Here is a 100,882-nt window from a genome sequence, read left to right on the forward strand (position 1 = left end):
CGACCCGCCCCAGCCGATCCCCGTGCCCCCGCCCGCCGCCACCGACATCGTCGGCGTCGGCGCCCAGGTCACGGAGTCGCTCTTCAACCAGCTCTCCACCGACTACAACGCCTCCCTCACCGCCGCCGGCAACACCACCTCACCCCGCCTCTACAGCTGGGACTCGGTCGGGGCGAACCTCATCACCCCCAAGGCGGGATCGTCCCCGCTGGTCCGCCCCGACCGGTCCAACGCGGGAATCATCGCGCTGGCCTCCACCACCAGCGGCACGCTGGACTTCGCCCGCAGCACCCGGGGCCCGAAGGTCGACGACAGCGTGAACACGCTGTTCGTCGCCATGGCCAAGGACGCCGTCAGCTGGGCCGCCCCGGCCGGCGGCCACGCCCCGGCCAACCTCACCACCGCGCAGCTGCGCGCCATCTACACCTGCACCCTCACCAACTGGCGGCAGATCGACCCGGCGCTGCCCGACGCCACCATCCGCCCGATGCTGGCCGGCCACCTCCTGGTGACCCGGTCGGGGGTGGACGGCGCCTCCATGGACTCCTCCGGGTTCTTCCTTCAGGCCCTCGACTACTACTCCGCGATCGTGGGGGACCCCTGGACGGACCACTCGTGCGTCGGTGTCGTCGAACGGGAGAACCAGGGCACCGACGCGGTCCTGCACGACCCGGACGTGATCGTCCCGTACTCCGTCGGCCGCTACGTCGGCCAGGTCTACGGCGGCTACTCCACCCCGACCGACAACCCGGGGGTGCTCGTGCCACGCTCGGTCAACAACGTCCAACCGGTCAACCCCACGACCCACACCATCAGCGCGCCCTACTCGGCTTCGGCGTACGGGCGAGTCCTCTACAACACCGTCCGCCAGTCCGAGTGGAACGCCTTGGACGCGCACGGTGTCGCGCTGCGCGCCATCTTCGGCCCGTCCGGCTGGATCTGCCGGAGCGGCACCGGCGCCGCCGACATCCGCCTGCACGGCTTCCTCCCGCTACCGGGCCCCGCATGCGGCTCGCACACCCACAACTGACCGACCGCGGGCCCCGGACGCGTACTGCGTCCGGGGCCCGCGGCGGTTCTCCGGGCGCGTCCCGGGCCGGCCGCGCCGTCAGCGCCGGGCGCCGGGCCGGAGCCAGACCACCCAGGTGAGCGCCGCGCAGAACAGGTAGGCGGCGAGGAAGGCCAGGTAGGCGGCGTCGCCGTTGCGGCTGGAGAGGAAGGACTGGCGGAAGGCCAGGTTGACGAGCACCCCGCCGAAGGCACCGATCGCACCGGCCAGGCCGATCAGGGCGGCGGTGCGGCGCCGGCCCGCGGCCTCCGTGGCGACCGGATCGGCACCGGCGGCGACGGCGGCGCGGGAGCGGCCCTCGTAGTGGGCCGGAATCATCTTGTACGTCGAGCCGTTGCCGATGCCGCTCAGCACGAAGAGCGCGATGAACCCCGCGAGGAAGAGCGGCAGCGAGCCCGCCCGGGAGGCGGACAGCACCACGGCGGTGCCGGCGCCCATGGCGACGAACGTGACCAGGGTGACCACGGCGCCGCCCCAGCGGTCGGCGAGCCGGCCACCGACCGGGCGCAGCAGGGAGCCGAGCAGCGGGCCGAGGAAGGTGAGCGCGGCGGCCTTGACCGGGGTGTCGAAGCGGTCGTGGAACTGCACCTGGAGGACCTGCCCGAAGGCGAAGCCGAAGCCGATGAACGAGCCGAAGGTGCCGATGTAGAGGGTCGAGACGGCCCAGCCGTACGGGTCTCGCGCGACTTCGCGCAACGAGCGGTCGGCGGAGCGCGGGGTGGCGGGCAGGTTGTCCATCCGCCGCCAGGCGCCGACGGCGGCGAGGACGATCAGCGGGAGGTAGAGCAGCGGCAGCAGGCGGGGGTGGCCGGCGCCGGCGGTCGCGAGGACGAGCAGGCCGAGGAGCTGGACGGCGGGGACGCCGAGGTTGCCGCCGCCGGCGTTGACGCCGAGCGCCCAGCCCTTGAGGCGGTGCGGGTAGAAGGCGTTGATGTTGGCCATCGAGGAGGCGAAGTTGCCGCCTCCGACGCCGGCGACGCAGGCCACCGCGAGCAGGGTGCCGTAGGAGACGCCGGGGGTGAGGACCAGTGCGGCGAGCACGGTGGGCACGAGCAGCAGCAGGGCGCTGATCACGGTCCAGGTGCGGCCGCCGAAGCGGGCGACGGCGTACGTGTAGGGGAGGCGGAGCGCGGCGCCGAGTGCGGTGGGCAGGGCGGTGAGGGTGAACTTCCCGGCCGGGTCGATGTGGTACTCCGGCCCGAGGAAGAGGACCAGGACCGACCAGAGGCTCCAGACCGAGAAGCCGATGTGCTCGGAGGCCACGGAGTAGACGAGGTTGCGGCGGGCCGTCCGGGCGCCGGTGCGCTCCCAGAACTCGGTGTCCTCCGGGTCCCAGTGGGTGAGGGTGGGGGCACCGGCTCTGCCGGCGCGGGCGGGCGGGGTTTCGACGGCGGTGCTCATGCCTGGTCCTCCCGGATTATGGGGGCGGTGCTCGGGGCGGTCTGCGGAACGGTTGGCGAGTCGGTCTGCGAGTCGGTCTGCGGGTCGGTGCCCCGGGCGGGGCGCGGGGTGGTGCCCGGGGCGGTGTGCTCGGCGGTGGTGCCCGGGGCGGTGTGCTCGGCGGTGGTGCGGACGGGCCAGCGCCGGAGGACGGCGGGGCTGCCGTCGGGGGCGGTGTCCTCGTCGAGGCAGCGGCCGTCGGTGAGGTCGAAGACCTGCTTGTACATCGGCGAGGCGAGGGTGGGCCGGTCGCCGCGGCTGCCGAGCAGGCCGCGGGAGAGGACGTACGCGCCGCTGAACGGGTCGCGGTTGTCGACGGCGTGCAGGGCGCCGGCGCGGTCGAGGAAGAGGGCCACCTGCGCGTCGTTGCCGTCGTCGGCCGCGGCGAGGAGGACGGCGACGCCGCGGCCGGGCTGCAGGTCGTCGAGGGTACAGACGGGCTGCCAGCGGTTGCCGTCGTGGATCTCCACGGTCACTTGGCGAGCACCTCCAGTCGGGGACCGGCCACCAGGACCGGGGTGGGGGCGTAGACGGGGGCGGTGAGGACGTGGCCGTCCTCGTCGGGGCGGGCGGGGCGGATCTGGCCGCGTTCGGGGACGAAGGTGACGGCCGGGTCGGGCGTGCCGGGGGCGTTGACGAAGGAGGCGAACCGGCGCAGGCGGTCCGGGTCGGCCAGGGTGGCGGCCCACTCGTCCTGGTAGGACCCGACGTGACGGTCCATCAGCTGGTCGAGCTCGGCGGCGATGCCGAGCGAGTCGTCGAGGACGACCGCACGCAGGTGGTCCAGACCTCCCTCCAGCCGTTCCAGCCAGACGGAGGTGCGCTCCAGGCGGTCGGCCGTGCGGATGTAGAACATCAGGTACCGGTCGATGGTGCGGATCAGGGTATCGCGGTCCAGATCGGCGGCGAGCAGGTCGGCATGGCGGGGGGTCATGCCGCCGTTGCCGCCGACGTAGAGGTTCCAGCCGGCGGACGTGGCGATGATGCCGAAGTCCTTGCTCTGGGCCTCGGCGCACTCGCGGGCGCAGCCGGAGACCGCCGACTTGAGCTTGTGCGGGGAGCGCAGTCCGCGGTACCGGAGCTCCAGCTCGATGGCGAGGGCCACGGAGTCCTGGACGCCGTACCGGCACCAGGTCTCTCCGACGCAGGACTTCACGGTGCGCAGCGCCTTGCCGTAGGCGTGCCCGGACTCGAAGCCGGCGTCGACCAGGCGGCGCCAGATGGCGGGGAGTTGGTCGACGCCGGCGCCGAAGAGGTCGATCCGCTGGCCGCCGGTGATCTTGGTGTAGAGGCCGAAGTCGCGGGCCACCTCGCCGATCGCGATCAGACCGTCCGGGGTAATCTCGCCGCCGGGCACGCGCGGAACGACCGAGTAGGAGCCGTTGCGCTGGAGGTTGGCGAGGAAGTGGTCGTTGGAGTCCTGGAGCGCGGCCTGCTCGCCATCCAGGATGTGGCCGTTGGAGAGGCTGGCGAGGATGGAGGCGACGGTCGGCTTGCAGATGTCGCAGCCCTCGCCGCTGCCGTGGCGGTCGATCAGCCCGGAGAACGTGGTGAGGCCGGTGACCAGCGCGATCTCGTACAACTCGGCGCGGGTCTGCGGGAAGTGCTCGCAGAGACCGGTCTGCGGGGCGGTGCCGGCGGCGGTCAGCTCCTCGGTGACCACGGTGCTCAGCTGCTTGAGGCAGCTGCCGCAGCCGGTGCCGGCCCGGGTGCACTTCTTGACGGCGGCGACGGTCTCGCAGCCCTGGTCGCGGACGGCGGTGCGGACGGCGCCCTGGGTGACGTTGTGGCAGGAGCAGAGCACCGCGTCGTCGGGCAGCGCGATCGGGCCGGCGGCGGCGAACCCCGCGGGCAGGACGAGCTGCTCGGGCGGCGTGGTGAGCGGCTTGCCGGCCGTCGCGAGCGGGCGCAGGACGCCGTAGGACTCGGTGTCACCGACCAGGACCCCACCGAGCAGGGCCCCGTCCCGGCCGATCACCAGCTTGCGGTACACGCCGAGCCGGCTGTCGCTGTACAGCACGTCGAGGGCGCCGTCGGCGGTGCCGTGCGGGTCGCCGAAGCTGGCCACGTCGACGCCGAGCAGCTTGAGCTTGGTGGAGGTGTCGGCGCCGGTGAAGCCCGCGCCGGGGCGGCCGGCGAGTTCGCGGGCGGCGGTCTCGGCCATCTGGTAGCCCGGGGCGACCAGCCCGTAGACCCGGCCGTCGGCGGCCTGGGCGCACTCGCCGATCGCCAGCACGGCCGGGTCCTCGGTGCGGCAGCGCTCGTCGACGACGACGCCGCCGCGCGGGCCGACCGGGAGGCCGCAGTCGCGGGCGAGCTGGTCACGCGGGCGGACACCCGCGGAGAACACCACCAGGTCGGCGACGAGTTCGCGGCCGTCGGAGAGCGTCAGGGCCCGGACCCGGTCGTCGGGACCGGTGGCGACGCCGCTCGCGCCGGCGGCGGTGTGGACGGTGACGCCGAGGTCCTCGATCTTGCGGCGGAGCAGCTCGCCGCCGCCCTCGTCGACCTGGACAGCCATCAGCCGGGGTGCGAACTCGACCACGTGGGTGGCGAGCCCCATCGCCCGGAGCGCGCCGGCCGCCTCCAGTCCGAGCAGTCCGCCGCCGACCACCACACCGGTCGCGGCGGCCGCGGCGGCGGCCCTGATCTCCTCCACGTCCTCGACGGTGCGGTAGACGTGGCAGCCGTCGGCGTCGTGGCCGGGCACCGGCGGCACGAAGGGGACCGAACCGGTGGCCAGCACCAGGGCGTCGTACCGGAGCAGGTTCCCGGACCGGGTGGTGACGGTGCGGGCGGCCCGGTCGACGGCGGTGACCGGGTCGCCGAGGCGCAGGTCGATGCCGTGCTCGGTGAGGAAGCCGGGCGGGCAGAGACCGAGGTCCTCGACGGTGCGGCCGTCGAACAGTGCGCCGAGGTGGACGCGGTCGTAGGCGGGGCGGGGCTCCTCGGCGAGCACGGTGACCCGCCAGCGGTCGGCGCCCGGCTGCTCGGTCCAGGACTCCAGGAAGCGCTGGCCGACCATGCCGTGGCCGACCAGGACGAGGTCCCGCGGCCGGTCGGGCGTGTGCGACGTCATGGCGTGACTCCTCGGGGTGGTGCGGGAAAGGGTGACGGGGGAACCGGGGGAACCTGTTAGGGCCGGGGCGGTCGGGACATCGGTCAGGCAGCGGGCGGCGGCCGGGGGTCGGGGTCCGGCGGTCGGGGGTCGGGCCCGGCCGCTCATCCGGGCGCGGGTCCGGAGCCCGCGGTGAGCAGGTGCAGCGGGTGGCCGGTGAGCGGGTCGTCGCGGGCCCAGGCGTCGGCGAGGGCGTCGAGACCGGCCAGATCGCCGAACAGGATGGCCCCGACCAGCCGGTCGCCCCGCAGCACGAGCTTCTTGTAGCTGCCCCGGGTGGCGTCGGTGAGCCGGAGGACGTCGAGCCCCTCGTCGCCCGTCTCGTCGACGGCGCCGAAGGCCGCGTACTCCAGGCCGGCGGCGCTCAGCCGCGCCGACGGGCGGGAGCCGGTGTAGCGGGCGCCCGGGTCGGCGCCGGAGAGCCGCAGGGCGAGGATGTCGGCCTGGTCCCAGGCGGGGATGGCCGATCCCTGGACGGCGCCCCGGTGTTCGGCGCAGTCGCCGATGGCGGACACGTGCGGTGCGCCGGCCGCGAGGCGGTCGTCGACCAGCACTCCGGTGCCCACCGGCAGACCGGCGGCGTGGGCCAGCGCGGTCCGCGGCCGGGTGCCGCAGGCGAGCACCACCAGGTCGCAGTCGAGCCGGTAGCCGTTGGCCAGCTCCACGGCGGCGACCCGGCCGTCGGGGGCGACGACCGTGCGGGCCCGGTTGCCGGGGTAGGTCGCGACACCCAGCCCGTCGAGCCGGGCGCGGAGCGCCGCACCCGCCTCCGCATCGAGCTGACGCTCGATCAAATACGGTCCCTGGTGGACGATCTCGGTCCGGACACCGAGTGCGGCCAGCGCACGGGCGGCGCTCACACCGAGCACACCGCCACCGACGACCACGGCCCGGCGGGCGGTGACGGCGTCCTCGGCGAGCCGGGTGCAGTCGTCCAGGGAACGGAGGGTGTGCACGCCCTCGGTGAGTCCGGCCCCGTCGGCGCGCCGCAGGCCCCGGACGGGCGGCAGCACGGGATTGGAGCCGGTGGCCAGCACCAGTTCGTCCCAGGGCTCCACCGTTCCGTCGGCGAGGCCGAGCGTCCGGGCGTCCGGGTCGAAGGTCACCGCCTCGCAGCCGGCGCGGAGCCGGGCGGCGCCCAGCGGCAGGGCGATCGCCTCGGCGTCGTACCGTCCGGTGAGCACGTCGGCCAGCAGCACCCGGTTGTAGGGGGTGCGCGGTTCGGCGGCGTAGACGGTGACGGTGCCGGCGCCGCCGAGCGCGGTGTACCGCTCGGCGAAGCGGGCGCCCGCCATGCCGCCCCCGACCACGGCGATCCTTCGCTCCGTACGCATCACGCCACCGCCCATGCCGTGTCGTCCGGCCGGCGCGCCCCGGGCCGCGTCGCCCGACCCGCCCGTGCCTCCTGCATCGGCCGCGCCTCCCGGTCGGGACGCCCTTCCTGCTCCGGCCGCGGCCGGGCCGCGGGTTCGACCCGCACCGCGCACGTCTTGAACTCCGGCATCCGGGAGACCGGGTCGAGCGCGGGGTTGGTCAGGCTGTTGGCCCGCCCGGCCCCGGGCCAGTGGAACGGCATGAACACGGTGTCCGGCCGGATCGTGTCGGTCACCCGGGCCGGCGCCACCGCCCGGCCCCGCCGGCTGACCACCGCGACCGGATCGCCGTCGGCGATGCCGAGCCGGGCGGCCAGCCGGGGGTGCAGCTCGACGAACGGCCCGGGAGCGGCGGCGTTCAGCTCGGCGACCCGCCGGGTCTGCGCCCCGCTCTGGTACTGGGCGAGCACCCGGCCGGTGGTGAGGTGCAGCGGGTACTCCCCGTCGGGCTCCTCCCCCGCCGGACGGTGGGTCACGGCAGCGAACCGGGCGCGGCCGTCCGGGGTGGCGAACCGGTCCAGGAAGAGCCTCGGCGTGCCCGGGTGCCCGGCGTCGGGGCAGGGCCAGAAGACGCCGTTCTCCGCCGCGATCCGCCGGTAGCTGATGCCCGCGTAGTCCGCGTCCCCGCCCGCCGAGGCACGCCGCAGTTCGTCGAAGACCTGCTCGGCGTCGTCCGGGAAGCCGGCCTCCACGCCCAGCCGGGCGGCGAGTTCGCGCAACAGCCACAGTTCGCTGCGCACCCCCTCGGGCGGGTCCACGGCCCGGCGGCGCAGGATCACCCGGCCCTCCAGGTTGGTGGTGGTGCCGTCCTCCTCGGCCCACTGGGTGACCGGCAGCACGACGTCGGCCAGCCGGGCCGTCTCGGAGAGCACCGGGTCGGCGACGACCAGCAGGTCGAGGCCGCGCAGCCGGGAGGTGACGTGGGCGGCGTTCGGCGCGGAGACCACCGGGTTGGAGCCCATCAGCAGCAGCGCCCGCGCCCCGCCCGGCTGCCCGAGGCCGTCCAGCAGCTCGTACGCGGAGCGGCCGGACCTCGGCAGGGCCTCCGGATCGACGCCCCACACCCCGGCGACGTGTGCGCGGTCGGCCGGGTCCTCGATGGAACGGTAGCCGGGGAGCTGGTCCGCCTTCTGGCCGTGCTCCCGGCCGCCCTGCCCGTTGCCCTGGCCGGTCAGGCAGCCGTAACCCGCGTACCGGCGGCCCGCGTTGCCGGTGGCGAGGCAGAGGTCGATCCAGGCGCCGACGGTGTCCGTCCCCTTGCTCTGCTGCTCCGGTCCGCGGGCGGTGAGCACCATGCCGGTCGCGGCGCGCCCGAACAGCCGGGCCGTCCGGCGGAGCAGGTCCACCGGGACGCCCGTGATCCGTTCCACCCGGTCCGGCCAGTGCGCCATGGCGGCCTCCCGGGCCCGGTCGAAGCCGGTGGTCCGGGCGGCGACGAAGTCCTCGTCCACCAGCCCGTCGGCGATCACCAGGTGGAGCAGTCCGAGGGCGAGCGCGAGGTCGCCGCCGGGGCGCGGCTGGAGGTGCAGGTCGGCCAGTTCGGCGGTCCGGGTGCGGCGCGGGTCGACGACGATCAGCGTGCCGCCGTTCTCCCGGATCTCGCGGAAGTAGCGGAGCGCGGGCGGCATCGTCTCGGCCGGATTGCCGCCGACGAGGATCAGGCAGCCGGTGTGCGGGACGTCGGCCAGCGGGAAGGGCAGCCCCCGGTCCAACCCGAACGCCCGGCGGTGCGCGGCCGCGGCGGAGGACATGCAGAACCGGCCGTTGTAGTCGATGTTGGCCGTCCCCAGCACCACCCGGGCGAACTTGCCCAGCTGGTAAGCCTTCTCGTTGGTCAGCCCCCCGCCGCCGAACACCCCGACCGCGTCCGCCCCGTGCCGCTCCCGGACGGCGGCGAGACCCGTCGCCACCCGGTCGAGGGCCTCCGCCCAGCCCGCCGAGCGCAGCGGCCCGCCCGGCCGGTCGCGCAGCAGCGGTCCGGTCAGCCGGACGCCGACCGCCAGCACGGCGGGCGCGGAGCGGCCCTTGCCGCAGAGCGCACCCCGGTTGACCGGGAAGTCGGCGCGCTCCAGCACCTCGGCGGGCGCCTCCCCCGGGCCGGCGTCCGTGGCACGCAGCCGCATCCCGCACTGGAGCGAGCAGTACGGGCAGTGGGTCTCCGTGGCATCGGCGGCGCCGGCTCCGCCCGCGGCGTCGGCAGCCCCGGACGTGTCGGACACGTCGGACACGTCGGACACGTCGCGAACGGAGGTGGTGGAGTCGGCGGAGGAGGGGGTGGGGGTACGGGTAGAGGCGGAGCCGGCGGGGGTGGCGGGGGTCATGGCCAGAAATGTGACCGCCGGTCGTTTCGCGACAGGGTCCGCCGTGTTGCACGCGCGGTACACGTCCCTCACGCCCGCCGGCACCCGTGGTGCGCCCCAGGACATCCGCCGTAACCGGAGCAGCCCTTTCACTAACGCGCAGGTGACCGGCGGGCAATCGGCCCGTAACGCGCGGACCGCACCCTTTCGGCCATGGCAACAACCACCCTCACCGGATCGCGCCCCACCCCGCGGCCCGGACCCCTCACCGGCTTCACCATCGGGGTGACCGCCGCACGCCGCCGCGACGAGCTGGTGGCACTACTCACCCGGCGTGGTGCCCAGGTGGTGGAGGCACCGGCCCTGCGGATCATGCCGCTCGCCGACGACCTCGCCCTGCGCCAGGCCACCGAACAGTGCCTGGCCGCCCCGCTCGACTACGTCGTCGCCACCACCGGCGTCGGCTGGCGCGGCTGGATGAGCGCCGCCGAGGGCTGGGGCCGGGGCGCCGCCCTCGCCGAGGCCTGCCGACACGCCGTCGTCCTCACGCGCGGCCCCAAGGCCACCGGCGCGGTCCGCGCCAGCGGCCTCGGTGAGGGCTTCTCTCCCGGTTCCGAGGCCACCGACGAACTGCTCACCTGGCTGCTCGCCCGACCGCTGGCCGGCAGCCGGATCGCCGTCCAGGAGCACGGTGTCCGGCTGCACGCCTTCGCGGCGGCGCTGCGCGAACGCGGCGCCGAGGTGATCTCCGTCCCGGTCTACCGCTGGGCACCGCCGGACGACCCCGCACCGATCCGGCGGCTGGTCGAGCAGACCGTCCGCCGCCAGGTCCACGCCCTCGCCTTCACCAGCGCCCCCGCCGTCACCGCCTTCGTCGAGACGGCCGCCGCCGACGGCCTGCGCGAACCGCTGCTGGACGCGCTGCGCGGGGACGTCCTGCCGGTCTGCGTCGGCGCGCTCTGCGCCCGGCCGTTCGCCGAACTGGGCCTGCCCGCCGTGTTCCCCGAGCGCGGACGGCTCGGCTCACTGGTCCGGCTGCTCGCGGAGACCCTCCCGGGCCGGGGCCGCCGCGAGTTCGTCCTGCGCGGAAGGACCCTGACGCTCCAGGGGAACGCCGTCCTGGTCGACGGTGAGAGCCACTGGCTCAGCCCCCGCGGCGCGGCCGTGCTGCGCGCCCTCGCGGAGCGCCCGGGCCACGTCCTCAGCCGCGCGGACCTGCTGCGGACGGCCTGGGCCGACGCGGTCGCCGACGAGCACGCCGTCGAGGCGGCCGTCGGCCGGCTGCGGACGGCGCTCGGACCGCACGCCCGGCTGATCCGTACCGTGCCGAAGCGCGGCTACCGTCTGGCGGCGGACTGATGGCCGCCCGGCTCCACCCCGCCACCGCGCCCGGCCGGTCCGGCAGCGCCGGGGGTTCAGGCTCCGGCTGCGCCGTCTGCGCCGCCGGTCCGTCGGTGGCCGACCCGGCCGAGCAGCGCGCGCCTGCGGACGAACCCCCGGTCCTGCTCGCCGTCGCACACGGCAGCCGGTCCGCCGAAGGGGTCGCCACCGGCCGTGCGCTGCTCGGCCGGGTCCGCGAGCTGCGGCCCGAACTCGACGTCCGCTGCTGCTTCCTGGACCTCGCCCGCCCCTCGCTGCCGGAAGCGCTCGACGCACTGCGCGGACGGCCCGCCGTCCTGGTCCCGCTGCTGCTGGGAGCCGGCTACCACCTGCGCGTCGACCTCCCCGGTGCGCTCGCCGCCGCCGGGCTGGCGCACCTCCCGCTCGCCCCCGCGCTCGGCCCGCACCCCCTGCTCGCCGCCGCGCTCGCCGACCGGCTCACCGACAGCGGCCGCCCGGCGGGCGCCGGTCCGGTCGTCCTCGCGGCGGCCGGCTCCTCCGATCCCGCCGCCAACGCGGACACCGCACAGATGGCCCGGATGCTGGCCGACCGCCTCGCCGACGGCCGGCCCGTCGTCCCCGCCTACCTCTCGGCCGCCCACCCCACCCCCCAGCAGGCGGTGACCGCCCTGCACGCCGCCGGCCACCGGCACGTCGCCGTCGCCACCTACCTGCTCGCCCCGGGCTTCTTCGCCACCCGCGCCGCCGCCACCCCCGCGCGCTGGACCGGTGCGCCCCTCGGCACCCACGACGGCCTCGCCCGCCTCGTCGCCGAACGCTACGACCGGGCACGCGCCGGTCAGGCACTCTCCGACCGGGCGCTCGCCGACCGGTCCGGGAACGACCGGGCCCGTCCCGACCGGATCCACGCCGCCCGGATCCACGCCGACCGGAGCACCATGGCCGGAGCAGGCTGACCACCGGCAGCGGCCAGCGGGGGACGGGCCGCTCGGTGCGCGGAGAAGTCGCGGTCGCGGTCGCGGTCGCGGTCGGTCGGAGGATCTCGGTGCTCGTCATGTGCCCAGCCTCCGCGTCCGCCGACCGTCGCGAATCGTGCGGACGCCCGATCCCTCTCCCCCGCGCGGGGGAGCACCGGCCTGCGCCCGGCGCCTCTCCTCTCCCCTCCTTCCCTTCCGCCTCCTCCCCCTCTCTTCCTCCTCTCTTCCTCCCATCCGCCGGCGAAGCTGTCGGACTGCTCACACCCACCCGCCAATCCCCCTGCGCCCGCCGCCCTCCGCCTAGGGTGATCTTCGTCGGTGCGGGCGGATCGGACGATGGGGTGGACCAGGTGGGAGTTTCACTGACGGCGCGTCAGCTGGTCGAGCTGCTCGTGGACCCCGGGAGCCACCTGGACTGGGACGAGCCGGCGGACACGGAGCCCGCGGACGCCGAGTACCGGGCGAGCCTCGCCCGGGCACGCCGGCGGACCGGACTGGACGAGGCGGTCCTCACCGGCACCGGCCGGATCGGCGGACAGACCGTCGCCCTGATCGCGTCCGAGTTCGGCTTCCTCGGGGGGTCGATCGGGGTCGCCACGGCCGAACGGATCACCCGGGCCGTGGAGCGGGCGACCGCCGAGCGGCTGCCCGTGGTCGCTCTGCCGGTCTCCGGTGGGACGAGGATGCAGGAGGGGTCGGCCGCCTTCCTCTGCATGCTGCGGATCACCGCCGCCGTCCAGGCGCACCGCGCGGCGGGCATCCCGTACCTCACCTATCTGCGCAACCCCACCATGGGCGGGGTGTTCGCCTCCTGGGGCACGCTCGGGCAGCTGGTGTTCGCCGAGCCGGGGGCCCGGCTCGGCTTCCTCGGGCCGCGCGTCTACGAGGAGCTGCGGGGTGTGGAGCTGCCCGCCGACGTGCAGCGCGCCGAGACCCTGGCCGACCGCGGCCTGGTGGACGCGGTGGTGGCGCCGGAGGAGTTGCGCGAGGTGCTGCGGCGCTCGCTCTCCGTGCTGACCCGCGTGGCGCCGGCCGGCGGACCCGGAGAGCCTCTCGGATCCGATGAGCCCGACGGACCCGCCCGACCCGGCGGGTCCGGCGGGTCCGGCGGGTCCGGCGAACGGCCCGACGCCTGGGAGGCCGTCCGGCGGACCCGTCGCCCCGACCGACCGGGCATCCGCGAGCTGCTCCGTCGGACGGCCGAGGAGCTGGTGCTGCTGGACGTACCGGGCGGCCGGGACGGCGCACTGGTGCGCGCGCTCGCCGTCCTGGAAGGGCGGCCGGTGCTGGTGGTCGGGCAGCAGCGGCAGGCCGGCGACCGCGAGCGGCCGTTCACCGCGGCCGACCTGCGCGCCGTCCGCCGGACCGCCGGCCTCGCCGAGCAGCTCGGGATGCCCCTGGTCACGGTGGTCGACACGGCCGGGGCCGAGCTCTCCGCCCAGGCCGAACTGGACGGCATCGCGGTGGAGATCGCGCACTGCCTGACCACCCTGCTCTCGCTGCGCACGCCGGTGCTGTCGGTGCTGCTCGGCCAGGGCTCGGGCGGCGGCGCGCTGGCCCTGCTGCCGGCCGACCGGGTACTCGCCGCCGGGAACGCCTGGCTGGCGCCGCTCCCGCCGGAGGGCGCGTCGGCGATCGTCCACCGGGACGGCGCGCACGCCGCCGAACTGGCCCGGGCCCAGGGCATCGGCGCGTACGACCTGGCCGCGGTGGGTCTGGTGGACGTGGTCGTGCCGGAGCTTCCGGACGCCGCCGAGGAGCCGGCGGCGTTCTGCGAACGGCTCGGACGGGCCGTCGGCGTCGCGCTCGGCGAGCTGTCACGGCTGTCGGCGGCGGAGCGGTCGGCCGCCCGCGCCCTGCGGCACCGGCGACTGGGGGACGCGATCGCCCCGTGAGACCGGTTTCCGGCGCCGTGCCTGCGCATCCGGTACCCGCGCCTGTGGCGCCGCTCTCAGATCGTCTGTACCCGTGGTGGCGGCGGCGCGCCGGTCGGTGACGGTGCCGCGAGCCGGTCCGGTGAGTGCGCTCACAGGGATTCGACGGCCACGACGGTCGATAGTGCCCGCGCCGTCCGGCGACGACTGCTTTGAGCGGCCCCGCCCGTTGCGGACATCGGTGCAGCTCAGCGGGCATTGCGGCGCGCCGTCACCGCGCCGCCTTCGATTCGCGGCACCGCCCGCCGCTACGACGGTGCGTCGTATCCGGGGGGTCTTGGCGGGCGCCCTCCGCGTCTGGCAACAATGGCTCAGTCGTCAGCCGCACCCGGTACCTGTCCCACCGGGAGCGGCTTTCCGCAGACTTTTCGCCGGGCACGCCCCGCGACCGTTTCGGCCCCTGTCCGGCCGCGGTCGGGGCGGGACGTGCACCGGCCCAACCTGATTGAGGTCTTGTTCTTCATGCCCGCTTTCAAGCTTCGTATGCGCACTTCTGCCGCTCTTCTTGCCGGTGCCGCCGGTCTGACCGCCCTGGGCGCCGGCCTGGTGCCCGCCACCGCCTCGGCCGCGACCGCGTCCCCGCAGGCCATCGCCGCCCAGATCGTGCCGGCCGGCCAGCTCGCCGCGTTCAAGCAGATCATCTCCCACGAGTCCAGCTGGAACGTGACCGCGACCAACCCCAGCTCGGGCGCGTACGGCCTGGCGCAGGCGCTGCCGGGTTCGAAGATGGCGACGCACGGCTCCGACTGGAAGACCAACCCCACCACCCAGATCAAGTGGGCGCTGGACTACATGAACACCCGCTACGGCAGCCCGAACGCCGCCTGGTCGTTCTGGCAGACCCACCACTGGTACTAAACCGACCCCACCCGTCTCCACCGACGGCATCCGGACCGCCTGTCCCCCCTCACCCCGGGGTCGGACAGGGATCACCGGGGTGACCGAAGGGCCCGGCCGCGCGCGATCCGCGCGGCCGGGCCCTTCGGGCGTTCCCGCCGGGCGTGTTCCGGCTCGCACGGGCCCGCGCACCGGGCCCGCCCCCGTTCGGCAGGAGCCCGTCCGGTCGGCGGACCGGTCGGATATATTCGGGCCGAGACAAAGTCCCGCCCGCTCGGGCCCCGCCCGGCCCCGCCCGAGGAGCATCCGGTGACCCAGCCCCCGCGCACCACGCCGCGCACCACGTCACGGACCGCACCGCGCACCCCCGCGACCGCGACCACACAGACCGTGGCGCAGGTCAACCAGACCGTACTGCTGGAGGTACTGCGCCGGCACGGCTCGCTCTCCCGGCAGCGGCTCGCGGCGGAGAGCGGCCTCTCCACCGCGACCGTGCACCGCCTGGTCGAGGTGCTGCGGACGGCCGGACTGGTGATCGTGGAGACCGAACGGGCGCCGTCCAGCGGGGGGCGGCCGCCGCAACTCGTCCGCTACAACGCCGGTGCGCAGACCGTGCTCGCCGTGGCGATGCGGCCGCGCCGGATCGTCGGCGTGGTCGCCGACCTGCACGGCACCGTGCTGCACGAGACCGAGCACCACTGGACCGGCCTCGGCCCCGACCGGAGCCGCGAGCCGTCCGCCGAGGACCTCACCGGGCCGCTGCTGGCCCTGGTCGACGGCCTGCGCACGTGGGCCGGCCGGCACGCCGGCGCCCCGCGCGCCCTGGTGGTCGGAGTGCCCGGCGTGGTCCGGGACCGGACGGGGCTGGTGGAGTTCGCGCCGGCGCTGGACTGGCCCGGGATGCGGCTGCGCGCACTGCTCCAGGAGCGGTTGGGCATCCCGGTGGCGGTCGAGAGCAACGTCGACCTGGTCGCGCTGGCCGTCCGGCACAGCGAGGCCGGTGCGGGGGTGAGCGACCTCGCGGCGGTGGTGGTCGGGATCGAGGTCGGCGCCGGGATCGTGCTCGGTGGCCGCCTGCACCGGGGGCGGCTCGGCTCGGCGGGCGCGCTCGGCCACCTGATGACCGACCGGCGGGCGCTGGACCGGCCGCTCGGCCGGACCGGCGACACCCAGTCACGGATCGGCGACCACGCCGTCGACCGGCGGATCACCGAGGCGGGGCTGACCGTCACCGGCACCTCGGCCGAGCGGGTCGCCGAACTGTTCCGGCTGGCCCGGGAGGGGGAGCCGGCCGCGGTCCGGCTGGTGGACGAGTTCACCGACGACCTGGCCCTGCTGGTGGCCAATCTGACCAGCGTGCTCGGGCCCGAACTCGTCGCGCTGGGCGGCCGGTTGTTCTGGGAGAGCGGGGGCGAGATGCTGCCCGCGATCGAGTCCCGCCTGCAGGGCCGGGTCCCGGTCCTGCCGCGCCTGATGGTGGTGCACTCGACCACCACCGAGCTGGTCGGCGCCGCCGCGTCCGCCGTCCGCCTCGCCGACGGGGCGACGTTCATCACCCGCTGAACCGCCGGGCCGGCCTCGCCCCGCCGGCCCGCCCAGGGCCGCCACCCCCGCACCGCCCCCTCGGACCCGCCGCACGGCCCCGAATCCGCGCCTCCCCCTTCCCGCACGCGCCCGCGTGCGCCCTCCCGGGCCTTCCGCCGCCCCTCCAGCGCCTCCCCGCGTCCCACTATTTCTCAGTGTGATAGAAACTCTCCGTGGGCACTCGACCAAGGGAGACCCGAATGTTCGCGGCCGCCTTCGCGATGGACCCCGTCCGCTTCCCCGACGTGTACGGACCCGAGGCTCGCGCCCGGGTGGTCGCGCGGGCGGAGACGGTCGAGGACCCGGCCGGCCCCGGTGGGGTCTGGAGCGCCGAACGGCTCGCCGCCGACCCGGACGCGCTGCGCGACGTCGAGGTGCTGTTCACCGGCTGGGGCGGCCCCGTCCTCGACGCGGCGGCGCTCGCCCGGATGCCCCGGCTCGCGCTGGTGCTGTACGGCGCGGGCTCGGTGCGCCGGATCGTGACCGAGGAGTTCTGGGCCACCGGCATCCCGCTCGTCACCGCCGCCCACGCCAACGCCCTGCCGGTCGCCGAGTTCACCGTCGCCCAGATCGTCTACGCGCTCAAGGACGGCTGGCGGCACGTGCTCGCCGCCCGCGCCGCCCGCGCACCGGTCCGCGTCGGCCGCGCCCCGGGTGCGTACGGCGCCACCGTCGGCGTCCTGTCGCTGGGCGCGACCGGCCGCCTGGTCTGCGAACGGCTGCGCGACTACGACGTGCGGGTGGTCGCCCACGACCCGTACGCCGCACCCCCGCCGGGGGTGGCGGCCGTCGGCCTGGAGGAACTCTTCGCCACGGCGGACGTGGTGACCGTCCACACGCCGCTCACCGAGGAGACCAGGGGGCTGGTCGGCCGGTCCCTGATCGCCGCCATGAAGCCCGGCGCGACGCTCGTCAACACCGCACGCGGCGCCGTCCTCGACCAACCCGCCCTGCTGGACGTGCTCGCCGAACGACCCGACCTGTTCGCCGTACTGGACGTCACCGACCCCGAGCCTCCGCCGCCCGGCTCGCCGCTGTTCACCCTGCCGAACGTCGTGGTCACCCCGCACCTGGCCGGCAGTCAGGCCCTGGAGCGCCGGCGCCTCGGCGACCTGGTGGTCGGGGAGTTCGAGCGCTGGACGCTCGGCGAGCCGCTGCTCCGGGCGCTCGACCGCCGCACCTACGAGCGGATGGCCTGACCGTGACCGACCGCCCCGCCGACGACCGCCCTGCAGACAACCGGCCTGTGGACGACCGGCCTGTGGACGACCGGCCGAACGTCCTGGTGGTCCTGACGGACCAGCAGACCGCCGGGGCGATGAGCGCCACCGGCAATCCGCACCTCGCCACCCCGCACATGGACGCCCTGGCCGCCGCCGGCACCCGGTACCGCCAGGCGTACTGCGCCCAACCGCTCTGCGCACCGTCCCGGGCGAGCCTGCTCACCGGGCAACTGCCCAGCAGCCTCGGGGTCACCGGGAACGAGGGCGGCGCGGAGCCGGTGCTCGGCCGGCTGTTCGCCGACGCCGGCTACGACTGCGGCTACGGCGGCAAGTGGCACCTGCCCGAACTCGACCTGCCCGACGGTCACGGCTTCCGCCGCATCCACCCGGCCGGGGACGACGCCGGACTGGCCCGCGCCGCCGCCGCGTTCGTCCGAGAGCGGCGCGACCGGCCGTTCCTGCTGGTCGCGTCGTTCCTGGAACCGCACGGCATCTGCGAATGGGCGCGCGGCCAGGACCCGAAGACCGGGCCGCTGCCCGCCCCGCCGCCCGCCGAGGACTGCCCGCCACTGCCCGCCAACTTCCCGCCCGCCCCGTACGAGGCCCGGCTGCCCCGGCTGGCCCAGCGGGCCTGGGCGCACACCCACCCCACCGAGGAGTGGAGCGAGGACGACTGGCGGCGGTACCGGTACGCGTACTACGCACTGGTCGAACGGGTGGACGCGCACCTCGGAACGGTCCTGTCCGCGCTCCGCGAACCGGCCGACGGGCCGGAGCAGCGGCAGGAGGGACGCCGGGAGACGGTGGTGGTGTTCAGCTCCGACCACGGCGACGGCGCGGGCGCGCACCGGTGGAACCAGAAGTGGGCCCTGTACGAGGAGTCGGTGCGGGTGCCCTTCCTGGTCAGCGGCCCCGGCGCCGCGGCGGGTGCCGTCAGCGACCGGCTGGTCTCCACCGGCCTGGACCTCGTCCCGACGCTCTGCGACCTGGCGGGCGTCACCCCGCCGCCCGGCCTGCCGGGGCGCAGCGTCCGCGCCCCGGAACCCCGGGAGACGGTCGTGGTGGAGACGCGCTGGGAGCTGCCCGGCTTCAACAACGCGCTGGGCCGGATGGTCCGGGACCCGCGGCACAAGTACGTCTGCTACGCCTGGGGCGACCACCGGGAGCAGCTCTTCGACCTCACCGCCGATCCCGGCGAGATGGTCAACCTGGCCGTGGACGCGCGGCACGCGGCGCTGCTCGACCGGTTCCGCTCCCTACTCGCCGTGCACTGCGCCCGTTCCGGCGATCCGTTCGCGCGCTTCCTCCCGGCGACGCGGGCGGGTTGACGGTCCGCCGCCCGGGAGGGCCCGAACCGCTCGTCAGGGGATGCGTCAGGCCGTGTCGCCGTCCAGCCCCAGCAGTTCGCGGGTCCGGCGGTACTTGGCCGCCAGCCGTTCGGCGGTCGCCGAGTCCAGGCTCGCCAGCCGGGCCGGGTCGGAGTTGTGCGCGAGGTCGGCCTGCTTGACCAGCAGGGCGCCGGGGGTGGCCAGGATGCGCGCGGTGTACCCCTCCAGCGGTTCGCCGGGGCGCTTGGTGAGCGCGTCCACGATCGCCTTGGTGGCGTCGGTGAGGGCGGCCCCGGCCAGCCAGTCACCGGTCAGCGCGTCGTCCTCGATCGCGTCGTGCAGCCAGCCCGCCGCGATCTGCTCGTCACTGCCGCCGCGCACCGCGACGCCGTTCGCCACCGCCGCCAGGTGCTCGGTGTACGGGTGACCGTTCTTGTCGGTCTGCCCCGCGTGGGCGCTCCGCGCGATCCGTTCGACCTCGGCCAGGCTCAGGTACTCCACAGCGCCATCCTAGGGCCTGCCGCCGCCGGCCGGGTCCCGGGACCCTCCTGGTCGGCCCCGCACCGCCGCCTGGTTGACTTCCGGTCCGGCGGCCCGCCGTGGGCCACCGCGACCGCACCCGCCGGTGCCGCCGGTGCCGACCCTGCCGAGGACGCCATGCCCAGCCTGCCTCCGCTGATCTCCGGCTTCGCCCCGATCTGGGCGCTCACCGGGGTGGGCTACCTGCTCGGTCGGAGCGGGCTGCTGGGGGGCCAGGCGGAGCAGGTGCTGAACCGGTTCGTCTTCCACGCGGCCATGCCTGCGGCGCTGTTCCTGATGATCGCCCGGACCCCGCTGGACCGGTTCGCCAATCCGTCGATGGCGGCGTTCGCCGCGGGCACGGCGGTGGCGGGCGGGCTGGGGCTGCTGGCCTCGCAGCGGCTGTTCGGGCGGGGCCTGCCGGAGCGGACGGTCGGCGGCATGGCGGCGGGCTACGTCAACTCGGCCAACCTGGGCATCCCGGTGGCGGTGCAGGTACTCGGCGACGCCTCGTTCGTGGGGCCGGTGGTGCTGTTCCAGATCCTGGTGGTCACCCCGGTCGTGCTGACCGTCCTGGACTCGGGGCGCGCCGGGCTGCGGGCAGCGCTCACCCTGCCGCTGCGCAACCCGATCCTGCTGGCGGTGGCCCTCGGCGCCGTGCTGTCGGCGACCGGTTGGCGACCGCCCGCCGAGCTGAATCGTTCCTGCGAGCTGCTCGGCGGTGCGGCCGTGCCGACCGCGCTCGTGGCACTCGGCCTCTCGCTGTGCCACCGGCCGGCGGTCACCGGCGCCGCCCGGTACGCGGAGGTCGGGGTGGCGGTGCTGACGAAGACCGTCGTCCAGCCGCTGGCCGCCTACGCGGTCGGGGCGTTCGTCCTCCACCTGTCGGCCCACCAGCTGCTCACCGTGGTCCTGTTCTCCGCGCTGCCGACCGCGCAGAACGTCTTCGTGTACGCCCGTGAGTACGGTCGCGGCGCGGCACTGGCGCGGGACGCGGTGCTCTGCTCCACCCTGGTGTCGATGGCGACGCTGTCGCTGGCCGCGTGGGCGCTCGGCCCGGCCTGAGGCCCCGGGCCGGGGCGGGCCCCCGACCCCGCCCCGGCCCCGGACACCGGCCCCCCGACACCGCTGTCCGGGCGCCCGCACCTGCCGCGTGGGCGGTCAGCGGTCCCGTACGGCGATCAGCTCGCGTCCGCGCAGCGTGTACAGCACGCCACCGTCGTCGGCCGCGACCCGGGCGCCGCTGTACCACTCGGCGTCCACCTGGACCAGCACGGTGGCGGCCAGCGTCTCCGGGTCGAGCCGGAACAGCGTCCGCTCGCTGATCCCGTACAGCCGGTCGTCCACCACCAGCAGGCGCGGGTTGGCGGACGTGATCGCGCGCAGGTCGGCGCGGGCACCGATCACCGGCGCGGGCGCGCCGCCGCCGGGGCGCCGCCGCGCCGTCCGCAGGTCGACGGAGAACACCTGCCCGTTCACGGTGATGCCGAACAGCCACCGGCCGTGGACCGCCAGGCTGCTGATGCCGGAGCCGAGGTTCGTGCCGATCCGCCAGAGCTCGCGCCCCGCCTCGGGGTCCCAGGCGGCGAGGTCGCCGCGCGGACCGGTGGTCTTGGCGTTGTCGCCGCCGAGGAACGCCTGCCCGTGGCCCACCGCCACCGCGCGGACCAGCTGCTCGGACCCGAGCGGGTCGACGTGCACGGTGGGCCGGCCGCTGCCGGGCCGGTAGGTGACGAAGGACCCGCCGCCGGTGGTGTCGGCCTGCACCCCGAGCAGCAGCAGCCCGTGCTCCTCGTCCCAGCGGATCGTCTGCGGCCGGTTCTGCTCCTGCGGGAGGACGGCCTCCTGCACCGGCTCCGTGTCCTCCCACGGGTTGTACCGCCAGATGCCCTGCGAGGAGTAGACGCCCAGGTAGAGGGTGTCGTCGTCGAGGATCACGGTGTCCTTGGCCTCGCCGGGCACCGGGAGCTTGCGCACCGTTCCCGCGCGCAGGTCGTGCAGCGCGATCGAGCCGTTGCCGCCGACGTAGACGCGGCCGTTCCGGGCCGCCAGCGACATGCCGAGCTGAGCCTCGGCCGGCGCTCCGGCGGCCACCAGGTCGGTGGTGGTGACGGCGGCCGTGGAGGTGGAGAGGGTCCACGCGGTGCCGCCCTCGGTGACGCCCACCAGGGTGTCGCCGAGCCGGCCGAGGCCCCAGGAGTTGCCGTCCGGGACGGGCACGGCGAACTGCTCCAGGGTCCCGGCCGCGAGCCGGTACCGCCAGACGACGCCCTGCTCGGTGGAGGTGAACCAGACGGTGTCGCCCAGGCGCTGGAAGTTGGTGATGCTCTTGGTGCCGGGCACCGGGAACGACCGCAGCACCGTGTGGGTGGCGGGGTCCAGGAAGGCGACGTGGGCCGGCTTGCCCTCGGTGGAGACGGCCAGCAGGTCGTCCCCGAGCGCGGTGATCTGCCGGATGATCGTGTCGGCCGCCAGCTCGGGCGGGGTGATGTCGGCGATCCGGCCGGTGGCCCGCTCGACCGCGAACAGGCTGGCGAGGGTGGCCCCGCCGCCGCCCGCCAGGTTGCTGCCGACACCCAGGTAGGCGTGGGTGGCGGTGGCCTCGACCGCCCGGCCCTGGGTGGCGCCCGGCGCGGGCGAGGCGACCTCCGTGAGCACGCCGGTCGCCGGGTCGTACGCGTACAGGCCGGGGCCGGCCGCGCGGCCCTTCTGCCGTCCGGTGGCGAACACCACGCCGTCGGGGGCGACCGCGACGTCCCGGACGTCGGCGCCGGGCACGTTGACGAGGCCGCGCACGCTGCCGTCGGCCGGGTCGAGGCGGTAGAGGTTGACGGCCTTCGGCGCGTCGGTGACGCCCAGGTAGAGGCGGCCCCCGTGGGCGGCGGAGCCCTGCACGAAGTTGCCGGTCGGCAGGGTGGCGGTCGCGGTGACCCGCCCGGTCGGCACGTGGTAGCCGACCACCTTGGCGGGCGCCAGGTTCCGCGAGCCGATCCAGAGCGTCTCGCCCAGCAGGGTGGCGCTCATCAGCGGGAAGTCGGCGTTCCCCGGGCCGAGGCCGGTCACCTCGGGGGCGCGGGGCGAGCGCGGCGCGGCGGCGGCGGCGGGGCCGACACCGAGTGCGGTCAGGGCGGTCACCGTACCGGCGCCGAGGAGGAGTTGGCGGCGGGAGGGGCTGGCGGACGTCATGGTGCTCCTAGGAGGGGGCGGCGGGGATGTGCGCGGCGGGCGGCACGGGGTGCAGGCGGGCGGACAGGCAGGCGGGGCGAACCGGAAGGCGGCGCGCGTCAGTGCGCGGCGGCGGCCAGCAGCTGCCTGGTGTACGGGTGCGCGGGCGCGGTGAACAGCTCGGCGGAGGGGGCGTGTTCGACGACCCGGCCGTGACGCATCACCAGCACCTCGTCACAGAGGTGGCGGACGAGCGCGAGGTCGTGCGAGATGAACACCAGCCCGACGCCGGTCCGTCGGCGCAGATCGAGGAGGAGGTTGAGGATCTGGGCCTGGACGGACACGTCCAGGGCCGAGGTCGGCTCGTCCGCGACCAACACCTCCGGGCCGACCGCGAGCGCCCGGGCGATCGCGACGCGCTGGCGCTGCCCGCCGGACAGCTGGTGCGGCCGGGAGTCGAGCAACCCCGCCGGGAGTCCGACCAGTTCGCGCAACTCGTCGACGCGCGAGAGCGACAGGCCGTGGGTCAGCAGCGGCTCGGTGAGCGCCTGGCGGATCGTCATGCGCGGGCTCAGCGAGGCGTAGGGGTCCTGGAAGACGAACTGGACGCGACGGCGCAGCGCGCGCTCCTCCTCCGGGGTGACCTCCGCCCAGGAGCGACCGCCGACCCGGACGGTCCCGTGCTGCGGGCGGAGCAGCCCCAGCAGGGCGCGGGCCAGCGTCGACTTGCCCGAGCCGGACTCGCCGATCACCCCGACCGCCCGGCCCGGCGCCGCCGTGAGGCTGACGCCCTCCAGCGCCGGCGCTCCCGGGCGGCCACGGCCGTAGCGGACGGTGAGGTTCTCGGCGACCAGCACCGGCTCCGCCGCGACGGGAGCGTCCCCGGCGGGGCTGGTCGCCGCGGCGGCGGCCCGGTCGTCGGCGGCCGGGCCCGCCCCCGGCGGGTCGGTCCGCCCCTGTCCCTGACCCTGCTCCTTCTCTCGTCCCTGCTCGTGCTCCGCTTCGTGCTCCGGCCCCTCCTCCGGCACCGGCACATGGCAGGCGAGACCGCGGTCCCCCACGACCTCCCAGGCGGGCACCTCCTCGGCGCACCGCGCGGTGGCGGCGGCACACCGCGGCGCGAAGGCGCAGCCGGGCAGCGGTTCGCCCGCGGCGGGCGGGCGGCCGCCGATCACGGCGAGCGGGCGGCCGGGCGGGCCGTCCAGCCGGGGGACGGCGGCCAGCAGCCCGGCCGTGTAGCGGTGTCGCGGGCTCGCCAGCAGGGCCTTGGCCGGGGCTCGTTCGGCGATCCGTCCGGCGTACATGACCTGGACGGTGTCGCAGGTCCGGGCGACCACCCCGAGGTCGTGGGTGATCAGCAGGACCGCGGTGCCGGTCTCGTCGCGGAGCCGGACCAGGAGGTCGAGGATGCCGGCCTGCGTGGTGGGGTCGAGGGCGGTGGTGGGCTCGTCGGCGATCAGCAGGTCGGGCCGGTTGGTCATCGCCATGGCGATCAGGACCCGCTGGCGCATCCCGCCGGAGAACTCGTGCGGGCGGTCGCGGAAGCGGCGCTCCGGCTCCGGGATGCCGACCAGGTCGAGGAGTTCGAGCGCACGGGCCCGGGCCGCGGCCCGGGAGGCTCCGTGCACCCGGGCGGCCTCGGCGAGTTGGCGGCCGATGGGCATCCGGGGGTTGAGGTAGGCGAGCGGGTCCTGGAACACCATGCCGATCCGGCGGCCGCGGACGGCCCGCATGCCGGGTTCGGGGAGGGTGAGGAGGTCGGTGCCGTCGAGGCGGACCGTCCCGGCCGTGGTCCGGCAGCCGGGCGGGAGCATCCGGTTGGCGGCGAGCGCGGTGAGGGTCTTGCCGGAGCCGGACTCGCCGACGAGGCCCAGGATCTCGCCGGGCCGGAGGGTGAAGTCCACGCCGTGGACGACCTGGTGGGGCCCGGCGGCGACCCGCAGGCCGGACACCTCCAGCAGCGGCGCCGCCGGGCCGGTGCGGCCGACGTCGTCGACGGCGGCGGTCGGGCCTGCACCGGCGGTCGGGCCGCCACCGGTGGTGCGGGCGGTCTCGGTGGGCGCGGTCACCGCAGTTTCTCCCGGTTGAACGAGTCGGCGAGCAGGGTCAGCCCGAACACCAGCAGACCGAGCAGCAGGACGGGCGCGAGGGCGTAACCGGGGTGCAGGAAGAGGTACTTGCTACCGGTGTTGATCATCGTGCCGAGCGAGGGGGTGGGCGGCTGGATGCCGAAGCCGAGGACGCTCAGCCCGCCCTCGATCTTGGCCGCGTGCGCCATCGCGACGGCGAGCAGTGCGGTGGCGGCGTCGGTGACGTTGGGCAGCACGTACCGGCGGAGGGTCCGCCCGCGCGGTACGCCGAGCACCCGGGCGGCCACCACGTGGTCACGGGCGAGCTGGGCCAGCAGGGCGGCGCGTGCCTGGCGGCCGAAGACGGGCAGGGCGCTGAGCACGATGGTGACGACCACACTGCCCAGGCCGGGCCGGACGATCAGCGCGATGGCCAGGCCGAGCAGCAGCCCGTGGAAGCCGAGCAGCAGGTCGAAGAGCCGCTGGACGGCCTCGCCGAGCAGGCGGTTGAGCCCGCCCGCCAGGCCGAGCAGGGTGCCCAGCACGGCGGCGACGGGAACGGCCAGCAGGCAGACCAGCAGCTCGATCCGGACCCCGTACAGCGCGCGGACCAACAGGTCGCGGCCGACCTCGTCGGTGCCCAGCGGATGGTCCCAGGAGGGCCCGGCCAGTGCCTCGCGGCTCTGCTGGTACGGGTCCGCGGAGAGCAGCAGCGGGCCGAGCAGGCCGAGCAGCACCACCAGGGCGACCAGCGCCGCCCCGGTCCGGCCCCGCCTGCCCCGCAGTGCGGCGGGCAGCGCGGGCAGGGCCGGCAGTCGGCGACGCCCGGTGCTCCGGCCTGCGGGAGTGCTGTCGGCCGCGGTGGCCGCCCCTCCGGTCCCGGCGGTCCCGGCGGTCCCGGCGGTTCCCGCCTCGGCCGGGGTCCCGACGGTGGTGTCCTGGGTCTCGGCGGTGGTGCTCATCGGGCCTCCCCGGTGCCGGCGCGGGCGATCCGCGGGTCGAGGCGACCGACCAGCAGCTCGGAACCGAGCTGGACGGTGACGGCCACCGCGACGGCGAGCATGATCAGGGTCTGGGCGACGGGGTAGTCCCGCTGGTTGATGGCGTCGAGCAGCAGTTGGCCGAGACCGTGCCGGGCGAAGAGCTGCTCGGCGACGACGGCTCCGCCGAGGAGTTCCCCGAGGTTGAGCCCGAACTCGACGCAGAACGGCGCCAGGCTGTTGGGCACCACGTGGCGCAGCAGGATGCGCCGGGGCGGCGCACCCTTGGCGACCGCGGTGAGCACGAACTCCTCCTGCCGGGTGCGGCGGATCTCGGTGGCGAGCAGCCGGGCGAGGACCACCGACCCGGGCAGGGCCAGCGCCACGGCGGGCAGCGCCAGGTACTGCACGGCCAGGTCCGGCGCGGTGAGGAGGTCCTTCTCGCCGCCGGCCGGCAGGACGCGGAGCAGGACCGCGAAGACGAAGACGAACAGCACGGCGGTGACGTAGACCGGCAGGGCCAGCACCGCGGTGGTGAGCGGGTCGAGCACCCGGGCCAGCCGGCCGCGCCGCTCGGCGGCCAGCGCGGCCCCCAGCAGCAGGCCGAGCACGAGCATCAGCAGACCTGCGGCGAAGGCGAGTTGGAGGGTCGAGCCGAGGCTCTGGCCGATCATCCTGGTGACCGGCTCGCGGTAGTGGAAGGAGAGTCCGGGGTCGCCGACGAGCAGTCCTCGCAGCCAGGTCAGGTACTGGACGGGCAGTGGCCGGTCCACGCCGAGCTGGCGGCTGAGGTGGTCGCGCTGCTCCTGGTCCGCCTCGGCCCCGAGGGCGGCGGAGACCGGGTCGCCGGGAGCCAGGTGGAGCAGCAGGAAGACGGCCACCGAGGCGAGCCAGAGGGTGGCCAGCGCTCCGGCGGCCTTTCTGGTCCAGTACGGCACGGGGGTTCTCCGGGTGGTCGGGCCATGCGGGCGGGCCGGGTGGTTCACCGGCCCCGGGCGGTGGGGGTCGCCCGGGGCCGGCGGCCGGCGGGGCGGGGCGGTTCGTCGGGCCGGGGCGGCGCCGGGATCCGGCCGGTCGGGGCGGACCGGGCCGGACCTGGCGGAGCCGGACGGGGCGGGACCGGACGGGACCGGACGGGGCGGGACCGGGAAGTCAGCCGGCCCGGCGGGTGTCGGTCAGCTTCAGGTAGCCGAGCGCGCTGGTGGACACGTCGTGCACCGAGGAGGCGAAGGCGTACGTCTCCCAGGCGTGTGCGAGCGTGATGTGGAAGGACTGCGCCAGCAGGTACTCGGACAGCTCGTGGTTGACGTCGGCCCGGGCCTGCTCGTCGGCGGCGGCGAACGCGCGGGCCTGCAGCTCCGCGTAGGCGGGGTCGGTGACGTGCGACGTGTTCTTGCCGACCTGGAGCGGCCCCGAGACCGTGATGCCGCTCAGCGGCGAGACGCTGACCATGCCGTGGTTGGCCACGAACAGGCCCTCCAGGGTGCCCTGCTGGATCTTCGGCTGGACCGCCGCGTTGTCCAGCAGCTGCACGTCGACGCCGAAGCCCGCCTGCTCCAGGTCGTACTTCACCAGCTCGACGAGCGAGGTGAAGATCGGCGAGTTGGCGGCGGTGAGCGGCACCCGGACGCCCTCCGCGCCGGCCTCCCGGAGCAGGCCCCGGGCCTTCTCCGGATCGTGCCGGTAGCGGGTGACCTGGTCCGGGGTGACCCCCGGGGTGTTGGACGGCCAGGGCAGGCTGCTGGCCTCGGCGTGGCCGCCGTAGACCTGGGCGACGATCCGCTCGCGGTCCACCGCGTACTGCAGCGCCTGGCGGACCCGGATGTCGTCGAAGGGCTTGGAGGCGACGTTCACCCCGAGGAACGCCTGCTGGTAGGAGGCCTTGGCGGACTGCACGGTGAAGCCGGGGTTGCCGGCCAGCACCTTGAGGTCGCGGCCGGGGACGGCGCCGATCAGGTGGGCCTGACCGGACTGCAGCGCGGACAGACCGGCCTGGCTGCTCGTCACCGACCGGACGGTGATCCGCTCGAACCGGGGCCGTCCGCTCTGCCAGTAGCGGTCGTAGCGGGTGAGGTCGAGCTGGTTGCCCCCCTTGAACTCCTGCCAGGTGAACGGGCCGGTGCCGTTGACCTTGTCGGAGGCCCTGCCCTCGACGTAGCTCCGGGCGTCGACGACGGGGTTGAAGGCGAGCGCGTCGAACAGGTTGCTGGTGGGCTTGGAGAGGGTGAGGGTGACCTCGCCCCGCGCACTGGCCTTCACGTCGGCCAGGCGCTCCAGCAGCGGCTTGACCTGGGAGCTCTTGGTGGCTCCGACCAGCGAGTACACGACGTCGTCGGCGTCGAGCCCGCGTCCGTCGTGGAACGTGACGTCCTCGCGCAGCTTGAGCACCAGCTTCAGCCGGTCGGCGCTCCACTCCCAGGAGGTGGCGAGCCAGGGCACCGGCTGGAGGGTCTTCGGGTCGAGGTCGACCAGCCGGTCCAGGACGAGGTTGACGAACGCCGGGGTGTCCGGGCCCCGGTGGAGCAGCTGGGTCGGGTCGGGTGCGCTGCCGTACACGATCTGCAGGTCGGGTGCGGAGGCGGTGGCGGACGCGCCCGCGGCGCCGCCGGGTGACGGGTCGGTGGCCGAGCGGCAGCCCGCCGCCAGCAGGGCCGCTCCGGCGCTCAGGCCGAGAAAGCCTCTTCGGGCCAGGCCGGGGTGGCGGGCCGCTTCGCTCATGGTGCTGCTACCTCTTGGTGGTTGGGTTCGGGGTGGCCCGCGGCACGGGGCCGCGGGCCGACGGGGCGGGGAACTCCCCCACCCGCCTCAGTACTTGGTGACGACCACGCTGTCGCTGTAGAGCACCACGTCGGGTCCGCCGGTCGGGTAGGAGATGCCCTTGGCCGGGTTCCAGTTGGCGCGGTAGATGCCGGTCTTGAAGTAGGGCGCCTGGTTCTGGTGGTAGTTGTTGAGCCCGCTGTGGGTGCCGACCTGGACGCCGTCGCGGAGCACGGTGATCGAGCCCGGCGTGGTGGCGGTGGACCAGGTGACGTCGAAGGCCCACTGGTTCCAGTGTCCGAACTGCACGGCGCCGAGCGGGATCACGGCCTCCTGCACGGTGGACGGGTCGGTCAGCCAGTGCACCTTCAGCCGCCAGTTGCCGTCCTTGACGGTGAGGGCGATCGGCGGCTTGGTGTCACTGCCGTCGGCGAGCGGGTAGCCGTGCCACTGGGCGACGATGGTCTCGGTGGAGGTGCGCACCCAGTCGGCGGGCAGGTAGTCGGCGAAGGCGAAGCGGTAGCCGCCCCAGCCGAGGGCGTTGACGGCGACCTCGGAGCGGTAGGACTGCCCGTCGTTGGGCACGCTGAACCGGCCGGCCAGGCCCGAACCGCCGGCGGGCCCGCCGGTGACGGTGATGCTGCCGTTGCCGTCGATCCGCTGACGGGTCCAGTTGGCGACGGTGCCGGACTCGAAGTCGTCCGAGAACACGGTGGTGGCAGCGGTGGTGGTGGCGGTGACGGCGGTGGCGGTTCCGGCGGTCGTGCCCGCGACGGCCGCCGGGGCGGCGAGGGTGCCGGTCAGCAGCGCGGCGGCGAGGGCGGTGCCGGCGAGCCGGCGTGCGGTGGGGCGGGACGGGGCCATGGGGATCGTGCTCCTCGGGACGTACGGGTTCGGGTGACGGTGACCGGGGCGGCCGGCCGACGACGGCTTCAGGCGTCAGCCGGCCCGTCGACAGGAGGCCGCCGCCGACCCGGCACGGCCCGTCCGCCCGGCGCCCGTGGCCCGCCCGACCCAGGTCGGGCTCGACCACGCCCACTGGTCGTTCAGCTGCCGGACCCGTACGTGGTAGAAGTCGCCGTCGCCGCCCGGCCGTTCGTCGATCAGGTCCAGCTCGGCCGTGAGCTCCCCGGCCGGCACCGCCCGGTCGAACCGGAAGGCCCCGGAGACGAACCCGCCGATGAACCCGGTCCGCGACCCCTCGCGCAGCTCCCCGACGGCGTACGAGGTCTCGACCCCGTTGACGACGGCCGTCAGCCTGGTCCGGTCGTCGCCGGCGACCGCGAGCGAGAAGCCCTGGGTGGCGTCGGTCGCGGTGTTGGGGTTGCCCTCGGTCACGGTCCGCAGCCGCAGCTCGCCCGGGCCGGTGCGCCACCAGTCGGACGGGCGGTACGACGCGGGCTCGGCCGCGGCCGGGGCGACCGTCTCCGAACCGCGCAACCGGGGCTGGACGTCGAGCAGTTCGCCGCCCTCGACCCGCAGCGTGACGTCCCAGTGGACGGGCGTCTCGCGCTTGCCCCAGCCGACGGCGAAGCCCAGCGTGCCGTCGAACGCGGCGGACCGGGCGGCGGCGCCCAGCAGCTCGGGCCGGGAGACCCGGTGGATCGGCACGCCGTTGCGGACCACCTCGACGTGGTCGAGCGCGTCCCGGCCCTGCACGGTGACCCGGATCCGGCGGCGGTCGGCCGACGCGGTCTCGGCCCCCATCGGCGCCCCGTTCACGGAGGCCGCGAGCAGGATGCGGTCCCCGGTGATCGCGTAGGTGCTCCGCCGCTCGATCGCGTCCCAGATCGCCGGCCGGGTCAGTTCCGGCGCCCAGACGGCGAGCCGGCCGTGACCGTGGCTGCCGGGGAAGGCGCTGTGGTGGTCGGTGGAGCCGATCAGCCCGAACCGGTGGCCGAGCCGCAGCCCGTGCACGGCGGTCCCGGTGGTGTCGCGCGGGCCCATGGTGTGCAGGTAGGTGCGCGGCGCCTCGTCGGACTCGGCGCAGCCGTGCATCGACATCATCTCCACCACCGGGGCGAACTCCTCGGTGTAGGTGTCCCAGTTGATGCCGCGCCGCCCGGTGCCGTAGCCGATGTGGTGCGGAAGCGCCCAGGTCCGCACGCCCTCGGCCGCGAGGGCGCGCAGCCGGGCTCGCAGTTCCTCCAGGCCGGCGGCGCGGATGATCTCGCCGCGCGGGCCGTCGAAGTACACGCAGTGGTCCCCGTGGGCGAGGCTGTGCCACTCGAAGGACTGGAAGGTGACGAACCGGCCGTCCTCGTGGGCGGCGGCGGTCACCTCCTGGACGTGCTCCCAGCGGTCGGCGAGCCGGGCGAAGCCCTGGGTGTGGTAGTCGACCAGCGAGGCCAGCTCGGGGGTCCGCTCGGGGAGGTCGTGCCACCAGCCGTGGCCGGTGACGCTGGCGAAGTCGAGCTGGAGGCGGGCGTTGGCGTACGCGTCCTCGATCGGGCCGTGGCCGTAGCTGATGCCGCAGTGGTTGTGGATGTCGCCGACGTACAGGCCGAGACCGCCGTAGCCGGGCGCGTCGGTGGTGGGGGCTGTCATCGGGTCGGGCTTCCTCTACGGTGCGCGGCGAGCGATCGCCGCAAGATGTTTGATCGACTGTGAGAAGAAGTCTTTCCCGATCTTCCGGTGATGGTCAAGACCAGGCCGACCTGCGTTGCCCGATCGCCACAGGGGGAAACACAGGCTTCACAGAAGCCCGGCAGGCAGAAAGAGCCCCTTGCTGACCAGCGACATGCCGCCCGCCTCGGGACACCGTCTCGAAACTTTCTATCGATCTGATAGAAACTGCCGAAGCACCCCGCCGCCTTCCGTGAGGACGACCGCCAGCCATGCCGACCACCGCCCCGCGCACCCTGCCCGCCCCGCCCGACCTCAGCGACTCCGTCCTCGTCCGCGTACCCGAGCGCCCCCTGCCCGGCTACTGGGCCGGCTGCCCGGGCATCCACTACGAGGCCGACCGCGACCGCTTCCTGCTCACCTACCGCGAGCGCCGCCCGCGCGGCACCGACGGCAAGGACCGGGGCTGGCGCTGCGCGGTGGCCGAGAGCGGGGACGGCGTCGAGTTCCACGACGTCTGGTCGGTCGAGCGCGCCGAGCTGGACTCGCCGTCGATGGAGCGCTTCGCCCTGCTCCCCCGCGACGACGGCTACCTGCTCCACCTCAGCTACGTCGACCCGGCCGACAACCGCTGGCGGATCGACGCCGTCCGGGCCGGCGCGCCGGACTCCTTCGACCTCGCCACCCGCACCCCGGTCCTCACCGCCGCCGGCACCGGCACCGAGGGCGTCAAGGACCCCTACCTGCTCGAACTCGACGGCACGGTAGAGATGTTCAGCACCGTCTCGCGCACCCGCGCCTTCACCGCCGAGGAGCAGGAGCTCGCCCACGCCGACGCCGACATCCACACCACCGGCCTCACCGTCCAGCCGACCGCGCGCGCCGGCTCGCCCGACGGACTGCGGTTCACCGCCCCTCCCGGCCGGGCCGCCGAGGTCCTGGACGTCGGCCCGCCCGGCGCCTGGGACGCCTACGAGGCCCGGATCACCGCCGTCCTCCCGGACGGGCGGGGCGGCTGGCTCGCGCTCTACGACGGCTCGGCCGACGCCGCCGGCAACTACGAGGAGCGCTGCGGCCTCGCCGTCTCCACCGACCTGCGGGAGTGGCACCGGCTGACCACCGACGGGCCCTGGCTGGACGTCCGCTACGCCGACGTGGTCGCCGCCCGGGGGCGCTGGTACCTGTACTACGAGCAGACCCGGCCGGACGGCGCGCACGAGCTGCGGGTGGCGGTCCTGGACGAGTTCGCCGGGCTCCGGCCGTAGCCGGGACGCGCCCCGCCGACGCCTCGCCGGCTCGCATCCGTCCGGACCGTCCGGGAACGGGGGACCATGAACCTCAAGCACAAGATCGCGAAGGGTGCTGTTGCCGTCACAGTGGCGGCAGCCGCCACGTTCGGCCTTGCAGCCACCGCGAGCGCCACCCCGAACGCCCCGGCCGTCCAGGCTTCCGGCTCCCAGCGCGTCCTCGCGGTGAACAACCTCGGGCTGAACACCACGCAGGCCCAGAACGTTCAGCACTGGCTGCGGGGGTACTGGGGCTACGGCGGCGCGCTCGACGGCCTCGCGGGCACCGAGACCGTCAAGGCGCTGCAGCGTCTGCCGAAGGACAGCTGGGGCTACACCGGCGCGATCGACGGCATCGCGGGCTCGGGCACGCAGACGGCGTTCAGGACCTTCGCCAACAGGATCTACTGATCCCGACCCGTGGGAGGACGGCCCGCCGGGGAACCGGCGGGCCGTTCGTCCGCAGAGCGCCCGCCCGGGGGTTCGCACCGGCAACGCGCACCGGGTCCGCGCTCGATGTCGCCGGTCGCCCCTGCGTCCGACTCGACCGACGCACCTGGCTCTGTCCGGACGGCAGCTCCGTACGCTCCGCCACTGCGGATCCGTAGCCCCCTCGCGGGCACGCCGGGTCGCGGCCGCGACCGACCGGTTGCCGCCGGCAGGCCGGCGTCACCGGGCCCGGGCCGTCGCCACCACGTCGGTCATCGCCGTCAGGAACCGCTGCGCCACCGCCAGCTCCGCCTCCCCGAAGCCGCCCATCGCGGTCACCAGATCGGCGATGAGCCCGCCGAAGAAGGCCTGCCCGAGCTCCGTCGCCCGGTCCTCCACCACCAGCCGGACCTTGCGACGGTCCTCCGGATCGCGCTCGCGCCGGATCAGGCCGAGCCGCACCAGACGGTCGACCAGACCGGTCGTCCCCGCCGAGTTCAGCCGCAACGCCTCACCGAGCCGCCCGGGAGTGACCACCGAACCGGCCCGCGCGGCGTCGAGCAGGTGGACCAGCGCCCGCAGGTCGGTCGGGTGCAGCCCGTGCCGCGCGGCGAACTCGGCGCCGAAGAGGTCGAGTTCGACGGTCAGTCCGCGCAGCAGATGGACCAGCTCCATCGGCAGCCGAGATTGCTCCACCCCGTGTCCTTTCCCTGACGGTCCCCCGGACGTATTCTCTCGCTGAGCGAGATACATGCTCGGCGAGCGACTCCATCATCCACCGGGGGAGATCATGTCCGCACGCACATCCGCCGACCCGGCCGTCGAACCCGGCCACGCCGCCTTCCTCACCGCCTACGACGGGGCCCTCGCCCGCTGGCCCGTCCCGGCCGAGGCGCTCACCGTCCGGACGCCCCACGGCGCCACCCGCGTCAACGCCTGCGGCCCGCGCGACGGCCGCCCCCTCGTCCTGTTGCACGGCGGCGGCTCCACCTCGACCTGCTGGACCGCCGTCGTCGCCGCACTCACCGGGACCGGCCACCGGGTCCTCGCCGTCGACCTGATCGGAGACCCGGGCCGCAGCGTCCTCGGCGGCTCGCCGCTCGGCGGCGTCCCCGGCCTGCTGAGCTGGCTGGACGCCGTCCTCGACGGGCTCGACGTGGCCGCCGCCGACGTCGTCGGCCACTCCTACGGCGCGTGGATCGCCCTCCGTTACGCCCTGCACGCCCCCGGCCGGGTCGGCCGCCTCGCCCTCCTCGATCCCACCCAGTGCTTCGCCGGCTTCCGCCCCGGCTACCTGCTGCGGGCCCTTCGCCTCCTCGCGCCCCCGCGCACGGCCGCCAGGGCCCGCTCCTACCTGGACTGGGAGAGCGGCGGGACCGCCCTCGACCCGGCCTGGCGCGAGCTGTACGCACTCGGGTACGCCGGCTTCCCCGCCGCCCGGCCGGTCACCGGCCCGCGCCCGACCGCCGATCAGCTGCGCGGGCTCACCGCGCCCGTCCTCGCCCTGTTCGCCGAACGGAGCCGGACCCACGACGCCGCCGCGGTGGCCGAACGCGCCCGCCGGACCCTCCGTTCCGCCACGGTCGCGGTCCTCCCCGGCACGTCCCACCACACCCTGCTGACCGCCCGGCCGGACGAACTGAACCGGCGGCTCACGGCCTTCCTCGCCACCGGCCCCTGACCGCGCGGCCGCGCGGCCCGGGGCTACCCGCGTCGCACCAGCCCCGCGATCAGCGCACCCAGCGCCACCTCCAGCTCCCCGCACCGCTCGCCCACGCCGACGTACCCCGTCTCGGCCAGCACCCGCCCGAGGGCCGGCAGCCGCGTCGCGTCCGCCCCCTCGTACGCGGCGCGGCGCTGGCTCGGTTCCCGCGGCGGGCTGACGGGGTGCTCGGAGAGCAGTTCGCCGAGGACCAGCTGCCAGCAGGAACGGAACGCCGGCATCGCGCGCCCGGGCGGGAGTCCGGCGGCCATCAGGTCGGCGAGGCAGGCGTCGTTGAAGGGCAGCGCGTTCTCGGCCACCAGCTCGCCCCGGATCAGGATGTGCAGCACCCAGGCGTGGCCAGCCATGTAGTCGTGGGCGTCGACCAGCCGGCGCAGCAGCCGGGCCTCCGGGCCAGCACCCGCCACGCCGACCGGCAGGCCCTCGGCGATCTCCTCCAGGACGGCGAGCAGCAGCGCCTCACGGTCGGTCACGTGCCGGTAGAGGGAGGCGGGCGCGGTGCCGAGCTCGGTGGCGACGGCGCGCATGGTGAGCGCGTCGATCCCGTCGCGCTCGATCACCCGGCGCCCGGCGGCGACCACGCCGGCGGTGGTCAGACCGGGGCGCGGGCGCTTGCGCCCGTACCGGCCGCGCTCCCCCGCGATCTGCCCGGCCACCTCCGCGGCCCCCTGCGCCGCGGCGGCGGGTGCGGTCCCCGAGCCCGCCCGGCGCGGGACCTCGGGTGCGGTCTCCGGTGCGCTCCCCGGGGCAGTCGCGGGCGCGGCCTGCGGTGCGGCCTCGCGCACGGCGTCCGCCTCACGTCCGCCGGCGCCCGGCCGACTGGTCTCTTCTGACACTCCGCCATCCTGCCATGGCTCCGCCAACCCGCTCCTCCACCGGGTCGTTTGCACTCGACATCGAGTAAGGCTTACCTTACGCGAACAACGTTCGCATCGGAGGTCGTCATGCCCGAAGCCGCGCCACCCACCCCGTCCCGGGCCACTCCCGGGACATCACCCGGCCCGACGCCGGTCCACGCCCAGGACCCGGCCCAGGACCCCGCCCCGGAGTCGCCGCCCACCCCGCGCGCCCCGCACGGGGAGCACGCCCGGCACGCCAGGCCGGGCCTCGTCCTCGCCACCGTCTGCCTCTGTCAGCTGATGGTCACGCTCGACGCCAGCATCGTGAACATCGCGCTTCCCGCCATGAGCGAGGCCCTCGGCTTCGTCGACAGCGCGCTGCCCTGGGTGGTCAACGCCTACGCGCTGGCGTTCGGCGGGCTGCTGCTGCTCGGCGGCCGGATCGCCGACCTGGTCGGGCACCGCCGCGCGGTGCTCTCCGGGCTGGTGCTGTTCGGGATCGCCTCGGTGCTCGGCGGGTTCGCCCAGACACCCACCCAGCTGGTCGCCGCCCGCGCCGGACAGGGCGTCGCGGCCGCGGTACTGGCCCCGATCGGCCTCACCCTGATCATGGTGACCTTCGCCGAGGGACCGGCCCGGGCCCGTGCGCTGGGCATCTGGTCGATGGTGACCGCCGGTGGCAGCGCGCTCGGCGTGCTGCTGGGCGGGGTACTCACCGACCTGCTCGACTGGCGCTGGGTGTTCTTCGTCAACGCCCCGATCGTGCTGGTCGGCGTCGCCCTGGCAGCACGCTCGGTGCCGGCCTTCCGCCCACCGCGCGCCGGCCGCCCGGACGTACTCGGCGCGGTCCTCGGCACCGGTGCGATGACCGCCCTGGTCTACGGGCTGATGGAGACCGACCGGCACCCGTGGGGCTCGGCCCGCACCCTCGGCACGATCGCCGCCGCCGTTCTGCTCGGCCTCGCCTTCCTGTTCTGGGAATCCCGGTTCGCACAGGCGCCGATCGTCCGGCTGGGCGTGCTCCGGGCCCGTACGGCCTGGGTGGCGAGCACGGTCGTCACGCTGCTCGGAGCGGCCATGCTGGTCGGCTTCTACTTCTGCTCGCTGCACCTGCAGAACGTCCTGCACTACGGCCCGCTCGCGGCCGGAGCCGCGTTCCTGCCGTTCTGCGCCGGAACGGCGGCGGGCAGCATGATCGCGGGCCGGCTCACCGCCCGCTTCGGTGGACGGGCCACCCTCACCGGCGGCCTGCTGCTCGGGGGCCTCGGCATGCTCTGGTTCGCCGGACTCGGCGTGGACTCCGGCTACCTCACCGCCTTCGTCGGTCCCTCCCTCGTGGCCAGCGTCGGCGTCGGCATCTGCATGGTCTCCAACACCGCGATGGGCACCTCCGGCGTCGACCCGCGGGAAGCCGGCCTGGTCAGCGGACTCCTCAACGCCGGACGCCAGTGCGGCGGGAGCATCGGCCTCGCCGTCCTGTCGACCCTCGCGGTGTCCGCCACCCGCCGGGCCGCGGAGGACGGCGAGACCCCCCTGGCCGCGCTGGCGGCCGGCTACGACCGGGCTTTCGTGGTCACCGCCGCCCTGCTCGGCGTGGCGGCACTGATCTCGGTGCTGTTCGTGCCCGCCCGCAAGGCGGCCTCCGGGCCGCAGCCGGCCCGGCCGCGCTGACGGAACCGGAGGACGCGGCCCGGCGGAGACCGGTCCCGTTCCGAACCGGAGGGTCGGAACGGGACCGGCGGCGCTCCGGACGCGGCCGGGCCGGACTCCGGACCGGCCGCGGGTCGGGGCCCCTGCGGCCGGGGGCCGGGCACTCAGGGGCCGAGCGTTCAGGGGCCCGGCCAGTCAGGGCCCGAGCGTTCAGGCACCCAGCCGTACGGACGTCCCGCCGGGCGGCCGTGGACCGGGCGGCCGGCGCATTCGCCGAGCGGCCGCGTCAGTAGATCAGGTACCCCGGCCGGTGCCCCTCGTCCTCGATCTCCCCGGTGGCCTGGGCCCGCAGCTTGCGGGACAGCGCCTCCAGGGCGCGCGAGGCCGCGACCTCCTCGCCGATCCGGGCGAGCGGTCGGTCCTCCACACTCTTCAGCGCTTCCCCGTGCGCGGTGAGGCCCGGCGCTCGCGCCCCGGTCAGCCGCGCGTTGCATCCCGTGTGGACGCCGTCCTCCTCGAAGCTCAGCTCCACATCCCACTGGTTGTGCATGCCACACCTCCTGGCGCCGGCCCCCGTCCCGCCTGCCCGGACCGGCACGGGCAGTGGCCCGTGGCGTCCGCTCACACCAGCGTGCGCCCGCCACCACGGCGGCGGCAAGCGGACACCGCGCCCCGCGCCCGGCGCAGCTCCGGGGGTCGGCGCCGGGCCCCGGCGGTAGGCTGACGACAGCGCGCCAGAACCGCGGGACGCCCGGGAGCCATTCCGTGCGGACGTCCCCCTTCTTCCGGAGGACCGGCGGTGCGGCGCGGGCAACGACCTTCGGGTGGTCCCTTCGTGGCGGTCTTCGTCCTGGCACTCAGCGCCGCCTGCTGTCTGGGCCTCGGTTTCGTCCTCCAGCAGCACGCCGCGCAGCGGGCCCCGCGTGCCGACCTGCTCCGCTGGCGCCTGCTGCTGGACCTGCTGCGGATGCGCGAGTGGCTGCTCGGCACCGGCTTCATGGTCTGCGGGCTCATCCTTTCCGCCCTCGCCCTCAACCAGGGCGAGGTCTCGCTCGTCGAACCGCTGCTCGCCACCAACCTCGTCTTCGCCATGGCCCTCTCCCGGGTCCTGACCAAGCAGTCGCTCGGCCGCTCGGGCTGGGCTGGTGTGCTGTTGCTGGCCGCCGGGGTGACGGCGTTCATCGTGGCCGGCCGCCCGACCGGCGGCGGCCCGCCGGCGAGCGAACTTCGGCACTGGCTGGTGGTCGGGACGGTCGTCGGCCTGACGCTGCTGCTCGTGTCGACGGCCCGCCGGATGCCGTTGTTCGAGGAGGCGACCCTCCTCGCCCTGGCGGCCGGCCTGCTCTACGGGCTCCAGGACGCACTCACCCGGACCACCACCCAGCGCCTCGACCGCCAGGGCCTGGACGCGGTGCTGGGGAGCTGGCAGCCGTACGCGGTGGTGGCGGCGGGCGTGGTCGGGCTGCTACTGGTCCAGAGCGCCTTCGAGGCCGCGCCGCTGCGCATGTCGCTCCCGGCGCTGACCGCTGCCCAGCCGATCGCCGGAATCGCCTGCGCGGTCGGCTTCCTCGGCGACCGGCTCCGGGTCACCCCGGGCGCCCTGGCGTGGGAGGTCGCCGGGCTGCTGGCCATCGTGACCGGGGTGGTGGTGATCGGCCGCCACCCCGCGATGCCCGGTGCCGTCGGCAAGGACTCGAAGGGCTCCGGGGAGAAGCCCACGGACGAACCCGGAGCCGAGTCCGGCGAGGAACCCCGCGAGGAACCGGACGAGGAACCCTGCGACGAGGGCCCGGGCGGCGCGGCAACCGTCGGCCGGGGCCCCGGCGACACGAACAGGACGGACGCCACGAACGGGACGAACCGGGGCGACATGGGCAAGGGTGGGGAGGAGAACGGACCGAAGCGGGCCGGGACGAAGCGGAACAGGGCGCAGGGGAGCGACATGGCGGGCAACGACACGAGCGGCCGCAACGACGACCGCAACGACGGCGCAGACGGAGCCGGCCCGCTCCCGGGCGCCCGCTGACCGGCCGCCGGAGCACGGCACATGTGCTGGAGCGCCCGGGCGGACCTGGTGGTAGGCGGCGCGGTTTCGGCCGTCGGCGTTGTCTGCCTGGTCCGGGCCCACCGCGCCGGACGACCTGAACGGCTCGTGCTGGCCGCACTCCCCCTGGTCCTCGGCGTGCACCAACTGATCGAGGCCGCGGTCTGGCTCGGCGCCGGCGGCGACCTACCCGCCGGGACGGCCCGCTGGGCGGGCACGGTCTGGGCGGTGATCGCCCTGCCGCTGCTCCCCGTCATGGTCCCCGTCGGGGTCCGCTGCGCGACCGACGGCGGACCGACCCGTCGCAGGCTGCTCACCGCCGTCGCGCTCCTCGGCATCCTCGTGGCCGTCCCGTTGGCCCTCGCCGTCGCCGTCCGGCCGGTGACCGTGACCGAGCACACCCACACCCTCACCTACGGCGTCGGCGTCCCGTACGCGGCTCTCCTCCTCCTCGGCTACCTCCTTGCCACCGTCGGCGCGCTCCTCCTCAGCGGTGACCGTTCGCTTCGCCTCCTCGGTCTGCTCACCGGTGTCGGCGCGCTGGTCTGCGCCCTGCTCTGGCGGCTGGCGTTCGTCTCCACCTGGTGCGCCCTGGCCGCTCTCGCCTCGCTTCTCCTCCTCCACTGGACGGCTTCACCTGGTCGGCCCCCCACCGTCGGGGTGTGACAGGAACCGGTTGCCGTTCGGCGGGCCGACCGCAGGTCGCCCCTGGATCGGCGGCCCCGCCGACGGCGGCCCCGACGGGATCGACCTGACCTGCCCCGGCCCGACCCGCCTGCGTGGCCGTCCGGGTCAGGCCCCGACCCCGGTGGTGACCGCAGGCCGTTCTGCCGGAGTGCTGCCCGTGTCGGCGACCGCTTCAGGTCCGCGGCGTCGCTTGCGGTCCATCTCGCGCCACTCCGGGCGCAGGCCGGAGAGCGTGGTGGTGGCGAAGTACAGACCGCCGCACACGAGCAGCACGGGTATGAGCCCGACCAGGGCCACGGCCGCGCCGCCGAGGAGACCGCCCAACGGGATGCCGGCCCAGGCCAAGGAGTCGCCGAGGGCGTTGACCCGGCCGAGCAGGTGGCGCGGTACACGCTCGAACTGGACGGCGCCGAGGATCGGATTGAGGAATCCGGAGCCGAAGCCGCTCACCGCGAAGACGGCGAGGACGACACCCATCGGTGCCCCCAGGGCCAGGACCAGGAACCGCGGGGCACCGCAGAGCAGGAAGCCGGTGAAGAACACCGTCCGGCGCGGCAGCCGGTGGGCGACGGCTGCCGCGATCAGGCTGCCCCCGACCGCCGCGATCCCCCAGACGCTTCCCGTCAGACCGATGGCGGCCGGACCTCCCCCGGACTCCTGGGCCCAGACCGGGACCAGGACCGTCATGAACGCGGCGTCCAGCAGGTTCGTCACCGCGACCATCACGATGATCGTCAGCAGCAGCGGGTCGCCCCGGAGGAAGGTGAACCCCTCCCGGAACATCCGCCAGTAGCCGACCGGCGGCGGCGCCCCGGGCTCGGCCACGCGCCCGGTCCGGTGTCCAGGCGCGGGCTCGGACGACGGCGCGGCCTCGGTGAGTGGCAGGGCAGCGGCGGCGTGCGCGGCGACGGCCCGACCCATGCCCCGTGGCAGCGCGAGTGCGATGACCAGCGAGCCCAGCGCGAAGGCGACCGCGTTGACGGTGAGGCCGGCCATCGGGCCGAGCAGCGCGACGAGAGCTCCGCCCACCGCCGGGCCCGCCGTGGAGGCCAACCGCTCCGTGACCCCGGACAGCCCGGTGGCCCGCTCCATCGGGACGCGGCCCCGGTCGGCCGCCTCGGGGACCATGACCTCCTTGGCCAGGTCCCCCGGGCCGCGGGCCGCACCGATTACCCCGACCATGATCAGCAGCAGCCAGAACGGCAGCAGGTCGAGGCCGTGCAGCAGTGGCACCAGACCGGCCACGACGGCGCTCACCGCGTCCGCCGTCCAGGAGACGACACGCGGGCCGAGCCGGTCGACCACGGGCCCGGTGAGGGCCTTGACCAGCACGTACGGCGTCAGCTCGACGAAAGCGACCAGGCCGGTCATGGTCGCGCTGCCGGTGGTGGCGAGCACGAACCAGGGCAGGGCGATGGCCGAGACCCGCGTCCCGGTCAGGGAGACCGCCATCGCCGCCAGCACACCGACCAGCGGCCGGAGACTGCGCGGCGCGGCTGCGGCATCGGCAGCCCCGGCAGCCCCGGCAGCCCCGGCAGCGGGAGCGTCCGTACTCCGCGCGGTCATGATCGTTCCTCCAGTTCCTCAGGTGCCGCCGCGACCGGGTCGGGGAGCACGTGGACGACCACCGCCACCCGCTCGGTGCCCTCCGGTCCCGCCGAGGCCGGATCGGCCCGCCGGTAGCGCGCGACCACCTCCGTCAGCTCCGCCGCCAGTTCGCGGGCCTCCTCCGGGCTGAGCCGGAGCACCGAGTCGCTGAGGTCCAGGGCGTGCCGCCAGTCGCTCGGCATGGTCTCGTACGCGTTGAGCGCCGTCTGCGCGGTGACGGTGTGCGCCGCGACGATCGACCTCAGGTAGCCGAGCGCCGCCTCCGGGTCCTCGTCGGCGAGGTTCGCGTCCGTCCACCAGGTGACCTGGTGGACCGCCTTCCACCACCGCTCGCGGGCGTTGCCGCGTTCGGTGTCCTCCGCGACGAACCCGGACGCCGCGAGCTGGCGGAGGTGGTAACTGGTCGCCCCCGAGTTCAGCCCCAGCTGCCCGGCGAGCCGGGTGGCGGTGGACGGGCCGTGCTTGCGGAGCAGCCCGATCAGTTGCACGCGCACCGGGTGGGCCAGGGCACGCAGGCCCTTGGCGTCGAGCACGACATCGGTCTGGGGGTCCGGGCTGTGCGGCCACCTGCGGTCATCGGTCATGGCAACACCCTAGAACCGCAAACAGTTCTTCGCAAAGGGTTTTTGCGAAGAACTGTTTGCGGTTCCAGGGTGGAGGGGCCTGCGCGGCGCGCCGGCACCGCCCCCGACGGCCCGCCGTCAGTCCCCGGCGACCGTCAGCACGAGCACCACCGTGACCCCTCCACCGGGCGTCTGCTCCACGCCCAGCCGTCCCCCCGCGGCCCGGACCAGCGCGGGCACCGAGGGGCCGGCCGCGTCGCCCGCCCCGCCGGGTTCGCGCCCGTCCGCCGGGCCTCCGGGTTCGGCGGCCCGGACCCCGGCCGGCAGCCAGTGCCGGGCCTCGGGGAGCTCCGACGGCCCCTGGTCCACGACCCTGAGCTCCACCCGGGCCAGCTCACCCGCGGGGACCTCCGGGGACCCCGGGAAGCCGGGGAACCCGAGCCCGCCCGGACCGCCCGGACCGGGCACCGGATCGATCCGGACCAGCACCCTGACCCCGGGCGGATTGCGCCGGACGGCGTGGTCGACCAGCCCGGCCAGCGCCGCCTCCAGACGACGGGCGTCCGCCACCACCACCGGCAGGCCGACCGGTATCCGCACCGACACCGACGCCGACCGGCCGCCGCCGCGCAGCACCCTGCGCACCACGTCGGCCACCTGGACGTGCCGCGCGTCCGGCACGCAGCCGCCGGCCCGGTCGGTCCACCGCAACCGTTCCAGTTCCGGTCGCGACAACGCCTGGGGTCCGACCATCCCGCCCGAGCCCGCCCGGAGCGGGCCGCCGAGCCCGCCGCCACCGGCCGGCGGCGCACCGAACCCGGCCGTCGAGCCCGGTCGACCGACCCCGCCCGCGCTCTTGACCAGCCACGAACCCGCCAGTCCGCCGGACCGTCCGAGCGGACCCAACCCGCCCAGCGCCCGGGCACCCGACGCCACGTAGTCCCAGAGCTTCCCGCTTGCCATCGCCCCGCCCCTCGTACCTCGCGGACCGTCTCCGCGGAATCCCCGGCGAGCCGGTGCGGACCGTCTCCCCGGTCCTGCGACCAGCCTGCGCCAGCGCCGCCCGGGTGACAATCCGGCCCCCGGCCCCAGGCCGACCCGCCCACCCCGCCGACCGGAGGAGTCGACACCCGCCGACCGGCGGGGGCGCACTTACCCGGCGCGCGAAACCACCCTCCGAAAGCCCCCGCACGCCCCCCACCCCGAACACGGACACCCTCCACCCCCGATCCGCCCGATCCGCCCGATCCGCCCGATCCGCCCGATCCGCCCGATCCGCCCGCCGACCCTAGACTGGCCGCATGGCCCGGCTCAACGACCAGGTCAGGGAGCTGCTCCAGGAGTACGCCGACCTGATCTCGATCACCGGCGGGGACGCCTTCCGCGCCCGCGCCTACGAGAAGGCCGCCCGGGCGGTCGGCGGCCACCCCGACGACATCGCCGGACTCGACGTCAAGGGCCTCCAACAGATCCCCGGCGTCGGCAAGTCCACCGCCGAGAAGATCGCCGGGTACCTCTCCACCGGCCGGATCGAGGCGCTGGAGTCGCTGCGGGCCGAGATCCCGACCGGGGTCCGCGCGATGATGTCCGTCCCCAACGTGGGCCCCAAGCGCGCCCTCGCGCTCTACCGGGACCTCGGCATCGCGTCCGTCGACGAGCTCGCCGAGGCGGTCCGCGCCGACCGGCTGAGCGAGGTGGCGGGCTTCGGCGAGCGGAGCGGCGAGAAGATCCTGCACGGCATCGAGCTGATGCGGCAGTCGGGCGGACGGACGCTGCTGGACGTCGCCACCGCGCAGGCCGAACAGATCGTCGCCGCGCTCGCGGCCGTCCCCGGCTGCACCCGTTGCACGTACGCCGGCTCGCTGCGACGCATGCGCGAGACCGTCGGCGACATCGACGTGCTGGCCACCGCGGAGGACTCGGCGCCGCTGATGGCCGCGCTCACCGGGCTCCCCCAGGTGGCCGACGTGATCGCCGGCGGTCCGACCAAGACCTCGATCCGCACCACCGACGGTCTCCAGGTCGACCTGCGCGTGGTGCCCGAGGAGGACTGGGGCGCGGCGCTGGTGTACTTCACCGGTTCCAAGGCCCACAACATCAGGCTGCGGACGATCGCCGTCCGGGCCGGGCGGAAGCTGTCCGAGTACGGACTGTTCGACGCCGAGAGCGGGGAGAAGATCGCCTCGGCGACCGAGGAGGAGGTCTACGGGGCGCTCGGCCTGCCGTGGATCGCGCCGCCGCTGCGCGAGGACCGGGGCGAGATCGAGGCCGCCCTGAGCGGCGAGCTGCCGGACCTGGTGACCGAGGCCGACCTCCGGGGCGACCTGCACACCCACACCGACCTGACCGACGGGCTGGCGGGTCTGGAGGAGATGATCGACGCGGCCGCGGCGCGCGGCTACTCCTACTACGCCGTCACCGACCACGCGCCCGACCTGGTGATGCAGCGGATGACCGACGAGAAGATGCTCGCCCAGCGCGAGCGACTGCGCGCACTGGCGGGCCGCCACCGGCGGATGCGGCTGCTGCACGGCACCGAACTGAACATCGGCCCCGACGGCGGCGTGGACTGGCCGGCCGACTTCCTGGCCGGTTTCGACGTCTGCGTGGCCTCGGTGCACTCGCACTTCGGGGCGGACCGGGCGGCCCAGACCCGTCGCCTCGTCCGCGCCTGCGAGAACCCCCACGTCCACGTCATCGGCCACCTCACCACCCGGCGGATCGGCCGGCGCGGCCCGATCGACGTCGACCTGGACGCCGTGTTCGCGGCCGCGGCCCGGACCGGCACCGCCATCGAGATCAACAGCTCTCCCCAACGCCTCGACCTGCGCGACGAGGACGTCCTGCGCGCCCGGCGCCACGGGGTGAGGTTCTCGATCGACAGTGACGCGCACGCCACCCCGCACCTGGCCTACCCCCGGTACGGGATCGGCACCGCCCAGCGGGCCTGGCTGACCACCGAGGACGTGATCAACACCTGGCCCTGGCAGCGGCTGAAGCGGTTCCTGCGCAAGGACGCACTGCGGTGAGCGTCCGCCCGGAGGGGGCGTGACCCGCCGGCCCCGGGCACTCTCCGCTCTCCCACATCACCCCGAAATATCTGATTTGGGAGAATATCCACCGAACCCCTGGTGCACCGGCCCGGCGAGGAGCATGATGGTGGTGAACCTGCGAGGTAGCTGAGGGAGTTCGACCGCAGGAGGCAGTGGCGACAGATCGAGACGGATCAGGGTCTGCCGCTGGTACCTCGGTCGACGATCGAACTGTACGGCCGGAGGACGCGACGTCCGGAGGCCACCCCCGCCTCGCAGGTTCCCCACGTCCGTGGTTCCCCGCCTCCGGCTACGCGCCCGTCCGCACCGCGTACCCCATCTCCCAGGCGTGCACCGCGATGCCGACCCGGTTCGACACGCCGAGCTTGCGCTGGATGCTCGCCACGTGCGTCTTCACCGTGCCCGGGGAGATGAAGAGTTCCGCGGCGATGTCGGCGTTGGTCCGGCCCGCGGCGACCTGCCCGGCGATCTCCACCTCGCGCCCGGTCAGCGGCGCCACCGGCGCCGACCGGCGGTCCGTCCGCCGGGTCTCCGTGACGTGCTGCAGCAGCCGGACGGTGACGGACGGGCTGATCAGACTCTCCCCGCTCGCCGCCGCCCGGACCGCCTCGGCCAGCAGCGCCGGACCGGAGCGCTTGAGCAGGAACCCCGAGGCGCCGTGCCGCAACGCCGGGTAGACGTACTCGTCGAGGTCGAAGGTGGTCAGCACCACCACCCGCACCGGTGTGACGGCGCCCGGGCCCGCGAGCCTGGCGGTCAGTTCCAGGCCGTCCATCCGCGGCATCCGGATGTCCACCAGCGCGACGTCCGGGCGCAGTTCCGCGGCGAGTTCCAGCGCGGCGAGACCGTCGGCCGCCTCGCCGACCACCGTGATGTCGGGCTGGGCCTCAAGGATCCGCCGCACACTGCGCCGGACGGCCTCCTGGTCGTCCGCGATCAGCGTGCGGATGGGCTCCGGGTTCGGACTCGTCACGGGGGCAGTCTCGCACGGCGGCGCCGACCCCCCGCCCCGGGATCAGGAGGGCCGGCCCTTGAGGTCGGTCGCCCGGCCGTCGCGCAGCACGGCCACGTGCGGCGGCACTTCGACCCGGAACCTCGCGTCGCAGTCGGCGAGACCGGAGCAACTCGCCTCCAGGTGGAGGGTGTCGCCCTCCAGCCTCCAGTCTGTCGTGCTCGTGCCGACGACGTCGGCCTTGAACCAGCGCGTGACCTTGATGTCCTGACGGTCCGCGGTGACCAGGCCGGTGGGCACGTGGTGCGCCACGACGACGTCCAGCGTGGTGCCGGCGTAGCCGAAGAGCGTCGACTCGGGCTCGGCTTCCTCGGCCCGGGCGCAGCCCGTGACGGCAGCCAGCAGGACGACTGCGGTCACGGCTCCCAGGACGGGCACCCGGCCCACCGACCGCCCGGGGCGCCCGAGCAGGAACGCCCACCTTCCGGGTCGTTCGGCGGCGCTCCCCGGCCGGGCGGCCACGGCGGCGGGCGCGGCGGCGGTGTTTCGCGGCGGAGCGGCGGGCGCGGCGGCGGGGCTGGGCACGACGGTCATGAAGGGCCTCCTGCGGCGGGAGCGGTCCGGCGGCACGACCGGCGACGGCGGCCCTGCGTGGTGGCAGGACCGCGTGCGGCGGTCGCACCCACCGGTTGACGCGGATCGGAGCAGCGCGTCGGCGCTGCCGGCTTCGATCACAGTGACGAGGATCGTCCTTCGACGGCCCCCTGCCATCTGCCGTTCGGCAGATCTTCGGCGGAGGACCTTCCGCCCCCGCCCGACCGATCGGCCTGTCGCGCGGGAAGCACGCAGCCGGTCCGCCAGCCCGTAGGCCGCCACGGTCCCGCCGCCAGCGTGCCGCCGTGCGCCGAGACGCGCTCGGCGAGTCCCACCAGCCCGGTGCCCCCACTGCCCGGGCGGCGGCGCAGCAGGCCCTTGACGCCGCGTCCGCCATCGCCGGAGTCGGTGACCGACACCTCCACCGTCCGGAGGCCGCCCGGGCCGGCCGCCACGCGCACCACCACCTCCGCGGCCCCGGGAGCGTGCCTGCGCACGTTGGTCAACGCCTCCAGGACGACGGTGTAGGCCGTGGCGTCCGCCTCCGCCGACAACAGCCCGACGGTCTCGGGCACTGCCTCCAGACGGGCCCGGACGGCGCCCGTCGCGGCGAACCGACCGACCAGTTCCGGCAGTTCGGCCAGCCCCGGCACACGGGTGGTGCCGGCCGTGCGACCGGCCGCGCCGCCGACACCCACCTCGCCGTCCCGCTCCCCGACCCGCCCGCCGACACCGTTCCCGGCGCCCTCCCCGTCGTCCTGCGGATCCCTCAGCGCGCCGACCATCGCGTCCATCGAATCCAGCGCGCGCAGCCCGGCCTCCTCCAGCCGGCGCAGCAGCGCGGCCGTCTCCTCCGGATCCAGCCCCGGCAGCTGGCCCGCCTGAGCCTCCAGCACGATGCCCGTGACCTCGTGCGCCACGAAGTCGTGCAGACCGCGGGCCACTTCGAGACGCTGTGCGCGCCGGGCCCGGGTCACCGCGCGCTCCCGACGGGCGTCCAGCGCGCGCAGGTAGAGGCTCGCCCCGACCACGACGGCCAGCGGCACCAACGAGCACAGCACGGCGATCACGGAACCGGTCCGGCCGCCGTCCGGGACCCTCGCGGTGAACCGCAGCGGCACCACGGCCGCCGCCGTCACCACCGCCACCCCGACCGCGCCGGCCCACCGTCCGCGCGCCCGGCGGGCCACCCGTCCCGCCAGCACCAGCAGGGCCGCCCACTCGAACGGCAGCCAGAAGGCGGGCAGTCGGTACGGCCCCGCGTACCCGAGGTCCAACGACAGCGAGGCGACGGCCACCGCGCCCGCCGCCACGAGCGTCACCCGTCGCGACGGCGACGGCCACGGCAGGACGGCGACCAGCGCCGCCAGGGCGGCCGTGCCCGCGACCAGCAGTGCGGCGGTGTGCTCACCCGCATGTGCCAGTGCGGCGGGCGCGAGCAACAGCAACGCGACGGCGGTGCCCAGCGGTCGGCGGGCCCGGGCGGCCCGGGTCTGGAGGGAGGAAGCGGCGGCGGGCCACGGCTCGGCCGGGATCCGGGCCTGCGCTCGATTCGCCGAAGGTTCAGCACACATACGGACGAGCCTACGATCCGGCCGGTCGTTCACCCGCTCGGGCCAACTCTCCCGGGGGAGGCGGAGATCCTCCCGAAGGAGGGGGGCAACCCCCACCGCAGCGGGAGGTGCGACGGCCGTGCACCGATCAGTCTGGTGCGTGACCGCAACACCTCGCCGGAGACACCCCGGCCCCGGACCCGGCCCACCCGGACCCCGCACGGCGCCGACCGCCTCCGACCACCGTCGAAAGGACCCGTCCCATGCGCCGCCCCACCACCACGACCGTTCGCACCGCCTCCGCCACCGCCCTCTGCCTGCTGGCGGCACTGGTCACCGCGGCGCCCGTGACCGCAGCCCCCTCCGTCACCCCACCCGCCGTCACCGACGCCCGGGAGACGGGCGGGACGGACGAGACCGGCGGGACCGGCGGGACCGGCGGGACCGGCGGGACCGGCGGGACCGGCCAGCCGACCGTCCGCGTGCGGGGCGGCGGTGGAGCCACCCTCACCAAGGACTTCTCCGGGATGGAGGGCGACCTCGTCCGGTTCGAAGTCGACGCCCGGACGGACCTCAACAACGCGCCCGGCCACGCCCGGGGCCGCTTCCACGTCACCCACCACCGACCGGACGGCGCCCTGGTCGCCGACTTCGAGGGCACCCTCGACTGCCTCGCCGCCGGCGGGCGGACGGCGATCACCACCGGTGTGGTCACCGGCGGGTCGGCCCCCTGGTTCCCGGACCTGACGCTCGTGGGTTCCAGGGTCTCGCTCACCGTCCAGGACGACGGGCGGAACGACCGCCTGGGGTGGCTCTGGGGCGCCTTCGGGATACCCGTGTCCGACTGCCAGGGCACGGTACCGTTCATCCGTACCGACACCGGCAACTTCACCGTCCGGGGCTGAGCCCCGCCGCACCCCGCCGCACGGAACCGGAGGACCCGTCCGATGTCCCAGCCCCGTACGCCCTCCGGCGTCCTCCCCCGCCCGGGCCGCACCTTCCGCCCGGACCCGGTCAGCCGCGCCGCCCGGGTCCCCGGCGCAGCGGTGGCCGGCCGGTGAGCGACGCGCCCGACTACGGCCGGCTCGCCCTCGCCGGCCCCTACTTCGCCCTCGACGTCGCAGCCGCACCGGGCCAGGGGCCGCCCCCGGGCTTCCGTCCGCTGCGGGAGTTCTACGCCCCCGGCCCGGACGGACCGCTGGCCGACCGGGTACGAGAGGTGGCGCGGCGGCTCGGGACGGCCGAGCCCAGGGTCGCGGCGTCGATCCTGCACCTCGGCCTGGCCGCCCGGTTCTGCTCGGTGGGCCTCGGTGCGGCCGTCCTGCTCGGCGAGGTGCCCGAACTGGACCCGGACCGGGCGTGGGTGCGGGTCCCCGAACAGGGACCGGTCGACCTCTGGATGCCGTCCGGGCCCGCCCGCGCGGACCGGGGTTCCCTCGTCGACCGCTTCCACCGGACCGTCGTCGAGGGGCAGTTGGTGGTCCTGGAGGCGGCCGTCCGGGCCGTGGTGCCACTCTCCGACGGGCTGCTCCGGGGCAACACCGCCTCGGCCCTGGCCGGCGCCCTGCGCATGCTCGACGCACACACCGCGGAGCACGCCACCGCCCGCACCTGCCCGCCGCCGGAGGCCACCTCCCCGCCCCACGGCCCCGCCCGGGCCCGCTCGCTCGTCGCCCAGGTGCTCGACCGACCGCCGCTGGCCGGCAGCGGAACGTTGATCGCGACCCGGGTCCCCGGGATCCCCGGGCACCCGGACGCGCTCGGCGGTACGGCGTTCCGTCGCACCAGCTGCTGCCTGTACTACCGCGTCGGCCCGCAGGCGGGCGTCTGCGGCGACTGCTGCTTCACCCGCCCGCCCCGCCGTCCCTGACCGGCGCACCCGACCGCCGTCCCTGACCGCGCCCTGGTCGGCGGGGCCGGCCGGGGCGGTACCGGCTCGCCCCTCGGCACCGGAGTCGACCCGGCCCGGGTTATCGTCCCGGTGTGCTGTCCGTACTCGTTCTCCCGGCGGCGCTGCTCACGGCCGGAGCGGCGTACTGGCTCGCCCTGGCCTCCCTGCGGTTGGCGGCCGGGGTACCGGTCGCCCTGGCCGCCCTGGTCGGAGCGCCGGCGGTGCTGGGTTCGGCGGCGGCCGTCGGCTGGCTCGCCCGGCCCTCCTACCTCGCGCCGTTCGCCGCCCTCCTCTGGGCGGTCGGCGGGCTCGCCGGCGCCGGACACGGACTGCTGCGCCGCCCCTCCGGCCGACACACCTGACCCGCCCCGGGTCGGGGGCCCGAGGTCGGGGGCTCCGTGGCCGGGGTGCTGCCCGCCGGATCCACCACGGCACCCCGCCCGCGCCACGCGCCGCCGACCGGCTGCCCGACCGGGCGCCCGACCGACCGGCCGCCCCGGCCCGCGGCATCAGACCAGCTCGAACACCCCGTACGAGAAGCCGTCCGCCCGCAGCTCCCCGCTCACCACCCGCACCCCCTGCACGTCGAGCGGCCGGACCGCCCGGCCCTCCGGTACGGCCCCGCCCAGCTCCACCACCACCGGCTCCCGCCGCGGGTTGACCACCACCAGGTACCGCCCGGCGCGCGTGTAGACCAGCGGGTAGCCCGCGTGCCGGACCTCCACGGAGCCGGTGGCCCCCAGCCCCGGGTGCGCCCGGCGCAGCGCGATCAGCCGCCGGACGGTGTGCAGCAGCGAGGTCGGGTCGGCCCGCTGGGTGGCCACGTCGGGCCGGTGCGGGTCGGGGTCGACCGGCAGGTAGAGCCGCTCGGCGGGAGCCGTCGAGAAGCCCGCGTTCGGGCCGGGCGCCCACTGCATGGGGGTGCGCGAGCCGGCCCGGTTGTACTGCGGGCCGAGCACGCTCCCCTCGACGTCCGGCAGGCCGGGCAGGTACCGCATGCCGATCTCGTCCCCGTAGTAGACCGCCGGCAGCGTGGGCCAGGTGAGCAACAGCGCGAAGGCCGGAGCGAGTTGCTCCGCGGTGCGCGGTCCGGTGGCGAGCCGGGAGAAGTCGTGGTTGGCCGTGGGGAGTGCGATGTAACCGGCGCCCTCGGTGAGTTCGGCGGCGGAGCGCCAGGCGTCCAGGAAGACCCGGGGCGTGCCGCGCCCCTCGGCCTCGAAGTAGCAGGGCCCCTGCTTCCAGTACTCCTCGACCGTTCCGGCGTTGTTGTTCCAGAGCGAACGCAGTGGCAACCCCTGGTCGGCGCCGCCGAACTGGAGGAAGAAGTCCGCGTGGAAACCGGCTGCCACGGCGGCGGCCGGCTCTCCCCACTCGGCGAACAGGGCCGCCTGCGGGTGGGTGCGGTCGAGCCAGTCCCGCAGTTCGCTCCAGAGCTTGCCGGTCTCGGTGAAGCCGGGGTCGTCCTTGACCATCGAGGAGGCCATGTCGACCCGGAACCCGCTCAGGCCGAGGCCGAGCCAGTGGTCCATGATCTCGCGCAGCGCGGCACGGTTGGCACGCGGCCCCTCGGCGTCCACCGACTGCCGCCAGGGCTGGTCGGCACTCTCGCGCGCGTAGCCGAAGTTGAGTGCGGGCTGGCAGTCGAAGAAGTTGGGCCGGTACCAGCCGGGACGGCCGCCGGGCGAGGCGACGAAGCCGTCCACCGGGCCGTCGGACCAGATGTAGCGGTGGTCGGACGGGTCCTCGGCCGAGGCCAGGAACCAGGGGTGGCGGTCGGAGGTGTGGGCGGCGACCAGGTCCAGCAGGACCCGGATGCCCTTGCGCCGCGCGGCCTCGACCAGGGCGGCGAGGCCCTCCGTGGTGCCGTAGCGCGGCGCGGGCGTCAGGTAGTCGGCGACGTCGTACCCGGCGTCGCGGAACGGCGAGGCGAAGCACGGGTTGAGCCAGACCGTGTCGACGCCCAGCCACGAGAGGTGGTCGAGGTGCTCGGTGACGCCCGTGAAGTCGCCGATTCCGTCGCCGTCCGAGTCGGCGAAGGTCTGCGGGTAGATCTGGTAGAGGACGGCGTCGGCCAGCCAGTCGGGGCCGGGGCGGGTCGAGGTCATGGGTGGATCCTCCTGCCGGGTGCCGGGGGCTCTCGATTCTCGTTGAATCCCGGCCGTCCCAACAGTCCGCAGCGACCACTCCCGGCGCCGAAGCGGGCCTCCGGGGCCTGTGGCGGGAGGAGCCCCCGGGTCGTCCCGCACTCCTCCCGCGCCGCTTCAGCGCCCTCCCGCTCCCCCTCCCCGCGCGCCCCGCACCCCTCCCGGACCGCTCCGCCCACCCTCCGCACCCCCGCGACCCGCAGTTCCGCAGCCTTGAAGCCTCAAAGCATCAAAGCTGCGGAGCTGCGGAGCCTCGGAGCCCGCCCCGCCGTCCGCTACCGCGCCGCGCAGGCCGCCGTGAACGCCTTCGCCCGCCGGGTGATCTCCGCCCAGTTCCCGGCCGCGACCACGTCCGGCGGCACCACGTCCGTCCCGGCACAAACCGCGAGCGCGCCCTGGGCCAGGAACTCGCCCGCGTTGCCCCCGTTGACGCCTCCGGAGGCGACCAGCGGAACGTCCGGGTACGGGCCGCGGAGGTCCTTGAAGTAGCCGGGACCGAACGCCCGCGCGGGGAAGATCTTCACGGCGGCGGCGCCCAGGTCGACCGCCAGGGCCACCTCGGTCGGGGTGAGCGCACCCAGGACGACCGGCACCCCGGCGGCGTGCGCGGCGTGCGCCACCTCGGGCCGCAGACCGGGGGTGACCAGGAAGGAGGCACCGGCGTCGAGCGCCCGCCCGGCCTGCTCCGGGGTCAGCACCGTACCCACCCCGACCCGCCAGCCGGCACGCGCGGCCTGCTCGACGTGGGACGTCACGTCCGGTGTGGTGAAGGTGAGTTCGGTCCAGGTGATGCCGCCCTCGGCGAGCGCGGCGCAGAGCGCGGCGGCGTCCGGTATCCGGGGGGCACGGACGACGGCGATGACCGGTTCGGCGGCCAGCGCCGCGCGCGTGGCGGCGAGCACGGCGGGGTCGGCGGCAACCGGACCGACCGGGGCGGCGGAATCGACGGTGACGGGCTGAGAGTTCATGCGGCTCGGGTTCCTCGTGCGGTTCGGCGCAGGGCCCGCCCCGGGCGCGCGCCCGTGGTGCGGCCCTGCCGGACGACGGCTGTGCCGTTGACGTAGACGTGCTCGATGCCGACGGCGGGCCGCCGCGGCTGGTCGAAGGTGGCCGCGTCCTGGACGCGTTCGGGGTCGAACAGGACGAGGTCCGCGTGGTGGCCCGGGGTGATCCGGCCCCGCCGGTCCAGGCGGAGCCGGGCGGCGGGCCGGCCGGTCATCCGGGCGATCGTCTCCTCCAGCGTGAGCACGCCCGCCTCCCTGCTGTAACGGGCCAGGTAGCGGGGGAAGGTGCCCCAGGCACGCGGGTGCGGCCGGGCCCCGACCAGCAGCCCGTCACTCCCGACGGTGTGCGCACGGTGGCGCATGATCGCCCGGACGTTCTCCTCGTGGCCGACGTGCTGGAGGATCGTGGTGGCCAGCTCGTCGCGGCGCAGCAGGTCGAGGAAGACCTCCGTCCCGGAGCGGCCCTGCTCGGCGGCGAGCTCGGCCACGGACCGGCCGACGGCGTCGGCCAGCTCCTGGTTCCGGACGCCGGACAGCTGGACGGTGGCCCAGTCGGTGACCACCCCGTGACAGCCGTCGCTGCCCTTCTCCTCCACCTCGTACCGGATGCGCTCGCGCACCGCGGGATCGCCCAGCCGGTCGAGGGTGGCGCGCGGGCCGCCCTCGGTGGACCAACTGGGGAGCAGCGCGGCCAGTGTGGTGGAACCGGGCAGGTAGGGGTAGCTGTCCAGGGTGAGGTCCACCCCGTCGTCGAGCGCCCGGTCGACGAGGTCGAGCAGTTCGCCGGCCCGTCCCCGGTTGACGCCGAAGTTCATCGTGGCGTGGGTCAGGTGGAGCGGACAGCCGGAACGCCGGGCGATCTCCACCATCTCCGCGTAGCCCTCCAACGCTCCCTCCCCGTAGGAGCGTTGGTGCGGGGCGTGGAAGCCGCCGTACTCGGCGACCACGCGGCAGAGCTCGACGAGTTCGGCGGTGTCGGCGTACATCCCGGGCGTGTAGGTCAGCCCGCTGGACATCCCGACCGCGCCCTCGGCCAGCCCCTGGGCCAACAGCGCGCGCATCCGGTCGAGTTCGGCGGCGCTCGGGGCCCGGTTCTCCCATCCGACGACGAGCATCCGCAGCGATCCGTGCGGCACCAGGTAGCAGGCATTGACGGCGGGACCGGTCCGGTCCAGCCGGTCCAGGTAGCCGCCGACCGTCCGCCAGTCCCAGTCGAAGTCCTCCGGGTCGCCGTTCCAGCCGGCGATCTGGCGGCGGAGGGCAGGCAGCGTACGGTCGTCGACCGGGGCGTAGGAGAGGCCGTCCTGGCCGAGGACCTCGCAGGTGACACCCTGGGTGACCTTGGCCGGATGCTCGGGTTCGAGCAGCAGGGCGAGGTCGGAGTGGGCGTGCATGTCGATGAACCCGGGAGCCAGCACCAGCCCGTCGGCGTCCACCACCCGCGCCCCGTCGACACCGCGGCCGATCTCGGCGATCACTCCGTCGGCGATCCGGACGTCGGCCCGGTACCGTTCGGCGCCGGTGCCGTCGATGACCGTGGCCCCCTTGAAGACCACCTCGCGGGCACCGGGCCCGTGGCCGCGGTCCATCCGGCCCGCCGGCTCGCCCTCGCCGCCCGGCCCCTGCTCCCGGCTCATCAGAAGAACGTCCTGACCAGCCCGGTGACCTTCGGCTCGGCCGCCGAGGCGTCGTCGAGCACCGGGATCAGCGCCCACTTGTCGAAGGCGGTGCACGGGTGCGAGACGCCCAGCCTCAGCACGGCACCGATCGGCGCGAGGTCGCCCGCGTCCCGCAGGAAGGCGTGCTGGTCGTTGAGAGCGGTGATCCGCGCCGCGGTCCCGGTCAACTCCGCCCCGCCCCGGACGCGTTGCGGCTCCGGGAGCCCTTCGTCGAACGGCAGGTCGCGCTTGCCGGCGTCCAGCAGCGCCAGGTGCGGTTCCGGCCGGGAGACCACCCGGGCCCACCCGTGCAGCGCACTGCGCAGCGGCGCCCCACCGGCGTCCGTCCCACCCGCGGCGCCGGCGGCCCGGGCGAGCGGGGAGATCCCCCGGTAGAAGCCGTCGTCGTGGGCGATGTACGCACCGGAACGGAGCACCACGAAGGCTTCCGGAAGGGCCCCCAACTCCTCGGCCACCAGGTCGAAGTAGGCACTCCCCCCGGCCGTGACCACGGGCGCCGAGCCGTCGGCGTACGCGCTAGCCAGCCGTCCGTGCAGTTCGGCGAGGGTCCGCAGGTACGTCCGGACGGCGGCGAGCCCGTCCTCGCTCGCGTCATGGGCCAGCGCGCCCTCGTAGCCGCCGATCCCGGCAAGTCGCAGGGTGGGCGCGCGCAGCACGGCGGCGGCGATCTCGACCGCCTCGTCGACGGTGCGGGCGCCGGTGCGCCCGCCCGGGCCGCCGAGTTCGACCATCACCTCGACCTGGCGCTCGGCGCCCGCGGCCCGCAGCGCCTCGTCCATCAGCCGGACGCTCGCGGCGGAGTCCACCCAGGAGGTGAAGGCGAAGGCCGGGTCGGCGGCCAGTTCGCCGGCCAGCCAGCCGAGGCCGGCCGGGTCGAGCAGGGTGTTGGCGAGCAGCACCCGCTGGACGCCGAAGGCCCGCGCCACCCTGATCTGCGGCAGGTTGGCGAGGGTGATGCCGTGGCTTCCCGCGGCCAGCTGGGCCTGCCACAGCGCGGGGGCCATGGTGGTCTTGCCGTGCGGGGCGAGCGCCACGCCCGCCTCGGCGCACCAGGCGGCCATGGTCCGCAGATTGTGGTCGAGCGCGCCGGCGTCGAGGGTGAGCAGCGGGGTGCCGAGGTCGGCGAGGGCGGGGCCGGTGGCCAGGTAGTCGCGGACGCTCAGGCCCCAGGCTGCCGGCGGCAGCGCCTTGAACCGCCAGTCGAGCGTCTCGTCGGCGAGCGCCGCCACCGCCCCGGTGTCGATGCCCGGCCCGGTGCCGCTGCTTGCGAAGGTCTGGTCCACCGTCTTCCTCCATTTGCCGTGTTGCAACATACGCAACGAGGGTTGCACATGCTGGCAGCACGGTTCTAGCATCGGCGCCGGACGAAGGTCAACGACGGTCGCCCCCGGCAGGCGGGCCACCCGGTCGGCCGCAGCACCCCCACCCGGTCGGCCGCAGCACCCCGAGGAGCCCAGCAGATGCCACGACAGGACGCCGCCGTGAGCCCGGGCACCCCACCGCTCGGCGGCCCGGCGGCGGCCGGACCCGACCCGGCCGGGCCCGCAGTGGCCGAGCCGGCCACCCCGGCCGGCTCCGCCGCGCCCGCCCCGGGGGACGTCCGGGACGGCGACCCCGCCACCCCGGCCGCCGTCTGCGTGGGCGAGTCGATGGCCGTCCTCCTGCCCGACCGGCCCGGCCCTCTGGAGTCGGTGGAGGCGTTCCGACTATCCGTCGGCGGGGCCGAGTCGAACGTGGCGGGCGCCCTGGCCGCGCTGGGCGTGCCGAGTGCCTGGATCAGCCGGGTCGGCGACGACGGCTTCGGCCGCCGCCTGCTCGGCGAGCTCACCGCACGCGGGGTGGACGTCTCGGCGGTCGCCGTCGATCCGCACCGCCCCACCGGCCTCTACCTCAAGGAGATCGGCGGCTCCACCGGCGACCGGTTCGACCTCGGTCCCGGCCGCAGCCGGCTCCACTACCACCGGCGCGGTTCCGCCGCCGCCGCGCTCTCCCCCGCCCTGCTCGCCGACCCGGCCGCAGCCCGGCTACTGGCCGGCGCCCGGCTGCTGCACCTCTCCGGCATCACCGCGGCGCTCTCCGACGACTGCCTGGCCCTGCTCCGCGCCCTGCTCGCCGACCGCCGCCCGGGCCGCCTGGTCAGCTTCGACCTCAACTGGCGCCCGGCGCTCTGGCGCGACCGCGACGTCTCGGTGCTCCCGCCGCTGCTGGACGCCGCCGACCTCCTGCTGATCGGCGCCGACGAGGCCGAGGCCGCGTTCGGCATCGGCGACCCGCACGAGCTGCGCCGCCGGTTCCCCTCCCCCGCCACCCTGGTGGTCAAGGACGCCGCCCGGCTGGTCACCGCCCTGGAGCGGGACGGGAGCACCGTCAGCGAGCCGGCGCTCACCGTCGAGGTGGTCGAGGCGACCGGGGCCGGCGACGCCTTCGCCGCCGGATACCTGGCCGGCACGGTGCGCGGCCTCGACCAGCGGCGCCGTCTGCGACTCGGCCACCTGAGCGCGGCGTGCGCGCTGACCGCCGACGGCGACCAGGCCGAGCTGCCCCCGGAGCCGGTGGTCGCCGCCCTGCTCGCCGCCTCCCCGGAGGACTGGGCGTCCACCCGGGTGTCGGCGGATGGCATCGTGTCCCCTGTACTGCCCGCGGTCGCACGGACCGCCCCGGCCTCCAGCGTGTCGGCGCCCGCCACGGCGACACCCGCGGCGGCCACGCCCGCTCCGGCCGCGCCGGCGCCGGGGGGCGGTGCCGCCGACCCCCGACCGGCCGCCTCCCCGGCCCTTGGAGCACGATGAGCCAGACCGTCACCCGCGCCCTGCGCATCCTCGCCGAGCTCGGCGAGGGCGAGCGCTCGCTGGACCAGCTCGCCGAGGTGCTCGGCGTGCACAAGACCACCGTGCTCCGGCTGCTCCAGAGCCTCGAAGAGGAACGATTCGTCTACCGCGATCCGGCGTACCGCTACCACCTGGGCGCCGGACTCTTCGCCCTCTCCGGCCTGGCGCTGGAGCAGCGCGGGGTCCGCCGGATCGCAGCGCCGCACTTGGCCGAGCTGAACGCCGCCACCGGCCAGACCGTGCACCTGGCCGCGTACGAGGGGGGCGAGGTGGTCTACATCGACAAGTACGACTCCCGCCACCCGGTGCGGATGTACTCGCGGATCGGCCTGCGCGCGGCCCTGCACAGCGCCGCGGTCTCCAAGGTGCTGCTGGCCGACCTGCCGGTGCCGGAGCGCCGCCGGGTGGTGGCCGGGATCGACTTCACCCCGCACACCGCCCGCACCCTGACCACGCCCGAGGCACTGCTGGCCGAACTGGAGAAGGTCGCCGTCCAGGGCTGGGCGCAGGACCACGCCGAGCACGAGGCGTTCATCAACTGCGTGGCCGCACCGATCCGGGACGCCAGCGGCCGGGTGGTCGCCGCCGCCTCGATCTCGGTGCCGGACGTCGTCCTCCCGTACGAGCAGGTGCTGGAGCTGCTGCCCCAGCTGCTCGCCACCACCCGCGCCGTCTCCGCCGACTGCGGCCAGACGCCGCCGACCACCTGAGCAATCACCGCAACGAAGGAAGCGCATGAGCGACAAGACCGAGATCCGGACCGACGGCGCCCCCGCCCCGGCGTGGATGTTCTCCCAGGGCGTCCGCAAGGGCCCGATCCTCCAGGTGTCCGGTCAGGGCCCGCAGGACCCGGCCACCGGCGAGTACCTGTTCCACGGCGACGTGAAGGCCCAGACCCGGCGGACGCTGGAGAACGTCAAGGCGATCGTCGAGGCGGGCGGCGCCACGATCGAGGACGTGGTGATGTTCCGCGTCTACCTCACCAAGCGTGCCGACTTCCCGCTGATGAACGAGGTCTATGCCGAGTTCATCGACGAGAACATCAGTCCGGGCGGGGTGAAGCCCTGCCGGACCACGATCTTCGCCGAGCTCCCGCAGGAGCCGATGCTGGTCGAGATCGACGCCCAGGCCGTCGTCGGCTGATCACGCGGCCAGGCGGCCAGGCGGCCAGGCGGAAGGGCCCGGACACTCGTCCGGGCCCTTCCGCCTGGCCGCGTGGCCGTGGCTCACCTCCCGGCTGCCACCGCGCGCTCCGTCGGCCCCGCCACCGGGGCCGACGCGGAAGCCGTCACCGCGCCGTCCGGACCGGCAGCGGCTGCCACCCCGCCGGAGGCCGGTCCCCCCGCCGCCACCACCCGGCCGCCGCCGCTCCGGCCCGCACGCCGGTCCAGAGCACCGGACAGCACGGCCACACCGAGCGCCGCGACGGCCATCAGTCCGCCCACCCAGTTCGGCGCCTGGTAGCCGAGCCCGGCCGAGATGACCAGCCCACCGAGCCAGGCGGCCAGCGCGTTGCCCAGGTTGAACGCGGCGATGTTCGCGGCCGAGGCGAGCGTGGGCGCGCCCGCCGCCTGGTCCATCACCCGCTTCTGCAGCGGGGCGACGGTGGCGAAACCGAACACCCCGATCAGCGGGATGGCCACGATCGCGCCGACCCGGCTCTGCGCGGCGAAGGTGAAGGCGAACAGCAGCACCGTGAGCACCGCGAGGATCACGTAGAGGCTGCGCATCAGCGCGCGGTCGGCGAACCAGCCCCCGAGCAGGTTGCCGACGAAGAGGCCGACCCCGAAGAGGAAGAGCAGCCAGGTGACGCCGGACGGCGAGAAGCCGGCGAGCTCGGTCATCATCGGCGTGATGTAGGTGAACATCGCGAAGATACCGCCCCAGCCGAGCACCGTCATGGTCAGCGCGAGCCAGATCTGCGGGGTCCGGAAGACGGCCAGCTCGGCGCCGAGCCGGGCCCCCTCCGGCCGGGACTGGACGGGGACGAGCGCGGCGATGCCTGCGAAGCCGATCACCCCGAGCGCGGCGACCACGTAGAAGGTGGAACGCCAGCCGAAGTGCTGGCCGAGCAGCGTGCCCATCGGGACGCCGAGCACGTTGGCGGCGGTGAGTCCGGTGAACATGAGGGCGATGGCGCCGGCCCTCTTGTGCGGGGCGACCAGGTCGGCGGCGACCACCGAACCGATGCCGAAGAACGCGCCGTGCGCGAAGGCGGCGAGGATCCGCCCGGCCATCAGCAGCCCGAAGGCGGGGGCCATCGCGGAGACCAGGTTCCCGACGATGAACAGGCCGGTCAGCATCAGCAGCATGCCCTTGCGGGGGACGCGGGTGCCGAGGACGGTGAGCAGCGGCCCGCCGACGACGACGCCGAGCGCGTAGCCGGAGATGAGCAGGCCGGCGGTGGGGATGGACACCGAGAAGTCGCCGGCGACCTCGGGCAGCAGGCCCATGATCACGAACTCGGTGGTGCCGATGCCGAAGGCGCTGATCGCCAGCGCCAGGAGCGCGAGAGGCATGAGAGGGACCGCTTTCCGGAGCGTTGCAGGGGTACCGGTCAGCCGCACACCAAACCATTGCGCGTGCAACTACCAGCGTCGACAATACGACCGCTCGCCGGATACTTGCAAGCGCGGCATATAGACGGCCGCCTACAAACACCTCCCACGGCAACTTCGCCCCACTCCCCCTTCGGTGACTCGTCACCACCCCCCGCACGCGACGGCCCGCGTCACCTTGCCTCACGCAGCGCAAGTCATTAGGTTAGCCTCACCTAACTAGCCGGAGGCTGCCATGAACCCCACCCCCATCGACGCCGAGGTCCCCGAGCCCACCGCCGCCGAACGGGTCGGCAGCCTGCTCTGCGCAGCCTCCTCCGTCGTCGTCCGCGCCTTCGGCGAGCACCACGAACTCACCACCCCCGTCTCGGTCCACGGCTCCAGGCTCCGCCTGCGCGCCCCGCTCGACGCCCCGCTCACCCTCGCGACCGTCCGCGAGCAGGACGGACTCCCCGTCGTCCTCGACCTCACCGACATCGCGCCGGTCGCCGTCCGCGACCGGGTCCGCGGACGCCTCACCCTGGCCGGGCGCCTCCACCTCGCCCACCTCGCCGACGACGGCCTCAGCGTCCACCTCCGCCTGGACGTCGCCCACGCCGTCCTCTCCACCCCGTACGGCACCAGCGCCCTCACCGGCGCCGACCTCGCCCTCGCCACCCCGGACCCGCTCGCCCGCTACGAGGCCGGCATGCTCACCCACCTCGCCGACGACCACCCGGACGCCCTCGCGGTGCTCACCCGCCTCCTCGACCCGGAGCTGCTCGTCGACCACCCCGACGTCCGGCCGCTCGCCCTCGACCGGTACGGCCTGGTGCTCCGCCTCGACCACGCGCACGGCCACCGTGACGTCCGGTTGGTCTTCCCCGAACCGGCCCACGACGCCGACGACTTCGGCCACCGCGTGCACCAGCTGCTGACCGCCGCGCAGCAGGCCGAGCCCGCGCACCGGCGCTGACCCCCGTCCTACCCCCGGCCCGACTCTCCCGCCCGGCCCGGCCGCTGACGGCCGGCCGCGCACCGCCGGTCACCCATGCCGCGGAACCGGTCGGCCGGGAGATTCGGCGAGCGTCCACCGGGTCGACCGCGCCCACCCGCGCGTCCCCGGCGGCCGCACACTCCGGCGAACCCTGCCGACCGGCACCACCGCCCCGCGCCGCTGACGGCACCCGAACGATCCGTTCGCCCGGAAACCCCTCCCGAACTCTCACCGAGCCCCTTCCGGAATCCTTCCGGAATCCTTCGGGATTCGGCCTGAATTCGGCGGGAATCCGGCCGGGCGGACAAGCCACCGGAAAGATCCCCCCCCCCGGGGCAAAAACGACAAAGGCCGGCCCGGTTCGCGAGAGGAGGTCTCGCGAACCGGGCCGGCCCAACGGGCGTGTCCCGCGCCCGTGGATCCACTGGTGGTGCGGCGATCACCCGGTCAAGCGGTCACCCGACATGACCATTCCGGGAGGTCGTTCACCCCGCACCCAGCGGTGGTTCTGGTGCTCGATCAGATCGAGACGCCGTGCGCCCGCAGGTAGGCGATCGGGTCGATGTCCGAGCCGTACTCCGAGCCGGTGCGGATCTCGAAGTGCAGGTGCGGGCCGGTCACGTTGCCGGTCGCACCGGAGAGGCCGATCTGCTGGCCGGCGGTGACGGTCTGACCGACCTTCACCGCGATCGAGGACAGGTGCGCGTACTGGGCGTACTTGCCGTCGGCGAGCTTGATCTCGACCTCGTTGCCGTAGGCGCCGCCGTTGCCGGCCTTCACCACGGTGCCGGCCGCGATGGCGCGCAGCGGGGTGCCGGTGGCAGCGGAGAAGTCGACACCGGTGTGGTGGCCGGAGGACCACATGGAACCGGCGACACCGTAGGCGGTACCGAGCTTGGTACCGGCCAGCGGGGCGACGTAGCCGGAGGAGGCGACCACGGGAGCCGGCGCCGGGGCGGCGGGCTTCACGGCCTGGACCGGCGCGGGCTTGGCGGCGGGCGCGGCGGGCTTCGCGGCCGGGGCGACCGGCTTGACGGCCGGGGCGGCGGGCTTCGCGGCCGGGGCGGCGGGCTTGGCGGCCGGCTTCACCGAGTCCTGCGAGACCTGCGGCTTGGCGGCGGGCGCGGCCGGCTTGGCGGCCTCGACGGCCTTGCCGCCGAGTGCGAGCTGCTGGCCCGGGTAGATCAGGTTCGGGTTGGCGCCGACGACCGAGCGGTTGTGCTCGTACAGGGCCTCCCAGCCGCCCTGGACGTTCTTCGCGTCGGCGATCTTCGACAGGGTGTCCCCGCCGGCGACCTTGTAGGTCTCCTCGGCCGCGGCGGCCGGGGCGGTCTCGGCGGCCGGAGCGGCGGCCGGAGCGGCGTCGACGCTGGCGGCGCCGTTCCAGGTGCTGGTCTGGTGGGGCTTGGCGGCCGGAGCCTCGTGGGCCTGGGCGCTCACGGTGGTGACCAGCGGGAGGGCGAAGGCGGCGCCGGTGACGGCGGTGGCGATACCGATGCGGACGGCGCGGGGCAGGGCGATACGACGAGCCTGTGCGGCCATGGCTGATGTCCTCTCCGACGCCTACGAGGTGAGCTGTCGGGTTCGGGCTGGAGTTGCCCGGCCGCATCTAGGCGGCTTCACCCCAAGCCGGACCGCGAATTCCGGTCCGGCGACTTACCTTTGGGTCCCCCGCTCCTGCCGAACAGAGTTCGTTGCGTACCACCGGGCAGCGGCAGGACTAGGCGTTCCACCCGGTGGCCACCCGGGCTGACGCCGGGCGGTCGCTGAACTAAAACTCATCCGTCCGAGTGAAGCAATGTCGATCTCTTGAACTCGCAACAAAACACCGGACCGCCGTCACGCTCCGAATGATCGGCTGCACAGTACGCACACAATCGATTCACGGCGTGCCACTGATCCACGACCCTCCGCCGATTTCCGGACCGGTCCGCACACGATCACTCACGGAAAGCCATCCGCCGACACGCCCCCGGTGACCCTTGTCACGTCGACCCCCGGGGCGGACGATCATGCCGTGGCCACCTCCGAGGCCGGCATCCTGCGGTTGGGCACCGCGCAGGGTCGCTGGGTACTTCTGGCGACGGTGCTCGGCTCCAGCCTGGCGATGCTCGACGGGACCGTCGTGAACGTCGCGCTGCCCAGGATCGGGACCGATCTCGACGCCCCGCTCGCTGCCCTGCAGTGGACGCTCAACGCCTACCTGCTCACCCTGGCCGGGCTGATCCTGCTCGGCGGCGCGCTCGGGGACCGGTACGGCCGGCGCCGGATCTTCCTGCTCGGCGTGGTCTGGTTCGCCGTCGCCTCCGCGGCCTGCGCGGCCGCGCCCACCATCGAGGTGCTGGTCGCCGCCCGCGCGGTGCAGGGCGTCGGCGGGGCCCTGCTCACCCCGGGATCACTGGCGATGCTCCAGGCGGTCTTCCACCCCGAGGACCGCTCCGCCGCGGTCGGCCTCTGGTCCGGCCTCGGCGGGGTGTCGGCGGCGGTCGGACCGTTCCTCGGCGGCTGGCTGGTGGACGGGCCGGGCTGGCGGTGGATCTTCCTCCTGAACGTCCCGCTGGCCGCGCTGGTCGTCGCGGTGACCGCCCGACACGTGCCGGAGAGCCGGGACGAGTCCTCGACCGGCCGGTTCGACGTCCTCGGCGCGGTGCTGGCCGCAGTGGCCCTGGGGACCTTCACCTACGCGCTGACCGCCGCCGGGGAGGGCCTCTCCCCCGGGGTCTGGCTCACCGGGGCGGCCGGGCTGCTGCTGGGCGTGGCCTTCGTGCTGGTCGAGCGCCGCACGCCGGAGCCGATGCTGCCGCTCGGACTCTTCTCGTCACGCCTGTTCACGGCGGTGAACCTGGTCACCCTCGCCGTCTACGCGGCGTTCAGCGGGGTCTTCTTCCTGCTCGTCGTGCAGCTCCAGATCGTCTCCGGCTTCTCCCCCCTGGTCTCCGGGGTGGCCCTGGTGCCGATCACCGTGCTGATGCTGGCGCTCTCCGCGCGGGCCGGACGGCTGGGCAAGCGGATCGGGCCCCGGCTGCCGCTCACCGTCGGCCCGCTGCTCTGCGCCGCCGGCGTGCTGCTGATGCTGCGGATCGGCCCCGACGCCTCGTACTGGACGGACGTGCTGCCGGCCGTCACGGTGATGGGCTGCGGGATGGTGCTGCTGGTCGCACCGCTGACCGCGACGGTGCTGGCGGCGGTGGAGGTACGGCACGCGGGGATCGCCAGCGGCGTGAACAACGCCGCCGCCCGGGCCGCCGGCCTGCTCGCGGTCGCCGCCCTGCCGTCGTTGGCCGGGCTGAGCGGCGACGCCTACCAGGTGCCGGCCTCGGTGGACGCGGCGTTCCGCACCGCGATGCTGATCTGCGCCGGGCTGCTGGTGGCCGGCGGGCTGACCGCGCTGGTCACCGTGCACGGCAACGTCCTGGCGCCGGAGGATCACCCGGTGGCCGAGCCGGACTGCCGGTACGCCTGCGCCACCGGCGCACCGCCACTGGATCCGGGCCACGCGCCGGAGGCGTCCGAGCACGGCGAAGGCCCCGCCACCGGTACGGTGACGGGGCCCCGGCCGGACGCCTGACGAGACGCCGGACCAGCCTGACGGAACGTCAGAGGATGTCGCCCGGAGCGTACTTGGCGGCCTCGGGGTGGGCGGCCGCGACCGCCTCGATCTGCCGGACGACCTCGGCGACCTGGGCACCGGCGGCGCCGGTGAAGGAGAGCCGGTCACCCAGCAGCGCGTCCAGCGCGGCCCGGTCCAGCGGGATCCGCTCGTCGTTCGCGAGGCGGTCCAGCAGCTCGTTCTCCCGGGCGCCGGCGCGCATCGCGAGCGCGGAGGCGACGGCGTGCTCCTTGATGACCTCGTGGCCGGCCTCCCGGCCGACGCCCGCGCGGACCGCTCCCATCAGCACCTTGGTGGTGGCCAGGAACGGCAGGTAGCGGTCCAGCTCGGCCTCGATCACGGCGGGGAAGGCGCCGAACTCGTCGAGGACGGTCAGGAAGGTCTCCAGCAGACCGTCGAACGCGAAGAAGGCGTCCGGCAGCGCGACCCGGCGGACCACGGAGCAGGAGACGTCGCCCTCGTTCCACTGGTCGCCGGCCAGCTCGGCGGTCATCGACGCGTAGCCGCGCAGGATGACGGCCAGGCCGTTGACGCGCTCGCAGGAGCGGGTGTTCATCTTGTGCGGCATCGCGGAGGAGCCGACCTGGCCCTCCTTGAACCCCTCGGTGACCAGCTCGTGGCCGGCCATCAGGCGGATCGTCTTGGCCAGGCTGGACGGCGCGGCCGACAGCTGGACGAGGGCGGTCAGCACCTCGAAGTCCAGCGAGCGCGGGTAGACCTGGCCGACGCTGGTGAGCACGTTGTCGAAGCCGAGGTGCGCGGCGACCCGGCGCTCCAGCTCGGAGAGCTTGTCGGTGTCGCCGTCGAGCAGGTCGAGCATGTCCTGGGCGGTGCCGACCGGGCCCTTGATCCCGCGCAGCGGGTACCGGGCGATCAGCTCCTCCAGGCGGCGGAAGGCGACCAGCAGCTCGTCGGCGACGGTCGCGAAGCGCTTGCCCAGGGTGGTGGCCTGCGCGGCCACGTTGTGCGAGCGGCCGGCCATGACCAGCTCGGCGTGCTGGGCGGAGAGACGGCCCAGCCGGACCAGGACGGCCACGGCGCGGTCGCGCACGTGCTCCAGCGACTGCCGGATCTGCAGCTGCTCGACGTTCTCGGTCAGATCGCGGGAGGTCATCCCCTTGTGGATCTGCTCGTGGCCGGCGAGCTCGCTGAACTCCTCGATGCGGGCCTTCACGTCGTGCCGGGTGATCCGCTCGCGGGCGGCGATCGACGCGAGGTCGACCTGGTCGATCACTCGCTCGTAGTCGGCGACGGCCGTGGCCGGCACCTCGACGCCGAGGTCCTGCTGGGCCTTCAGGACGGCAAGCCAGAGGTGGCGCTCAAGCACCACCTTGTGCTCGGGGGACCAGAGCTGGGCCAGGGTCGCCGAGGCGTACCGGGAGGCCAGGACATTGGGGATCTGGGGCTTCGCGCTCACGCTTCGCAAGCCTAACAGCCGAGGTCAGCCGGAACCGCGCCGGTCCGGCGGCCACGGCGGACGGGCCGGACGGGCCGGACGGGCCGGACGGGCCGGACGGACCGGACGGACCGGACGGACCGGACGGACCGGACGGACCGGACGGAGCGGACGGACCGGACGGACCGGACGGACCGGACGGACCGGACGGAGCGGACGGAGCGGCCCGGGCCGGGCCCGGGGCCGACGGAAACGGGGGCAGCGGTCGCGCCGGGCGCGCCCGGGAGTCGCGGAGGGCCCCCGGGAGTCGCGGAGGGCTCAGGGAGCCGCCCGGCCGCTGAGCACCGGGAGCACCTGGACGCAGACCGAGTGCAGCGCCACCCGCTGCTCGTCGGTCATGGTCCCGATGGCCTGGTGGGTCCGGATCATCTCGCCCCGGATCAGCCCCAGGATCTCCCGGCCCTGCTCGGTGATGACGACGATCTTGACCCGCCGGTCCCCGGCCGCCGCCTCGCGGTGGGCCAGGCCCAGCGACTCCAGACGGTCGACGATCCCGGTCACGTTGGAGGCGTCACAGCCGAGGCGGCCGGCCAGCGCGCGCATCGGCACCGGCTCCTGGACGGCGCCGAGCGCCTTGGCCTGCGAGGAGGAGAGACCGTGCCGGGACGCGGCGGCCGCGAAGTCCTGGAAGTACGCGGCGCCGACGGCGGCCAGTGCCTCCATCAGCTCGCCGTTGGTCGGTACGGTCGTCGTCGCTGTCGAACCCATGAGGTCAGGGTACGACCGAGTGCTTCAGTAACTCAAGCTTTGAGCACGGCAAAGACCTGCCGCCCGGAGCGCGGGCCGCCCGGTCAGAGCACCAGCTGGTCGAAGAGCCGCCGCAGCTCGGCCTCCGGGTCCGCGGTCAGCCCGGTGTGCACCGGCCCCGGCTGGACCACCGCGCTGCGCGGCGCGGTCAGCCAGCGGAACCGCTGACCCGGGCTGTCCGCCGCCGCCGGACCGGCCTGCGGCCCGCCCTGGCAGACCACCTCGATCCCGTGCAGCGCCCGCCGCACCCCGGCGACGTCGACCACCGGGTCCAGCGCCAGCAGCCGCGCCTGGTCCAGGTGCGTCCGCGCCGCCAGGTGGGCGCTCTGCCGGCAGTACAGCAGCACGCCGACGTTGACGCACTCGCCGCGCTCCACCCGGGGCACCGCCCGGATCACCGCGTACTCGTAGTCGTGCAGCTCGGCGACGGCCGGCAGCGCCGACCGGATCGGACCGGTCATGCGGACACCTCCGGCAGCCAGTCCCGCGGACCGGCCAGTCGCTCGGTCAGCTGGGCGCGGTACGCGGCGCGCACCGCCTCGGGCGAGTCGAACCCCGGCTCGTCCGCCAGCCAGACGTCGGGGATCCGCGCCACCGCCTCCCCGATCGCCGACTCCGCCAGCGGGGCGAGCACCTTGTCGGCCGCGAGCAGGTCGGGCTCGGCGCGCAGCAGCGCGTGGTCGGAGGCGTCGTACGCCCGGCGGATCCAGGCAGCGGCGCCGGGCCAGTGGTGGTGGAAGATCAGGCTGGCGCCGTGGTCGATCAGCCGCAGCCCGCCGGTGGCGACCAGCAGGTTGGGATTGCGCCAGGAGCGGTCGACGTTGCCGATCAGCGCGTCGAACCAGAGCACCTGACCGGCCAGTCCGGAGTCCACCTCGAAGCAGACCGGGTCGAAGTTGAGCGCACCGCTGACGAAGGCCATGCCCAGGTTGACCCCGCCGCTGGCCCTCATCTGATCCTGGATCTGCGGGTCCGGCTCGCTGCGCGCCAGCACCGGGTCCAGGTCGACGGTGACCAGTTCGGGCACCGGCAGGCCGAGCCGCCGGCCGAGCTCCCCGGCCAGCACCTCCGCGACCAGCGCCTTGCGGCCCTGCGCGGCACCGACCCATTTCAGCGCGTAGAGCCGCCGGTCGTCGGCCTCGACCAGGCCCGGCATCGAGCCGCCTTCTCGCAGTGGCGTCACATAACGGACCGCCGTCACCTCGGGGAGCACGGCCGACAGCCTATCCGGCATATGCACGGGGCGGGTGTCGCTCGGCATGCTCGCCCGCCCGGGTCGTCCCGGTGGCAGCCCGTGCTGCTCCGTGCGAGTGTGGCGGACAGTAGCGGGGTAGACGCCTGCCCGGCACCACCGGCACCACCGGCACCACCTGGCACCTGTACTGCCGTGACCTGCACCGCTGTGAACTGCGCCGATTCGACCGGCACCGACTCGGCCCGCACCGTGACTGAACGACACCGTGACTGAACGACATGCACTGTGAGGGACGCACGATGGAACGACCCCGGATCCTGATCGTGGGCGGCGGCTTCGCCGGGCTGGAGTGCGCGCGCCGTCTGGAGCGCAAGCTCGCTCCCTCGGAGGCGGAGATCTCACTGGTCACACCATTCAGCTACCAGCTGTACCTGCCCCTGCTGCCGCACGTGGCGGCCGGCGTGCTCACCCCGCAGTCGGTGGCCGTCTCGTTGCGCCGGACGCTGCGCCGGACGCACATCGTCCCCGGCGGCGCGATCGGCGTCGATCCCGGGTCCAAGGTCTGCGTGGTCCGCAAGATCACCGACGAGGTGGTGGCGCTGAAGTACGACTACCTGGTCCTCGCCCCCGGCAGCGTCACCCGCACCTTCGACATCCCCGGCCTGACCGACTACGCGCGCGGGATGAAGACGCTCGCCGAGGCGACGTACGTCCGGGACCACGTGATCGCCCAACTCGACCTCGCCTCCGCCACGCTGGACCAGCGCGAGCGCGAGTCCCGGCTCCAGTTCGTGGTGGTCGGCGGCGGCTACGCCGGCACCGAGACCGCCGCCTGTCTGCAACGGCTCACCACGGCGGCGGCCCTCCGCTACCCGCGGCTGGACGCCCGGCAGATCAAGTGGCACCTGATCGACATCGCCCCGAAGCTGATGCCCGAACTCGGCGACGCGCTCGGCATCGCCGCCCTGGAGGTCCTGCGCGGGCGCGGCATCGAGGTCTCGCTGGGCGTCTCGGTGGCCGAGGTCGGCGCCGAGTCGGTCAAGTTCACCGACGGCCGGGTGCTGCCCTGCCGGACCCTGATCTGGACGGCGGGCGTCGCGGCCAGCCCGCTGATCGGCACCCTCGACGCGGAGACGGTGCGGGGCCGGATCGCGGTGACGGCGGAGATGCGGGTGCCGCAGTTCGAGGGCGTCTTCGCGCTCGGCGACGCGGCCGCCGTGCCCGACCTCGCCAAGGGCGACGGTGCGGTCTGCCCGCCGACCGCCCAGCACTCGGCGCGTCAGGGCCGGGCGGTGGCCGGCAACGTGATCGCCGCCCTCCGCCACCAGCCGCTGGAGCCCTACTACCACAAGGACCTGGGCCTGGTCGTGGACCTCGGCGGCAAGGACGCCGTGTCGAAGCCGATCGGCGTGGAACTGCGCGGGGTGCCCGCCCAGGTGGTGGCACGCGGGTACCACCTGATGGCGATGCGCACCAACGCCGCCAAGTTCCGGGTCGGCGCGAACTGGCTGCTCAACGCGACCGCCGGTGACGACTTCGTCCGCACCGGGTTCCTGGCCCGCCAGCCCGCCCGGTTGCGCGACTTCGAGTACACCGACGCCTACCTGACGAAGGATCAGGTGAAGGCGCACGCCCAGGCGCTGCTCGCCAAGGGCTGACCGCCCGGCCGCGTCCGCGCGGTCCGGCCGGCGCCGGCGCCCCTCCCGCGACGGCCGTCGCGGGAGGGGCGCCGGCCTTTCACCGCACGCTACTTCGCGGTCAGGTACATCCCGCCGGCGTCCTGCCCCGCCGTGTTGCGGCAGGCCCAGTTGCCGCTCGGCCTGGCGAACAGCAGGGTCAGGCATCGCCCGAGAGCCAACTGCCCGTAGTAGTTGGGGTGCAGGGACTCCTGGAGGGCGCCCTGGGAGGTGTTGAGCCCGCCGTCCAGGAACCTCGCCCACTCACTGGTGGTGGCGGAGGGCGCACTGGTCGAGGTGGCCTGCCGGGTCGCCTTCGAGCAGACCTCGCGCCCCTGCAGCGTGTCGGCCAGGTCCAGGAACTGCACGCCCTTGGCCGCCGCGACCCCGGCCAGCGAGCGGGAGATCTGCGGCACCAGCGAGTCCCGCGCCCAGTCCGCGTCGCCGTTCCAGAGCGGACAGCCGCCGGTGTCCGACCGGCTCCAGCCGCTCTCCGGGTAACGGATCTCGGCGGCCCTCGGGATCGGCGACGGGTAGGACTGGAGCACGATCCGGTAGTCGCCGCTCCCGTACCCGGCAGCCGCCATCACGGTGCGGATCTCGTCCACCGCCTTGCCGACCCCGGCCATCGCCGCCGGCATCCGAGCGTCGACCTCGCCCTGCTGGTCGTCGTGACAGTAGGAAAACCAGACGAGGTAGTCGGCGACGCAGGTCTCGATCACGTCGGCGAAGCCGAGGTCGTTGCCCCCGATCGACAGCGTGACCAGCTTGACGCTGTACTGCTTCGCCACGGCGGCGAGCTGGTCGGCCTGCGGGGCCTCGCCCTTGAAGGACCGGCCGCCGGCGGCGGCGCGGAAGACGTTCTCGGCGACGGCACCCGAACAGGCCAGGTTGATCTGGACCTGGGCCACGGTCGGTGCGCTGCGCACCTCTGCCACGTCCGAGCGGTCGCACCCGCTCGCGTGGGTGGCGCCGTAGATCCTGGCCGGGTCGGCCGCGCTGCCGCTCCAGGCCCGGTCGGTTCCGGCCCGACTGCCGCCGGAGGCAACGGAGTTGCCCTTCCAGCGGCCGGCCTCGCCGGAGATGTAGCTGTCGCCGAGGGTGACGCTGGCGGTCTGCCCGGCGAGAACCGCGCCGGTGGGGGACGCCGGGGCGGCGACCGCCGGCGCGGTGGTCAGCGCGGTGGCCAGCGGGAGTGCGAGGGCTGCGGTGAGCAGCCGCCCGCTCCAGGAGGTGGTCCTGCGGATGATGCTCGAACGGTTTTCGGGCACGGCGGAACTCCTGCGGTCGGTCTCGCCCGCACAGTGGGGTCGGGGAGACGCGGAGGTGAGGGTGGGCCGCCGGCCGGTGGCGCGATGAAGATGACATGCTCGCGCTTGTTACCGCTAGGTATCTGCACCGGATTTCTCGCCGGGTTACCGACCGGTTCAGCTCAGTCGCGAAACGGCGCCGCCCGTTCCGAGGACTCCGGCCAGGTCATCGGCCAGACGCCGCGCCTCCGCGGGGTCCAGCTCCGCGACGGTGATCCGCAGCCCGGGCGGGGACTGCAGCCGGTACCGCGCGCCGGGCGCCACGACCCAGCCCCGCTGCACCAGTGAGGCCAGCACGGTGGTCTCGTCCGGCACCGGCACCCAGACGTTGAGCCCGCTCGCCCCGTGCGCCGCGATCCCGCGCGCGGCCAGGTCGTCGATCAGCGCGTCCCGGCGCGCCCGGTACGCGGCGGCGACCCGCCCGGCCGGCGCCGCGTCGGTGCGCCACAGCTCGGCCACCGTGCACTGGAGCAGATGACTGACCCAGCCGGCCCCGAGCCGCTGCCTCCCGAGCACGCGACCGATGGTGTCCTCGTCCCCGACGGCGACCGAGAGCCGCAGGTCCGGCCCGTAGGCCTTGGCCGCCGAGCGGACCACCGCCCAGTGCGTCGGACCGGCCCCGGCCAGCGGGTGGTAGGGCTGGTCGACGATGCCGTGACCGTGGTCGTCCTCGATCAGCAGCACGTCCGGATGGCCGGCCAGCACCGCCCGCAGCTCCTCGGCCCGGCCGGCGGTGAGCACCGCCCCGGTGGGGTTCTGCGCCCGGCTGGTCACGACGACCGCCCGGGCCCCGCCGGTCAGCGCCTCGGCCAGCGCGCCGGGCAGCGGACCCGCGTCGTCCAGCCGGACCGGCGCGGCCCGCAGGCCCAGCGCCGGCAGCAGGTCCAGCAGGCTCCCCCAGCCCGGGTCCTCGACGGCGACGGCGTCGCCGGGGCGCAGCCGGGTGGCCAGGATCCGCTCGATGGTGTCGAGCGAGCCGGAGGCGACGGCGATCGGCCCGGCCGGCAGGCCGTCGGCGGCGAAGCCCGCGCCCGCCAGCGCGAGCAGGCCGGGGTCGGCGGCCGACCCCCCGTAGCGCACGGGGGCGCGCCGGGCGGCCTCGGCGGCGGCGGCGAGGGCGGGGGTGAGGTCGGGCAGCAACGCCGGGTCGGGGTTGCCGTTGGAGAGGTCGCGGGCGTTCGGCGGGACGGGCAGCCGGAGCTGGTCGCGGGGGGTGTGGGGCGGTCGGGGGCGGATCCGGCTGCCCTTGCGGCCGGCGGTCTCGATCACGCCGCGGTCGCGGAGCAGCCGGTAGGCGGCGGCCACGGTGTTGGGGTTGACGCCGAGTTCGGTCGCGAGGTCGCGCAAGGGGGGCAGCGCCGTGCCGGGGGCCAGTCGGCCGCTGCTGACGCCCTGCTCGACGTCGGCCGCGATTTCGCTGGCACGCCGACCGGTGATCCGATAGTCTCCTAGCACAAAACAGATTATGCACTAGTACATAGAGGTTGTCATGTCGACCAGGCCGGACGGCGAAGCGTCCTACCCGCGCACCCCGCGCACCACTCCCACCCGCTACAAGGACCGCGCCACCTGGGAGCGGGAGGCGATCCACGCCATCCTCGACGCCACCTACCTCTGCCACCTCGGGTTCGTCGCCGACGGAGCCCCGGTCGTGCTGCCCACCATCCACGCGCGGGTCGGCGACCGACTCTACGTGCACGGCTCCACCGGCAGCCGGCCGCTGCGCGGGGCCCGGGGTGACCAGGGCCTGCCGGTCTGCGTCACCGTCACCCTGGTCGACGCCCTGGTGCTGACCAAGTCGGCGTTCAACCACTCGATCAACTTCCGCTCGGTGGTCGCCCACGGCACCGCCCACCAGGTCACCGATCCCGAGGAGCTGACGACCGCGCTCGACGCCCTGGTCGACCAGGTCGTCCCCGGCCGCTCCGCCGAGGTCCGCCCGGCCAACGCCAAGGAGCTCGCCGCCACCGCCGTGATCCGCCTCGACCTCGACGAGGTCTCCGCCAAGACCCGCGCCGACCTCGCCGACGACGACGCCGAGGACCTCGACCTGCCGCACTGGGCCGGCGTCGTCCCGGTCACCAGCGGCTACGGCACACCCGAGCCGGACGCCTCCACCACCGTGCCCCTCCCCGCCAACGTCCGCGACCTGACGGCCTGACGGGGGCGCACCGATGCTGATCCGGTCCTGGGACCGCGGCGACGAGGCCGAGTGGCGGGCCTGGCTCGCCGAGGGGCGCGACTTCGGCCTTCTCGCCGCCAACGGCGGACCGGGCCGGGGTCCCGTCCTCGTCCCCACGCACTTCCTGCTGGACGCCGGGCGCGGCGAGATCCTGCTCCACCTCGCCGCGCCCAACCCCCTGCTGGCCGCCGTCCGGGACGACCCGGAGGTCACCCTCGCGGTGACCGACGACTACGCCTTCGCGCCCGGCCACTGGCGCGGCGAGCCCGGCACGCCGACCAGCTACTACGCCTCGGTCCACTTCCACGCCACCGCCGAGATCGTCGAGGACGCGGCCGGCAAGGCGGAGATCCTCAACCGCCAGCTGGCGCACTTCCAGCCCGAGACCCCGCAGACCCGGGTGGTCCCCGGCGAGGGCGAGTTCGGCCGGCTCCTCCCGGGCCTGCGCGGGCTGCGGCTGACGGTCCGCGAGGTCCGCGCCAAGTTCAAGTTCGACGACAAGAAGCCGCCGGCCGAGCAGTACGCGCTCGCCGACCGGCTCGCCGCGCGCGGCCTCGGCCTGGACGCGGGCACCCGCGCGCAGTTGCTGCGCCGCAACGCCCGGCGGGCCCCCCGCCCGTAGCGCGCGCCAACCGCGGGGCGCCCGGCCGACCGGTCGCCCCGGCTCCCCCACCACACCCGTACCCCGGTCACCCCGGTACCCGCATGGAACCCGGGTCCCGGGGTATCCGGGCTGACGCCAAGTCACCCGATCAGCCCGTATTCGGGCGGAACCCGCCCTCCGCTGGTCGAATGTGACACGAATCCTGCCCGCTCGGCCGTGGGGCGGGCCGTCCATCCCGGGGAGCGCACGTGTCCAGAACCCATACCCATCCGGCCTCCGGTGAGGCCCACCTCGGACACGTCGTCTTCATCTCCGCCGCCGCCGCGATGGGCGGTTTCCTGTTCGGCTACGACAGCGCGGTGATCAACGGCGCGGTGACGGGCATCCAGAAGCACTTCGACGTGGGCAACGGCGAGACCGCCTTCGTGGTGGCCATCGCGCTGCTCGGCTCGGCCGCCGGCGCGGTGGCCGCCGGGCGGCTGGCCGACCACCTCGGCCGGGTCCGCACCATGCTGCTGGCCGCCGTCCTGTTCGCGATCAGCGGCGTCGGCTCGATGTTCCCGCCGAGCATCGAGGTGCTGGCCACCTGGCGGGTGGTCGGAGGCGTGGCGATCGGCATCGCCTCGGTCATCGCGCCGACCTACATCGCCGAGGTCGCCCCGACCGCCTACCGCGGCCGGCTGGCCTCCTTCCAGCAGATGGCGATCGTGCTCGGCATCACCGTCTCCCAGCTCGCCAACTGGGCGCTCAACCAGGCGGCCGGGGGCGAGTCCACCGGCCACCTGGGCGGCGTCCAGGCCTGGCAGTGGATGCTCGGCGTGGAGGCGATCCCGGCCATCGTCTACGGGCTGATGGCACTGGCCATCCCGGAGTCCCCGCGCTACCTGATCGCCGACCGGCGGGAGGCGCAGGCCCGCAAGGTGCTGCTGGAGGTCGAGGGCGAGGGCGTCGACCTGGACGCCCGGGTGGCGGAGATCCGCGGAGTCCTGGAGTCCAGCCACAAGCCGCGGCTCAAGGACCTGCTGGGCGGCCGGTTCGGCCTGCTGCCGATCGTCTGGGTCGGCATCGGTGCCTCGGTCTTCCAGCAGTTCGTCGGCATCAACGTGATCTTCTACTACTCCTCCTTCCTCTGGCAGTCGGTCGGCATCAACGAGTCCAACTCGCTGCTGATCAGCCTCTCCACGTCGATCGTCAACGTCATCGGCACGGTGATCGCGATGGCCCTGGTGGACCGGATCGGCCGCAAGCCCCTCGCCCTGGCCGGGTCGGCCGGTATGGCCGTCGCGCTGGCCACCGCCGCCTGGGCGTTCTCCTACCGGCACGGCACCGGCGACGCCGCCACCCTGGACGACGCCCACGCCACGGTCGCGCTGGTCGCCGCCCACGTCTTCGTGTTCTGCTTCGCCTTCTCCTGGGGCGTGGTGGTCTGGGTGCTGCTCGGCGAGATGTTCCCGAACCGGATCCGCGCGCTCGCCCTGTCCGTCGCCGCGTCCGCCCAGTGGATCGCCAACTGGGCGATCACCGTCAGCTTCCCCGACCTCGCCGACTGGAACCTGTCGGCGACGTACGTCATCTACGCGGTCTTCGCCCTGCTCTCCATCCCGTTCGTGGCCTTCTGCATCAAGGAGACCAAGGGGCGCTCCCTGGAGGAGATGGGCTGAGCTCCGACGTCCATGCCGCCGCGCGCGGCCCGTCCCCGAGAGGAAGCCATGCCCGACCAGCGCGGCTCCCGGCAGAACACCGTCTTCCCGAGCGGCGGCCGTGAGGCCCACGGGTACCTGGCCCGCCCGCCGCAGGGGCTCGGCCCCGGCCTGGTGCTGGTCCAGGAGTGGTGGGGGCTGACCCCGTACCTGGCCGGGGTCGCGGACCGGTTCGCCGCCGAGGGCTTCACCGTCCTGGCGCCGGACCTGTTCGGCGGCGACACCACCCACGACCGCGCCGAGGCGGCGCGGCTCGAACGCGAGCTGCCGGTCGAGCGGGCCGTCCAGGACCTGCGCGGCGCGGTCGGCCACCTGCTCGGCCTGGAGGGCGTGGTCGGCGACGCGGTCGGGGTGGTCGGCTTCTGCATGGGCGGCGGCTTCGCCCTCCTGCTGGCCGCCGCCGAGGGCGACCGGGTGGCCGCCGCGGTGCCGTTCTACGGCCTGCCGCCCGACCGGGAGTTCGAGTACCGCGGCCTGACCGCGCACGTCCTCGGCCACTTCGGCGAACACGACCGGTCCGTCCCGATGAAGGCCGTCGACGAGGCCGCGATCCGGATCGGGGAGGCCACCGACGTCCGTCCGGAGATCCACTTCTACCCGGCCGGCCACGCCTTCATGAACGAGGAGGACCTGCTCGGCACCTACGACCCGCTGCAGGCCCGGACGGCCTGGCTCCGCACCGTCAGCTTCCTCTGGGGCCACCTCGGCTGAGCGGTTCGGTAAGGGGCGAAACTCGCTGGACAGCTGACCGCTCCCCCGGCATAGTCGCCGGGTGCAGAGCCCACCCTCCCCCGTGCCCCGGCCCCGGTTCGCCTGGGCGAGCCGCAACTTCCGGATCCAGACCGCCGCCACCGTGATCGGCGGCCTCGGCAACGCCGGTGCCCCGATCGCCACCGCCTTCGCGGTCCTGGAGGGCGGCGGTTCCACCACCGAGGTCGGCTACGTCACCGCGGCCCGGCTGCTGCCCACCGTCCTGCTGCTGGTGCTCGGCGGCGCCCTCGCCGACCGGTTGCCGCGCCACCACGTCATGGTCGGCGCCAACCTCTTCAGCGCGGCAGCGCAGGCGGCCCTCGCCGCGGTCGTACTGACCGGCGGGGCGCCGCTCTGGCAGCTGATGCTGCTCTCCGCCGCCGGTGGCGCCGGGTACGCGTTCTACGCCCCCGCCGCCGGGGGCATGGTGCTGGAGAGCGTCGCCCCGGAGCACGCCGCCCGCGCCTTCTCGGTGTACCGGATGGGCCTCAACGCCGCCCAGATCGGCGGCGCGGCGCTCGGTGGCGCGCTGACCGCCGCGGTGGGCCCCGGCTGGGTGCTCGCCCTGGACGCCGGCTGCTTCCTGGTCGCCGCGGCGCTGCGGTTCCTGCTGGAGACGGTGCCGCCCGTGGCGGCGGCCGCGGGCGGCGGCATGCTGCGGGACCTGCGCGAGGGGTGGCAGGAGTTCGCCTCCCGCCGCTGGCTCTGGGTGATCGTGCTCCAGTTCTCGGTCCTGGTGGCCTGCATCAGCGCGGTCGAGGCGGTGTACGGGCCCATCGTCGCGAAGGAACGGCTCGGCGGGGCCCGCGACTGGGGGCTCGCGATGGCGGCCTACGGCGTCGGCCTGGTCGCCACCGGCGTGCTGATGGCGCGCTGGCAGCCGCGAAGGATCCTGCTGGTCGGCAACTGGGGCGTCTTCCTGTTCGGGGTGCCCGCCCTGGCGCTGGCGGTGTCCGCCCCGCTGCCGGTCCTGGCCGCGTCGATGTTCCTGTCCGGCGTGGGGGTCACCGTCTTCGGCGTCAACTGGATGATCGCGCTCCAGCAGGAGATCCCGCCCGAGGCGTTCTCCCGGGTCGCCGCGTACGACGAGTTCGGCTCGCTCTCGCTGGCGCCGCTCGGCACCGCGCTGGCCGGACCCGCCGCCGGGTTGTTCGGCCTCTCCGGCGCGCTCTGGGCCTGTGCCGCGCTCTCCTTCCTCCTCAGCGCGGTCGTCCTGCTGGAGCCGCAGGTCCGCCGGCTCACCAGACGCCCGACCGCCGGCCCCACCGCCGCCGACGCCCAGGGCGCACCACGCACGGCAACCGCTCCCACCCTCTGACGCGCCCCGTGCGCCCCCGGATGCGCCCTCCGGTGGGCAACCACCGGAGGACCCGGCTCGTCCGACCAGGTGACGACGAGTGAGACCTGGGGGGCGCCCGATGCCGAAGCCACTGCTGTTCCTGGACGTCGACGGAGTGCTCAACCCGGTCTGCCCCGGACCGGAGACCGACTTCGACGCGCACACCATGCTCGGCTACACCGTGCTGCTCTCCCCCCGGCACGGCACGTGGCTGCGCGAACTGGCCGCCGGCTACGAACTCGTCTGGGCCACCACCTGGGAGGAGCACGCCAACGCCCACATCGCCCCGGCGATCGGCCTGCCGGAGCTGCCGCTGGTCCGGTTCACCGGCTACACGCCCCAGCCCGGCGACCCGCGCGTCCCGTTGATGGAGCTGTTCTCCGCCCGCAAGTGGGCACCGCTGCTGCGCTACGCGGCCGGGCGGCCGTTCGCCTGGGTCGACGACGTCATCCCCGGCCGGCTGGTCCGCAGCGCACTCTGGCGCCGCGACCGCGTGTTGCTGCCGATTGATCCGGGCCGGGGCCTCGAACGCCGGCACGTGGACCGGCTGCTGGCCCGGCCGCCGCGTCCCGCCACCCTGCGCCTGCGCACCACCCGACCCACCACCCGACCCACCACCCGACCCGAGGCCGGTTGACCTCCCGGCCCACCGCGCCCACCGCGCCCACCCGCCCGGGCCGCCCTTGCCCCGCCCGGCCGCACGCGGCGGGCCTCACCCGGTCGGCAGCCAGCTCACGTGCCCGGCCAGCAGCGCGTACCCGACGAAGGCCACCGTGTCGATCAGCGCGTGCGCCACGACCAGGGGCATCACCCGCCCCCACCGCCGGTAGAGCAGGCAGAACACGACGCCCATCACGATGTTGCCGACCAGCCCCCCGACCCCCTGGTACAGGTGGTACGAGCCGCGCAGCAGCGAACTCGCCACCACCGCGGCCGGCCACGACCAGCCCAGCTGCCCCAGCCGGCGCAGCAGGTAGCCGAGGACGACGACCTCCTCCAGGATCGCGTTCTGCCAGGCGGAGGCGAGCAGCACCGGAATCCGCCACCACACGTCCGGCAGCCCGGACGGCGCGACCGTGAGGTTGTAGCCGGCGGCCTGGGAGGCGAGGTACAGCGCCAGTCCCGAACCACCGATCGCCGCCGCGACCGCCGCACCCCGGCCGAGGTCGCGCAGCTTCTGCCCGAGGTCGAATCCGAGCACCCGCAGCGCCACGCCCTCGCGGACCAGCAGGTAGCCGACCAGCACGACCGGCATCAGCCCGCGTCCGACGTAGTACAGCTGCCAGAGCAGGTCGAGCCAGGGCCGGCCGGGGGCCCGTGAGCCGTTCAGCGTGGCGACCTGCCGGCCCAGGTTGAGCGGTTCGGTGAGCGAGCCCGCGAAGCTGATCAGCGCGCCGATGCCGCTGGCCCCGAGGGACAGGCCGAGAACGATCAGCAGCTCCGCGCCGAGCAGCCGGCGGGTGGGCTTCGCGGTCTGCGGTTCGGTCGGGACGGTGGTCACGTGGTGCTCCAGCGCGGACGGCGGACGGGCGTCGCTCCGGCCGTCGGCCGACCGCCGGAGCGGTCATCCTTCCACAGCGTGCCGGTGGGGTGTGCGGGGCGGATCGGCCCGGGGCCGCGACGGCTTCGTCCGGACCTTCGTCCGGACCGATCCCCGCGACGCGCCTATCCCACGGGCCAGGTGTGCACCGGCTCGCCGCCGCGCGAGTACTCCATGTACCGGCGGGTCATCGCCGCCAGGGCGGCCGGCCGGTCCATCCCGTACTGCTCGCGCAGCCGGTGGAACGTCGCGCTCTGCCAGGAGGCGCCGTTGGTCCGGCGCAGGCAGCGCTGCTCGATGATGCCGAGGTAGCGGTCCCGGTCGGCCGGCTCCACGCCCCAGGCGTCGAGTCCCTGGTGCGCCATCGGCAGCAGCTCGCCCAGCACGAGGTCGACGGCGGGCACCGCGGTCAGGCCGCCGCCGCGCCCGGCCCGGCCGTGCCGCGGCCACTGGAACACCGCGTCGACGCCGTACCGCGCCGCCTGCCGGAAGTTCTCGTCGGCCCGGTCGAACGGCAGCCTGGTCCAGATCGGCCGCGCCTGCTCGGCCAGCACCCGGACCACGCCGTAGTAGAACGCCGCGTTGGCGAGCGTGTCGGCGACGGTCGGACCGGCCGGCAGCGCGCGGTTCTCCACCCGCAGGTGCGGCACCCCGCCGCTGACGTCGTACACCGGTCGGTTCCAGCGGTAGATGGTGCCGTTGTGCAGCCGCATCTCGGCGAGCCGGGGGACCCCTCCGGAGCCGAGCACCTTCACCGGGTCCTCGTCGTCACAGATCGGCAGCAGCGCCGGGAAGTACCGCAGGTTCTCCTCGAAGAGGTCGTACGCCGAGTCCACCCAGCGCTCGCCGAACCAGGTGATCGGGCGCACGCCCTGGGCCTTGAGCTCCGCCGAACGGGTGTCACAGGCCTGCTGGAACAGGACCGGCCGGGTCTCGCGCCACAGCTCCCGGCCGAACAGGAAGGGCGAGTTGGCACCGAGCGCGAGCTGCGGACCGCAGATCGCCTGCGCGGCGTTCCAGACCGAGGAGAACCGCTCGGGGGTCACCTGCAGGTGCAGCTGGAGCGACGTGGCCGCGGCCTCCGCGACCATGGTGATGGACTCCAGCTGGAGGCGCTCGACGCCCTCGATGTCCAGCGTGATGTCCTCGCCCCGGGCGGCCAGGATCTGGTCGCTTAGCAGGCTGTACCGCTGGTTGTGGGACATCGCGTCCAGCCCGGTGTGGTCGTGCTCCAGGGTCGGCAGGATGCCGACCATCACGATCCGCGCCCCGGCCTCGCTCGCCCGCCGGTCGGCGTAGCGCAAGCCGGTGTCGATCTCCTCGCGCAGGTCCTCGAAGACGTGCCCGCAGAGCCGGTGCGGCGCGATGTTGACCTCGATGTTGAACCGGCCGAGCTCGGTCTGGAAGTCGCTGGACCCGATCGCGGTGAGCACCTGCGCGTTGTTCATCACCGGCAGGCCCTGCTCGTCGGCCAGGTTGAGCTCGATCTCCAGACCCATCACGGCCCGTGGTCGCTCGAAGCGGTCCTCGCGCAGCATCCGGCCGAACACGTCGAGGCTGGACTGCAGCTTGCGCCGGTAGAGCTGCCGGTCCGACAGGTCCGCCCGCGTCGCCACGACCTTCTCGCCCATGGTCCCCTCCTCCAGAGCCGCCCGGCCGAGCGACCGTGCAAGCATCATGCCCACCCCGAAGATCGATACCCGATGGCTTCGATTGGCTTGCAATGCAAGGAAACTGATGCTGTTTCAGCTAATCTGCCGACTTGCCCGACGCCACCGCCTGTGATAAACAGGTCACCCTGCGCACCTGTTCGAGTAGAATTCGCACTGCCCCACGGCCCGGCCCGCTTTCGCCCCGAGACCACCGTCGACGGCGGGGGCCTCGCCGGCACCGCGATCCTGCCCAACCGGACAAGGCCCAGGTTCCGTCACCGCCGACGCACCGGGCCATGCCGGTATGCCGCACTCGCACGCCGATCTCGCACGGAGAGGCGACTTTGCCATGACTCTGCAGACTCCCCAGCCCCCGCCCAGCGCGCTCCGCGCCGTCCTCGCCGCACTCGACTCCGAGACCGCGCTGCGCCAGCCCGCCGCCGCCGCGCTCCGTCATCCGACCGGCGCACTGCTCCCCGCCCATCCGCTCGCCGTCCACGTCCTGGACGGGCCTCGCGCCGATCTCGCCGCCGCCCGGCGGACGGGGTGGCGCTTCCTGATCAAGGACGGCGCCGACGTGGCCGCCGCGGCCGAGGTGGTGCAGGGGTCCGAGGGCCACACGTTCTCGCACTTCACCGCCGGCCCCTACCTGGACTCGACGGTCCGGGCGCTGCGCCAGGCCTGGCAGCTCGCCCAGTCCTCCCGGGCCCGCCGGCAGCCCAGGCTGCTGACCTTCCCCGGCCAGTACGCGACGGCCCTGTGGCTGCACGGCCCGGACGGCGACACCGGCTCGGACCTGCTGATCCCGCTGGCGCCGGCTCCGCTCGGTGTCACCGCGCACCGCACCTACCCGGCTGCCGAGCTCCTGCCGGTCCTGGCCCGTACGCCGATCGGGCGGCCGCTGCTGCTCGGCTCCCCCTGAGAGCGGGGCACCCGCCCCGAGGCCCGACAACCCGGCACCCCGAGCCACCACCCGGACCCGACCCGGGACCCGCCCGGTGTCCGGCCCCGGGACCCGCCCGGGTGCTCCGGTCCGGGGCTCAGCCACGCCCACCCCCCGCCCCTCCCGGCCACCGCCCGGCGAACACCCGGGTGGGCCATGCGGCATGGCCCGTCCGGGCCCGTCACCGGATGGCCCACCCGGCACCGGCCACGGTCCGCCGCCACCTGAACGGGTGATCTCTACCCGTTGGTTGTGGCGCATGTCACGAAATCGCTGCGCGCGCGTCCCCGGATGCCGACACTGGGAACCAGCGTGGAGGGACCTCCTGTCCTACCCACTTGAGTGCCGGTCCACACCTGGCCCGACACCGGACAGAATCCGACCACCGCGGCAGCGCCCGACGGCAGACCGGCGGCACCGTGTCTCGGGGAGGATCGCAGAGCGAAGCGAGGGTACGCATGTGCCAGCACCGTCCTGAGTGCCCGTCGGCCGAGTCCGAGGACCGCGAGGCCGCCGTCCCGGTGGCGTGCCACCCGGAGCAGGGCTGGAGCCTGCTCTGCAACGGCGTCCTGCTGTTCGAGGACACCGGCGAACTGCTGCCCGACGGCCGGGTGATCGCCCCGCGCCGCCGGACCGCCCACGCGCTCTGACCCGCCCGGCACCGGTCCGGACCACCACGGAACACAGGGCAGGGCCCCGGCGGAACGTTCCGCCGGGGCCCTGTCCACGTGTCCGCCGGCCGGCCGTACCGGTCCTGCGTCAGACGCCGTACTCGTCCAGCGGCGGGCAGGAGCAGACCAGGTTGCGGTCGCCGTACGCGCCGTCGATCCGGCTGACCGGCGGCCAGTACTTGTCCGCCGGGTTCACGCCCGCCGGGAAGACCGCCTCCTGCCGCGAGTAGCCGTGCGCCCACTCGCCCACCAGCGTGGCGGCGGTGTGCGGGGCGTTGCGCAGCGGGTTGTCCTCCGCGGCCCACTCGCCCGAACCGACCTTCTCGACCTCGGCGCGGATCTCGATCATCGCGTCGCAGAAGCGGTCGATCTCGTGCAGGTCCTCGGACTCGGTCGGCTCGATCATCAGCGTGCCGGCCACCGGGAAGGACATGGTCGGCGCGTGGAAGCCGTAGTCGATCAGGCGCTTGGCGATGTCGTCCACCGTCACGCCGGTCTCCTTGGTGAGCGGGCGCAGGTCGATGATGCACTCGTGCGCCACCAGACCGCCGGGGCCGGTGTAGAGCACCGGGAAGTGCGGGGCCAGCCGCTTGGCGATGTAGTTGGCGTTCAGCACCGCGACCTGGGTGGCGCGCTTGAGGCCCTCGCCGCCCATCAGCCGGACGTACGCCCAGGAGATCGGCAGGATCGCCGCCGAGCCCCACGGCGCCGCCGAGATCGGGCCGACACCGGTGGCCGGGCCGGCCTCCTCCTGGAGCGGGTGGTTCGGCAGGTACGGCGCGAGGTGCGCGCGGACCGCCACCGGGCCGACGCCCGGGCCGCCGCCGCCGTGCGGGATGCAGAAGGTCTTGTGCAGGTTCAGGTGCGAGACGTCCGCGCCGAACTTGCCCGGCTTGGCCAGGCCGACCAGGGCGTTCAGGTTGGCCCCGTCGACGTACACCTGGCCACCGGCGTCGTGCACGGCCACGCAGATGTCGGTGATCTCGGTCTCGTACACGCCGTGGGTCGACGGGTAGGTGACCATCAGCACGGCGAGGCTGTCGCGGTGCTGCTCGATCTTGGCCTTGAGGTCGGCCACGTCCACGTCGCCGTCGACCAGGGTCTTGACGACGACCACCCGCATGCCGGCCATCACCGCGGAGGCGGCGTTGGTGCCGTGCGCGGAGGACGGGATCAGGCAGACGTCACGCTGGGTGTCGCCGTTGGCGTGATGGTAGGCGCGGACGGCCAGCAGGCCGGCCAGCTCGCCCTGGGAGCCGGCGTTCGGCTGGATGGAGACGGCGTCGTAGCCGGTCACCTCGACCAGCTGCTGCTCCAGCTGGCGGATCAGGGTGAGGAAGCCCGCGGCCTGGTCGACCGGCGCGAACGGGTGCAGCTGGCCGAACTCCGGCCAGGTCACCGGCTCCATCTCGGTGGTCGCGTTGAGCTTCATGGTGCAGGAGCCCAGCGGGATCATGCCCCGGTCCAGCGCGTAGTCACGGTCCGACAGGCGGCGCAGGTAGCGCAGCATGGCGGTCTCCGAGCGGTGGCTGTGGAAGACCGGGTGGGTCAGGTACTCGTCCTCGCGCAGCAGGGCGGCGGGCAGCGCGTCGGCGCCCTCCGCCACCTCGACGCCCTCGACGCCGAACGCGGCCCAGACCGCCGCCAGGTGCTCGCGGGTGGTGGTCTCGTCGGTGGAGGCCGAGATCCGGTCCTCGCCGTCCTGGTAGACGTTGACGCCGTTGGCGCGGGCGGCGGCGGCGATCTCCGCGGCGCGGCCGGGGACGACGGCGGTGACGGTGTCGAAGAACTCGCCGTGCAGCAGCTCGACGCCGCCTGCCGTCAGGCCCTCGGCCAGCGCGGCGGCGTAGCGGTGGGTGCGGCGGGCGATGTCGGCCAGACCGTCCGGACCGTGGTAGACCGCGTACATCGAGGCCATGACGGCGAGCAGCACCTGGGCGGTGCAGATGTTGCTGGTGGCCTTCTCGCGGCGGATGTGCTGCTCACGGGTCTGCAGCGCCAGGCGGTAGGCGCGGTTGCCGTCGACGTCGACGGAGACGCCGACCAGGCGGCCGGGCAGCGAGCGGGCGTACTCGGCACGCACCGAGAGGTAGCCGGCGTGCGGGCCGCCGAAGCCCATCGGCACGCCGAACCGCTGCGAGGTGCCGCAGGCGATGTCGGCGCCGAGCGCGCCCGGGGACTTGAGCAGGGTGAGCGCCAGCAGGTCGGCGGCGACGGCGACGATCGCGCCGAGGCCGTGGGCCTGCTCGATCAGGGGGGTGAGGTCGCGGACGACACCGGTGGCGCCGGGGTACTGGAGCAGCACGCCGAAGACGCCGCGCTCCGCGATCTCGGCCGGGATGCCCTCGGACAGGTCGGCGACGACGACCTCGACGCCGGTCGGCACGGCACGGGTGTTGATGACCGCGGTGGTCTGCGGAAGCGTCTCGGCGTCGACCAGGAAGACACCGCCCTTGACCTTGGTGACGCGGCGGGCGAGCGCCATCGCCTCGGCGGCCGCGGTGCCCTCGTCCAGCAGGGAGGAACCGGAGGTGGGCAGGCCGGTCAGGTCGGAGACGATGGTCTGGAAGTTGAGCAGCGCCTCCAGCCGGCCCTGCGAGATCTCCGGCTGGTACGGGGTGTAGGCGGTGTACCAGGCCGGGTTCTCCAGCACGTTGCGCAGGATCACCGGCGGCGTGAAGGTGCCGTAGTAGCCCAGGCCGATCATCGGCTGGAGCACCTGGTTGCGGTCGGCCAGTTCGCGCAGCTCGGCGAGGACCTGCGCCTCGCTGCGGCCTGCGGGCAGGTCGAGCGCGGTGATGGAGCGGATCGCCTCGGGGACGGCGGCCGTGGCCAGCTCGTCCAGCGAGCCGTACCCGACCTGGGCCAGCATCTTCTCCTGCGCTGCGGCGTCGGGGCCGATGTGGCGGTTCTCGAAGGGGCTGGCCTGTTCGAGCTCGGTGAGGGTCGCGGGGGTGGTGGGGCGTCCCGAGTTCGGCTGGGCGTTCATGGTGGTCGAGGCCTCCTGGTCACGGACCGGCGGGGGTGCGCACGCCGGACGGCTTCGCCGCTGCGGAGAACAGCGGAGCGGCCTGGGCGGACGAACCCGACAGGCCTCCCCCTCTGTCATCGGGACCTGAGAGCTTCACCCGCGCGGGGGCACGGTGGGCGCCCCGCCGGCTTGCACCGTCGGTGAGGGTGGGGTCCGACGGCTCCCTCGCCGACGGTCCTGCCCTGCTTTCCAGAGTGACCTAGCCCACACGGTACGGATGCCTGAGAGATTCCGGGGAGGAGTTGCTCCTTCGGCGCCCCGACCAGCGGTTTCGACTGTCGGGGACTCTCCCGAGCGGGCTCGGCGGTCGCGCCCAGGGTACCAGCGGGAGGCCGCCCGATCACGGGTGCGTCAGGTCACTCGGCCCGTTGGGCCGTGACCCGGACGGACGACGGCCCGGCCCGTCCGGCCCCGTCCCGGTCGCGGACGTCCGGTTCATGGCTTTTGGTGTGAAGTGGCGGACAGGACGGGCGGGCCGGCCGCCGTCCTGCGGGAGCCGCAGGACGAGCGCACTGGAGGAAAGAGTGCAGACCGATATCGACCCCCGGGACCTCATCGGCCACAAGGCGGTCGACCGCAACGGAGACAAGATCGGCACCGTCGACGAGGTGTACCTGGACGACGCGACCGGCCGGCCCGAGTGGGCCGCTGTCCGGACCGGCATCTTCGGCCGGGACGCCTTCGTCCCCCTGACCACGAGCGAGTTCTCCGGCGACGAGCTGCGGGTGCCGTACGACAAGTCGCTGGTGAAGGAGTCGCCGGACTTCGGCGTGGGCCAGCACCTGTCCCCGGCGCAGGAGCTCCAGCTCTACCGCTACTACGGACTGGACACGACGCTGGACGGGCAGCCGTCGGCGGGCGACGGCCCCGGCTCGGGTTCCGAGCAGGCCGACCTCGACTTCGGCACGACGGCGTCGAACGGCACCCCTGCGGACACGCCCTCGTCGAACGGCACCCCCGGCACCACCGCCTCGAACGGCACGCCCCTCGCGGGCGTCGCCGGAACGGCGGGCGCCGCAGCCGCGGCCGCAGCGGCCGCGCGGAGCCGGCCGGCCACGCCGTCCGCCGCCGCCCCGGCCAAGTCGCTCACCTTCCACACGGCCGCCGCCGCGGCCACCACCACTCCGGCAGCCGGTTCCGGCAAGCCGGCCGACCCCGTCACGGAGGCCAACGTGCGGACCCTCGCCACCCCCACGCCCGCCGCGGCGCCGCCGGCTTCCGCCGCGGCGACCGCCCCGGCCGCCGAGCCGCGCCCGCAGTCCGCGCAGCCCGCCCCGGCCAACGGCACCCCGCCGGCGGCCTCGCAGCCCTCGCCCTCGCAGGCCACGCCGTCCGCCACCGGCACCTCGCGCTCCGCCGACGGTGCGGTCGCGTCCACGCCCGGCGGCCCGGTGGAGATCACCTGCCGCGAGGAGCGGCTGGACGTCACGACCGAGTGGCACGTCGTGGGCACGGCCAAGCTGCGCAAGTACGTGACCAGCGAGCCGGTCGAGCGCCGGGTCCCGGTGGTCCGCGAACGGGTCCGGGTCGAGCGGATGCCGGTCGGCGAGGCCGAGCGGGCCGCGCTCAGCGAGAAGGACATCGCCGAGGCGGTGGAGGAGGTCACCCTGCGCGAGGAGCGCCCGGTGGTCCGCAAGTACCTCGCGCCGATCGAGCGGGTCCGTCTGGTGGTGGAGCGGTACACCGCCGAGGAGGTGATCCGCGACGAGCTGCGGCGCGAGCACGTCGAGGTCCACGACACCACCGGGACGGCCTCGAACCCCCCGGTCTCCGCCTCCGCCCCGTCGCCCGGGCCCGTCTCCCCCGCCCCCGACGAGCCGGCCCGCCCACTCCCGCTCAGGCCCCTGGTCTGACACCCGAGCCCGCTGGGCCCCGGCCGATCCGGCCGGGGCCCTGCGGCGTTCCACGGCGCAAACCCTTCGACTTTGCCAAGGCTTAACCCATGGATATTTGACACTCTGAAGTATCTCCCTGCATGGTTACTTCAGTTCATTCACTATGTACGGGAGGAAGCAACCGTGAGTGAGGCACCACAGCCCACCGTCGCGGCCGAGAAGCAGAGCAGCGCCCGGGTCCTGCCGGCCCTCATCCTGGCGATGCTGTCGTTCAGCGTGGTGCAGACCGCGGTCGTCCCGATCCTGCCCTCGCTCGCCAAGGAACTGAACGTCTCCGGTTCCAGCATCACCTGGCTGATGACGGCCAACCTGCTCTCCGCCGCCGTGCTCACCCCCCTCCTCGGCCGCTTCGGCGACCTGCGCGGCCGCAAGCCGATGCTGCTGATCTCGCTGGCCGGTCTGGCCGCGGGCTCCGCGCTCGCCGTCACCACCCACTCCTTCACCTGGCTGGTCCTCGCCCGCGTCCTTCAGGGCGCCGGCGGTGGCGTGCTCCCGCTGGCGATCAGCATCGTCCGCGACGAGCTCCCCAAGCAGAAGGTGACCGGCGGCGTCGCCGCCATCAGCGCCTCGATGGGTGTCGGCAGCGGCCTCGGCCTGGTCGCCACCGGTCTGCTCCTGGAGCACTGGAGCTACAAGTCCATCTTCTGGATGGGCCTCTTCTTCGGCCTGCTCGCGATCGCCCTGGTCGCCGTCCGGGTGCCCACCGACCCGGTCACGGACAAGGAGGGCGGCGCCGACCCGCTCGGTGCGATCACCCTGGCCGGCTGGCTCTCCGCCCTGCTGGTCGCGGTCAGCCAGGGCAACACCTGGGGCTGGACCTCGACCCGGACGCTCGGCCTGTTCGCCCTCGCCGCCGTGGTCGCCCTGATCTGGGGCGTCATCGAGGTCAAGGTCAAGCACCCGCTGGTCGACATGACGATGATGTCCCGCCCGGCCGTCGCCTTCACCAACCTGGCCGGCCTGCTGATCGGCTTCGGCATGTACGGCTCGTTCATGGTGATCAGCAACTTCGCCCAGACCCCGGAGAAGCTCGCCCACTACGGCTTCACCGCCACCGTGCTGCACGCCGGTGTGATGCTGCTGCCGTCCGCCCTCGGCTCGATGGTCGCCGCCCCGCTCGGCGCCGTGCTGATCGCCCGCCGCGGGCCGCGCCTGCCGCTGGTCCTCGGCGGTGTCCTCGGCGCCGTCGCGATGGCCTACCTGGCCGTCCGGCACAGCCACGAGGCGGACATCTACCTCTCCTCGGCGATCTTCGGCCTCGGTATCGGCCTCGCGTTCTCGGCGATGCCGGCCTACATCAACGGCGCCGTCCCGGTCGAGCAGAGCGGCATCGCCAACGGCATGAACGCCGTGCTGCGCACCGTCGGCGGCGCGATCGGCACCGCCGTCATGGCCGCCATCCTCACCGGCGACACCATGAAGCTGCCGATCCCGGTCACGCTGCCCACCCTGGACGCCTACCAGCACGCGTTCTGGACCGCCGCCGTGGTCTGCGTGATCGCCGGCGCCGTCCCGTTCCTGATCCGCACCGTCAAGCCCACCACCACCGTGGTGCACGGCAACGAGGTCGCGGACCTGACCTCCGGCCCCCGGCCGGTGAAGACCGACGCCTGACGAGGCGTCCGACCCCGCGCTCAGGGACAGGGCGCGGGGACCGGGACCCGGACGGTCGCCGAGGGCATCGCGACCGTCCGTGGCCCGGAACCGCATGTGGCCCCACCCGGCCCCCGTGCCGGGTGGGGCCGCTTCATGTCCCGGCCCGGCAGCGCCGTCCCCGTCCCCCGGCCCCGCCCCTCAGCCCTCGGTCCCCGCCCATCCGAACGCACCACCACCGTCCGCACCACTCCCCGGGCCTCCGCTCCCCGAACCACCGCGCTCCGGCCCCGGCTCGCTCCCGCCCAGCGGCAGCGGCGGGGCCGGCTCCAGCGCCGGATCCTCCACCCCGAAGGTCCGCACCCGCCCCGGCCCGCTCCACGGCGTCTCGAACCGCACCGTCACCCGCCCCACCCCGCTGCCCTGCACCCACCCCGGCCCGAACTCGGCGTGGTGCACGTCCTGCCCGGGCAGCCAGCGCCGCACGGCCGGCGCCTCCTCCGCGCGGTCGGCCTCCGCCTCCTCGTCCGCACCGGCCTCGTGCCCGGCAGCCTCCGCCTCCTCCCGGACGGCCTGCGCGAACAGGTCCTCCTGCGTGTAGTCGGCCAGTTGCGACACTCCGACGCCCAGCAACCGCACCCCACCCGTGATGTCCACCTGCGAGGCCAGCCGGCGCGCCGTCTCGGTGATCACCGTCTCGTCGTCCGTCGGCCCGCGCAGCGTCTCGGAGCGGGTCAGCGTCGAGAAGTCGAACCGCCGCACCTTCAACACCACCGTCCGCCCCGACCGCCCGGCACCCCGCAGCCGCCGCACGCACCGCGCCGCCAGTGCCCCCACCTCGCGCAGTATCCGCTCCCGGTCGGCCAGGTCCACCTCGTAGGTGTCCTCCACCGAGACCGACTTGGCGTCCTGGTCGGCCACCACCGGCCGGTCGTCGAGCCCCGTCGACATCTGGTACACGCCGGCCCCGTGGGCCTTCCCCAGCAGCTGCACCAGCTCGTTCTCCCCCGCTTCGGCGAGATCGGCCACCGTGTTCAGCCCCGACCGGCGCAGCACCTGCTCGGTGGCCGGACCGATCCCCGGCAGTGCGCGGACCGGCATCGGCCCGAGCACCGCGCGCTCCTGGCCCGGCTCGATCATCACCAGCCCGTCCGGTTTGGCCTGCTCGGAGGCGATCTTGGCCATCAGCTTGGACCCTGCCGCGCCCACCGAGGCCGTCAGCCCGGTCCGCCGCCGGATGTCCGCGCGGAGGTCCTCCGCCAGCGCCAGCACCAGCCGCTCGCCCGTCCGGTGCTCCGCCTCCGCCAGCAGCGGACCGTAGGGACCCGCCTCCAGGTCGACGAAGGCCTCGTCCAGGCTGAGCGGCTGCACCAGCGGGGACAGCTCCCGCAGCAGCCCCATCACCAGCTCGCTCACCGGCCGGTAGGCCTCGAAGCGACCGGCCAGGAAGGCCGCGTTCGGACAGAGCCGACGGGCCTGCGCCATCGGCATCGCCGAGTGCACCCCGAACTTCCGCGCCTCGTAGGACGCCGTGGACACCACCCCCCGCCCGCCGAGCCCGCCGACGACCACGGGCTTCCCGCGCAGGCTCGGCTTGGCCGCCTGCTCCACCGCCGCGAAGAAGGCGTCCATGTCGAGGTGGATGATGCTCGGCAGTGACCGCACCCGCCGATCATGCCGCACGGGTCCGACAGCACGGTCGAACCCGGCCGTCTCCCCCCGGTGGCGGGCCCTACCCGCGCACCGGACCGGCCCCCGCGTCAGCCAGCGCCTTCGGTAGGCCCGGCTCGCGGGGCCCGAGGAAGAGCGGGTCCGGCCGCAGCCAGGCGTTCAGCGCTGCCTTCCCCGCCCCCGGGATCTCCCGCAGCCCGCCGTACAGCCAGGTGAGGTCCCGCGCCTCCGGCACGCCCACCGCGTACGACTCGATGCCGGCCGCCCGGCAGAGTGCCAGCGCCCGCCGCACGTGGAAGTCCTGACTGACCAGCACCGCCCGCTCCACCCCGAAGATCCGGTGCGCGCGCGTGCAGGAGTCCCAGGTGTCGAAGCCCGCGTAGTCCCCGACCACCCGGACGTCCGGCACCCCGTGCTCGATCAGGTACCGCCGCATCGCCTCGGTCTCGTCGTAGCTCGCCCGGCCGTTGTCCCCGGTCACCAGGATCGCCTGGACCTTCCGCCGTTCGAACAGCTCGACCGCCGCGTCCAGCCGGTGCGCCAGGTAGGGCGAGGGCCTGCCGTCGAACAGCCCGGCGCCGAACACCACCGCCACCGGCGCCTGCGGCGCCGTCGCCACGGTGCCCACCCGCTCCCCCGCCGAGAACCAGAGCCAGGCGCTCGGCGCCAGCGCCAGCGAGCAGCAGACCGTCACCAGCTGGAACAACCGGCGCTGCGCCCGCCTGCGCCGCAACCGGACGCCGAGCCGCACCGCCCTCCGCATCACCAGGCAGGGGATTCCGGAACCGAAGCGCACGTGCCCTCCCTCTGTCGGTTCACCGGCCACGACGAAACCGCGGGCCCGGACGGTTCCCCGTCCGGGCCCGCGGCCTCGTCAGATGCCTGTTCAGACAGCCCTGTTGCGGCGCTGCGCCAGCTCGTCCGCCGGGTCGTGCCCGGCCACCGTCTCCCCGGTGTCGGTCCGCTCCGCGTGCAGCCGCCCGAGGGTGCGTTCCAGCTCCTGCCAGACCGCGCCGACGGCGATCCCGAAGACCCCCTGGCCGCTCTTCAGCAGGTCCACGACCTGCTGCGGGGTGGTGCACTCGTACACCGTCGCGCCGTCGCACATCAACGTCAGTCCGGTCAGGTCACAGACCTCGACGGACTGCAGGTGGGCGACCGCGACCCGGATGTTCTGCAACGAGACGCCCGCGTCGAGCAGCCGCTTGACGATCTTCAACAGCAGGATGTCGCGGAAGCTGTAGAGCCGTTGGCCGGTCGCCGGGAAGGTCGACCGGACGCTCGGGGCCAGCAGGCCCGTGCGGGCCCAGTAGTCCAGCTGGCGGTAGGTGATCCCGGCCGCGGCGCAGGCCGTCGGACCGCGGTAACCGATCAGTTCGGACGTGGGCCCGAGTCGCTCCAGGGCCGGCTGGCCGGGCTGGACCGCCGGGAACCGGCCCACCCGGGGCAGTTCCGGCCGGGGCAGCTCGGTCACGTTGCGGGCGGTGCGCGGCATGTGCACGGTGCACAGGCCTCCCACGGCCAATTCCTCGCCGGTGCCGGTCATGCCTACCTCCGTCCACTCGTGCTGCGGGCAACCCAGACCACGGGCATCGGACACCCGGGCAGCCCCTCCTGACGGTAGGCAGTCCCCTATGGCCCGTCAACGATCGCCACGCCGTGGCGGGCAGACCACATCACTCAGGAGAGTGGTTTTTCGTGCCCCTAGTGTGGGTAGGTGGACGCGGTTTGGCAAAACGGCCGGACACACACGGCCCGCCGGCCCACTGACCGGCCGCACGCCCTACTGCGGGCCGCTGCCGCCGAAGTCCTCGGGCGACACCTGGTCGAGGAACTCGCGGAACTTCTCGACCTCGTCCTCCTGCTCGTCCGGGATCGCGATGCCCGCCTCGGCGAGCACCTCCTCGCTCCCGTAGATCGGCGTCCCGGTCCGCAGCGCCAGCGCTATCGCGTCGGACGGGCGGGCGCTGACCTCGACGCCGCCGGTGAAGACGAGCTCGGCGTAGAAGACGCCCTCGCGCAGGTCGGTGATCCGGACCTCGGTGAGCTGCTGGCCCAGAGCCTCCAGCACGTCCTTGAAGAGGTCGTGCGTCAGCGGGCGCACCGGCGTCATGCCCTGCTGGGCGAAGGCGATCGCGGTCGCCTCGCCGGGGCCGATCCAGATGGGCAGGTACCGATCGCCCCCGACCTCGCGGAGCAGCACGATCGGCTGGTTGGAAGGCATCTCCACCCGGACACCCACGACGTCGAGCTCATTCACACGAGCAACCCTATGGCTCCCGACCCGGATATGAAAGCGCAGCGCCGACGGCGCTGGTCAGCGCGGTGGCGCGGGTCAGGTCCAGGCCCGCAGACCGGCCTGGACCATGGCCGCGTGCAGCCGGACGGAGAGGGTAGCCAGCTCGCGCGCGGTGGCCTCGGCGTGCGCCCTGGTCTGGGGGTTCCGGTGCCGCCGCAACGGCGCCACCACCTGCTCGACCAGGGCGATCTCCCGGTCGGCGGCGGCCTTCATGGCGCGCAGGTGGCGCGGCTCCAGACCGAACCGGCCCAGTTCGGCGACCAGGCGGGCCACCTGGAGCGCCTCGCCGTCGTACCCGCCGTCCGGCCCGGGCGCGATCAGCCCGTAGGACTCCCACTCGGCCAGTTCGCGCTCGCCCGCCTCGGCGGCGGCCAGCAGCTCGGCCCGGCCCAGGCGGACCCCGGCGGAGGCTTCGGCCGCGGCGGTCAGCTCGCGGTCCGCCTCCTCCACCGGCCCCGGGCGGCTGTCGGAGGGGCCGGGCAGCGCCGGCGGGGTCTCGCCGCGCTCGATCGCGTCGAGGTGGTCGCGGATCACCCGCAGCGGCAGGTAGTGGTCGCGCTGCATCCGCAGCACGTGGGCCAGCCGCTCGACGTCGGCCGGGCTGAACTTCCGGTACCCCGAGGGCGTGCGCTGGGGCTCGACCAGGCCCTCCGCCTCCAGGAACCTGATCTTGGAGATGGTGACCTCGGGGAAGTCGTCACGCAGGAAGGCCAGCACCGCACCGATGCTCAGCAGCTCGTCGCCGCCGCGGCGCCGGCCGCCCCCGCCGGGCCGGTCCGACCGGACCGGCTGCCTGGGGGCCGCGACCACCCCGCGCGAGCCCTTGTCCGGCGTGTGACCGAACGGCGCGGGGGTGGCCGCCCCGAGAGGAGAAGAAGGGGTATTCGTGCTCACTCGGGCTCCTGCCGACGTTGGTTTCAGTACCCCCGGTTGTGGCTGGCGAAGAAGACCAGCCGGTACTTCCCGATCTGCACCTCGTCGCCGTTGTTCAGCGACACCTCGTCGATCCGCTCCCGGTTGACGTAGGTGCCGTTGAGGCTGCCGACGTCGGCGACGGTGAAGCCGCCACCGGGCGTCCGGCGGAACTCCACGTGCTTGCGGGAGACGGTCACGTCGTCCAGGAAGATGTCGCCCTGCGGGTGGCGGCCGGCCGTGGTCTTGTCCGAGTCCAGCAGGAACCGGCTGCCGGAGTTCGGGCCTCGCTGGACGATCAGCAGGGCCGAACCCGGGGGCAGCGCGTCGATGGCCGCCAACACCTCGGCCGAGAGGGCCGGCGTGCCGGTCCCGGTCGTGGTGTTCGGGTCGTACGACTCCAGGCCGGAGATCGAGATCGTCGACGTGGTCTCCGCCGACCCCTCGGGCAGCAGACCACCGCGCAGCGCCGAACCGCAGTTGGAACAGAAGCGGGCCGCGGCCGGGTTCTGGTTGCCGCACCTGGGGCACGGAGTGGGGCCAGCCATGTTCACAGCCTCCTGGCGCGGCACACCCGACGGGTTGTGCCCGGCGTACGGGTCCGGTGCAAACCCTCCACCAGAGGTTGAGGGTCCTGACGGGAAACCTATGCGCGGGGCGCCGGAGGGGTCAACCGACGCGCCGTAGCCCGCCTGATTCCCGGCGTACTGGGCGCCGTCCCGGAACAGCGGGCGCTCGGCGTACTCCGCGCCCTCGGGGGCGGGACGCATGCCCGGCACGGCGGGTTCGTCGTCCCGGCGGTGGCGCGCGGTCGGCGCCTCGACGGCGGCCGCGTCGCGGCCCTTGTTACGACCGAACAACTTAGAGAAGAAACTCACGGGCGAATCCCCTTGCGTGTGACAGACCCGCCCGCGGGGCAGGGTGAGGACCTCGGACAGGTTGCGGGCCCGGTCGTGGATCGGGCCGGCTGGAGCGGAACTCCGACTGCGGTGCTCACTTCGGAGCCGGTTTGGCGTACTGCGGGGTCTTCGGGTCGACGAGTGCGTCGACGACCACCTTCTGCTGTTGGGAGATGGTCGCGCGTGCCTGGTTGTTCTCCAAGGTACGGACCACACCCCCCGGAATGTTCAACGCGGGTGTGAGGTCCTGCGGATTCCCCACGACGGTGAACCGGTAGGGCGCCGAGACCTTCTTGCCGTCGATCTGCACGCCGCCGCCGGACACGTCCGTGAAGTAGGTGTTGACCACCACACGCACATCGTTGATCTGAATCGCCTCCGCCCCCGCCGCTCGGAGTTCCTGCAGGGTGTCCAGCAGCATATCTGCCTTCACCTGCCCTTGGGGATCATCGACCGTCAGTACGATCCCCGGACCAGTGGCTCGGACGGTCCCGGCCAGAACGCCGAGCTCCGTCACCTTCTTCCTGGTCTGTTCCTGGGCTTCCTTGGCCTGGTTGGAGCTGTTCTCCAACTTCGCCAGGGACTGCTCGAGCTCCGCTTTCTCCTGCTGGAGACGCTGCTGACGGCCGTCCAGTTCGTCGAGGATGCGAACAAGGTCTTCCTGGCGCGCGCCACGCAGCTGACTGTGGTGGTCGTTGGTGGACCGCACCTGGATCGCCAGCGCCAGTCCGAGCGAGAACAGCAGCACCGCCACCACCAGTTGGCCGCGCGACAACCTCGGCGGCCAGACCGCGGCCTTCAGCCGTCGCCGCCCTGCGGCCCGGTCGTCCCGGGCCGGCCCGGAGTCGGGTTCGGGGGCGGGCGCGGCGGCAGACGGGAGGGCCGGCGCAGGTTCCGGTACCGGTACCGGTGGCGGCGGGGACGGCGCCACGGACTCGGCGTCCGGCCCCGCCGGCTGTAGCTGCGGCTGGGTTTGGGTTTGGGGCTGCGGGATCGACTTCGCTGCGGGCTCGGGCCGTGGCTCCGGCCGCCGTACCGGTTCCGCTGCCGCCACCGGCGGCAGCGCACGCGCGGGCGCAGGCGTCACCTCGGGGGCGCTCGCCGGAGCAGGCTCCGCTCCGGGCTCCGCCGGGGCCCCGGGCGCGGGCTCGCCCCCGGCCCCGTCGGCGGCAACGCCCTCCGGCCTCCCGTCGGGCAGAGACTCTTCGGCCGGCTCCCCCCGCGCCTCCCGCTCCTCCGCCACCGCGTCCGCGGGCTGCCCGGGCCGTTCCTCGGGCTCCGGCGCGATCGCCGGCCCGTCGGACCGCCTCACCGGCCGGTCGCCGGACCCCTGCCCGGGCTTCTCCTGCCGCTTCCCGTCCACCGGCTCGACCGGTACCGGCTCGCGTTCCTCGCCACCGTCCTCGCGCACAACTTCTCCCGCAGATCCGTCCGCTTTCTTCTCCGCCGCCCGCTCGCGGCCCGGCTCAGGCGCGGAAGACATGGCGCCTGATCGCAGCGGCGTTGGAGAAGATGCGGATTCCGAGGACGACGACGACGCCCGTGGAGAGCTGCGAGCCCACGCCCAGCTGGTCCCCGAGGAAGACGATCAGTGCCGCCACCACCACGTTCGACAGGAACGACACGATGAAGACCTTGTCGTTGAAGATCCCGTCCAGCATCGCGCGGACGCCGCCGAACACCGCGTCCAGCGCCGCCACCACCGCGATCGGCAGGTACGGCACGACGGCGTCCGGTACCTCGGGCTGGACGAAGAGTCCGACGACGACCCCGATCACGAGACCCAGTACGGCAATCACGGTCTAGCTGCTCCTGTCGCTGCGGAGGGCGACCCGGTGGTCGCGGTGGGCGGACGGCCGGTCGTGGTCTTGGCCGAGGGGCTCGGCGAGCGCTTCCCCGAGACCTGCCCGGTCGGCTTCGCGGACGGCGAGGCGGTGCCGGACGGACTCGCGGTGCCGCCCGTCGACGGTGAGGCCGATCCGGAGGGCCCCGCGGACGGCGACGCCTCCCCGGAGGCGGGCGGACTCGCGGTGGGCGAGGGCTCGGGGAGCGCAGGTTGGGCGGTCCGCAGGGTGACCCCCACGGCCGCGGGCAGGGTCAGGCTCTTCTGCGCGGAGATGGTCGACTTGATGCCGTACTTCTCCTGCAACAGCCGCAGGTACTGGCCCGCCATCGCGCTCTCGAAGGCGCCCACCAGCTTGGGCCCGTTCCCCAGCGCCTGCACGGTGTACGGCGGGACCAGCGGCCGGTTGTCCACCAGTACGGCCTCACCGGCCGCGCGGATCGCGGAGAGCGCGGTGAGCCGCTGCCCGTTGATCGCGACGGCCTCCGCGCCGGAGGACCAGAGCCCGTTCACCACCAGTTGCAGGTCACGGTCCCGCAGCCGTCCGCTGTTCGAGAAGCCCTGCCCGCTGCGCGGGTCGACGTTGCCGCCGGCGCCCGTACCGGTCGCGTCCTCCAGCACCAGCTTGACGCCGGGCCCGGTCACCTCGGCCAGGCCGACCGCACCGGCCAGGACGGCCGGGTCGACCTCCCCCGGAGCGAGTGCCTGCTGCTGGGTGCTGTCGACCCTGCGCCGCAGTTCCTGGACCTGCTTCTGGAGCTGGTCCGCCGACCCGTTGGAGTCGTTGATCCGGTGGATCAGGGCGTCGCGCTCCTTGGCGAGCGTCGGCTCGGCCTCGTGCGCGTTCACGGCCCCGACCGTGAGGACCGCGCCCACCAGGGCCAGCCCGGCCCCCAGCGTGAGAAGCCCCCGCGCCGTACCGGGTATCCGGTGCGGACCGTCGCCGCCCCGTGCCGCAGCCGCCTCGGCGTACCCCTCGTCGAGGCTGTGGTCCATCACATTGGTCAGCAGGGACATCGAGGCATCCGGACGGTTGTACCGTCCACTGCTGGCACTCGGCGTCGGCGTCGCTGACATGCGGACCATCGTCCCACGGCCGACGAGGGCCCCGTACACAACCCCTGACCTGCATACACATCAAAACGGACCGACCGCCACCAACCACCCGAAACGGACAGCGGGGCGGTGCGGCACCAGCCGCCCGCCCCGCCGCCGACCCGTCACCGGGCTCCGGCCGTCACCTCCCGGCGCCGTCGACCACCGCCGCCCATTCGTCCAGCAGCGCCTCGGTCGCCTCGTCGTCCGGGCCCTCGGCCCACAGGTGGGTGACCGCCTCGGCCGGGTCCGGCAGCACCAGCGTCCACCGCCCGTCCGCCTCGACGACCCGGACACCGTCCGTGGTGTCCAGCTGCCGGCTGCCGGCCGCCTCCACCACCGAACGCATGACCATGCCCTTCGCCGCCCACGGCGTCGCGATGTCCCGGCGGCGGATGTGCGCCTGCGGGATCCGCGCGTCGATCTGGCTCAGCGTGAGCTGGGTCCGGGCGACCAGCCCGACCAGCCGGACGAACGCCGCGGCGCCGTCCAGCACACCGCTGAACTCCGGCACGACGAAGCCGCCGCGCCCGTCCCCGCCGAACACCGTGCCCTCGGCGGCTGCCGCCTTCGCCAGGTCGTCCGGCGTGGTCGTGGTCCAGGTGACCTGCGTGCCGTGGTACGCCGCGACCTGCTCGGCGATCCGCGTCGTGGTCACCGGCAGCGCCACCTGCCCGCTCCGCCGCTCGGCCGCGACCAGGTCCAGCAGGACCAGCAGCGCCCGGTCGTCGTCGATGACCCGGCCCAGCTCGTCCACGAAGGCCACTCGCTCGCCCACCGGGTCGAAGCGGACCCCGAAGGCGGCCCGGGACGACGCCACCAGCTCGCCCAGCCGGGCGAGCCCGGCGCGCCGCTCCTCGGCGTCCTCGGTGGGCCGGGACTCGTCCAGCCCGCTGGAGACACTGAGCGCCTCGACCCCGAGCCGACCGAGGATGCTCGGCAGGACGAGCCCGGCGCTGCCGTGCGCGGTGTCCACGACGACCTTCAGACCGGCCTCGCGCACCCCGGTGGTGTCGACGGCCCGCAGCAGGTTGCCCGCGTAGGAGTCGAAGACGCTGGACGGGAAGGTGAGGTCCCCGATCTCGCCGGGGAAGGCCCGGCGGTACTCCTGGCGCGCGTAGACCCGGTCGAGCTTGCGCTGCCCGGCCTGCGAGAGATCGGCCCCGCGCTCGTCGAAGAAGAGGATGTCCAGCGAGTCCGGCACCCCGGGCGTGGTCCGCAGGAAGATCCCGCCGGCACTGCCCCGGGCCGTGTGCTGCCGGGCCACCGGCATCGGCACGTTCTCCAGGTCGCGGACGTCGATCGCGCTGGTCTGCAGCCCGGAGATCATCGCCCGCTTCAGGGCGCGCGCACCTCGCGAGTGGTCACGCGCGATGGTGACGGTCGCGCCCTTCTTCAGCGTCGTCGCGTACGCGCCGGCGAGCCGTACGGCCAGCTCGGGGGTGATCTCGACGTTCAGGATCCCGGAGACACCCCGCAGCCCGAACAGGTGCTCCTGCCCGCGGGACTCCCAGATCACCGAGGTGTTGACGACCGCGCCGGCCTCGATGGTCTTGAACGGGTAGACCCGGACGTTGGCCGCGATGATCGACTCCTCGCCGATCAGGCACTCGTCCCCGATCACCGCGCCGTCCTCGATCCGCGCGGCCCGCATGACATCGGTGTTCTTGCCGACCACACAGCCCCGCAGATTGCTCTGCGGCCCCACGTAGACGTTGTCGTGGATGACCGACCGGTGCAGGAACGCCCCGCGCTTCACGACCACGTTGCTGCCGAGCACGGTGTGTTCGCGGATCTCCACGCCGGCCTCGACCTTGGCGTAGTCCCCGATGTAGAGCGGCCCGCGGAGAACCGCCTCCGGGTCGACCTCGGCGCCCTCGGCGACCCAGACCCCGGGCGAGATCTCGAACCCGTCGATCTCGACGTCGACCTTGCCCTCCAGGACGTCCGCCTGGGCCTTGCCATAGCTCTCGTGGGTGCCCACGTCCTCCCAGTAGCCCTCGGCGACGTACCCGTAGACCCGTTTGCCCTCCTTCAGCAACTGCGGGAACACGTCACTCGACCAGTCGACGGACTCACCCGCCGCGACGTAGTCGAAGACCTCGGGTTCCATGACGTAGATACCGGTGTTCACCGTGTCCGAGAAGACCTGCCCCCAGGTCGGCTTCTCCAGGAAGCGCTCCACGCGCCCCTCGTCATCGGTGATCGTGATACCGAACTCCAGTGGATTCGGCACCCTGGTGAGACAGACGGTGACCAGTGCGTTCTTACTACGGTGAAACGCGATCAATTCGGAGAGGTCGAAGTCGGTCAGTGCGTCACCGGAGATCACCAGAAAGGAGTCGTCCTTCAGGGCGTCCTCGGCGTTCTTGACACTCCCCGCAGTGCCCAGTGGCGTCTCCTCGTTGGCATAGGTGAGATTCATGCCCAACTCTTCACCGTCACCGAAGTAGTTCTTGACCAGTGAGGCCAGGAACTGGACGGTCACGACGGTGTCGGAGAGGCCGTGCCGCTTCAGCAGCCGCAGCACGTGCTCCATGATCGGCCTGTTGACCACGGGAAGCAGCGGCTTCGGCATGCTGGAGGTCATCGGGCGGAGTCGGGTGCCTTCGCCCCCCGCCATTACAACGGCTTTCATTACGGGTGCGTCCTCCTTCGCGGTGTGGACCCTGCAGGTCCATCAAACCGTTCCAGAGGGGGTCTACCCGGAAGATATCGTCCGACGCACCGTGTCGCCGTGGGACTTCTCTCAGATCCCGTCCCGGGATCGCGTCTCAGACAGTGGACGCGGAGGAGGCCGAGCTGCCCCGGATGATCTGGCGCGCCTGGACGGCGTAGAGAATGCCGGCCCACCAGTACAGGGCGGTCCCCCACCAGATGAAGGCCCAGCTCACGATCTCGGCCGGCCGGGCGATCCAGCTGTCCCCGGCGCCGAGCAGCAGAAGCGGAAACGCGTACATCAGATTGAAGGTCGCGGCCTTCCCCAGGAAACTCACCTGCAACGGCCCGTAGCCGTGCCGGTTGAGAAGGGGAAGGAGCGCGGCGATAAACAGCTCACGCGCAATCAGGATCGCCGTCAGCCACCACGGCAGGATCTCACGCCAGGTCAGGCCGAGGAGCGTGGAGAGCACATAGAGCCGGTCCGCCAGCGGATCCAGCAGCTGCCCCACGCGGCTGATCTGCCCCCACCGGCGGGCGAGTTTCCCGTCCAGGTAATCACTGATACCGCTGAGCATCAGAATCAGCAATGCCCAGCCGTCGTTGTTCGGCCCGTCGAACACCGGCCAGAGGATCAGCCAGAGAAAGAGCGGAACACCGACCAGCCGGCCCATGCTCAGCAGGTTGGGGATGGTGAGGACGCGATCGGTCTGGACCCGCGTCTCCTGGACCTCCACCCGGGGGCCTCCTGTCATGTGTGGCAACTTCGCACGTTGACCTTACAACAGAGAAGCCCCCGCCCGGTTCCCCGGCGGGGGCTTCTCCATAAGAATTGTTCGGCGGCGTCCTACTCTCCCACAGGGTCCCCCCTGCAGTACCATCGGCGCTGTGAGGCTTAGCTTCCGGGTTCGGAATGTAACCGGGCGTTTCCCTCACGCTATGACCACCGAAACACTATGAAACTGTCAACC

The 100,882-nt window shown here is 74.3% G+C and carries 81 protein-coding genes, 1 rRNA gene, 2 pseudogenes and 2 riboswitches; of the genes and pseudogenes, 35 read left to right on the forward strand and 49 right to left on the reverse strand.

Features of this window, described 5'->3' with window-relative positions:
• On the forward strand, nucleotides 1–1,030 hold a 1,030-nt coding region (locus PUR56_RS21510; protein WP_329950103.1), incomplete at its 5' end, for a substrate-binding domain-containing protein.
• A 78-nt stretch (nucleotides 1,031–1,108) separates the two neighbouring features.
• On the opposite strand, the gene PUR56_RS21515 is transcribed toward PUR56_RS21510, so the two are convergent.
• The 5 genes from PUR56_RS21515 to PUR56_RS21535 all read right to left on the reverse strand — a co-directional run bounded on the left by PUR56_RS21515 (nucleotide 1,109) and on the right by PUR56_RS21535 (nucleotide 9,123).
• Nucleotides 1,109–2,470 (reverse strand): nitrate/nitrite transporter, encoded by a 1,362-nt coding sequence (locus PUR56_RS21515; RefSeq protein ID WP_329877806.1) that lies wholly within the window; start codon nucleotides 2,468–2,470, stop codon nucleotides 1,109–1,111.
• Nucleotides 2,467–2,985, reverse strand: a complete 519-nt coding sequence (locus PUR56_RS21520; protein WP_443034543.1) for a nitrite reductase (NAD(P)H) small subunit — start codon at nucleotides 2,983–2,985, stop codon at nucleotides 2,467–2,469. The genes PUR56_RS21515 and PUR56_RS21520 overlap by 4 nt, the downstream gene beginning before the upstream one ends.
• A complete protein-coding gene (gene nirB, locus PUR56_RS21525; RefSeq protein ID WP_329950104.1) occupies nucleotides 2,982–5,588 on the reverse strand; it encodes a nitrite reductase large subunit NirB in 2,607 nt (868 codons plus the stop codon). Before nirB ends, PUR56_RS21520 begins: the two co-directional genes overlap by 4 nt.
• A gap of 143 nt (nucleotides 5,589–5,731) precedes the next feature.
• The gene (locus PUR56_RS21530; protein ID WP_329950105.1) at nucleotides 5,732–6,961 is read right to left on the reverse strand and encodes an NAD(P)/FAD-dependent oxidoreductase; all 1,230 of its coding nucleotides are present in this window, start codon (nucleotides 6,959–6,961) and stop codon (nucleotides 5,732–5,734) included.
• Nucleotides 6,961–9,123 carry a molybdopterin oxidoreductase family protein gene (locus PUR56_RS21535; RefSeq protein ID WP_329950157.1) on the reverse strand — a complete coding sequence of 721 codons (2,163 nt, stop codon included), beginning with the start codon at nucleotides 9,121–9,123 and terminating at the stop codon, nucleotides 6,961–6,963. The genes PUR56_RS21530 and PUR56_RS21535 overlap by 1 nt, the downstream gene beginning before the upstream one ends.
• A 390-nt stretch (nucleotides 9,124–9,513) precedes the next feature.
• Here PUR56_RS21535 and PUR56_RS21540 point away from each other — a divergent pair, with 390 nt between their 5' ends.
• The 7 genes from PUR56_RS21540 (at nucleotide 9,514) to PUR56_RS21570 (ending at nucleotide 18,524) form a co-directional block, all read left to right on the forward strand.
• Complete coding sequence (locus PUR56_RS21540; RefSeq protein ID WP_329950106.1) at nucleotides 9,514–10,659, forward strand: uroporphyrinogen-III synthase; 1,146 nt, start codon at nucleotides 9,514–9,516, stop codon at nucleotides 10,657–10,659.
• Nucleotides 10,659–11,597: a sirohydrochlorin chelatase gene (locus PUR56_RS21545; RefSeq protein WP_329950107.1), complete on the forward strand. Its 939-nt coding sequence runs from the start codon at nucleotides 10,659–10,661 to the stop codon at nucleotides 11,595–11,597. Before PUR56_RS21540 ends, PUR56_RS21545 begins: the two co-directional genes overlap by 1 nt.
• A gap of 371 nt (nucleotides 11,598–11,968) precedes the next feature.
• The gene (locus PUR56_RS21550; RefSeq protein WP_329950108.1) at nucleotides 11,969–13,513 is read left to right on the forward strand and encodes a carboxyl transferase domain-containing protein; all 1,545 of its coding nucleotides are present in this window, start codon (nucleotides 11,969–11,971) and stop codon (nucleotides 13,511–13,513) included.
• A 522-nt stretch (nucleotides 13,514–14,035) separates the two neighbouring features.
• Complete coding sequence (locus PUR56_RS21555) at nucleotides 14,036–14,410, forward strand: transglycosylase SLT domain-containing protein (RefSeq protein ID WP_329950109.1); 375 nt, start codon at nucleotides 14,036–14,038, stop codon at nucleotides 14,408–14,410.
• Nucleotides 14,411–14,698: 288 nt separating this feature from the next.
• Nucleotides 14,699–15,952, forward strand: a complete 1,254-nt coding sequence (locus PUR56_RS21560) for an ROK family transcriptional regulator (protein WP_329950110.1) — start codon at nucleotides 14,699–14,701, stop codon at nucleotides 15,950–15,952.
• Nucleotides 15,953–16,173: 221 nt separating this feature from the next.
• Nucleotides 16,174–17,172, forward strand: a complete 999-nt coding sequence (locus PUR56_RS21565) for a hydroxyacid dehydrogenase (RefSeq protein ID WP_329950111.1) — start codon at nucleotides 16,174–16,176, stop codon at nucleotides 17,170–17,172.
• A gap of 47 nt (nucleotides 17,173–17,219) precedes the next feature.
• Nucleotides 17,220–18,524 carry a sulfatase family protein gene (locus PUR56_RS21570; protein WP_329950112.1) on the forward strand — a complete coding sequence of 435 codons (1,305 nt, stop codon included), beginning with the start codon at nucleotides 17,220–17,222 and terminating at the stop codon, nucleotides 18,522–18,524.
• A 45-nt stretch (nucleotides 18,525–18,569) separates the two neighbouring features.
• Here PUR56_RS21570 and PUR56_RS21575 read toward each other — a convergent pair whose 3' ends face one another.
• Entirely contained in the window at nucleotides 18,570–19,025 is a 456-nt protein-coding gene (locus PUR56_RS21575) for an HD domain-containing protein (protein ID WP_329950113.1), read from the reverse strand.
• 156 nt (nucleotides 19,026–19,181) lie between these two features.
• On the opposite strand from PUR56_RS21575, the gene PUR56_RS21580 reads away from it, so the two are divergent.
• Nucleotides 19,182–20,108: an AEC family transporter gene (locus PUR56_RS21580; protein WP_329950114.1), complete on the forward strand. Its 927-nt coding sequence runs from the start codon at nucleotides 19,182–19,184 to the stop codon at nucleotides 20,106–20,108.
• A 96-nt stretch (nucleotides 20,109–20,204) separates the two neighbouring features.
• Here PUR56_RS21580 and PUR56_RS21585 read toward each other — a convergent pair whose 3' ends face one another.
• From PUR56_RS21585 to PUR56_RS21615, 7 genes are all read right to left on the reverse strand, one after another.
• Entirely contained in the window at nucleotides 20,205–22,229 is a 2,025-nt protein-coding gene (locus PUR56_RS21585) for a PQQ-binding-like beta-propeller repeat protein (protein WP_329950115.1), read from the reverse strand.
• 98 nt (nucleotides 22,230–22,327) lie between these two features.
• Nucleotides 22,328–24,277 carry an ABC transporter ATP-binding protein gene (locus PUR56_RS21590; RefSeq protein WP_329950116.1) on the reverse strand — a complete coding sequence of 650 codons (1,950 nt, stop codon included), beginning with the start codon at nucleotides 24,275–24,277 and terminating at the stop codon, nucleotides 22,328–22,330.
• Entirely contained in the window at nucleotides 24,274–25,239 is a 966-nt protein-coding gene (locus PUR56_RS21595) for an ABC transporter permease (protein ID WP_329950117.1), read from the reverse strand. Before PUR56_RS21595 ends, PUR56_RS21590 begins: the two co-directional genes overlap by 4 nt.
• Nucleotides 25,236–26,195 (reverse strand): ABC transporter permease, encoded by a 960-nt coding sequence (locus tag PUR56_RS21600; protein WP_329877836.1) that lies wholly within the window; start codon nucleotides 26,193–26,195, stop codon nucleotides 25,236–25,238. The genes PUR56_RS21595 and PUR56_RS21600 overlap by 4 nt, the downstream gene beginning before the upstream one ends.
• A gap of 214 nt (nucleotides 26,196–26,409) precedes the next feature.
• The gene (locus PUR56_RS21605; protein WP_329950118.1) at nucleotides 26,410–27,975 is read right to left on the reverse strand and encodes an ABC transporter substrate-binding protein; all 1,566 of its coding nucleotides are present in this window, start codon (nucleotides 27,973–27,975) and stop codon (nucleotides 26,410–26,412) included.
• A gap of 87 nt (nucleotides 27,976–28,062) precedes the next feature.
• Nucleotides 28,063–28,878 carry a polysaccharide lyase gene (locus tag PUR56_RS21610; RefSeq protein WP_329950119.1) on the reverse strand — a complete coding sequence of 272 codons (816 nt, stop codon included), beginning with the start codon at nucleotides 28,876–28,878 and terminating at the stop codon, nucleotides 28,063–28,065.
• A 75-nt stretch (nucleotides 28,879–28,953) separates the two neighbouring features.
• Complete coding sequence (locus PUR56_RS21615) at nucleotides 28,954–30,561, reverse strand: DUF3604 domain-containing protein (RefSeq protein ID WP_329950120.1); 1,608 nt, start codon at nucleotides 30,559–30,561, stop codon at nucleotides 28,954–28,956.
• Nucleotides 30,562–30,851: 290 nt separating this feature from the next.
• Between PUR56_RS21615 and PUR56_RS21620 the strand changes: the two genes are divergently transcribed.
• Both PUR56_RS21620 and PUR56_RS21625 read left to right on the forward strand, forming a co-directional pair.
• Nucleotides 30,852–31,844, forward strand: coding sequence for a hypothetical protein (locus PUR56_RS21620; RefSeq protein WP_329950121.1), 993 nt, complete (start codon nucleotides 30,852–30,854; stop codon nucleotides 31,842–31,844).
• Nucleotides 31,845–31,910: 66 nt separating this feature from the next.
• Nucleotides 31,911–32,276 (forward strand): peptidoglycan-binding protein, encoded by a 366-nt coding sequence (locus tag PUR56_RS21625; RefSeq protein ID WP_329950122.1) that lies wholly within the window; start codon nucleotides 31,911–31,913, stop codon nucleotides 32,274–32,276.
• A 258-nt stretch (nucleotides 32,277–32,534) separates the two neighbouring features.
• On the opposite strand, the gene PUR56_RS21630 is transcribed toward PUR56_RS21625, so the two are convergent.
• On the reverse strand, nucleotides 32,535–32,969 hold the full coding sequence (locus tag PUR56_RS21630) for a MarR family winged helix-turn-helix transcriptional regulator (protein ID WP_329950158.1): 435 nt from the start codon (nucleotides 32,967–32,969) through the stop codon (nucleotides 32,535–32,537).
• A 115-nt stretch (nucleotides 32,970–33,084) separates the two neighbouring features.
• Here PUR56_RS21630 and PUR56_RS21635 point away from each other — a divergent pair, with 115 nt between their 5' ends.
• Nucleotides 33,085–33,975, forward strand: a complete 891-nt coding sequence (locus PUR56_RS21635; RefSeq protein WP_329950123.1) for an alpha/beta fold hydrolase — start codon at nucleotides 33,085–33,087, stop codon at nucleotides 33,973–33,975.
• Between the two features lie 23 nt (nucleotides 33,976–33,998).
• On the opposite strand, the gene PUR56_RS21640 is transcribed toward PUR56_RS21635, so the two are convergent.
• The gene (locus PUR56_RS21640) at nucleotides 33,999–34,853 is read right to left on the reverse strand and encodes a TetR/AcrR family transcriptional regulator (protein ID WP_329950124.1); all 855 of its coding nucleotides are present in this window, start codon (nucleotides 34,851–34,853) and stop codon (nucleotides 33,999–34,001) included.
• 108 nt (nucleotides 34,854–34,961) lie between these two features.
• Here PUR56_RS21640 and PUR56_RS21645 point away from each other — a divergent pair, with 108 nt between their 5' ends.
• Nucleotides 34,962–36,527 (forward strand): MFS transporter, encoded by a 1,566-nt coding sequence (locus PUR56_RS21645; RefSeq protein WP_329950125.1) that lies wholly within the window; start codon nucleotides 34,962–34,964, stop codon nucleotides 36,525–36,527.
• 265 nt (nucleotides 36,528–36,792) lie between these two features.
• Here the strand turns inward: PUR56_RS21645 and PUR56_RS21650 are convergent, their stop codons facing one another.
• Nucleotides 36,793–37,056 carry a dsRBD fold-containing protein gene (locus PUR56_RS21650; RefSeq protein ID WP_329877854.1) on the reverse strand — a complete coding sequence of 88 codons (264 nt, stop codon included), beginning with the start codon at nucleotides 37,054–37,056 and terminating at the stop codon, nucleotides 36,793–36,795.
• A 285-nt stretch (nucleotides 37,057–37,341) separates the two neighbouring features.
• On the opposite strand from PUR56_RS21650, the pseudogene PUR56_RS21655 reads away from it, so the two are divergent.
• A pseudogene (locus PUR56_RS21655) lies at nucleotides 37,342–38,181 on the forward strand (DMT family transporter); the annotation flags it as partial.
• A gap of 372 nt (nucleotides 38,182–38,553) precedes the next feature.
• Nucleotides 38,554–39,216 carry a DUF6629 family protein gene (locus tag PUR56_RS21660; protein WP_329950126.1) on the forward strand — a complete coding sequence of 221 codons (663 nt, stop codon included), beginning with the start codon at nucleotides 38,554–38,556 and terminating at the stop codon, nucleotides 39,214–39,216.
• A gap of 126 nt (nucleotides 39,217–39,342) precedes the next feature.
• On the opposite strand, the gene PUR56_RS21665 is transcribed toward PUR56_RS21660, so the two are convergent.
• The 3 genes from PUR56_RS21665 to PUR56_RS21675 form a co-directional block, all read right to left on the reverse strand.
• Nucleotides 39,343–40,689 carry an MFS transporter gene (locus PUR56_RS21665; protein WP_329950159.1) on the reverse strand — a complete coding sequence of 449 codons (1,347 nt, stop codon included), beginning with the start codon at nucleotides 40,687–40,689 and terminating at the stop codon, nucleotides 39,343–39,345.
• A gap of 110 nt (nucleotides 40,690–40,799) precedes the next feature.
• Nucleotides 40,800–41,429, reverse strand: coding sequence for a helix-turn-helix domain-containing protein (locus PUR56_RS21670; RefSeq protein ID WP_329950127.1), 630 nt, complete (start codon nucleotides 41,427–41,429; stop codon nucleotides 40,800–40,802).
• Nucleotides 41,430–41,546: 117 nt separating this feature from the next.
• Complete coding sequence (locus PUR56_RS21675; RefSeq protein ID WP_329950128.1) at nucleotides 41,547–42,371, reverse strand: hypothetical protein; 825 nt, start codon at nucleotides 42,369–42,371, stop codon at nucleotides 41,547–41,549.
• 338 nt (nucleotides 42,372–42,709) lie between these two features.
• Here PUR56_RS21675 and polX point away from each other — a divergent pair, with 338 nt between their 5' ends.
• Nucleotides 42,710–44,437, forward strand: a complete 1,728-nt coding sequence (gene polX, locus PUR56_RS21680) for a DNA polymerase/3'-5' exonuclease PolX (protein ID WP_329950129.1) — start codon at nucleotides 42,710–42,712, stop codon at nucleotides 44,435–44,437.
• 313 nt (nucleotides 44,438–44,750) lie between these two features.
• Here polX and PUR56_RS21685 read toward each other — a convergent pair whose 3' ends face one another.
• The 3 genes from PUR56_RS21685 to PUR56_RS21695 form a co-directional block, all read right to left on the reverse strand.
• Complete coding sequence (locus PUR56_RS21685; protein WP_329950130.1) at nucleotides 44,751–45,434, reverse strand: response regulator transcription factor; 684 nt, start codon at nucleotides 45,432–45,434, stop codon at nucleotides 44,751–44,753.
• Nucleotides 45,435–45,476: 42 nt separating this feature from the next.
• On the reverse strand, nucleotides 45,477–46,007 hold the full coding sequence (locus tag PUR56_RS21690) for a hypothetical protein (protein ID WP_329950131.1): 531 nt from the start codon (nucleotides 46,005–46,007) through the stop codon (nucleotides 45,477–45,479).
• Nucleotides 46,008–46,144: 137 nt separating this feature from the next.
• On the reverse strand, nucleotides 46,145–47,581 hold the full coding sequence (locus PUR56_RS21695) for a sensor histidine kinase (RefSeq protein WP_329950132.1): 1,437 nt from the start codon (nucleotides 47,579–47,581) through the stop codon (nucleotides 46,145–46,147).
• A gap of 242 nt (nucleotides 47,582–47,823) precedes the next feature.
• On the opposite strand from PUR56_RS21695, the gene PUR56_RS21700 reads away from it, so the two are divergent.
• From PUR56_RS21700 to PUR56_RS21710, 3 genes are all read left to right on the forward strand, one after another.
• A complete protein-coding gene (locus PUR56_RS21700; RefSeq protein WP_329950133.1) occupies nucleotides 47,824–48,465 on the forward strand; it encodes a hypothetical protein in 642 nt (213 codons plus the stop codon).
• A gap of 152 nt (nucleotides 48,466–48,617) precedes the next feature.
• Nucleotides 48,618–49,430, forward strand: a complete 813-nt coding sequence (locus PUR56_RS21705) for a (2Fe-2S)-binding protein (RefSeq protein WP_329950134.1) — start codon at nucleotides 48,618–48,620, stop codon at nucleotides 49,428–49,430.
• 113 nt (nucleotides 49,431–49,543) lie between these two features.
• A complete protein-coding gene (locus PUR56_RS21710) occupies nucleotides 49,544–49,813 on the forward strand; it encodes a hypothetical protein (RefSeq protein WP_329877876.1) in 270 nt (89 codons plus the stop codon).
• A gap of 147 nt (nucleotides 49,814–49,960) precedes the next feature.
• On the opposite strand, the gene PUR56_RS21715 is transcribed toward PUR56_RS21710, so the two are convergent.
• The 4 genes from PUR56_RS21715 to PUR56_RS21730 all read right to left on the reverse strand — a co-directional run bounded on the left by PUR56_RS21715 (nucleotide 49,961) and on the right by PUR56_RS21730 (nucleotide 55,561).
• The gene (locus PUR56_RS21715) at nucleotides 49,961–51,556 is read right to left on the reverse strand and encodes an alpha-amylase family glycosyl hydrolase (RefSeq protein ID WP_329950135.1); all 1,596 of its coding nucleotides are present in this window, start codon (nucleotides 51,554–51,556) and stop codon (nucleotides 49,961–49,963) included.
• A 314-nt stretch (nucleotides 51,557–51,870) separates the two neighbouring features.
• The gene (locus PUR56_RS21720) at nucleotides 51,871–52,563 is read right to left on the reverse strand and encodes a bifunctional 4-hydroxy-2-oxoglutarate aldolase/2-dehydro-3-deoxy-phosphogluconate aldolase (RefSeq protein ID WP_329950136.1); all 693 of its coding nucleotides are present in this window, start codon (nucleotides 52,561–52,563) and stop codon (nucleotides 51,871–51,873) included.
• Nucleotides 52,560–54,188 (reverse strand): N-acyl-D-amino-acid deacylase family protein, encoded by a 1,629-nt coding sequence (locus PUR56_RS21725; protein ID WP_329950160.1) that lies wholly within the window; start codon nucleotides 54,186–54,188, stop codon nucleotides 52,560–52,562. The genes PUR56_RS21720 and PUR56_RS21725 overlap by 4 nt, the downstream gene beginning before the upstream one ends.
• A gap of 47 nt (nucleotides 54,189–54,235) precedes the next feature.
• Nucleotides 54,236–55,561, reverse strand: coding sequence for an alanine racemase (locus tag PUR56_RS21730; protein WP_329950137.1), 1,326 nt, complete (start codon nucleotides 55,559–55,561; stop codon nucleotides 54,236–54,238).
• A 177-nt stretch (nucleotides 55,562–55,738) separates the two neighbouring features.
• Here PUR56_RS21730 and PUR56_RS21735 point away from each other — a divergent pair, with 177 nt between their 5' ends.
• From PUR56_RS21735 to PUR56_RS21745, 3 genes are read left to right on the forward strand one after another with little or no spacing between them, the layout of a single operon-like run.
• Nucleotides 55,739–57,067 (forward strand): sugar kinase, encoded by a 1,329-nt coding sequence (locus PUR56_RS21735; RefSeq protein ID WP_329950138.1) that lies wholly within the window; start codon nucleotides 55,739–55,741, stop codon nucleotides 57,065–57,067.
• The gene (locus PUR56_RS21740; RefSeq protein WP_329877889.1) at nucleotides 57,064–57,816 is read left to right on the forward strand and encodes an IclR family transcriptional regulator; all 753 of its coding nucleotides are present in this window, start codon (nucleotides 57,064–57,066) and stop codon (nucleotides 57,814–57,816) included. Before PUR56_RS21735 ends, PUR56_RS21740 begins: the two co-directional genes overlap by 4 nt.
• A gap of 25 nt (nucleotides 57,817–57,841) precedes the next feature.
• Entirely contained in the window at nucleotides 57,842–58,249 is a 408-nt protein-coding gene (locus PUR56_RS21745) for a RidA family protein (RefSeq protein WP_329950139.1), read from the forward strand.
• Nucleotides 58,250–58,332: 83 nt separating this feature from the next.
• Here the strand turns inward: PUR56_RS21745 and PUR56_RS21750 are convergent, their stop codons facing one another.
• The gene (locus PUR56_RS21750) at nucleotides 58,333–59,625 is read right to left on the reverse strand and encodes an MFS transporter (protein WP_329950140.1); all 1,293 of its coding nucleotides are present in this window, start codon (nucleotides 59,623–59,625) and stop codon (nucleotides 58,333–58,335) included.
• Between the two features lie 274 nt (nucleotides 59,626–59,899).
• Between PUR56_RS21750 and PUR56_RS21755 the strand changes: the two genes are divergently transcribed.
• Nucleotides 59,900–60,619, forward strand: a complete 720-nt coding sequence (locus tag PUR56_RS21755; RefSeq protein WP_329877895.1) for a DUF2470 domain-containing protein — start codon at nucleotides 59,900–59,902, stop codon at nucleotides 60,617–60,619.
• 540 nt (nucleotides 60,620–61,159) lie between these two features.
• On the opposite strand, the gene PUR56_RS21760 is transcribed toward PUR56_RS21755, so the two are convergent.
• A complete protein-coding gene (locus PUR56_RS21760; RefSeq protein ID WP_329950141.1) occupies nucleotides 61,160–62,182 on the reverse strand; it encodes a LysM peptidoglycan-binding domain-containing M23 family metallopeptidase in 1,023 nt (340 codons plus the stop codon).
• A gap of 3 nt (nucleotides 62,183–62,185) precedes the next feature.
• Nucleotides 62,186–62,349, reverse strand: a riboswitch (cyclic di-AMP (ydaO/yuaA leader).
• A gap of 308 nt (nucleotides 62,350–62,657) precedes the next feature.
• On the opposite strand from PUR56_RS21760, the gene PUR56_RS21765 reads away from it, so the two are divergent.
• The gene (locus tag PUR56_RS21765; protein WP_329950142.1) at nucleotides 62,658–64,208 is read left to right on the forward strand and encodes a DHA2 family efflux MFS transporter permease subunit; all 1,551 of its coding nucleotides are present in this window, start codon (nucleotides 62,658–62,660) and stop codon (nucleotides 64,206–64,208) included.
• A 28-nt stretch (nucleotides 64,209–64,236) separates the two neighbouring features.
• On the opposite strand, the gene purB is transcribed toward PUR56_RS21765, so the two are convergent.
• The 4 genes from purB to PUR56_RS21785 form a co-directional block, all read right to left on the reverse strand.
• Nucleotides 64,237–65,667, reverse strand: a complete 1,431-nt coding sequence (gene purB, locus PUR56_RS21770) for an adenylosuccinate lyase (protein ID WP_329950143.1) — start codon at nucleotides 65,665–65,667, stop codon at nucleotides 64,237–64,239.
• 297 nt (nucleotides 65,668–65,964) lie between these two features.
• A complete protein-coding gene (locus PUR56_RS21775; protein ID WP_329877903.1) occupies nucleotides 65,965–66,414 on the reverse strand; it encodes a MarR family winged helix-turn-helix transcriptional regulator in 450 nt (149 codons plus the stop codon).
• 83 nt (nucleotides 66,415–66,497) lie between these two features.
• Entirely contained in the window at nucleotides 66,498–66,914 is a 417-nt protein-coding gene (locus PUR56_RS21780) for a DUF3037 domain-containing protein (protein ID WP_329877905.1), read from the reverse strand.
• Entirely contained in the window at nucleotides 66,911–67,666 is a 756-nt protein-coding gene (locus PUR56_RS21785; protein WP_329950144.1) for a HipA family kinase, read from the reverse strand. The genes PUR56_RS21780 and PUR56_RS21785 overlap by 4 nt, the downstream gene beginning before the upstream one ends.
• Nucleotides 67,667–67,947: 281 nt before the next feature.
• Between PUR56_RS21785 and PUR56_RS21790 the strand changes: the two genes are divergently transcribed.
• Nucleotides 67,948–69,306: an NAD(P)/FAD-dependent oxidoreductase gene (locus PUR56_RS21790; RefSeq protein ID WP_329950145.1), complete on the forward strand. Its 1,359-nt coding sequence runs from the start codon at nucleotides 67,948–67,950 to the stop codon at nucleotides 69,304–69,306.
• Between the two features lie 89 nt (nucleotides 69,307–69,395).
• Here PUR56_RS21790 and PUR56_RS21795 read toward each other — a convergent pair whose 3' ends face one another.
• Together PUR56_RS21795 and PUR56_RS21800 are read right to left on the reverse strand one after the other, a co-directional pair.
• Nucleotides 69,396–70,595, reverse strand: coding sequence for a GDSL-type esterase/lipase family protein (locus PUR56_RS21795; protein ID WP_329950146.1), 1,200 nt, complete (start codon nucleotides 70,593–70,595; stop codon nucleotides 69,396–69,398).
• A gap of 156 nt (nucleotides 70,596–70,751) precedes the next feature.
• Nucleotides 70,752–72,089 carry an aminotransferase class I/II-fold pyridoxal phosphate-dependent enzyme gene (locus PUR56_RS21800; protein ID WP_329950147.1) on the reverse strand — a complete coding sequence of 446 codons (1,338 nt, stop codon included), beginning with the start codon at nucleotides 72,087–72,089 and terminating at the stop codon, nucleotides 70,752–70,754.
• 34 nt (nucleotides 72,090–72,123) lie between these two features.
• Between PUR56_RS21800 and PUR56_RS21805 the strand changes: the two genes are divergently transcribed.
• The 6 genes from PUR56_RS21805 (at nucleotide 72,124) to PUR56_RS21830 (ending at nucleotide 77,846) form a co-directional block, all read left to right on the forward strand.
• On the forward strand, nucleotides 72,124–72,795 hold the full coding sequence (locus PUR56_RS21805) for a pyridoxamine 5'-phosphate oxidase family protein (protein WP_329877915.1): 672 nt from the start codon (nucleotides 72,124–72,126) through the stop codon (nucleotides 72,793–72,795).
• Nucleotides 72,796–72,808: 13 nt separating this feature from the next.
• A complete protein-coding gene (locus tag PUR56_RS21810; RefSeq protein ID WP_329950148.1) occupies nucleotides 72,809–73,438 on the forward strand; it encodes an FMN-binding negative transcriptional regulator in 630 nt (209 codons plus the stop codon).
• A 230-nt stretch (nucleotides 73,439–73,668) separates the two neighbouring features.
• Nucleotides 73,669–75,081 (forward strand): sugar porter family MFS transporter, encoded by a 1,413-nt coding sequence (locus PUR56_RS21815; protein WP_329877919.1) that lies wholly within the window; start codon nucleotides 73,669–73,671, stop codon nucleotides 75,079–75,081.
• A 48-nt stretch (nucleotides 75,082–75,129) separates the two neighbouring features.
• Entirely contained in the window at nucleotides 75,130–75,831 is a 702-nt protein-coding gene (locus tag PUR56_RS21820) for a dienelactone hydrolase family protein (protein ID WP_329950149.1), read from the forward strand.
• Between the two features lie 61 nt (nucleotides 75,832–75,892).
• Entirely contained in the window at nucleotides 75,893–77,188 is a 1,296-nt protein-coding gene (locus tag PUR56_RS21825) for an MFS transporter (protein ID WP_329950150.1), read from the forward strand.
• 100 nt (nucleotides 77,189–77,288) lie between these two features.
• Nucleotides 77,289–77,846: an HAD domain-containing protein gene (locus PUR56_RS21830; RefSeq protein WP_329950151.1), complete on the forward strand. Its 558-nt coding sequence runs from the start codon at nucleotides 77,289–77,291 to the stop codon at nucleotides 77,844–77,846.
• Between the two features lie 75 nt (nucleotides 77,847–77,921).
• On the opposite strand, the gene PUR56_RS21835 is transcribed toward PUR56_RS21830, so the two are convergent.
• The gene (locus tag PUR56_RS21835) at nucleotides 77,922–78,710 is read right to left on the reverse strand and encodes a CPBP family intramembrane glutamic endopeptidase (RefSeq protein WP_329950152.1); all 789 of its coding nucleotides are present in this window, start codon (nucleotides 78,708–78,710) and stop codon (nucleotides 77,922–77,924) included.
• A 164-nt stretch (nucleotides 78,711–78,874) separates the two neighbouring features.
• A complete protein-coding gene (locus PUR56_RS21840; RefSeq protein ID WP_329950161.1) occupies nucleotides 78,875–80,380 on the reverse strand; it encodes a glutamate--cysteine ligase in 1,506 nt (501 codons plus the stop codon).
• Nucleotides 80,381–80,750: 370 nt separating this feature from the next.
• Here PUR56_RS21840 and PUR56_RS21845 point away from each other — a divergent pair, with 370 nt between their 5' ends.
• Entirely contained in the window at nucleotides 80,751–81,323 is a 573-nt protein-coding gene (locus PUR56_RS21845) for a hypothetical protein (RefSeq protein WP_329877931.1), read from the forward strand.
• A 479-nt stretch (nucleotides 81,324–81,802) separates the two neighbouring features.
• Complete coding sequence (locus tag PUR56_RS21850) at nucleotides 81,803–81,994, forward strand: DUF5999 family protein (protein ID WP_329877932.1); 192 nt, start codon at nucleotides 81,803–81,805, stop codon at nucleotides 81,992–81,994.
• A 109-nt stretch (nucleotides 81,995–82,103) separates the two neighbouring features.
• On the opposite strand, the gene gcvP is transcribed toward PUR56_RS21850, so the two are convergent.
• Entirely contained in the window at nucleotides 82,104–85,004 is a 2,901-nt protein-coding gene (gene gcvP / locus PUR56_RS21855; RefSeq protein WP_329950153.1) for an aminomethyl-transferring glycine dehydrogenase, read from the reverse strand.
• Nucleotides 85,005–85,245: 241 nt separating this feature from the next.
• Nucleotides 85,246–85,349: riboswitch (glycine riboswitch) on the reverse strand.
• 221 nt (nucleotides 85,350–85,570) lie between these two features.
• On the opposite strand from gcvP, the gene PUR56_RS21860 reads away from it, so the two are divergent.
• Both PUR56_RS21860 and PUR56_RS21865 read left to right on the forward strand, forming a co-directional pair.
• Nucleotides 85,571–86,899, forward strand: coding sequence for a DUF2382 domain-containing protein (locus tag PUR56_RS21860; RefSeq protein WP_329950154.1), 1,329 nt, complete (start codon nucleotides 85,571–85,573; stop codon nucleotides 86,897–86,899).
• Between the two features lie 165 nt (nucleotides 86,900–87,064).
• Nucleotides 87,065–88,555 carry an MFS transporter gene (locus tag PUR56_RS21865; protein ID WP_329950155.1) on the forward strand — a complete coding sequence of 497 codons (1,491 nt, stop codon included), beginning with the start codon at nucleotides 87,065–87,067 and terminating at the stop codon, nucleotides 88,553–88,555.
• A 180-nt stretch (nucleotides 88,556–88,735) separates the two neighbouring features.
• Here the strand turns inward: PUR56_RS21865 and PUR56_RS21870 are convergent, their stop codons facing one another.
• The 12 genes and pseudogenes from PUR56_RS21870 to rrf form a co-directional block, all read right to left on the reverse strand.
• A complete protein-coding gene (locus PUR56_RS21870; protein ID WP_329950156.1) occupies nucleotides 88,736–90,199 on the reverse strand; it encodes a DNA polymerase IV in 1,464 nt (487 codons plus the stop codon).
• 67 nt (nucleotides 90,200–90,266) lie between these two features.
• The gene (locus PUR56_RS21875) at nucleotides 90,267–90,968 is read right to left on the reverse strand and encodes a SanA/YdcF family protein (RefSeq protein WP_329950162.1); all 702 of its coding nucleotides are present in this window, start codon (nucleotides 90,966–90,968) and stop codon (nucleotides 90,267–90,269) included.
• Between the two features lie 123 nt (nucleotides 90,969–91,091).
• Nucleotides 91,092–91,751 (reverse strand): MerR family transcriptional regulator, encoded by a 660-nt coding sequence (locus PUR56_RS21880; RefSeq protein ID WP_329877941.1) that lies wholly within the window; start codon nucleotides 91,749–91,751, stop codon nucleotides 91,092–91,094.
• Nucleotides 91,752–91,988: 237 nt separating this feature from the next.
• A complete protein-coding gene (locus PUR56_RS21885) occupies nucleotides 91,989–92,465 on the reverse strand; it encodes a bifunctional nuclease family protein (RefSeq protein WP_063350203.1) in 477 nt (158 codons plus the stop codon).
• Nucleotides 92,466–92,540: 75 nt separating this feature from the next.
• Nucleotides 92,541–93,239: a transcriptional regulator FtsR gene (gene ftsR / locus PUR56_RS21890; protein ID WP_329877974.1), complete on the reverse strand. Its 699-nt coding sequence runs from the start codon at nucleotides 93,237–93,239 to the stop codon at nucleotides 92,541–92,543.
• 182 nt (nucleotides 93,240–93,421) lie between these two features.
• Entirely contained in the window at nucleotides 93,422–94,294 is an 873-nt protein-coding gene (locus tag PUR56_RS21895; RefSeq protein ID WP_329877945.1) for an FHA domain-containing protein, read from the reverse strand.
• Between the two features lie 115 nt (nucleotides 94,295–94,409).
• Nucleotides 94,410–95,246, reverse strand: coding sequence for a DUF881 domain-containing protein (locus PUR56_RS21900; protein WP_329950163.1), 837 nt, complete (start codon nucleotides 95,244–95,246; stop codon nucleotides 94,410–94,412).
• A gap of 535 nt (nucleotides 95,247–95,781) precedes the next feature.
• The gene (locus PUR56_RS21905; RefSeq protein ID WP_030062488.1) at nucleotides 95,782–96,114 is read right to left on the reverse strand and encodes a small basic family protein; all 333 of its coding nucleotides are present in this window, start codon (nucleotides 96,112–96,114) and stop codon (nucleotides 95,782–95,784) included.
• A 254-nt stretch (nucleotides 96,115–96,368) separates the two neighbouring features.
• Nucleotides 96,369–97,244: pseudogene (locus PUR56_RS21910) on the reverse strand (DUF881 domain-containing protein); the annotation flags it as partial.
• A 151-nt stretch (nucleotides 97,245–97,395) separates the two neighbouring features.
• Complete coding sequence (locus tag PUR56_RS21915) at nucleotides 97,396–99,891, reverse strand: mannose-1-phosphate guanyltransferase (RefSeq protein WP_329877964.1); 2,496 nt, start codon at nucleotides 99,889–99,891, stop codon at nucleotides 97,396–97,398.
• 136 nt (nucleotides 99,892–100,027) lie between these two features.
• Nucleotides 100,028–100,648: a CDP-alcohol phosphatidyltransferase family protein gene (locus PUR56_RS21920; RefSeq protein WP_329877966.1), complete on the reverse strand. Its 621-nt coding sequence runs from the start codon at nucleotides 100,646–100,648 to the stop codon at nucleotides 100,028–100,030.
• A 97-nt stretch (nucleotides 100,649–100,745) separates the two neighbouring features.
• A 5S ribosomal RNA gene (rrf, locus tag PUR56_RS21925) occupies nucleotides 100,746–100,862 on the reverse strand.
• Nucleotides 100,863–100,882: the final 20 nt, after the last annotated feature.

The organism is Streptomyces sp. BE303, from assembly GCF_036290945.1.
Lineage (GTDB): Bacteria > Actinomycetota > Actinomycetes > Streptomycetales > Streptomycetaceae > Kitasatospora.

Bases quoted from the DNA above. Each gene is read 5' to 3' on its own strand.
- PUR56_RS21580 (WP_329950114.1), top strand. From the start codon at position 19,182: ATGCCCAGCCTGCCTCCGCTGATCTCCGGCTTCGCCCCGATCTGGGCG.
- PUR56_RS21595 (WP_329950117.1), bottom strand. From the start codon at position 25,239: ATGAGCACCACCGCCGAGACCCAGGACACCACCGTCGGGACCCCGGCC.
- PUR56_RS21805 (WP_329877915.1), top strand. From the start codon at position 72,124: ATGTCGACCAGGCCGGACGGCGAAGCGTCCTACCCGCGCACCCCGCGC.
- PUR56_RS21540 (WP_329950106.1), top strand. From the start codon at position 9,514: ATGGCAACAACCACCCTCACCGGATCGCGCCCCACCCCGCGGCCCGGA.
- PUR56_RS21605 (WP_329950118.1), bottom strand. From the start codon at position 27,975: ATGAGCGAAGCGGCCCGCCACCCCGGCCTGGCCCGAAGAGGCTTTCTC.
- PUR56_RS21610 (WP_329950119.1), bottom strand. From the start codon at position 28,878: ATGGCCCCGTCCCGCCCCACCGCACGCCGGCTCGCCGGCACCGCCCTC.
- PUR56_RS21645 (WP_329950125.1), top strand. From the start codon at position 34,962: ATGCCCGAAGCCGCGCCACCCACCCCGTCCCGGGCCACTCCCGGGACA.
- PUR56_RS21675 (WP_329950128.1), bottom strand. From the start codon at position 42,371: ATGGCAAGCGGGAAGCTCTGGGACTACGTGGCGTCGGGTGCCCGGGCG.
- PUR56_RS21615 (WP_329950120.1), bottom strand. From the start codon at position 30,561: ATGACAGCCCCCACCACCGACGCGCCCGGCTACGGCGGTCTCGGCCTG.
- PUR56_RS21740 (WP_329877889.1), top strand. From the start codon at position 57,064: ATGAGCCAGACCGTCACCCGCGCCCTGCGCATCCTCGCCGAGCTCGGC.
- PUR56_RS21735 (WP_329950138.1), top strand. From the start codon at position 55,739: ATGCCACGACAGGACGCCGCCGTGAGCCCGGGCACCCCACCGCTCGGC.
- PUR56_RS21750 (WP_329950140.1), bottom strand. From the start codon at position 59,625: ATGCCTCTCGCGCTCCTGGCGCTGGCGATCAGCGCCTTCGGCATCGGC.
- PUR56_RS21535 (WP_329950157.1), bottom strand. From the start codon at position 9,123: ATGCGGCTGCGTGCCACGGACGCCGGCCCGGGGGAGGCGCCCGCCGAG.
- PUR56_RS21660 (WP_329950126.1), top strand. From the start codon at position 38,554: ATGTGCTGGAGCGCCCGGGCGGACCTGGTGGTAGGCGGCGCGGTTTCG.
- PUR56_RS21880 (WP_329877941.1), bottom strand. From the start codon at position 91,751: ATGACCGGCACCGGCGAGGAATTGGCCGTGGGAGGCCTGTGCACCGTG.
- PUR56_RS21820 (WP_329950149.1), top strand. From the start codon at position 75,130: ATGCCCGACCAGCGCGGCTCCCGGCAGAACACCGTCTTCCCGAGCGGC.
- PUR56_RS21840 (WP_329950161.1), bottom strand. From the start codon at position 80,380: ATGGGCGAGAAGGTCGTGGCGACGCGGGCGGACCTGTCGGACCGGCAG.
- PUR56_RS21650 (WP_329877854.1), bottom strand. From the start codon at position 37,056: ATGCACAACCAGTGGGATGTGGAGCTGAGCTTCGAGGAGGACGGCGTC.
- gcvP (WP_329950153.1), bottom strand. From the start codon at position 85,004: ATGAACGCCCAGCCGAACTCGGGACGCCCCACCACCCCCGCGACCCTC.
- PUR56_RS21585 (WP_329950115.1), bottom strand. From the start codon at position 22,229: ATGACGTCCGCCAGCCCCTCCCGCCGCCAACTCCTCCTCGGCGCCGGT.
- PUR56_RS21715 (WP_329950135.1), bottom strand. From the start codon at position 51,556: ATGACCTCGACCCGCCCCGGCCCCGACTGGCTGGCCGACGCCGTCCTC.
- PUR56_RS21915 (WP_329877964.1), bottom strand. From the start codon at position 99,891: ATGAAAGCCGTTGTAATGGCGGGGGGCGAAGGCACCCGACTCCGCCCG.
- PUR56_RS21725 (WP_329950160.1), bottom strand. From the start codon at position 54,188: ATGGACCGCGGCCACGGGCCCGGTGCCCGCGAGGTGGTCTTCAAGGGG.
- PUR56_RS21665 (WP_329950159.1), bottom strand. From the start codon at position 40,689: ATGGCGGTCTCCCTGACCGGGACGCGGGTCTCGGCCATCGCCCTGCCC.
- PUR56_RS21830 (WP_329950151.1), top strand. From the start codon at position 77,289: ATGCCGAAGCCACTGCTGTTCCTGGACGTCGACGGAGTGCTCAACCCG.
- PUR56_RS21690 (WP_329950131.1), bottom strand. From the start codon at position 46,007: ATGACCGTCGTGCCCAGCCCCGCCGCCGCGCCCGCCGCTCCGCCGCGA.
- polX (WP_329950129.1), top strand. From the start codon at position 42,710: ATGGCCCGGCTCAACGACCAGGTCAGGGAGCTGCTCCAGGAGTACGCC.
- PUR56_RS21630 (WP_329950158.1), bottom strand. From the start codon at position 32,969: ATGGAGCTGGTCCATCTGCTGCGCGGACTGACCGTCGAACTCGACCTC.
- PUR56_RS21720 (WP_329950136.1), bottom strand. From the start codon at position 52,563: ATGAACTCTCAGCCCGTCACCGTCGATTCCGCCGCCCCGGTCGGTCCG.
- PUR56_RS21695 (WP_329950132.1), bottom strand. From the start codon at position 47,581: ATGTGTGCTGAACCTTCGGCGAATCGAGCGCAGGCCCGGATCCCGGCC.
- PUR56_RS21875 (WP_329950162.1), bottom strand. From the start codon at position 90,968: ATGCGGAGGGCGGTGCGGCTCGGCGTCCGGTTGCGGCGCAGGCGGGCG.
- PUR56_RS21810 (WP_329950148.1), top strand. From the start codon at position 72,809: ATGCTGATCCGGTCCTGGGACCGCGGCGACGAGGCCGAGTGGCGGGCC.
- PUR56_RS21620 (WP_329950121.1), top strand. From the start codon at position 30,852: ATGCCGACCACCGCCCCGCGCACCCTGCCCGCCCCGCCCGACCTCAGC.
- PUR56_RS21565 (WP_329950111.1), top strand. From the start codon at position 16,174: ATGTTCGCGGCCGCCTTCGCGATGGACCCCGTCCGCTTCCCCGACGTG.
- nirB (WP_329950104.1), bottom strand. From the start codon at position 5,588: ATGACGTCGCACACGCCCGACCGGCCGCGGGACCTCGTCCTGGTCGGC.
- PUR56_RS21780 (WP_329877905.1), bottom strand. From the start codon at position 66,914: ATGACCGGTCCGATCCGGTCGGCGCTGCCGGCCGTCGCCGAGCTGCAC.
- PUR56_RS21755 (WP_329877895.1), top strand. From the start codon at position 59,900: ATGAACCCCACCCCCATCGACGCCGAGGTCCCCGAGCCCACCGCCGCC.
- PUR56_RS21555 (WP_329950109.1), top strand. From the start codon at position 14,036: ATGCGCACTTCTGCCGCTCTTCTTGCCGGTGCCGCCGGTCTGACCGCC.
- PUR56_RS21635 (WP_329950123.1), top strand. From the start codon at position 33,085: ATGTCCGCACGCACATCCGCCGACCCGGCCGTCGAACCCGGCCACGCC.
- PUR56_RS21670 (WP_329950127.1), bottom strand. From the start codon at position 41,429: ATGACCGATGACCGCAGGTGGCCGCACAGCCCGGACCCCCAGACCGAT.
- PUR56_RS21545 (WP_329950107.1), top strand. From the start codon at position 10,659: ATGGCCGCCCGGCTCCACCCCGCCACCGCGCCCGGCCGGTCCGGCAGC.
- PUR56_RS21745 (WP_329950139.1), top strand. From the start codon at position 57,842: ATGAGCGACAAGACCGAGATCCGGACCGACGGCGCCCCCGCCCCGGCG.
- PUR56_RS21845 (WP_329877931.1), top strand. From the start codon at position 80,751: ATGACTCTGCAGACTCCCCAGCCCCCGCCCAGCGCGCTCCGCGCCGTC.
- PUR56_RS21775 (WP_329877903.1), bottom strand. From the start codon at position 66,414: ATGGGTTCGACAGCGACGACGACCGTACCGACCAACGGCGAGCTGATG.
- PUR56_RS21700 (WP_329950133.1), top strand. From the start codon at position 47,824: ATGCGCCGCCCCACCACCACGACCGTTCGCACCGCCTCCGCCACCGCC.
- PUR56_RS21625 (WP_329950122.1), top strand. From the start codon at position 31,911: ATGAACCTCAAGCACAAGATCGCGAAGGGTGCTGTTGCCGTCACAGTG.
- PUR56_RS21790 (WP_329950145.1), top strand. From the start codon at position 67,948: ATGGAACGACCCCGGATCCTGATCGTGGGCGGCGGCTTCGCCGGGCTG.
- PUR56_RS21515 (WP_329877806.1), bottom strand. From the start codon at position 2,470: ATGAGCACCGCCGTCGAAACCCCGCCCGCCCGCGCCGGCAGAGCCGGT.
- PUR56_RS21760 (WP_329950141.1), bottom strand. From the start codon at position 62,182: ATGGCCGCACAGGCTCGTCGTATCGCCCTGCCCCGCGCCGTCCGCATC.
- PUR56_RS21530 (WP_329950105.1), bottom strand. From the start codon at position 6,961: ATGCGTACGGAGCGAAGGATCGCCGTGGTCGGGGGCGGCATGGCGGGC.
- PUR56_RS21850 (WP_329877932.1), top strand. From the start codon at position 81,803: ATGTGCCAGCACCGTCCTGAGTGCCCGTCGGCCGAGTCCGAGGACCGC.